Source organism: Dactylosporangium sp. NPDC000244, assembly GCF_040300725.1.
Classification (GTDB): domain Bacteria; phylum Actinomycetota; class Actinomycetes; order Mycobacteriales; family Micromonosporaceae; genus Dactylosporangium.
This window is the reverse complement of record NZ_JBEPEH010000025.1, coordinates 100,880-183,228: the sequence shown is the minus strand read 5'-3', so window position 1 is coordinate 183,228 and position 82,349 is coordinate 100,880. Positions and strand designations below refer to the sequence as shown.

The window sequence follows — 82,349 nt, the reverse complement described above, 5'->3', positions numbered from 1 at the left end:
CCAGCTCACCGGCGGCACCGGCACCTACCCCTCCGGCTGGGAACTGTCCTCCGCCCGCGCCTCCGCCGTCGTGCGCATCCTCCACACCGACGCCGGCATCGCCGACAACCGCCTCCTCGCGTCCGGCTTCGCCGACACCAAACCCCTCTACCCCACCACCGACCCACGCGCCGAAACCCTCAACCGCCGCGTCGAGGTCATCGTCCTGTCCAACCTACCGGCCGACACCCGGGCGCTACTGCCCTCGGCTTCAACGAACTGAGGAGCGCGCAATGGCGAACGACGAGAAGGCCGCCGAGGAAACCCCCGCGAAGGGCGGCGGCAAGAAGAAGCTCATCATGATCGTCGCGATCGCGCTGGTGGCGCTCGTCGGCGGCGGCGTGGGCGGCTACATGATGTTCGCGCCGAAGAAGGCCACGGCCGAGCCGGCCCCGACCCCCGGCGTCGTGTCCGTGCTCGACGCGATCACGATCAACCTCGCCGACGGGCACTACCTGAAGCTCAAGATGACGCTGCAGGCCACCACCGAGGCCACCGAGGCGCCGGACGGCTCCAAGGCCCTCGACATCGCCATCAGCCTGTACAGCGGCCGCAAGATGGACGAGCTGATGTCGAACGCCGAACGCGACCGGACGAAGAAGGAGCTCGTCGAGAAGGTCGTGAAGGCGTACACGGAGGACAAGAAGAAAGAGGTCATGGACATCTACTTCACGACCTTCGTGATCCAGTAGCACCCGCTCAGGAGGCCGCCCCACGGGGCGGCCTCCTGACGTCGCGGTCGCGGTTGCTAGGGCAGGGTCCACTGCTGGTTGGCGGCCCCGGTACAGGCCCAGATCTGCAGCTGCGTCCCGTCCGCGGAGCTAGGGCCGGTCGCGTCGAGGCACTTGCCGAGCGCGACCAGGCCCCCGTTCGCGCCGGCCGACCACTGCTGCGCGGTCGTGCCGTTACAGTCGTACAGCTGCACCTTCGTCCCGTTCGCGGAGCTCGCCGCGGCCACGTCGAGGCACTTGCCGAGCGCGCGCACGGTGCCGTCGGTGCCGATCGTCCACTGCTGCGCGGCCGTGCCGTTGCAGGTGTAGAGCTGGATCTTCGTGCCGTTCGCGGAGCTCGCCCCGGCGACGTCGACGCACTTGCCGCCGTACCCGGTGATCTGCCCGGTCCGGGTGGTCGGGGTGCCGCTGTCGGCGCCGGCCCACAGGTAGGTGCCGACGGTCTTCGCGGGCAGGGTGCTCGCGACCTGCTGGGCGCCGACGCGCAGGGTGAACGCCTGGTTGCCTGCGGTCTGGTTGACCACGACGGCGACCAGGGTGCCGTCGGGGTTGCGGAAGGCCACGTTGGTGACGCTCCCGGTGGAGCCGTAGCCGGTCGACACCCGCTGGGCGCCCGCCTGCACGAACTTCGAGAACTGGGCGACCATGTTGTAGTCGGGCAGCGCCCAGAACGTGTCGCGGTTCGTGGTGCTCTGCACGAGCATCGTCGGGTCGGGCGAGCCGGACCAGCGCTCGGGCGAGCGGTTCTGGTCGAGCATGCTGACCCAGCCCTCATACAGGGTCGCGGAGTTGCGGAAGTACTGCACGATCCGGTCGGCGCCCGCGGTACCCCAGACGGAACGCTCGGTCATGAGCACGTCCTTGTCCGGGTAGCTCGCCTTGACCGTGGCCATCGCCGAGGGGTCGCCGGCGTAGTCGTGGAAGGCGATGCCGTCCACCGAGCCGTAGGCGTCGCTGTGCGCGGAGGCGCTGCCGAGGACCCCGGCCGCATACGAGACGCCCTCGCTGAAGTTGTGGTCGAAGGCCCAGATCTTGACGGTACCGAGCGAGGCCGACGACAGCTCGGTGCGCAGCGCCTTCGCCAGCTGCCGCTCCTGGTCCGCGCTCACGAGCATGCCCGGATAGTCGGCCGGCGAGAACAGCGGCTCGTTCTGCAGCGTGAGGGCGTAGATGGGGATGCCCTGCGCGGCGTACGCCTGGACCGCGCGCCGGTAGTACGTGGCGAGCGTCGGGATGTAGGTGCTGTTGAGGCTGCCGCCGATGATGTTGTTGCTGGTCTTCATCCACGGCGGCGCCGACCACGCGCTCGCGAAGATCTTGAGGTTCGGGTTGATCGCCAGGGCCTGCTTGAGCGTGGCGATGATGTTGTAGTCGATGTCGCGCTGGATGGAGAACCGCGACAGCGACGGGTCGGCGGCCCCGTCGTCGTAGGTGTAGAAGTCGTGCGAGGTGAAGTCGCTGGTGCCGAAGGTGATGCGGGCGACGTTGAAGCCGGCGCCGGCGGCGGGGTCGACGAGCGCGCGCAGCGCCTTGTCGCGGCCGGCCGCGCTCATGCGCGACAGGTTGAAGATGGTCGACTCCTCCAGGGAGGAACCAACCCCCAGGATGCTCTGGTACCGCGTGTTCGTGTCGGCGGTGATGGTGGCGCTCCCGGTCGCGGCGGTGATCGGGAGGTCGGTCTGGCGGGACAGCTGGTACGGGGTGCCGGCGAGGCCGGTGGCGGGGTTGGTGTACCAGTTGCCGTTCTTCGGCTCGTAGCCCGCGGTGCGGGACTCGGAGCTCCAGTAGACCTGCACGCTGGTGGCCGCGGCGGATGCGGGCACCTGGGCGTAGGTGAGCACGGCGGCCGCGGTGGCCGCCACGAGCAGTGCAGACAGTGGCCGGGTTGGGACCATGTGCACGCCTCCTTAACTTCAAGACTTGTATTAAGCCCCGGCCAAAAAGGACTGTCAATGTTCCTAACAGATAACGGGCCCGGCCCGCCGTGCAAAACTCGGCTCATGCTCCTCGTGGCGGCGGGCACCGCCGCGGACAGCCGGGGGCGCACGCGGAGCGCGGCGACGACCAGAAGGGCGTGACCGCTCAGGCGGCGGGCACGGCCGCGGACAGCCGGCGGCGCACACCGAGCGCGGCGACGACCAGGAGCCCGACCAGGCCGAGGCGGACCGCGAGCACCGGGATCATCCACGCCAGCCGCTCGGTGAAGCGACCGTCGCCGATGGGTCCGGTGTGCGGCAGCGCGAATGTCGCCGCGATCGTCACCGCGATCCCGAGCCGCCACGCGACCGCCGGCCCCGTGCGCGCGACGGCGCCGTGGTCGCGGGCGACGTACGCGAACCAGGCGACCGCGGCCGCCGCGTGCACGTAGAACATCACGGTCTCGGCCGTCCCGAGCCGCTGCCCGAGATCGAGCAGCGCCGTCGAGGGCGCCGGCAGCTTCGGCAGTACCACCGCCACCGCCACCAGATCGGCGAGCGCGGCGAGCGCGAAGAGCCCGCTCAGCGCGAACACGCCCCACAGCGCCCGCTCCCAGCCCGGCCCGTTCACGCCCACCACCCCTTGACCTCGAGCAGCAGGTGCCGCGCGCCGGTGAAGTCGTCGGTCTGCACGGCCCAGCGGTCGCCGCTGAGCAGCAGCTGCCCGCTGCCGGAGACGAACGGCCGGTGCATCCGCGTCACCCAGTCGTCGCGCTGCCGGTTGTCGTCGAACGTGACCACGGTGCCGTGGTACCGCTCCCGCCGGCAGGCGACGGTGTCGTGCACGCCCGCGTCGGAGTGGATGCGGTCGGCGGCGGTGCACAGCAGCGCGGCGGCGAGCCGCTCCGCGGTGGGCGGCGCGTCGGCCCCCGTGAGGCCGGCCACCGCCCACCCCCCGAGGCCGGCGGCGAGCACCGCGCCGGCGATCGCGAGCTCGGTCCGAGTCGATATCACGGGCGGGAATATAGCCCAACCGGTTCAGGCGTGCAGGACCCTTTCGGCCGCGGCCGGGATCGTCGCGCGGTCGTACTCGAAGAACTGCCGCAGCGCCTCGGGCCCCGCGGTGCGGCCCCACTGGTAGATGAGCCGCTGGGTCTCCATCGAGCCGTCGTGCCAGCGGCGCAGCACGTCGTGCAGGTTCAGCGGCGACGGGGACGCCTCGCCGTCGCCGAGCAGGTACGCCAGCCGCGTGACCGCCTCCTCCGGCGTCACCTCGCCCCGCTCGACGCCCTCCATCACCTCGTAGCAGGCCTCGAACTGGGCCTGGGCCACGGGCAGGTCCGGCGCGAACGAGCCGGGCACCGGGCCGCCGTGCAGGCGCTCGAACAGCGTGTCGTCGCCGGTCTCCAGGTAGCGGTAGTAGGTGCCCGCGATCCGGATGACGCCCAGGTTCCAGGCCAGGTACCACATCTTCGACCACGCCCGCCACAGGTCGAAGTCGCGGAAGGCGATGTAGGAGCCGGCGATGAGCTTGTCGTTGTTCTCCAGGATGTTCTGGTTGAGCGTCTCGAGGTAGGCGAACCGCTGCGCGCTGAAGTCCCGGTCCTCGCGCGCGGCGAGGTAGCGGGGCACGAACGCCTCGATGACCGCCATGGTGTTGGCCATGCCGCGGCTGAACAGGGCGTCGATCGCGCCCGCGGCGTGGCTCATGAGCACCCAGCGGTCGCCGACGGTCTGCTTGGAGGAGAACTGGGTGCGGCCGGTGGAGATCCAGCGGAACGCGGACTCCGCGCCCTCGAACTGGCGGGCGACGGCGGGGTACCGCGACAGGAACTCGGCCCATTCCTGCTCCGGCGTCACCCCGTCGGGCTTCGGGAAGCGCCCGGTGTCCAGGCTCAGCCCGACGCTGACGAGGTCGGACTCGGAGCCCTCGTGGTTGTCGAACGGGATCACCCACAGGCAGCCGCCGTCGAAGAGGTGGTGCAAGGTGCCCTCGTGCCACAGGCTGGGCTGGCCGCTGGACTCCTCGACCGCGTCGAAGGGCCGTACGCCCCGCATGTGCGTGAAGATGGTCCGCGAGTCGGTCCTGAACCGGCACGGCTCGTCGCGCAGGCCGAACCGGTCCGCCAGCACCGAGGTCCGGCCGGTCGCGTCGATGACGTAGTCGGCGGTGAGCTCCTCGCCGTCGTCCAGCTCGATCCGGACGAGGTCGCCGAAGTCGATCGCCCGGACGCGCACGCCCTCCCGGGCCACGGCGCCGTATTTGACCGACGCCTCGAACAGGTACTTGTCGATGTCGGCCCGCATGAGGTGCGACTCCGGGCCGAACGGGCCCTCCGACACCGAGCACTGCGTGACCTCGTACGGGTCGTGGTCGATGCCGGCCCGGTGGTACACGAAGCCGAAGTTCGTCTTGATGCCGCAGCGCCGGCTCGCGTGCTCGCGGATGCCGCCGCTGGTCGACACCTGCGCCAGCTCCGGCACGTCCCAGCGCGCGGCGAGCATCCGCAGCAGGAACGAGGTCTCGCCGATCGTCGACTCGCCGAGCGCGAACCGCGGGTGCCTCGCGGCGTCCACGATGCCGACCGACACCCCTTGCCGGGCCAGGATCGCCGCCACCGTACTGCCGCCGATGCCACTGCCGAGCACCATCACTTCAACGTGCGTGGTCATACCAGCCCCCTCAGAGCATCAGCCGCCCCGCGCGGCCCCGGTGGAAGATGAGCGGCTCGCCGGCTCCCAGCCGCAGTTCGTCGACCTCGGCCACGACCAGCCAGTGGTCGCCACCGTCGTGCTCGGCGCGCACCTCGCAGCCGATCCAGGCGATGGCCTCGGGCAGCTCGGGAAGCCCGTTGCGACCGGCGCGCAGCCCGATGCCGTCGAACTTGCCGGCGTCGGAGCGGCCGAGCCGCCAGGCGATGTCCTCCTGCTCGACCCGCAGCAGGTTGACGCAGAACCGGCCGGCGCGGCGGATCTGCGGCCAGGCCCGCGAGCGGCGGTCGATACCCAGCGCGATCAGCGGCGGGGCCAGCGACAGGCTCATGAGCGCCTGCACGGTCATGCCCACCGGCCCGGCCCCGGCGTCGGCGGTGAGCACGCTCAGGCCGGTCGCGAAGTGGCCCAGCACGTGCCGGAAGTCGGCCTCGAGGGCCGGGTCGTGCACGCTCATTCGGCGTCCGTCCCCCGCTGGCGCGGGAGGCGCAGCGCCGCGCGCTCGCGGGAGTGCTCCACGCCCGCCTTCGCCTGCGCGGCAGCCATCGTGCGCCGGGTCAGCCCGTCCTGCTCCAGCTCCCGCGCGTCGGCGGCCAGCCGCGGCCGCAGCGCGCCGGTGAAGTGCGGCATGACGCGCCGGGCGAACAGCTCGTAGGAGCGCCGGGTCGCCGCCGGGTCGGCCAGGTCCGCGTGCTCGATGACGAACGTGCCGAAGCCGCCGCTGATCCGCAGCATCCGCTCGATGTGCTCGATCGCCATCTCCGGGGTGCCGATCACCGCGTGGCCGACCGTGTGCAGCACGTCCACCACCGCATCGGCGTCCTCCAGGTCGACGGGCACGTTCATGGGCAGAATCCGGCGGATGTACTGGATGTAGGACAGCAGTCCCCAGCGCACCTCCCGCCGCGCCTGCTCCTCGGTCTCGGCCAGATGCATCGGGCTCATCACCGACCAGCGGCGCCGGTCCAGGCGCCGGCCGAAGCGCTCCGCCCGTTCGGAGGCGATCTGCCAGGCGGTGGTCATCGGATTCTCCGAGCCGAGCCCGAGGGCGGCCGAGGCGCCGAAGGAGAGCATCCCGGCCCCGAACCGCCCGGCCAGCCGCGGCCCGGACGGCGAGCGGAAGACGGCGACGCGGATGTCGAGCGGATCGGAGTACGGCGCCAGCTGCAGATGGCCGTCGCGCAGCTCGAACCAGTCGGTGGTGCGGCTGACCGGCCCGGCGAAGCGCAGCAGCCCGGTCATCGTCTCCAGCGACTCCTCCATCATCCGCCGCGCCTGCATCGGATCGTGGCCGATCATCGTGGAGTCCAGGGCGAGCGCGCCCGCGCCGACGCCGAAGATGAGCCGGCCGCGGGTCAGATGGTCGAGCTGGATGATGCGGTCGAGCAGGGTCAGCGGGTGGTGGTACGACAGCGTGCTCACTCCGGTGCCGAGCCGGATCCGCCGGGTCCGCTGGGCCGCCGCGGCGATCATGAGCTCCGGGGCGCCGATGATCTGCCAGCCGCCGGAGTGATGCTCCCCGAACCAGAACTCGTCGTATCCGAGCCGGTCACAGAGCTCGGCGAGCGCGAGATCGTCCTCGAGCTGCAGCGTCGGATTGTGCGTGGGCCGGTGGATCGGGAACATGAGCACCCCGAAGCCGATACGGCTCATGTACGGCCCTCCCCCGCCGGCCGGCACATTGGTCGATATTCACACTAACGATTGAATACGACTCCGCCAACCACTACACCGGGTCCGGGTGGCACCGAGCCGCGAGGAGCAGCGGATGCACGGGGTCACGGCCCGTCAGCGCAGGCCGAGGCGGGACACCACGCGCAGGGAGCGGGCGGCGGCGGACATGCGGCGGGGGTACGACACCACCGCGGGCCGCCGCGCGACGCAGCGCATGAGCACCGCCACGGCGTCCTCGACGGTGATCTTCAGCGGCGTCGCCGGCCCCTTGGCCATCTTCGTGTCGACGAAACCGAACCGCACCGCGGTGACCGCCACCCCACGCGGGCGCAGCGCCTGGCCGAGGCCGAGCAGGTAGGAGGTCAGGCCGGCCTTCGACGCCGCGTAGCCCGGCGCGACCGGCGAGATGAGCACGTCGGAGAGGCTGGACAGGCCGATGAGGTGGCCGGTGCCGCGCGCCAGCATCCCGGGCACGACGGCCTCGGCGGTCAGCGCGGCCCCGAGCAGGTTGACCCGGATCGCGTCGGTCTGCTCCCCGAGCCGGTCGGCGTCGAACATCTCGCCGATCCCGGCCGCGTACACGCACAGGTCGACGGCGGCCAGGTCCCGCAGCACCGCCGGGTATCCGGCCGCGCCGACGTCGGCGACGAGATGCTCGTAGCGCTGGTGGGTCAGGCCCGACTCGCGGCGGGACACGCCGGCGACGTCCCAGCCGTCGTCGAGCAGCCGGCGGGTGAGGGCGAGTCCGATGCCGTCCGTGTTGCCGACGACGAGTGCGCGGGGCATCGCAGGATTCTAGACGGAATAACCGCTTGCCCCGCGGCGCTAGGGTTGACGTAGTCAGCTTCGAGTGTGGAGGGAGACCGCCGTGCAGTACCGCACCGCCGTCGTCGTCCCCCGCTCGCTGCACGAGGTGATCCGCGTGTCTTCGTTGCCCCCGGTGCCCGCTCGCGCGGCGGCACTGGGTCGTCCTGTCCTGGGCTGAGCGCCCGGCGGGACGCAATCGCGCTGTCTGAGTCCAAGTGACGAGCCCGAGGGGCAACAGTGCGCAACGAACTGCAACGCGTCCGCAACATCGGCATCCTGGCCCACGTGGACGCGGGGAAGACCACGACCACCGAGCGGATCCTCTTCGCCACCGGCGCGACGTACAAGCAGGGCGAGGTCCACGACGGCACCACCGTCACCGACTTCGACCAGCAGGAGCGCAACCGCGGCATCACCATCTTCTCCGCCGCCGTGAGCGTCGACTGGGACGGTCACCGGATCAACCTCATCGACACGCCCGGCCACGTCGACTTCGCCGACGAGGTCGAGCGGTCGCTGCGCGTGCTCGACGGCGCGGTCGCCGTGTTCGACGGCGTCGCCGGCGTGGAGCCGCAGAGCGAGTCGGTGTGGCGGCAGGCGGACCGCTACGGCGTGCCGAGGATCGCGTTCGTGAACAAGCTCGACCGGGCGGGTGCCGACCTCGGGGCCGCCGTGGCCTCGATCCGGGACCGGCTCGGGGTCACGGCGCTGGTGGTGCAGGCCCCGATCGGCGCCGAGGGAGGCTTCGCGGGAGTCGTCGACCTGACGGGCCCCTCGGACCTCCCGCAGCGGGCCCGGCTGGTCGAGCAGGTCGCCGAGCTGCACGCGGGGGCGTTGGAGGAGTACGTCGAGACCGGCGACCTGAGCCCGGACACGCTGCGCCGGGCGCTGCGCGAGATCACCCTCGCCGGCGCCGGGGTCGTGGTGCTGTGCGGCTCCGCGTACCGGGACAAGGGCATCGCCGAGCTGCTCGACGCGGTGGTGGCGTACCTGCCGTCGCCGCTGGACACCGCGGCCCCGGCCGATCCCGGGGCGCCGTTCGCGGCGCTGGTGTTCAAGGTGCACGCGGCGACGACCGGGCGGTACGCGTACGCCCGCGTCTACGCCGGCACCCTGCCCAAGGGCACCGACGTGCTGCTGTCCACCGCGGGGCGGCACGAACGCGTGTCGCGCATCCTGCACGTCCAGGCGGACCGGTACACCGACGTCGACCGGGCGGTCGCGGGCGACATCGTCGCGCTCGTCGGGCTGAAGCAGGCCCGCGTCGGCGAGACGCTGTGCGACCCGGCGCACCCGGTGGTCCTCGAGCCGCCGAGCCGGGCCACGCCCGTCGTCTCGGTCGCGATCGAGGCCGGCAGCCGCGCCGACACCGGCCGGCTGGCGACCGCGCTGGCCCGGCTGGTCGAGGAGGACCCGTCGCTGGTCGTGCGGGTCGACGCCGAGACCGGCCAGACGCTGCTCAGCGGCCTGGGCGAGCTGCACCTGGAGGTGGCGGTGGAAAAGATGCGCCTGGCGAACAACGGGCTGCGGATCGCGGTCGGACGGCCCCAGGTCGCCTACCGCGAGACGCTGGTCCGGGGCGTGACCGGGTTCTACCACCGCCTGGTCAAGCAGGACGGCGGCGCGGGCCTCTACGCCCACGTGGCCATCGACGTGTCCCCTGTGGACGGTGAGGAGTTCGTGTTCGAGTCCACTGTGGTCGGTGGGCACGTGTCGAAGGAGTACGTGCGGGCGGTCGAGACAGGCTGCCGCGACGCGCTCGCGGCCGGCCCGGTCGCGGGCTACCCGGTCACGGGCGTCAAGGTCACGCTCACCGACGGCAAGATGCACGACCACGACTCCTCCGACCTGGCCTTCCGGCTCGCCGGCCGGGAGGCGCTGCAGCTCGCCCTGCGCGAGTCGCAGATGGTGCTGCTGGAGCCGGTGGCCGAGGTGACGGTGACCGTGCCCGACGACATGGTCGGCGGCGTGCTCGGCGACCTGCTGGCACGGCGGGGCCAGGTCGGCGGCACGGCCGCCCGGGGCGCGACGGTCGTGGTGACGGCGACGGTGCCGCTGGCCGAGCTGTTCGGCTACGCCACGCGGCTGCGCAGCCGGACCCAGGGCCGGGGCGTGTTCACCACGCGCCCCGCCGGCTACGCGCCCGCGCCCTCGGGTGTGTTTGTTCGCTGACAGTACGGGTAACGGGCGCCTTTCATGCATTACCGTTGACGGTTTGATGGGAGGCGCCCGTGCTGCTCGCCGTGCTCGACGTCGGGTCGAACTCAGCCCACCTGCAGATCGTGCAGGCGCGTCGCGGCAGGCCTCCGCAGCTCGTGTACCGCCTGAAGGCCCCGACCCGCCTCGCCGAGGAGGTCCGGGCCGACGGCGCCCTCTCCCCCGACGGCGTGGAGCGGGTCGTGGACGCCGTGTCGTGCACCGTCGAGGCGTATCGCCGGCATGCGGCCACCGACCTCATCCCCCTGGCGACGGCGACGATCCGCGATGCGACAAACAACGCCGAGATCCGCCGGCGGGTCCGCGAGGCGACCGGGGTGGAGCTGCGCTCGCTCAGCGGGGAGGACGAGGCCCGCGTGACGTTCGAGGCGGTCCGCCGCCTGCACGCGGCCGACGACGGGCTGTGGCTGCTCGACATCGGCGGCATGTCGATGGAGATCGCGGCCGGGGCCGGGGCCGAGCCCGACCTGGCGGTGTCGCTGCCGATGGGGGCCGGGCTGCTCACCCGCCGGTTCCTGCCCGAGCACCCGGCGCGGCGGGACGCGGTCGAGCGCGTCCGCCGGCACGTGCGCTCGCTGGTGAAGCCGGTGGCCCGGGAGCTGGGCCGGTTGCCCCGCCCGCGGCGGGTGGTCGGCACGTCCAAGACGTTCAAGCAGCTGGCCTGCCTCACGGGGGACCCGGAGCGGCTCGATCGGCGGGCCCTGCGCCGGTGGGTGCCGCGCCTGCGGTCGATGACCCCGCCGGAGCGCGCCGAGCTGCCCGGGGTCGCGGCGGCCCGCGCCCGGCAGCTGCTGGCCGGGGCGGTCACCGCCGTGACCGTGATGGAGGCGCTGGACCTGCGCACGCTGGACGTGTGCCCCTGGGCGTTGCGCGAGGGCCTGTTGCTGCGGCGGTACGCCGAGCTGCGCGGCTGAGTCCTATCCGCGGCCGACGGCGTTGCGCGGCATGTGGATCTTGCCGTTCGAGTCGACCTTCTCGTCGAACGGCATGGCCGGGTCGTCGACCTCCCCGCCGAGGCTCGGGACCGTCACGCCCCGCGCCGAGCCGTTGGGCTTGTCCTCTTCGTCGATGCGCGACGCCCCGTCGCCTCCCGGCGTGCCGGTCGTGCCCATCGTGGCGTTCTCATCCTTCATGGGGTACCGATTACCCAGTCGTCTTGCGCCCAACCGCACCCCAGACGGCCACCTCGTCGAAGGTCGGCCGCGGCCCGGGCTCCCCCTCGGCGCGCCACTCGGCCACCGACACGATCCCGGGCTCCAGCAGGTCCAGGCCCTCGAGGAACCCCGCGAACTCGGCCCGGTCGCGCAGCTTGCCCGGCCCGTGCCGGCCCGACTGGATCTGCGCCGCGAGCTCGGGGGCGAGCCCGTCGGTCGTGGCGTGCGACATGACCAGGAAGCTCCCGGGCGCGAGCGCGCTCAGCAGGCGGTTCACGATCTCGTACGGCTCGTCGTCGTCGGGCAGGAAGTGCACGACCGCCACGAGGATGAGCGCCACGGGCCGGCCCAGGTCGATGGTGGCCTTGAGCGCGGGGTCGCCGAGGATCCGCTCGGGGTCGCGCAGGTCCGCGTCGACGTAGGCGGTCGCCCCCTCCGGCGCGCTGGTCAGCAGCGCCCGCGCGTGGGCGAGCACGATCGGGTCGTTGTCCACGTAGACGACCCGCGCGCCGGCCGCGATCCCCTGCGCGACCTCGTGCACGTTGGGGCTGGTCGGGATGCCGGTGCCGATGTCGAGGAACTGCCGGATGCCGTGCTCGGCGGCGAGCACCTTCACGACCCGCCGCATGAACGCCCGGTTCTCGACCACGGCCGTGCGGATCGCCGGGAACGCCGCCGCGATCGCGTCGCCGGACTCCCGATCGGCGGCGAAGTTGTCCTTGCCGCCGAGCCAGTAGTCGTACCGCCGTGCGGGATGCGCCACGGTGGTGTCCACCCGCTCGTTCCACTCCGAACCCGCCACCGCAGTCTCCGTCCGTGTCGACCCCGTGCGGCAGGAATCATAGTCCCGCGACGCTCGCCGATGTCCGCGCCGCACGCGTCCGGCGGGACGGGCTACGGGCGGCGCTCGTCGCGGGCGTAGGCGCGCACGACGGCGGGTGGCAGTACCGACGCCAGCGTGACCAGCGCCTCCAGCACCGCCACCACCCGGTCCGGGTCGAGGCGGTCGCCGGGGCGGGAGACCCACACGAGGTCCCGCCCGGTGATGCGCCAGCCGAGCAGACCGAGCCGCCGGGTCACGTCGAGGACCTCGCCGGTGACGATCTCCCCGGCGAACGACGGGTGCTCGGGCGGGTGCGCGCCGTCGAGCTCGGGCGGGTGCTGGAAGGCGAGCGCGGCCCAGGGCGGCACCGGGCCGACGCGCCCCTCGGCGCACGGCTCGCCGTCGATGGGGTCGGGCATCACGGCCACCGGCGGCAGGGCGACGGGCAGGTGCAGGACGCTGACGGTGCGGTACCCCGCAGAACCCAGCACGGTCGTGTCGAACAGCGTGAACGGGCGGCCCGCGGGGTCGACGGCGCCGGTCAGCTCGTCGGCCGGGTCCAGGTCGGCGACGGGGTTGCCGGCCCGGCGCCAGCGGTCCTCGACCGACCCGAAGCCGGGCCGGGAGCCGTGCCTCGAGTAGCGCCAGCCGCGATCCGACGCGAGCTGCGCGCGTGGCGCCCGGGCCCGTCTGATCACCGCACCATCCCCGTGGTCGATCGATCCGGCACCGAGCGTAGTCCTCACCGGCCGTTGCGCGCGACCTCGAACCAGACTTCCTTGCCGCCGGCCGGGATCGGCGACGTGCCCCAGGCCGCCGCGACCGACGCCACGATGAGCAGCCCGCGCCCGTTCTCGCTGTCGGCGCCGGCCGGGCGCGGGCTGGGCAGCCGCTCGCTGCGGTCGGCGACGGTGACCCGCAGCCGCTCGGCGCCGAGCTCGAGGCGCACCAGGACGGCCCCGACGGTGTGCTGGATGGCGTTGGTGATGACCTCGTCGAGCAGGAGCAGGGTGTCGTCGGCGATGCGGCGCTCGCCCCAGGCGGTGAGCACGTCGGCGGCGAAGCGCCGGGCGGCCGAGGCGCTGACGGCGTCGCCGCGGAAGCGCCGCTGGGCCGCCGGCGGCCGTTCGGCCTCGGCGCGCGGGTCGACGGCGAGGCAGACGACGGCCACGTCGTCGGTGCGCGGGCGCGGGCCGACGCCGGAGGTCAGCACGTGGTCGAGCATGGCGCCCGGGTCGCCCGAGGGGGCGGAGCCCACGGCGCTGCACAGGTCGGCGAGGCCGTCGTCGATGTCGTACCGGCGGTCCTCGACCAGCCCGTCGGTGTAGAGCAGCAGGTTGGCCCCGCCGGGCACCAGGAACGTCGTCTCGCTGAACACGACCGTGGCGCTGACGCCCAGCGGCGGCCCGGAGCGCAGCGCCAGGATGCCGGCCTCGTCGCCGGCCCGCATGACGGGTGGCGGATGGCCGGCCAGCACGGCGGTCGCGGTCCCCTCGGCCAGGTGCAGCTCGAGGTAGCAGCAGGTGGCGACGGCGTCGGGCTGCAGGTCCAGCAGCAGCCGGTTGACCCGCTGCATGACCACGGACGGGCTGTGCCGCTCGGCCGCGTACGCCCGCAGCGCGTTGCGGACCTGGCCCATGACCGCGGCGGCGGTGGCGTTGTGCCCGACGACGTCGCCGATGACGACCGCGACCACGTCGTGGCCGAGCGGGATGACGTCGTACCAGTCGCCGCCCACGTCGGCGCCGTGGGTCCACGGGAGGTACTGCGCGGCGTGCCGCAGCCCCGGCACCTGCGGCAGCTCCGCGGGCAGCAGGGCCCGCTGCAGCTCCCCGGCGATGGACAGCTGGGCCTCGAACAGCAGCGCCCGCTGCATCGCCTGCGCGCACACGCCGGCGAACGCGGCGAGGTTGGCCCGCTCCCCCTCGTCGAACTCGCGCGGGGTGCCGTAGCCGATGACCAGGGTGCCGAGCACGTCGCCGGCCGCGGCCAGGGGCAGGAACGCCCACGCCTGCCGCCCGCCGCTGGGGATCGGGGCCGAGTCGCCGGACTGCGCCGCGACGAACTCGTCCAGGCTGCTCAGGTAGCGGGCCCGCCCGGTGCGGGCGACCTCGGTCGCCGGATACGGATGCCGCAGCGGTACCGCCTGCAGACGCGCCACCACCTGCGGCTCGTAGCCGGCGTGGTACTGCAGCACCAGGTGGTCGTCGCGGCGCAGCAGCACCGCCAGCCCCTGCCCGCCGGCCGAGGGCCGCAGCACGGCGCCGATCGCCGCGTACACGTCCGCGGCCGTGCTCGCGGCGACGAGGGCCGCGGTGACCGCCTGCAGCGCGGCGTTGCGCCCGGCCGCCCGGCGGGCCGCGGCCATGCTCTGCTCGAGCCGCTCCTGCTGCCCGACGAGCGTGCTGACGTCGCGGAACGAGACCGCCACGCTGTCGGCCCCGGCGGGCGCGGCGCCGAGCTGCCAGACCTGGCCGAGCCGGTCGTAGCGCAGCTGCCCCTGCCACGCCCGGCCCGTCTCGGCGACCTCGCGCCAGCGCTCGAGCAGGTCCCGGGCCTGCCCGTCGGGCCCGGCCAGCTCGCTCCAGCGCCGCCCGATCGTCTCCTCGACGGAGCGGCCGGTCAGCACGGCGCCGGGCCGGTTGACGTACTCGCACACGAAGTCGCGCACCGCCCCGGACGCGTCGCGCACGGCGCGCAGGAGCGTGAACCCGTCGAAGGCGGCGTCGAGCACCTCGTAGAGCCGCGTCCCGCCCGCGGACTGCGGCCCCAGCGTGACCGTCCGCAGATCGACGAACCGGGCGGCGAACCCGTCGCCGCTGGGCCCGATCCACAGCTCGAAGTGCCCGGCGAGGGTGGGGCGGTCGTAGTAGACGGTGCGGGTAACGGGCTCGCGGGACTCGACGACCTTGCGGTACAGCGGGATCGTGCTGTCGTTGACGGTGTCGGGCCACAGGTCCCGCAACCGCCGGCCGACGAGCTCCGCGCGCTCCCGCCCGACGTATCGCGCCCCGGCGTCGTTGAGGTGCACGATCTCGAAGTCCACGATGTCCCCGCCGCCGTCGCGCACCGCGCGGGCGAACCCCCACCCCTGCGGATCGGCGTCGAGCATCGCGAGCACGTCGGCGGAGGGCAGCACGTCCGTCCCGTCGACCATGCGCACATCATCGCGTCCCGCCCCCGCGGGCGCCAACCACTCCCGGTGCCGCCCGCCGCGCCGGTTCCGTCAGGGCTGCAGGCGGGTCCAGGTCCAGCCGGCCGGGGTCCGGTCGTAGCGCAGGCGGCGGTGCAGGCGGTCAGTCTCGTCGTGCCAGAACTCGACGGCCGCGGGCTCGATGCGGTAGCCGGCCCACGTGTCCGGCCGCGCGGCCGGTCCGTCCGCGCCCAGCTCGGCGGCCCGGGCCCGCAGCGCCGCCTCGTCGAGCATCGGCTCACTCTGGCGGGAGGCCGCCGCCATCGCCCGCGCGACCGGCGCCCGCTCGGCGAACAGCGCGTCGGCCTCGGCGGCGGGCAGCCGGTGGACCCGGCCGGCGACGTGGACCTGCTGGAGGGTCTCGCGCCAGAAGAACGTCGCCGCGGCGTAGGGGCGCGCGGCCAGGTCGCGGCCCTTGCGGCTCACGGTGTGCGTGCCGAACACCAGCCCGTCGTCGCGGATGTGCTGGACGAGCACCGTGCGGCTGGACGGTGTGCCGCCGGCGTCGGCGGTTGCCAGGGCGACCGCGTTCGCCAGCCCGACGCCCCGCTCGGCGGCCGCGCCGAGCCAGGACCGCAGCAGCGCGACGGGATCGTCCGGCGGGTCCTCGAACTCGGGTAGTTCCAGGTCGGTGGGCACGCCTTCACGGTACCGTTCGCCGCGTTCGGCGGGCCTCGCCGGGCGGGTGGCGGTAGGCTGGTCAATGACTCAGACTTGATTGATTCCAGAAATCTTGGGAAGAAGAAGCGACGTGTCTGACAACAAGGACGTGACCGCCAGCACCAGCGAGAGTGAGAACCCGGCCATCCCGGCCCCGACCGCCAAGGCCCCGAGCCGGCCGCGGACCAACCGGGACTGGTGGCCCAACCAACTCGACCTTTCCGTGCTCCACCGGCACACGGCTCGCGCCAACCCGATGGACGGCGACTTCGACTACCGCCGGGAGTTCGCGACGCTCGACGTCGAGGCGCTCAAGCGCGACCTCACCGAGCTGATGACCACCTCGCAGGACTGGTGGCCGGCCGACTACGGCCACTACGGGCCCCTGTTCATCCGCATGAGCTGGCACGCGGCCGGCACCTACCGCACCGCCGACGGCCGGGGCGGCGGCGGCAGCGGCGCCCAGCGGTTCGCGCCGCTCAACAGCTGGCCCGACAACGCCAGCCTCGACAAGGCGCGACGGCTGCTGTGGCCGGTCAAGGAGAAGTACGGCCAGAAGATCTCGTGGGCCGACCTGCTCATCTTCGCCGGGAACGTGGCCTACGAGTCGATGGGGTTCACCACCTTCGGCTTCGGCTTCGGCCGCGAGGACATCTGGGAGCCCGAGGAGATCTTCTGGGGCCCGGAGGACACCTGGCTCGGCGACGAGCGCTACAGCGGCGAGCGCGACCTCGCCGAGCCGCTCGGCGCGGTGCAGATGGGCCTCATCTACGTCAACCCGGAGGGGCCCGCCGGCGTGCCGGACGCGCTCGCCTCCGCGCGGGACATCCGTGAGACGTTCGGCCGCATGGCGATGAACGACGAGGAGACCGTCGCGCTCATCGTCGGCGGGCACACCGTCGGCAAGGCGCACGGCGCGCACGACCCGGCGCACCTGGGCCCGGAGCCCGAGGGCGCGCCGATCGAGCAGCAGGGCCTGGGCTGGAAGAACCCGTCCGGCACCGGCAAGGGCGCCGACGCGCTCACCAGCGGGCTCGAGGGCGCCTGGACGACCGCGCCGACCCAGTGGGACAACGGCTTCCTCGACAACCTGTTCAACTACGACTGGGAGCTGACCACCAGCCCGGCCGGGGCCAAGCAGTGGACCCCCAAGGGCGGCGCGGCCCGGGACGCCGTGCCCGACGCGCACGACCCGGCGCGGCGCCACGCCCCGATGATGCTCACCTCCGACCTCGCCCTGCGCTTCGACCCGATCTACGGGCCGATCGCCAAGCGCTTCCACGAGCACCCGGAGGAGCTCGCCGAGGCGTTCGCGAAGGCCTGGTTCAAGCTGCTGCACCGCGACATGGGGCCGATCGCGCGGTACCTCGGGCCGTGGATCCCCGCGCCGCAGCTGTGGCAGGACCCGGTGCCGGCCGCGACCGGCACGCTCGGCGCGGACGACATCGCCGCGCTCAAGGCCAAGCTGCTCGACTCCGGCCTGTCCGCCACCCAGCTCATCGCGACCGCGTGGGCGGCGGCGGCGAGCTTCCGCGGCACGGACAAGCGCGGCGGCGCCAACGGGGCCCGGCTCCGCCTCGCGCCCCAGAAGGACTGGGCGGTCAACGATCCGGATCAGCTCGCCACGGTACTGCCGGTGCTCGAACGCATCCAGGCGGAGTCCGTGTCCGAGTCCAAGACGTCCGTGTCCCTCGCCGACCTCATCGTCCTCGGCGGCTGCGCGGCCGTCGAGAAGGCGGCGCGCGACGCGGGCCACGACATCACCGTGCCGTTCACCCCGGGCCGCACCGACGCGACGGCGGAGCAGACCGACGTCGAGTCCTTCGCGGTGCTCGAGCCGCGCGCCGACGGCTTCCGCAACTGGGTGCGCCCCGGCGAGAAGCTGCCGCCGGAGATCCTGCTCGTCGACCGCGCCTTCATGCTGAACCTGAGCGCACCCGAGATGACCGTCCTGGTCGGCGGCCTGCGCTCGCTCGGCATCAACCACGGCGGCACCGCGCACGGCGTGCTCACCGACCGCCCGGGCACGCTGAGCAACGACTTCTTCACCAACCTGCTGCGCGCGGGCACCGAATGGTCGGCGTCGAAGTCGGACGAGAACGTCTACGAGGGCCGGGACGCCACCGGCAAGCTCACCTGGACCGCGACCGCCGTCGACCTCGTGTTCGGCGCGCACTCCCAGCTGCGCGCGATCGCCGAGGTCTACGCCAGCGCCGACGCGAAGGACAAGTTCGTCCGCGACTTCGTGAAGACGTGGGACAAGGTGATGAACCTGGACCGCTTCGACGTGGCGTGATCACGTTGCGGGGTGAGCGGCACCGGCCGGTGGCCGCTCACCCTCGCCGCGCCGAGGGCGATCGTGTTCTGATGGATCCGTGAGCGACTGGAACACACAGATCATCGAGGAGTTCCGCGCCAACGGCGGCAGGGTCGGCGGACCGTTCGAGGGCGGCACGCTGCTGCTCATCCACCACCGCGGCGCCCGGACCGGCACGGAACGCGTCAACCCCGTGGCCTACCTACCCGACGGCGACCGCATGGTGATCGTCGCCTCGGCGGCCGGCGCGGACAAGAACCCCGACTGGTACCACAACCTCAAGGCCAATCCGGACACCACGGCGGAGGTCGGCACCGAGACCGTGGGCGTGCACGCCGAGGAGATCCTGGGCGAGGACTACGCGGCGACGTGGAAGCGGCTCGTGGCCCGGATGCCCGGGTTCGGCGACTACCAGACGAAGACGGCGCGGCGCATTCCGCTGTTCGCCCTGACCCGAACCTGACCGTCACGGCGGCCGGGGCCCGCCCCGCGGCCCCGGCCCACGCCCCGCCCGGATGATCAAGGCTTGCCGCCGGCACGGAACCGGCGCCAGAACGCCGCGTCGGCTTCGATTCTCCCCGCTTCATCACCATGGGATGGCTCGGCAGTCTCCCGAACGCGGGCGGTGTGCCGGACCGTTGGCGGCAGGCCGTGGATGCCGGCGGCCGTCACAGCCGAATCGTCGATCGCGGCCGGGTCAACGCTCCAGCGGCCGGCCATGACCATCACGTCGCCCTCCGACGGCATGGCGGCGAACCAGGCCGCCCACTCCTCGTCGGACCAGGTCTCACGCCCGGCCCCTGGGCCGCCTCGGGTGCCCTTGCCGATCTCGACCTCGTCGTCCGTCGGGTCACCGACGAACAGCGGCACCTCACCCCGCTCGCCGATGCAGCAGTAGGCGCGCAACACCTCGCCGTCACGGGCCCGGGCCCAGACGTAATAGTCGGAGACCCGCTCGTTGGCGAAATACTGGACCTCGCCCAGATCCCGGCTCAGCTGCCGCAGCCACTCGCAAAAGCGCGGGTCGGCCGCGTCGAAGCCCGCCGGCAGATGCCGCCGGCCGTGGGCCAGCGTCCACTCCGACAACGGCGCGGCCACGTACACGCCGTGCTGGTAGGCCCGTTCGGTGCCGGTCGCCCAGTCGAGCACCTCCCGGTCGTGCAATCCGAGCGCGTCGGCGACATCCTCGGCTGTCCGGCTCCGCACAGCCAGCCACGATGTCTTGTAACTGAATCCCGCCACGTTCCCATGCTCGCAAGGGACCGGTCCGCGTTCCGGCGGCGGGGTGCGGCGAGTGGGCAGCCGAGGTCCGCAGCCCGCGGACGGCGACCGCCGAACCTCAGGCGCCACCGGACCGACGCGCGGCGAACTCCGCTTCGGTTGTCGCCCGCTTGACACACGCGAGTGTCATGAAGGAGGACGTGGATTCGTAGTCCGCGCAGATCATCGCAGCTCACAACTCGACGAATAGGACTGCTGTGGGACATTCCAGGCGCCTGATCTCCGAGCTGGCGGTTTCGCTCGCCAGTGGGGCAATCCTGGCAATCGCTGCCAAGATTTCCGGCGTCACGACCAAGGCCCGCTGGCTCATGCTCCCCACGCCGTTCTGGTCACTCGTTCTGGCGTCCGCAACCGCCGTCACCCTCGCCCTGTTTCTCGTGCGCAGTCGCGTCGTCCGACAAAAGCGAGTGCTGGTCATGATTCCGGCTTTCGCTCAGAAGCATTGGCTCGCGGCGTTCGTGCAGCATGCCGTGCAAACCCTCGAGACCCAGGGATTCGAGGCGACACTCAAGCTTCCACTCCACGACTTCAGCGGCCAGGGCCAGATGCTGCAACTCGCCGAGGCCACTCGCCGACCGCGCGACTACTCCGGCGCGTTCCTCATCGTGGCCGAGCCCGAAGCCATGACCGCCGACCTTCGCAGGTTCTGTTCCAGCGTCGAGTTTCCGGTCGTGTTCGTCGACGTGATGCCGTTCGCTCAGCCGGATGACCTCCCCGCCCGCTCGTGCTACGTGGGCTCAAGTCAGGCCGACATCGGTGTCGAGGCCGCGCGTTGGGTGGCCGACAGAATGATCAAGGCCCACAAGAACAGCCCGCACATCCTGGTGATCGCGGGCACGGGTCAAGCCGGTCGGCAGAAGGCGTTCGTGGAAACGCTGGCCGACAAGTTGCCCGGCGCCAGCGTGGAGGTCAACCCACACGGCGCCTTCGTCCGCGGCAAGGCTGAGGAAATCGTCAGCAGGCACCTGCGCAGATCGCGCCGGCACGGGCGGCCGGTAGACGTCATCTTCTGCACCAGCGACGAAATGGCGCTCGGCGCCGTCGATGCGATCGAAGAGGAGAAGGCGCTCGGTCACAGCAACAGCGAACTGCTCGTGATCGGGGTTGACGGCACCGATGAAGCCATGTCGGTCATACGGGCCGGCGGGACAAACTTCCAGGGCACCGTAGTCCAAGACTCTCGAAGGATGGCGGAGGCGGCCACGTCCGTCCTCATTCGCGCCGTCGAGGGCAACAAACCGCGCGCGATGACGGTACTGCCGGTCAACGTCTATCCCCACGAATCCCCCTGACCCGATACGCGGGCCCGGGCGTGCGGGAAGCCCGGGCGCGTACCCGCCCTCCTGGCCAAGCGGTGGCCGCCCCGCCGGGGGCCGGTATCGGCAATCTTGCACTGACGGCGACGGCAGGCGAAGCGGGCCCGACGTCAGTCAGGTCGAGCGGTCGGTGCGCGGCACGACGGTTTCGATGGGCTGGCTCGGGCTGTTCTCACCGACGCAGGCATCCCGCATGCGATCGCTCGCGAGATAGATCCTGGGGTGGGCATAGCCAGGCCAGCGGGGATCGGTCGTGCCGAGGTACTTCGCCACGATGAGCCGAGCGGGCGGCTCCACGATGCCGGCCTGGACGGCGTCGAACTCCGACACCAGGTCGTCAAGATCCTCGGCGACCGGCTCGCCGTCCTCGCGTAGGCAGACGTGGACGATGATCTCCTCTGCCCCGGCCTCCACGCTGATGCCGAGAATCTCGGGACCGATGAGGCCCTGAGACGCTTGCAGGACGAAGAGGACCGCCCAGTTCTCCCATTCGAGGCGCGGACCCGCATCGGCGCCGGTCCGAACCACCGGATACTGCCGGGCTTGGTCCACCCCGACATGCTGTCATGCCGCAGGTCGGGTGCTCGTCGCCGGCTGTCGCCGCCGCGGCGCGGCGTGCTGGGCCGGGTGGCGCATACTTCCACCGTGGTGTCCGTCGCTGGGTGGGTGTTCGAGGACAACGTCGTTCGATTCCTGGAGCTCGTCAGCCGGTACATCGGGTACGAGTACGACCATCTCGACGAGGCCGCGCTGACCGGCGCTATCGAGCGCACCGACGACGAGTCGGCCGAGGGCTGGTTCAGCTACCCGCTCCAAGGAGTGCCGCCGCTCATGGTCCACCTCGCCCGATCGGTTGGCGGCAGCGTCGTGAGTTTCCGGGTGGACGGTGACATCGACCCGATCCTGACCGCCCGGATCGAGACGCTCTTCGACCTGCTGTAGCGATATCTCAGCTGGTTCGAGCGTCCCCCGAGCCCCAATTCCGGACGTTCCGACGCCACGAGGGCGTGCCGGTCTGCGCAGCCTGCTGGGCCCCTACGCTGACCCGGTCATCACCTGCGTGCAAGGCCCGCCAGAAGCGCCGTCCTTCGGAGACGAACTCATGCAGCGGTTGCACAGTCCCGTCAGCCCGCAAGACTTCGAGACTCTCGAACGTGACGGTCCCTTCGATGCAATAGGCGACCTTCGCTTCGCCCTCGTCCCGCCCGCATTCGTTGAACCAGTACAGCGAGTGCGATCCGGTCGATGAGCGCAGGTCAACGGTGAGGCTCGTCGCGGCCGGCCAGCCGTGCGTGAGCGACGGGTCGTCGAGGAACTTCCAGCCACGCATTGACCCGGACCAACTGAGCGATGCGAAGAACGCTTCGACCATGTCCAGGCCGTCGAGCGAGATGACCGGGCCGTGCCCGGACTCTCCGCGCAACAGGATCCGCAGCTGTGCAGGCGATGTGAGCCGCAGAATGCGACGCGCGTCAGGGTCGATCGGACCGGTCTCCGGCAGCGCCAGGACATGAAGAAGCAGGTCGCACCAGCCCGCGGACGGCTCGAGTCGAATGCCGAGGACGTCCGACTCGTTCAGCGCGTCGTCCCAGGTCACGGATGCATCCTCGCGAGGCCGCGAGCGGCGAACTCGCGCACCTGCTCGTCCGGGTCCTCGAGCAACGCAAGCAGTGTCGGTTCAGCTGCCCGGTCGCGCAGGCCGCCGAGATGCCAGCCGAGCACCATCCGTACGTGCGGCGCCGGATCATCGGCGAGCGGCAGCAACACGTCGAGCGCCCCGGGTCTCGCCCAGAAGGCCACCATGCCCGCGGCCCTCGAACGAACCCTGGGATCGGCGTCGTCCAGCAACGACCGGGCCACAGCGTCGGCCCGCTCGGCGTCCGGCTGGTTGGCGAGCGCCTCCAACGCCGTGTGCCGCAGCCGTGGATCGGCAAGATGCGCCGCGAGAAGGTCGAAGTCGCGCGGGTCGCCGAGGAAGCCGATCAGCCGAAGCCGCATCCCCTCGTCGCCGGCATAGGACCAGACGGCGGCGCGGCTGCCCTCCGGATCGTCTTCGACGAGCCCCTCGATCTCATCGATCAGTGATGCAGCGTCCTCGTCGGCACCCGCTGCGACGAGTGCGAGCAACAGCTCGTCGAGGGTCTGAGACACCCTTCAAGAATAGAGATCATTCGGTCTAGACTCCCGGCCGAGATCATCCTCCGACGTCGGGCAGGGCAACGATGGGGTTCTGGGGCACCTACGTGGTCCTGCGCTCGGACGAGCCGCCGGCACAGGTGTTGCCGGCGATCACGGCGCTGCAAGGCGCCGATTCCCGCGATGGCGCATGGAGCGCGGGCTGGCGGGTGTGGGTTGTGCGGGACTCGGCCGGCTCACTCCCTGACGATCTCCTCGAACAACTGCACGCCGTGACCGGAGCCCCAGTGCTGCTCGGCCGCGTACTGGACAGCAGCGCCGTCCACGTGGTCGCCACCGGGACATCCGTGCGGCTCTGGGAAGCGTGGCTGCAACTCAAATATGCGATGGGCTATCTGCTGGATCCGCCGGCTCCCTTCGACGACGACGGCAACTACCTCGGCGACGGTTGGAGCGACCCCGCGTACGAGGCCAAGGTCGAGCTGACGCGAAGCGAAATCCTCGCTCAAGCGCCGGGCGGCATGGCGGGCGCCAGTTCCGCGCAGGCCTGGGCGCGGGACGCCGGCCTGGTCCCCGACGCCGTCGAAGCGATCGCGAGCGTCCTGGACGGGCGCGAGACGTTCGCCGAAGACCTCTTCCTGCAACTCCTCCAGCGACTCGGCCTCAACCCCACGTAGGCGGATCGGTCCGACGCGCCGGAGCCGAGCTGGAACGGCGCCTCCTGCTCGACCAGCCACCGCACCAGCGGGAGATCCCGGGCCGCCGGTCGTACTGCAACGCCCACAACACCACCGCCCGGGTTGCCGTATGAGCGTCCGTGGACCGCTCGTAGCGCAGCTCCTGCCACGCCGCCGGAGAGTCCCGCACCGGCCCAGCTCACGCCGCGCAGCCTCCATCACGCGGCCAAAGATTCCACCACCCCGGCGAGCGGCAAATTTTTACAAAACTTTCCCTTGTCATCGATGGCGAGCATTGTTAGCTTCCTTTAGGGATCGACGAAAGTCGTTGACCTGTTCCCGCGCCGCGCTCCCGCCAGAGCCCTGCGACGGCGCAGCCATCCCTCCAGGAGGCGTATCCCCGTGCGTCCACAAGCCCTTCGGCGTGCCCTGACGGCCTCGGCGGCACTCGCCTTGCTCGTCAGCGCCGTCCAGCTGAGCGCCATACCCGGCGCGAGCGCCGCGGTGGCCGATCCCGCCGCCACCGTCAACACGCTCATCGGATCCGCCAACTCCGGTGAGACCTTCCCCGGGGCCGACACGCCCTTCGGCATGGTGCAGTGGAGCCCCGAGAACACGCGCGGCGACCAGACCCGCACCCCGCAGCCGGGCGGCTACGACTACAACGTCACCCGCACGCGCGGGTTCAGCCTCACCCACATGTCGGGCACGGGCTGCACCGGTGGATCCGGGGACATTCCATTCCTGCCGTACCCCGGCACGGTGAGCTCGTCGCCCTCCTCGGACAACACCGACGCGACGTACGCGAGCGGCTTCCAGCACGCGAACGAGACCGGCACCGCGGGGTACTACCGCGTCGGCCTGGACTCCGGCGTCAACGTCGAGCTGTCGGCCACCACCCGCACGGGCGCGGGCCGGTTCACGTATCCGACCGGCAAGACCGCCTCCCTGCTGGTGCGCACCTCGAACTCCGAGGTCGGCTCCAGCGCCGCGACGACCACGGTGGACAGCGCCAACCGGGTCATCAGCGGGTCGGTCACGAGCGGCAACTTCTGCGGCTACATCAACACCGAGGACCGGCGCAGCTACTACACGCTGTACTTCTACGCCGCCTTCGACAAGCCCTTCGCGAGCACGGGCACCTGGCAGGACGGCACGCTGTCGCCCGGGTCCACGAGCTCGAGCGGCGGCACCACCTACGGCACCGCCGGCTGGCCGCCCGCGGGCAAGGGCTCCGGCGCGTACGTCTCCTTCGACACCAGCTCCGGCCAGGCGGTCGGCGTCCGGGTCGGCATCTCCTACGTCAGCGCGGCCAACGCCAAGGCCAACCTCGACGCCGAGAACCCGGCCGGCACGACGTTCGACACCGTGCGGACCCGGGCCCACGACGCCTGGAACGCGGAGCTGAACCGGGTCGCCATCACCGGCGGCACGAGCGCGCAGCAGACCACGTTCTACACCGCGCTGTACCACTCCCTGCTGCACCCCAACGTGTTCAGCGACACCAACGGCCAGTACCGCGGGATGGACCAGGCCGTGCACACGGTCTCGGGGGCCCAGCACGCGCAGTACGCGAACTTCTCCGGCTGGGACGTCTACCGCGACCAGGTCCAGCTCGTCACGCTCCTGCGGCCGGACATCGGCGCGGACATCGCCCAGTCGCTGCTCAACCAGGCGAACCAGAACAACGGCGTCTGGGACCGCTGGACGCACAACCAGGGCGGCACGCACGTGATGACCGGCGACCCTGGCCACGCGGCCGTGGCGAGCATCTACGCCTTCGGCGGCACCACGTTCGACGCCGCGGGCGCGCTCAGCTCGATGGTCCACGCCGCGACGACCGTGACCGCCGCGGACCTGAGCCGCACCGGCTGGAACGTCATGGTGGTCGGCGAGCGGCCGTCGCTGGACAAGTACCTGTCGATCGGCTACGTGCCGTCCGACGGCAACGCGTGGGGCGGTGCGGGGGAAACCCTCGAGGACGTCTCCGCCGACTTCGGCATCGCGCAGCTGGCCGGGCGCCTCGGCGACAGCGGCAACGCCGCGACCTTCCTCGGCCGCGCGCAGAACTGGAAGAACGTGTTCAACCCCGCGACCGGCTACATCCAGCAGCGCAACTCGTCCGGGGCCTGGCAGTCGTTCGACCCGGCGAGCTCGGACGGGTTCGCGGAGGGCAGCGCGGCGCAGTACACCTGGATGGTCCCCTTCAACGTGAACGGCCTGTTCGCCAAGATGGGCGGTGCGGGCTCGGCCGCGTCGCGCCTGGACTCGTTCTTCCACAACAGCGACGGCAGCTGGGCGCTGTCCAACGCCGGCGGCACCAAGTCGGACCTGAGCAACGAGCCGTCGATCGGCACGCCGTGGCTCTACGACTTCGCCGGCCAGCCGTACAAGACGCAGCAGACCGTCCGCCAGGTCGTGAACACGCTGTGGTCCAGCGCCCCGGGCGGCATTCCGGGCCAGGACGACCTCGGCGCGATGTCGTCGTGGTACGTCTTCGCGGCCATGGGCGTCTACCCGCTCACCCCCGGCCGCGGCGAGCTGCTGCTGGGCAGCCCGCTGTTCAGCCAGGTCGCGATCCACCGCGGCAACGGCGCCACCATCACCATCAACGGCACCGGCGCCGCCACGAACGCGCCCTACATCCAGAGCGCGAAGCTCAACGGGGCGACGACCACCAAGCCGTGGCTGCCGGAGAGCCTGCTCGCGGCCGGCGGTACCGTCGACCTGACCCTCGGCACGACCGCGAACACCTCGTGGGGCAGCGCCGCCGCGGACGCGCCGCCGTCGTCCGACTCCGCCCCGCCCGCGTCGGCGAACCTGGCGCTGAACAAGCCCGCCACCGCGGACTCGTCCTGCAACGCCAACGAGGGCCCGGCCAAGGCCGACAACGGCAGCGTCTCGGGCGGCACCAGCGACAAGTGGTGCTCGACGAGCGCCTCGAAGTGGTGGCGGGTCGACCTCGGCGCCGCGGCCACGGTCAGGACGATCACCATCCGGCACGCCGGGGCCGGCGGGGAGTCGACGTCGTGGAACACCAAGGACTACGACGTGCAGGCGTCCAACGACGGCACCACGTGGACGACGATCGTGTCGGCCCGCGGGAACACCGCCAGCGTCACGAACCACGCGGTGAACGTCTCGGCGCGGTACCTCAGGCTCAACGTCGTCACCGCGGAGCAGTCCGGAACCGGCGGCGCCGCGCGAATCTACGAGTTCGAGGCGTACAGCTGACGACCGTGTGATGACCGGCCCGTCATGGCATGAATTCGCGCCATTGACGGGCCGGTTTGCCGTCCAGCACGATTCCCCGCATGGCGGTATCCAGGGATGACGATTCATTCCCCGGTGGAATGAAAACCGAGGCGGTGGCCGGGCGGCTGCGGGACCTCGTGGCGTCCGGGGCGGTGCCGGTCGGCGGCCGGCTGCCCACCGAGCCGGAGCTCGCCGCGCGGTTCGGCGTCGGGCTCAACACCGTGCGCCGGGCCGTCGGGCGGCTGGTCGCCGAGGGCGTCGTCGTGCGCCGGCAGGGCTCCGGCACCTACGTCGTCGGCGTGCCCGCCCTCGCGCGGCGCACCGTCGGGGTGCTGGTGCCGTCGACGTCGTACTACTACCCGAAGGTCATCGAGGGCATCGAGCGCGCCCTCACCGCGGCCCGCGCCGGGGTCATGCTCGCCTCCTCCGAGGGCCGGCCCGACCTGGAGCGCAGCCAGATCCACCGCCTGCTCGACGCGGGGGTCGAGGGGCTGCTGCTCGTGCCCGCGCTGCACGTCATGGACGACCCGCAGGGGTACGCCGACGAGCTGCGCCGCCTTCCCGTGCCCTACGTGCTCGTCGAGCGCCGCCCGCCCGCGCCCGAGCCCGACGACCCCTCGTCGTACGTCACCACCCACCACGTCGGCGGGGTGCACACGGCGATGCGGTACCTCGCCGGCCTCGGCCACACCCGCATCGGCTTCCTGGGCCGGGTCCGCACCGGCAACTCGGCCGCGGTCGCCGACGGCTTCGGGCTCGCCGCCGCCGCGCTCGGCCTCGACGTCGTGCCCGGGTCCGTGGTGCGGCACGAGGAGTGGACGGCCGAGCAGATCGCCGCGTACGCCGTGCACTGCCGCGACGCCGGAGTCACCGCGGTGTTCTGCCACGGCGACCGCGACGCCGCCGGCCTGCGCCACGCGGCCCGCAAGGCCGGCCTGCGCGTGCCCGAGGACCTCTCCCTCGTCGCCTACGACGACGACGTCGCCGAGCTCGTCGACCCGCCGTTGACCGCCGTCGCCCCGCCCAAGGCCGAGGTGGGCGCGCTCGCCGCCGAGCTGCTGCTGCGCATCCTCGCCGACCCGGCCACGCCGGCCCACCGGGTCGAGCTGCAGCCCCGGCTCACGGTCCGCGGCTCGTGCGCGCCCGCGCGCCGGACCGAGCGGGTGCCAGCATGAGACTGGGCATCATCGGTACCGGCATCGTCGCCGCCGAGCACCTCGAGGCCGCCCGCGCCGTCGCGGGCGTGCGGGTGACCGCCGTGTGCGACATCCGCGCCGACTCGACCCGGGCGATAGCCGCCGCGGCGGGCGCGGCCGCCTACGCCGACCACCGCGCCATGCTGGCCCGCGAGCGCCTCGACGCGGTCGTCGTCACCGCCCCGCACGCCCTGCACGCGCGGCTCACCCTCGACGCGGCCGCCGCGGGCGTGCACGTGCTCGTCGAGAAGCCGATGGCCACGACCGTCGCCGACTGCACCGCGATGATCGAGGCGTGCGCGGCCGCGGGCGTCGTCCTCGCCGTCGGGCACGTGGTCCGCTTCGATCCCGTCGCCCACCGGGCCGCGGAGGCGCTGCGCTCGGGCACGGTCGGCGACGTGCTCGCGATCAGCCACCGCCGCACCTCCCACTACCGCCGCGGGTCGCGCCCCGGCTGGTTCTTCGACCCGGCGATGGCCGGCGGCGGGATCGTCATGAACGTCGGCATCCACGGCCTCGACCGCATTCAGTGGCTCGGCGGCGGCTCGGTCGTCGCCGCGACCGGGCGCGTGTGGCGCCGCGACGGGCACGCCGTCGAGACCGACGCCATGGGCACCGTCGAGCTCGACAGCGGCGTGCCGGCGAGCTTCCTGCTCACCAGCGCCGTGCCCGCGTACCTCGACGAGACCGTCGTGGTGTGCGAGCGGGGCTCGCTGCGCTGGTCGGCGGCCGACGGCGCCGTCCTGAGCCGCGACGACGGCACCGAGACGCCGCTCGCGACAGGCCCGGCCGGACCGGCGGCCGCGTTCGCCGCGCAGCTGGCCGACTTCGCCGCCGCGTGCCGGGACCGGCGCGCACCGGCGGTCGGCGGCGACTACGGCCGCGGCGTCGTCGAGACCGTCCACGCCATCTACGCCGCCGCCGGCAGCCTGGCATGAACCCGGGCGTGCGTGTCCGACCGGCCGCGCGTGCCGACGCCGCCGCGATCTACCGGCTGTGCGCGGCCGTCGACGCCACCGGCGCCGCCGCACCGCCCCGCTACCACCGCCCCGAGCTGCCCGGCCACCTCTATGCGGGCCCCTACCTGGCCGCCTCCCCCGGCCTGACGTTCGTCGCCGACGTCGACGGCGTCGCCGGCTATGTCGCCGCCGTCGCCGACACGGCCCGCTTCGCCGACTGGGCCGAGCGGTGCTGGTGGCCGAGGCTTCGGCGGCGGTACCCCCTGACGCCCGACCCGCACGACGGCACCCGCGACCACGCGCTCGTCGCCGCCATCCACGCCGGGTCCGGCCCCCGCCGGCCATGGCACGACAGCCATCCGGCGCACCTGCACATCAAGGTCGCCGCCCGGGCCCAGGGCCGGGGGTGCGGCCGCCGGCTCATGGGCACCGTCCTCGGGGCGCTCCACCGCCGTGGCGTCCCCGGCGTCCATCTCGGGGTGGCCGAGGCGAACCGGAAGGCCGTCACCTTCTACTTCGCGCTCGGCTTCACCGAGGCCCACCGTCATCCGTGGGGACGAACGCTCGTCCTCGACCTCCCCGAATGGAGGCAAACGTGCGCAACCTGGTGAGGATCGCCCTCGTCACCGCCCTGCTGCTGCTCCTCGGCGCCACCGTGGCCGGCTCGCCCGCGTCCGCCGCCGTGAACCTGCGGTACAACACCTTCGAACGCCCCGCCCGGGGCAGCGCCTACACGCTCGCGAACTGGGCCCAGGACGGCTGGAGCGCGCCCTGGGACCTCGGGATGAGCAACCGCACGTGGATCGACGGCTACAACTTCAACCACTCCGGCGGGCAGTCGCTGCGGGTGTTCTACCCGAAGGGCAAGATCGGCCCCGAGGACTCCGGCGCCCAGGCCCCGTTCACGCTCAGCCCCGGACGCGAGTACTACCAGTCGTACTGGGTCCGCTTCAGCAGCGACTTCAGCTGGGGCACGACCGAGTTCGCGGGCAAGGTCGGCCTTGGGCTGGCCGGCGGCGCGTCCTGCTCCGGCGGCCAGGTCTGCGACGGGTACAACGGCTTCAGCTCGCGCATGATCTGGCGCAGCGGCGGCAAGGCGGCCATCTACTACTACGACATGGACCACTCGGACACCTACGGCGACTTCCTCGACCTCAAGCGCGCCGACGGCTCGCTGATCTACTATCCGCGCGGCTCCTGGGTCAACCTGGTGCAGCGGCTGAAGGTCAACACCGTCACGAACGGCAACGCCAACCGCGACGGCGAGATCGACATCTGGTTCAACGGCGCCGCGTCGGGCAGCATCCGCAACCTGCGCTTCGTGCGCAACGCCGACGTGGTGGACAAGGCCTACTTCTCCTCGTTCGCGGGCGGCGGCACGACCGCGTTCGCGCCCGCCAACGACTCGTGGATCTGGTACGACGACCTGAAGGTGTCCACCGTGCGCGCCGACATCTGCGAGCTCGCCGCGGGCGGCTGCCACACCCGCTCCTTCGAGGCCGAGGCGTACAACGCGATGCAGGGCGTCACGACGAAGACGACCCCGGACACCGGCGGCGGCAAGGCGGTGTCGTTCGACACCGGCGACTGGATCGCCATGCAGAACGTGACGATCCCGAAGGCAGCGCGCTACCTGGTCGAGTACCGCGTGGCGACGACGGGCGCCGGCTCGAAGCTGTCGCTGGACATCAACGAGGGCGCGACGCCCCTGGGCGACCGCGCGCTGCCCAGCACCGGCGGGCTGGGCCAGTACCAGACGGTGTCGCTGGAGGTGAACCTGCCGGCCGGCACCCATCAGCTCGGCCTGTACGCCGCCGCCGGCGGCTTCGACCTGAACTGGTGCAAAATCACCCAGATCGCCTGAGTTCCGGCCGTGCCGATCGGCCGGGACGTGATCGCTCTCTCAGTCACCAGTTGATGAGGCTGACCTAACCTATTCGCGTGGCGGAGCATTCGTACGGCGAGAGCGGCTGGGCGGGGACCGGAGACGGACGGCGGCTGCACTACATGACCCGCGGCGAGGGCGACACGACCGTCGTGTTCGCCTCCGGCATGGGCCTGTCGCGCTCCGTCTGGGGCCTGGTGCAGCCGCTCGTCGCCGCCCGGACCCGTGCCGTGGTCTACGACCGGGCCGGCACCGGGCGCAGCGACGACGACCCCGAGCCGCTCACGCTCGGCCGGATGGCGGCGGACCTCGACGCGCTGCTGCGGGCGCTCGGCGACGGCCCGTTCGTCCTCGTCGGGCACAGCTGGGGCGGCCCGCTCGTGCGCGCCGCGGCCGCGGCCGAGCCGGACCGCGTCCGCGGGCTCGTGCTGGTCGACCCGACGGACGAGCAATGCGAGCTGTACTTCGCCAAGGCCGCCCGCTACCGCTTCGCGCTCACGTGCCGGCTCGTCGCGGCGATGGCGCGCACGGGGCTGTACCGTCCGATGGCCGCGCGGCCGGGGATGGTCCAGCCGTCGGATGTGGCGGCCGAGCACCGGGCCGAGGACTTCACGGTGCGCGCGGCGCGGACGATGTCGGCCGAGCTCAAGTGCCTGCTCGAGGATCTCGGGCAGCTGCGGGCCGAGCCGCCGCGCCTGGGCGACCTGCCGGTGACCGTCATCTCCGGCACGGCCCCGGCCCGGTTCGACCGCGGGGTGCGGGCAGCGGTGACGGACGCCCACCGCCGCACGGCCGACGCCCTGCCGAACGGGCGGCTGGTCCCGGCCGAGGCGTCGGGGCACCTGGTCATGTTCACCGAGCCGGAGCTCATCGCCGCCGAGGCCCTGCGCCTGGTTTAGCTAGGCTGCTTCCTGGGCCGCTTCCCGGGTGGAGGCCGACGCGTCGAGGCGGTACCTGCGCTGGAGCACGATCGCGGCGAGCATCAGCGCCGCCGGCACGGCGCCGAAGCCGAGCCGGATCCAGGTGACGGCCGAGTCCGGCTGGGCCGCCGCGTCCGCGCCCGCGACGAAGCCGCCCAGGGCCAGGCAGGCGGCGTACACGTACGGCCCGAGCGCCCCGCCGAGCGAGTCCGCCGCGGTCCACACGCCCGTGTAGCTGCCCGCGCTCTCCGGGCGCCCCGAGGCGGCCACGACGTCGGGCAGCATCGAGAACGGCAGCAGCTGCAGCGCGGCGAACGCGACCCCGAGCACGGCCACCGCGGCCACGAGCGCCGCCACGCCCGCGGCCGCGCCGGCCGCGAGCACGAGGCACCCGGCCACGAAGACGGCCTGGGCGAGCAGCAGGCCGCGCTGCTTGCCCCAGCGGCGCGCGACCGCGACCCAGGCCGGCGTCGCGAGCAGGGCCGGGGCCAGGAACGCGGCGACGAGGACGGTGGTGAGCTTCGGGCGGCCCAGCTCGTACTCGCTGTAGTAGGGCACCGCGGCGAGCACCAGGTGCGAGGTGGTCGACATGGCCAGGTAGGAGCCGGCGAGCAGGCGGAACTGGCGGTCCCGCAGCGCCACGAGCAGCGCGGGGCCGGACCGCGGGCGCTCCAGCGGGGCCGTGGCGGCCAGTCGGCCCACGCCCGCGACGCCGGTCAGCATCGCGGCGAGCATCAGCCCGCCGAGCACGAGGGCCATGGTGGCGTAGCCGGCCCGGGTCGGGTCCTCGCGCCCGGCGAGCAGCGGCGCGGCGAGACCGCTGGCGAGGATGCCGACGGTCAGCACCACCATGCGGAAGCCCATGAGCCGGGTGCGCTCGTGGTAGCCGATCGCGAGGTCGGCCGGGGTGGCCAGGTAGGGCACCTGGTACGCGGCGAACAGCAGGTTGCCCGCGACGAAGGCCACCGCGACCCAGCCGGCCGCGGCGGGGCCGGAGAGCCCGGCCGGCACCGCGAACAGCGCCGCGAACGGCAGGACCAGCGCGCAGCCGGCCAGCAGCAGGCGGCGCCGGCTGCCGTGGCGGGCCAGGCCGGCGTCGGAGACGGTGCCCACCCACGGGTGCAGCACCACGTCGGCGATCTTCGGCACGAGCAGGGCGGTGCCGGCCAGCAGCGGGGCGACGGCGAGGACGTCGGTGAGGAAGTACAGCAGCAAGAGCCCCGGCACCGTGACCCAGATGCCCATGCCGAAGGAGCCGGTCGCGAACGCGGCGAGGCCGCCTCGGGGTAGCCGCGTGCCGTCCATCCCGCCCCCAGGTAATCCAACGGTTGATGGATACTAGGCGACGATGGAGCCTCAGCACACCCCCCGCCGCGGACCGGGCCGCCCCCGGCGGGACGAGCGCGCCGCCACCCGCGAGTCGATCCTGCGGGTGGCGGTGGGCCTGTTCGCCCGGCACGGGTTCGCCGCGGTGAGCCTGCGCCAGGTCGCCGAGGCCGCCGGCGTCGACGTCGCCACCGTGCACCACCACGCCGGCGGGAAGGCGGCGCTGTACGAGGCCTGCTTCGGGCTCGTGCACGACGCCGAGCGGGCCGCGCTCGGCCCGGTGCTGGCCGACGCGCGCCTGGCGCTGCCGGGCGGGGCCGACGCCGTGCTGCCGGTGCTGCACCGCCTGGTCGACACGTTCGTGGACTTCCTGGAGGCGCACCCGGAGAACACCGGGCTGTGGCTGCGGCGCTGGCTCGACCCGGCCGGGCACGAGGGGCTCGACGAGCGCTATTCGGCGCCGCTGTACGCCCAGGTCGCCGACCTGCTCACGGCGGCCGACGCGGCCGGCGTCCTGCACGAGCCCGACCCGCACACGGCGGTGCGCAGCCTCATCTGGGCCCTGCACGCGCACGCCGTGCACGTGCTGCACGAGGGCCCGGACCCGGACCGGCAGCGCGCGGCCCGCACCTTCGCGCATCGATGGCTGCGGCGGATGTACGGCACGGCTTGACCGCCGTCGACGTCTCGGCGCATTATCCATCACGTGTTGGATAAACCGGTCGTCGTCATCGGCGCGGGCCCGGCCGGCCTGGCCACGGTGAAGGCGCTGCGCGACCGGCACGTCCCCGTCGTGTGCCTCGACGCCGGCGAGCGCCCCGGCGGCCTGTGGGTGTTCGGCGCCCCCGGCTCGTCGGCCTACCGCACGCTGCACCTCAACACCAGCCGCACCCGCACCGAGTTCGCGGACTTCCCGATGCCCGCCGACTGGCCCGACTACCCCGACCACGAGCACATCGCCGACTACCTCGCCGCCTACACCGACGCGTTCGGCCTGGCCGAGGACATCCGCCACGGCGAGACCGTGACCGCGGTGACCCGGGCCGCCGACGGCTCCTGGACCGTCTCCACCGCGACCGGGACCCGGCAGACCCCGGCCGTCGTCGTCGCCACCGGCCACAACGCGGTGCCCCGGCTGCCCGAGCCGATGTACCCGGGCCGATTCGGCGGCGAGTCCATGCACAGCCACGACTACCGCGGGCCGGAGCAGCTCGCCGGGCGCCGGACGCTCGTGGTCGGCGGCGGGAACTCGGCCATGGACATCGCCGTCGACGCCTCGCACGTGGCCGTCTCGACCCTGCTGTCGCTGCGCCGCGGGGTCTGGATCGTGCCGAAGTACCTGCTCGGCCGGCCCGCCGACACCCTCAACGGCGCGCTCGCCCGGCGGCTGCCGTGGCGGCTGCGGCAGCGGGTCAGCGAGCGGCTGCTGCGGCTCGCGGTCGGGCCGCCACAGCGCTACGGGCTGCCGGCGCCGTCGCACGGATTTCTGCAGGACCACCCGACCCTGTCCGACGGCCTGCTCCCCCGGATCACACACGGGGAGATCGGCGTTCGGCCCGGCATCGAGCGCCTCGACGGCGACGCGGTGTGCTTCGCCGACGGCCGCCGCGACCCCGTGGACCTCATCGTGTGGTGCACCGGCTACCGTGTCGACCTGCCGTTCCTCGACGCCGCCCTGCTGGGCCCGGGGGCCGACCGGCTGCCGCTGTACCGCCGGATCTTCCACCTCGACGCGCCGGGCCTGTTCTTCGTGGGCCTCATGCAGTCCACCGGCGCCGCCCTGCCCGTGGTCGAGGCGCAGGCCCGGCTGGTCGGCGCGTTCCTGGCCGGGCAGTATGCGCTCCCGCCGGCGGCCGTGCAGCGCGCGGACTGCGACCGGCACCTGCGGGCGGCGACGGAGCGCTGGGGTTCGCGGCGGCCCGCCATGCGCGTCGACTTCGACGTGTACCTCGCCGAGGCCGCCGCCGAGCTGCGGCGCCGATCCACGGAAGGTGACGTGCGATGGCGCTGACGCTGCACGGCCGCCGGGTGCTGATCACGGGCGCCTCCGGCACGTTCGGCCGGGCCCTCACCGAACGGCTGCTGGCCTCGGGCGCGCAGGTCGTCGGCCTGGACCTCGTGCCCTCCATCACGAGCCCGGCCCCGATGCTGCGCTGCGACCTGACCTCCGACACCGAGGTGCCGCCGGCCGTCGAGCACGCCGTGGACCTCCTCGGCGGCCTGGACCTGCTCATCAACAACGCGGGCGTGGGCGGCCCGGCCCCGGCCGAGCTGCCCCCGGGCGCGGAGGTCCGCCGCCAGCTGGAGGTGAACCTGCTCGCCGCCTGGCGCACGACCGCCGCCGCGATCCCGGCCCTGGAGCGCACCCGCGGCCGGGTCGTGTTCGTGGCGAGCCGGATGGCCGTGCTGCCGCTGCCCCTGGCCGCCGCCTACGGCGTGAGCAAGCGCGCCCTGGCCGCCTACGCCGACGCCCTGCGCCTCGAGGTCGGCTCGCACATCGGCGTGAGCGTGGTGTACCCGAGCATGGTCGCGTCCCCGATCCACGAGGCGACGGCGCAGGCCGGCCTGTCCCTGGAGGGCGTCTCGCGCCACGAGCCGGTCGAGGGCGTCGTGGCCGCGATCCTGCACGCCGCCGCCGCCAGGCGCCCGCCCCGCGACGTGGCCACGACCCCGCGCGGCCGCGTCGAGATGGCGATCGCCCGGCACTTGCCGTCGCTGGCCGCCGCGATGGTCACCCGCACCGTGCGGGCCCGCCTGGCCGCCGGGGACCTCGACGCCGCCGAGCTGGCGTCCGGCATGCGCCGCCGCGCGCGCTGACGCCGGACCTGGCGACGCGCCACCGTCCGCGGCCTGCCGCCATGGTGTCGGGCAGCTAGGGCAGGGCGGCGGCGATGAGCACCGTCAGCAGGCCTGCCGCCCACAGCAGCAGCGTCTGGGCGGCCAGGCGCCGCTGGCGGTCGCGGGCCCGGGCGCGCAGGAGCACGACGGCGACGACGCAGGACACCACCAGCACGGCCGAGCCCGCGACCCACACGACCCGGGCGGCGCCGAGGTACAGGTGGGCGGCGCCGGACAGCAGCGCGATCCACGTCGTCGCGAACGTCAGCCAGGCCGGTGCGCGGCGGGCCTCGCGCCACGGGTCGCGGCCGTACTCATCGGACACTAGGGCGCGTCGAGCAGTTCGACGGTCACCGCGGCCGTGTCGCCGGCCTCCAGGCGCAGGGCGGTGCGCACGGCACGCTTGAGCGGCAGCACGTACGGGCCGTCGGCGGACGGAAAGATGGACGTCTTCCACGTCGTCGCGCCGATCCGCACCTGGACGCGCAGCGAGCCGAAGCCGCGCCGGGTGCCGGCGGTCAGCTCGCGGATGTCCTCCGAGGGCTCGTCCGGCAGGCTCACGAAGACCCAGGCGTCGCCGCGCTTGGCGTCCCATGCCCACAGCTCGGCCTCGAACTCGACGATCATGGGCTCAGCATCACACATCCGCGGCTCTGCAACCACGCCGTGAGGGCCGGGCCCGTCAGCACCTCGTCGCCGACCGCCGCCGCGCCCGACACGCAGCCCACCGCGCCGGTCAGGGCGGCGCCGTCGAGGCGGACGCCGGCCAGGCGCAGCGGGGCGGCCGGGGTGCCGAGCACGCAGTGCCGCAGCGAGGCGCCGCGCAGGTCCGCGCCGCGCAGGTCGGCACCGATCAGCGTGGCCGAGTTGAGCAGGGCGTCGCGCAGGTCGGCGCCGGTGAGGACGGCGTGCACGAGGTCGGCGGCGAACAGGTGGGCGGCCCGGAACGCGGCGCCGGGGGCGTGCAGGCGGTCGGCCTCGGCGCGGGCCAGCTCGGCGCCGGAGAGGTTCGCCGCGGTCAGGTCCGCCCCGGAGAGCCGGGCGGCGGCGAGGTTCGCGCGGACCAGCCGCACGCCGGCGAGGGTCGCGCCCGTGAGGTCCGCGGCGCCGAGGTCCAGGCCGGTCAGGTCGGCGCCGGTCAGGTCCGCGCCCACGCCGTCGAACGGGCCGCCACCGAACGGGCCGCCACCGAACGGGTCGCCGCCGGCCAGGGCCCGCTCCAGCCCGGCCCGGGCGCGCGGGTCGGCGGGCCAGGCGACCGGGGTTCGGCCGTACGTCGTCATCGGAACAGGACCCGGCCCGCCCACTCGGGGCGCTCGTCGGCACGGCGGCGGGCGTCGGCGTTCGCGTCCTTCGACAGGCCGCTGGTGTCGACGACGACGTTGAGACCCTTGGCGAGCGCGCCGTCGAGCTGGTGCTCGAAGACGTCGCCGTCGTAGGCGCCGGGCTGGCCGGCCGGCATCCGCTCCCCCGCGTTCGGCCCCGACCGGAAGATGTCGGCCGGCGCCTTCAGGTCCCAGCCCTGGCCCGCCGCGTCGACGAACTTCCCGAGGTCGCGCTCGAGGGCGGGGCCGCCGGCCGACTCGACGCCGCCCTCGACCGCCCGCACGGCCTCGCCCAGCGTCTCGCCCGCCCCACCGGCCGCGGCCGCGCCGGGCGCATCGAGGGCGCCACCAAGTCCACCGGGGGCATCGAGGGCGCCCGGGGCCTCCGGAGCGTCGGGAAGGGGCGTCGTGTCGCCGCGGAAGGGCACCGTGTCCCGGCTTCCGCCGAGGCCCGCGGCCTCCCCCAGCCCGGCGACGCCCTCCGCGGGCTCCGGCTCCGGCGTCGAGTCGCCCCGCTGGGGAACCGTGTCACCGCCCGGCACGACGGACTCCGGCTGCGGCGGCGTGAGGTCGCTGTGCCGGTCACTCACGGCCGTCCACCGCCTTGCGCACGTCCCGGGCCCAGTTCACCGACGAGCGCCGGTCGTTGTCGGTCCACACCGCGGGCGGGTACCGGCGCCGGAACGCGTGCACGAACAGGCACACGCGATAGTCGGCGCGCCACGCGTCGGGATCGGCCCCGTCCGGCGCTTCCGGCGGTCCCCCGCCGAGCTCGTCGATCCGCGTCGGCAGCGAGGAGAACCAGGCCGACGTCCCCATCGACGCGAGCAGCCGCCCCGCGTCGTCCTTGCCCGCGGCGCCGCCGAGCACCGCCTCGGCCCGCGGCCGGAAGACGCAGCGGTGCCGGCACCCGGCGCACTCCGCGAACGGCGCGAGCGCGTCCCGCACGCTCGGCTCGCTCGCCCGCCAGGCCTCGAACCGGGCCCTCAGCAGGGCATCGTCGGCCAGCGGCGCCTCCGGCAGCCCCCGGCGCCGGGCGTCCTCGGCGCGCACGTCCGGCACCGCCACCAGCACCGCCTGATCGAGCCCGTTGTGCGACACGACGGCCTCGAACGGGCGCAGGGCGGCCGCCGCCTCGATCTGGTCGTCGTGCATGCCCATGGTCGAGCCGAGCAGCTCGCGGTCCTCCTGGGCGGCGGTGCGGTGCATGATCTTCAGGTTCGTGATCTTGTACGCGTCCTCGGCGACCTTGCCCACCTGCTGGTCGATGAGCAGGTACGACTGCCGGTACTTGCGGTCCTCGGCGAGCCCCTGCGCGATGCGCTCCGCGGCGAGCGCCTGGGCGTTGCCCTCCTTCTGGTCGCCGGAGCCGTTCTGGGGCGTCGCGCGCGGGAAGACCCGGTGCGCCTCCTCCAGCAGCACCACGTGCGGGGTGTCCGAGGAGCGGCGGTGCTGCCGGTACCAGCCGCGCATCGCGGTGACGATCAGCAGCGTGATGAGCGACTGCTCCTTGGCGTTGTCGCCGACGCCGGCGAGCTCGAAGACGACCGGGCGGTGCATGAGGGTGGCGATGTCGAAGGAGCGGCGGCAGTTCAGCGTCGTGCCGCACGCGCCCTCGACGAGCGCCTCGGCGCGCAGCCGGGCCGCGGCGTCGATGTTCGCGTGGGTCTCGCCGGCGTACCCGAGCTGCTGCACGACCTCGCCGAGGACCCCGGCGAACTCGGGCAGCACCGGCCACCGCTCGCCGTCGGCGGGCCGGGCTCGGTGCGTGGCGTGGAACCCGCGGCGGCGGTAGGTCTCCACGAGCGCGCGGCGGTACAGGAACGGCAGCGGGTCCCAGAGCCCGAACGCGGCCTCGAAGCAGGCGAGCAGGTTGGACACGTGGGAGTTCACGGTCGCGCCGTCGGGCACCTGGAACGGGTTGAGCCGCAGCGGCGCCACCTCGTCGTCGCCGACGGTGAACACGAGCAGGTCGTCGAAGTCCTCGAGGGTGGCCAGCCAGCGGTAGTCGTCCAGGGCCGCGTTGACCGGCTCGATCACGGCGAACGGCACCCCGTGGCCACGCAGCTGGCGGCAGAGGTGCAGCGCGGTGTTGGTCTTGCCGGACCCGGGCGTGCCGACGATGAAGCCGTGCCGGGGCAGGTCCGCGACCGCGAGTCCGACGGCACCCCCGGCCGGGCCGCCCGCCGAGTCCCCTACCGAGCCTCCCGCCGGGCCCGCGCCGGGCTGGCGGCCGAGCAGCAGCGCCGGGCCGGTCGGGGCGGCGACGACCCGCACGGGGTCGCGCGGCGCGACGACCGCGATCCCGGGCATGTGGCCCTCGAGCGCGAGCGGCAGCCGGAAGAGGCTCGCGGCCTCGTCGCGGTCGGCGAGCAGCCGCAGCTGGCGCAGGCTGTCGCGGGCCGAGACGCGGCCGGGGGCGGACTCGGCGCGCAGGACGGCGTCGAGCTCCCCGCCGCCCCACTCCAGCGGTTGCAGGGTGGTGAAGGCGCGCACGAGCGCGTCGTGCTCGGCCGGGGCCGCCGGCCGGGCCACCGTGTGTCCACTGAGGACGGTCTGCGGGTCGTCGCGCTCGGGCTGGGCCTTCGGGGCCGGGCTCACGGTCGCGCCGACGTGCCCCACGAGGGTCGCCGGCAGCGGCTCCGGGCTCGCGACGGTCACCCCGAAGCGGAAGGCGCGGCCGTCGTACCGCCGCAGCGCGTCCAGGTAGTAGGGCTCGATGACGACCGCCCCGCCGTCGGCCGGCATGCGGATCTGGCCGCCGACGTCCGCGGGGATCTCGTTGGGCTGGGCGAGGCGCCGGTAGCGCGTGGTCTCGGTCTCCAGCATCCGGCGCAGCGCCGCGGGCACCGCCCCGGCGGTCAGCTCCACGGAGAGCGCGACCGGCGACGGGTGCAGCCGCACCGCCTCCAGCAGCCCCTCCCAGCCGTGCGGCTGGCGCCCGAACGGCTCGACGGCCACGTACGCGGGCACGCCGGCATCGACGCGCTCGGGCCGGGCGAGCCGGATGCGCTTGTGCACCTGGGCGATCCCGCCCGGCGCGGGCACGAACGGGGAGAGCACCTCGCGGACGCGCTCGGCCTCGAACAGCGGCTCGACGCGCACGTGCTCGGGCACGTTGGCCAGGGTGGCCGCGAGCGAGCGGGCGGCGCGCAGGGCCAGGTCCGCGTTCGGCTGCTCGACGCGGCCCAGCAGGTACACCTCGATGCGCCCGGGCTCGAGGTGCAGCAGGCGCAGGGCCACGGACTCGGTCTCCGGCAGCGCGAGGAACTGCCCGAGGTAGGCGGCCTGCTCGCCGACGGCACGAGCGAGCCGCTCGGAGACGTCCAGGCGGGCGTACTCCGAGCGGCGCGAGAGGTCGACGGCGGCGGTGACCCGCAGCGCCACCCAGCCCCAGACCCGGCCGGGCCCGGGGAGCAGATAGGGGGCGGGGACGAGCGCGCCGGTCACTGGGGCGGCTGGGTTCCGTACGGCGGGCCGGACGCCGGCGGGGCACTGGTCGGCGGGGCACTGACCGGCGGGGCGCTCGCCGGGTAGCCGGGCCGGACCTGCGGCCAGGCGCCGGTGACCGGCTGCGGCGGCGCGGCGGCGGGCACGATCATGACCGGGGCGATGGCCGGCGGCGCGATCTGCGAGCCGGGCGGCATCGGGGCCTCGGGCGTGGTCGCGACGAGCCGGTTGGTCTCCTCGGTCGCGCCGAGCCCGGCGATGGCCGACTGCACGCCGAGGCGCGTGATGCTGTGCGTGATCTCGCGCAGCGCCCGGATCCGCCCGCCGTTGATCGCGGAGCGGTAGCTGGCCCCGCCGGCCATGGCCCGGAACCCGTCGCGCAGCGCGTGGCCGATCAGGATGATCGTCGAGCGGGAGCGCCACATGGTCCAGCCGAAGTACAGGTCGGCGCCGTAGGTCTGCACGGCGACGAGGGACTGCAGCCGCGTGTCGCCGAAGGACATCAGGTACTGCCCGGCGATGCGCACCGGCGCCATCGGGAACGGCAGCGCGCGCTGGGCCGCGGACTGCAGCATGTAGCCGTAGACCGCCGGGGCGGCCGCGGCCCGGTTCTCCACGAGCAGCGCGTACTCCGCGATCGGCTCCTTGATCGGGAAGAACAGCGCCACGATCCAGGCGATGAACGCCAGCGCGATGACGACGGCCGGCACGACCACCGACGCGCCGGTCGCGGCGCCGAGCGTGTTCAGGTCGCCCTGCGAGCTGGTGCCGATGTTGGCGAACAGGCCGCACGCGCAGCAGACGATGACGAAGGTGGCGAGGGTCAGCACGAGCGCGACGTTCGCGGCCCGGACCGTGTGCGGCCGCAGCTGCTTCCAGGTCACGCTGTCGTCGGCGAACTCGTCCGGCTCGGTGTAGGTGACCCGCGCGTTGCGGTAGGCCGCCTGCACGTTGTGCATCGCCTGGTCCCACGGCTCGCCGCCCGCGCCGCCCCAGCCCTGTGTGCTCATCGGACTCCCCGTCGATTCGGCGTGACGCTGCGTGGTTCACGCGGTCCTGCGTCAATCTATGGAAGCCCTCGGCGCCGTCACAAGACCGTCATGCGGAATCTCGCGATCTTCGCGCCGTTCGTCGGGCCGCGCTCCCCGGTCGGCGGCGCGTTGCGACCCGTTCGCCGGAACGACTCCGGCAGCCGGTCGCGGGTTCATGCCGGCAGCAGGGCGTTCGCGCGGGTCAGCACCGTGTCGAGCACCCGGCCGGCGACGGCGAGGTCGGCCTCGGGCAGGTCGCCCCAGAGCCGGTGGGTGACGTCGAGGACGGCCGCGCGGACCTCACGGAACACCTCGTGGCCGCGCCCGGTCGCCGCGCCGCCGGCGTCGACCAGGCCGCGTTCGGCGAGCTCCGCCACCAGCCGCTCGGCCGCGGCCGCGTCGATGTGCAGGGCGCCGGGGATCGAGCCGCCGCCGATGGTCAGCGTCAGCGCGATCCACTGCCGCTCGGTCAGGCCGGGGCCGGCCAGGAGCCGCTCGAGGATCGCGTTGAGCGCCTTCTCGGTGCGGCCGATCAGCTGCGTGCCGAAGTCCATGGGAACCTCTCCGATAATCGTTAGTGCGACTAACGCAGACGCTAGACCGTTAGTCGCACTAACGCAAGTGGTAGAGTGCGATGGTGAGACGGCTGAGCTCCCTGCCGACCCGGCTGCTGTCGCTGGCCGCGATGCAGTCCGACCGGCGGGTCACCGAGGGCCTGGCGACGGCGGACGCGCGAAAGTGGCACCTCGCCGTGCTCGCCACGCTCGACGAGTCCGGCCCCGCCAGCCAGGCCCAGCTCAGCGAGCGCACCGGCATCTTCCGCAGCGACATCGTCGCGGTCGTCAACGAGCTGGCCGGGCGCGGGCAGGTCGAGCGGGCGCCGAACCCGGCCGACCGCCGCCAGAACGTCATCACGCTCACCGCCCGCGGCCGCCGGCAGCTGGCTACCCTGGACGGCCTGCTGGCCGAGGCCGAGGACGACGTCCTGGCCCCGCTGAACCCGGCCGAGCGGGCCGAGCTCGTCCGGCTACTGACCGCGATCGTCCGGCCACACGAATAGCATCTGCGCGCGGCGAGGGGCCGCGGCGTCCACGTCCGGGGTCGGCGGGTCGGCCAGGTCTGGGCGAAGCGCCCGCAAGCGCACCGGGCGGCGGCCACCATGTCGTCTGTGACGTTGCCTGCCGGTCGTGATCGCTATCTGGACGTGCTGCGCGCTGTCGCGATCGTCCGGGTCGTGGTGTTCCACATGTTCAGCGTGGTGTGGCTCAGCTGGGCGTTCCCGGCGATGGGGATCATGTTCGCCCTGGGCGGCTCCCTCATGGCGGCATCGCTGCAGCGCTCGGCGGTGCGGGCGGTGACCGGCCGCGTCCGGCGGCTGCTGCCCGCCCTGTGGGTGCTGGCGGCGTTCGTCGTGCCGGTGATGCTGTGGCACGGCTGGACGACGGCCGACCCGAACGGCCGCGACCTGCGCCTGCTGGTGTTCTGGCTCGTGCCCCTCGCCGACCCGCCCGGCAGCGCCTGGGCCGGCGACGCGACCGTGGTGCTGTGGTACCTGGTGACGTACCTGTGGCTGGTCCTGCTCTCGCCCCTGGCCTGGCGGCTGTTCCGCCGGCTGCCGGTCGTCGCGACGGTGCTGCCGCTCGCGGTGCTGGCCGCCACCCAGCTGGTGCCCGCGCACGCCGGCCTGGACCTGCTCGGCTGGCGGGCCGGGGCCGTGGTGGTCGACGTGGCCACGTTCGGGTCGTGCTGGATGGCCGGGTTCGCGCACCGCACCGGCGCGCTGCGCCGCCTGCACCCGGCGGCGCTGGCCGCGCTCGCCGGCGGCTGCATCGCCGCCGGAGCCGCCTGGGCGTTCACCCACCCGGCCGAGGACGGCACCGGCAACCTCAACGACATCCCGCTCGCGCAGGGGCTGTACTCCCTCGGCTTCGCGCTCCTGCTGCTGCGGGCCGCGCCGGAGATGCGATGGCTGCGGCGGGTCCCGCTGCTGGACCGGGCGGTCACCCTGCTCAACGCCCGGGCGGTGACGATCTACCTCTGGCACAACATCGCCATCGCGCTGTGCTTCTGGGTCGGTGACCGGCTGCACGTGTGGCAGCTCGGGCCCGCCACCGAGCTGGGGTACTTCGCCGTGGCCCTCGCGCTGCTCTGCGTGCCGGTGCTGGTGCTGGGGCCGGTGGAGGACCTCGCCGCGCGCCGCCGCCCGGCGCTGCTGCCGGTCCAGCGCACCGCCGCCGGTCACCGGGCACCCGCCCACGCCGCCGCGGCGCCGGGCCGGGCCCCGGTGGCGCAGTCGTCGGGCCCGCCCGCCGGCCCGCCGGGCGTCGGCGACAATCGGCCGGGAATGCGCTAAACCCCGCCGGCCGCCGCGCGCGTCTACTGGGCGGACATGCCCACGGAGGGGAGACGGCGCGGGTGCGGGTCGACGATGAGCGGGAGTACGTCGAGTACGTGCGGGCCCAGCTGCCCAGGCTGCACCGCGTCGCGGTGCTGGTGCTCGGGGACCGCGACCGCGCCGAGGACGCGGTGCAGAACGCGCTGACCACGCTCTACAAGCGCTGGTCCAAGCGGGGTGACGTGGCCAACCTCGACGCGTACGTGCACTCGATGGTCGTGCGCGCGTGCCTGTCCGATCAGCGGCGGCCCTGGGCGAGGGTGTTCCTGCGCGGGTCGCCGCCGGACCGGAAGGTCGACGCCGCGACGGGGGCGGTCGACGACCGGCTCGCGGTGCGCCAGGCGCTGCGCCGGCTGCCCGAGCGGCAGCGGCTCGTCGTGGCGCTGCGGTTCCTGTGCGACATGTCGGTCGCCGACGTCGCGCAGGTGCTCGGCCGCTCCGAGGGCACGATCAAGGCGCAGACGTCGGTGGCGCTGCGCACGCTGCGGGAACTGTTCGAGGCGTCGTCGCGCGCCGAGCTGCCGGCGAGGAGGTCAGCGTGAGCCCCGAGGAAGTGCTGCAGTCGTACGCCGGGCAGGACGTCGCCCCGACCCGGATGAGCGCCGACGACGTGCTCGACGCCGCGAAGACCAGCATCCGCCGGGGCCGGACCCGGGTGGCCGTCGTCGCCGGGGTCGCCGCGCTGCTCGTGCTGGCGGGCGTGGCGTTCGCGCTGCCGTCGCGCCGGCCGGATCGCGGTCTGCCGGCGGTACCACCGTCCGGAAACCCGTCCGTGAGCGGGACGGCCCGGGCCTGGCCGCCCGCGGTCACGAAGCCCGGGGCGCCCCTGTCGTGCACGGCGCAGGCGCTGCCGGAGCTGGCCGGCACCACGCCCGACGGCCGCGTGCTGCGCGCGATCGACCCGAGCGGGCAGTGGATCGTCGGCTCCTCGAAGATCGGCCCGCTGATCTGGCACGACGGCAAGGTCAGCAGCCCGCCGGCCGCCCGGAACTTCGTGCCGGCCGCCGTCGACGCGCAGGGCACCATCGGCGGCTACGAGAACCTCGCCGATCACCGCAAGGCCGCGGCGCTCTTGCGGGGCGGCAAGGTCGTCCGGCTGCAGCTGCCGAACGACGCCGTCTCCAGCGAGGTCACGGACCTGGACGCCCACGGCAACCTGCTCGGCACCGTCGAGCTCGACGGCCACCAGGGGACGATCCCGGTGCTGTGGCCGGGCGCGGGAGCCCCGGTCCCGCTGGTCACGCCGCCCGAGCTGAAGTGGGAGTTCCCCGACGTGCCCCGCCCGAGCGCGATGAACGGCGACGGCGTCATGGTCGGCCACGTGTACCTGCCGCCCGCCGCCGACGGGGGTCGCACCCCGGCGGCCTACCGGTGGACCTTCGACGGCGGGGGCATGCTGCTCGACGCGCCGACCGGGGAGCCGAGGCTGATCGCGGGCGACTGGGTCATCGGAACCGGCTACGCCGGGGCCGACCTGGCGCTGCGCGGGCACGCGCTGCCGGCCGAGTACGGGCAGGCCGGCCAGCCGAGCGTGCGCTGGAACATGCGCACGGGCACGGCCGACGCCATGGGCCCGTTCACGGCCGTGGCGCTCAGCGAGACCGGTCGGGCCGTCGGCGTCCGCGACACGAAGGACTACCAGCCGGCCGTGTGGAGCGACGGTACCGTCACGCCGCTCCCGCTGCCCGCCGCGGCCGCCGGGCTCATGTACTACGCCGACATCTCCGCGGACGGCCGGACGGTCGTGGCCACCACGCGCGACGGCGACCACGGCCCGTACGCGATCGTCAAGTGGACATGCTGACTCAGGCCGTGATGTCGACGTAGTCCGACCAGCCGCCGGCATAGTACCGGCGGTACCACCCTCACGGCGGTCTGGATGCGCCTCCCGGGACCGGCGACGGTGGTGGCATGACCAACGCGCACCAGCTTCTGATCATCGTCGGCAGCGTCCGGGAGGGCCGCTTCGGGCCTACGGTCGCCGAGTGGGTCGCGGCCCGGGCCCGCGCGCACGGCGCGTTCGACGTGGAGGTGGCCGATCTCGCCGGCGTCGAGCTGCCGCTCGGGCTGCCGGCCGTACCGCCGAAATACGCCGGCGAGCAGTACCCGCGCCCGGCCGGGATGGCGCCGCTGACGGCCGCGCTCGATCGGGCCGACGCGTTCGTGATCGTGACGCCGGAGTACAACCACAGCTACCCCGCCGCCCTGAAGGCCGCGATCGACTGGCACTTCACCCACTGGACCGCGAAGCCGGTCGCGTTCGTGAGCTACGGCGGCGCGGCGGGCGGCCGGCACGCGGTGCTGCACCTGGAGAACGTGCTCACCGAGCTGCACGCGGTGACGATCCGCGACGGGCTGGCCTTCCCGGCGTACTACCACAACTGGCGCGACGGCGAGCCCCTCGACGCCGAGGCGGCCGGCTACGCCAAGACGCTGCTGGACCAGCTCGCCTGGTGGGCGGGCGCCCTGCGCACGGCCCGGGCCGCGGCGCCCTACCCGGCCTGATTCCCCCGTCGATAATCCCCCGTCGATCCAATCCCCCGTCGATCCTCCGTATCCTGCGAGGGTGACCGTCGCCGAGAGCCCGTCACCGATCGCGTGGTACGGCGGGAGCTTCGTGTACTACGACGAGCCCGAGCCGGGGCCGACCGAGGCGGAGCTCGACGCCGTCGCCGAGCTCGCCCGCGAGCGGCGCCGGGCCGGGTTCACGCCGGAGAGCTTCGGCCCCGAGCCCGGGCCGCGGTCTCGCACCGGCGTCGTGCTGGGCCGGTTCCTGCCGGTGCACGAGGGCCATCGGTACCTCGTCGAGTTCGCCCGCGCCCACGCCGAGCGCGTGCACATCTTCGCGCGGGTCGCGCCCGACGACCCGATCCCGTGGGAGGTGCGCCGGGAGTGGATGCTCGAGCTGTTCCCGGGCCTGCCCGTCACCGCGGTCGACGGCGAGCAGGACGAGTGGGTGCCCCGGATTCTGGCCGAGGTCCAGCCGGACTACCTGTTCAGCGCCGAGCCCTGGGGCCCCGGGTTCGCGGCGCGGCTCGGGGCCCGGTTCGTCGGCGTCGACCGCCTGGCCGTCCCGGTCTCCGGCACGGCGGTGCGCAACGGGCCGTGGGACTACGAGCGCTACCTGCCTCCGCCGGTCAAGGCCTGGTACACCCGCCGCGTCTGCCTCATCGGCGCCGAGTCCACCGGCAAGACGACCCTGGCCCGGGACCTCGCGCGGCAGTTCGACACCGTGTGGCTGCCCGAGCGCCTGCGCGCCCTGGGCCCCGACTTCGGCCCCGCCGACCTCGCCCTCGCCGCGCACGGCCAGCGCGCCGCCGAGGAGGCGCTCGCCCGCCGGTCCCGGGTCGCGCTGTTCTGCGACACGGACCTGCTCTCCGCGCGGCTGTGGAGCGAGCGGCTGTTCGGCGCCGCGCCGCCCTGGCTGGTCGAGGCGGCAGAGCGCCAGACGCAGCATCTGTACCTCCTGTGCGCTCCGGACGTGCCGTACGTGGGCGCCGAACGGCACAACGCCCCCGCCGAGCGCCGCGACTTCCACGCCGCCGCCGAGCGCGAGCTGATCCGCCTGGGCCGCCCGTACGTGCTGCTCGAAGGCGACTTCTCCGCGCGCTACGCGAAGGCCGTGGAGGCGGTGCGCGACCTGCTGGCCCCGCGCCGGGCATGACCTGGGACCCGCGGCTGCGCCGGTTCGTGCTGACCGGCTACGCCGAGGTGGCCGCGGTGCTGCGGGACCCGGTCACGTTCTCGTCGGCCGTGGCCCCGCCGGTCCCCGCCGCCGACCGGGACCTGCTCGCCGGCTTCGCCGCCTGGTCCGCGCGCTGGCTGTTCTTCCTGGACCCGCCGGATCACACGGCACGGCGAGGCCCGGTCGCCCGCGCCCTGGCCCCGAGCGCGATCGCGCCCCTGGCCGAGCCCATCGCCGCGCTGGCCCGGCGGCTGCTGGCGGACCTGCCCGGCCCCTCGTTCGACGCGCTCGCGGACTTCGCGCACCCGCTCGCGGCCCGGGTCGTCGCCGGCCTGCTGTGCGCGCCGGGCGAGGCGACGGACGCGTTCCTGGCCCGCGCCCGGGTCCTGGAGCACGCGGACGCGTACGCCCGCGACCCCGGCGCCCGCCGGGCCGGCCTGCGGGCGATCGCCGGGCTGACCCCGGAGTCGTTCTCGCCCGCGGCGCCGATCCCGTCCGCGCTGCGGGCCGCCTGGGGCGAGTCCGACCCGCACGTGCCCGCGCACAGCGCGATGCTGCTGTTCGCCGGCGTCGAGACGACCCAGAACCTGATCGTGAACACCCTGCACGCGATGCTCAGCACCGGCTCGTGGCCGGCCCCGGCGGCGGCCGCGGTCGAGGAGGGCGCGCGGTTCGCCCCGCCGGTCCTGGGCGTCCTGCGCCGCACGACCCGCGCGGTCGAGCTGGCCGGCGGCGCGCTGCCGGCGGGCGCCGACCTGGTGGCCATGACGGCCGCGGCGAACCGCGACCCCGCGCGCTTCCCGGACCCGGACCGCTTCGACCCGGCCCGCAGCCCGAACCCGCACCTGTCCTTCGGCCTGGGCCGGCACTACTGCCCCGGCGCCGAGCTGAGCCGCCAGACCGCCCGCGCGGCGCTGACGGCCCTGCTCGACGCCTTCCCGAGGCTGGAGCTCGCCGAGCCCGACCCGCCGTGGCGGGACCACGACCCGATCATCCACGCCCCGAAGCGGCTGCTGGTCGCTCAGCCGGCCGTGGAGCGGAACACCGGGTAGTACCCGCCCGACTGGCCGGCGGCCGTCGGGTGGTACGAGACGGTGAGGTTGACGTAGTTGAGCGCGTGCAGCCACTTGTCGCCGTAGCTGCACAGCTGGTGCCCGACGAACGCGGAGCGCACGTCGGCGAACTTGAAGCCGGCCGCGGTGGCCGCCGTCTTCGTGGTGTCGTCGAGCAGGTTGATGCCCTCGTTGATCTTCGCCCGGGAGGTCGCGCTGAGCCCGACGCAGATCGTGCCGAGCTGGTAGAACACCGGGTATCCGACGACCACGACCCGCGCCGAGGGGGCCTTGGCCTTGATCGCGTTGTAGACGTTGCCCAGCTTGCCGGGCAGCTCGTTGCGAACCTTGGTCTCCGCGGCCGACACGGCGGCGACGCAGTCCGCCTCGCCCTGCAGCACGCAGGTGGTCATGATGCTGGTGAAGCCGACGTCGTTGCCGCCGACGGTGACGCTCACGAGGGTGGTGCCGGCCGCCAGCGCCGGCACCTGGCTGTTGATGACGTCGGCGGTGGTCGCGCCCGAGCAGGCGACCGACTTGTAGGCGGCGGGCTTGACGTTGGCGTTGTAGAGGGCGGGGTAGGCGTTGGTGCTGCGCTGGCAGGAGCCGCTCTCGGCGGTGTAGCTGTCGGCCCCGACGCCGGAGGCGTAGGAGTCGCCCAGGGCGACGTACCGGTCGGTCGCGGCCGCGTTGGCGGGGGCGGCGATGGCGAGCACGACGCCGAACCCGGCGGCCGCGCTGATGACGATGGAAACGAGACGGGATCTCCGCACTTCGTACTCCCAGGGGATGAGGAGCGTAGTCCGGAGATTGATATCAAGCTATGGATGCCCGCGTGAAGATCGTCTTTCGCCAATCGGTCAAACGCACATATGCCGCAACGCCCCGGCCGTGCCCGTTCACCGCCCGCGGCGTTCGAGCTCCGCCAGGCCGATCAGGTCCTCCGGCTCGGTGTCGGGCACGTCGGTGTCGAAGCGGGCCAGCGGGCGGTACCACATCGCGGCCAGGGCGATCGCCGCGATGGCGGCGCCGAAGAGCAGGTACGTCGGGGCCAGGCCGATCGCGGCGGACACCCCGGGCCCGATCAGCATGAAGCCGATCGGCAGCGTGCCGAAGGCGAAGACCGTGTTCACCGCGAACACCCGGCCGTGGGCGCGGGGCGGCACCTTCACCTGCACGATCGTGGCGTAGACGGCGTTCATCACCGTCAGGGCCGCGAACATGCCGAAGACCCCCGCGGCGATGACCGGGATCGAGCGGGACACTCCCGCCAGCGCGGCGAACGCGGCGAAGGTCAGCGCGGACAGCAGGACGCCCCGCATGCGGCGCCGGGCCGGGCCGCCCCAGAAGGCCATGAGCAGGCCGCCGGCCACGACGCCGGCGCCGCCCGCCACCGCCACCTGGGTCACCGCGCGCAGCCCGCCGACGCTCAGCACCAAGGGCTGGACCAGGACCAGGACCGGGCCCAGGAACAGGTTCGAGACCGCGAAGAACAGCAGCATGGCGCGGAAGCCCGGCGTGCCCATGGCGTAGCGGAACCCGCTGCGGATCTCCTGGCCCATGGGCTCGCGGCGGCGGTAGCCCATCAGGGCCGGGAACCGCACGAAGGCCAGCACCAGGACGGCGACCGCGTAGGAGGCGACGTCGAGCGCGAGGATGCCGTCCAGGCCGATGGCGGCCATGACTCCGACGGCGGCCACGGGAACGAGGAACTGGGCGATGCCCGCGCCGACCTGGACCATGCCGTTGGCGTGGCCCAGGTACCGCTTCGGCACCAGCTGCGGCACCGCCGAGTTGTACGCGAGGCGCTGGAAGGTCAGGGCGATCGACAGGGCGGCCAGCAGGGCGTAGATGTGCCCGATCCGCAGGCGGTCGGTGAGCAGCAGCGCCAGGAACACGCCCTGGGTCGCCAGGGCGGCGCCGTCACTGGCGAGCGTCACCGCCCGGCGGCTGTAGCGGTCCACCAGGGCGCCCGCGACCGGGAGCACCAGCATGCCGGGGACCAGCGCGATCGTCGAGAACAGGGCGAGCTTGAGCAGCGAGTGGGTGTGCAGGTAGATCCAGACCGGGACGGCGAACTCCGTCATGGCCGTGCCGGTCATCGACACCAGCTGGCTCGCGGCCACGCCGAGGAAGCGGCGCATGCTCGGCTCCGGGCCGGCGCCGCGCTCGCCGGTGGAGACGCGGGCCAGGCGCCAGGTGTCCGCGGCGTGCTCGGTGCCGGCCTCGAACGGCAGGCGCGCGGTCAGCACGGCGGCCAGCTCGGCCGCGCGCCACTTCAGGAAGTAGTGGCCCGCCTCGTCCAGGACGTACAGGGCGGTCCGGTCGGACAGGAAGTGCCACTCGCGGAAGCGCTCCTGGTGGTACATGGTCTCGTCGTCGCGCTCGCCGACGATCGACACGACGGGGGCCCGCAGGCGCGTGGCGCGGGTCCGGTAGAGCTCGGTGAAGAACTCCTCGGCCGCCTCGGTGTCGCGGCGCATCCCGCGGACCATGGAGCGGATCTGGTCCTCGCCGAAGTCGCTGAGGTCGAGGCCGATGGAGGTGAGCCAGTTGGCGTAGGCGCGGTCGCTGCGCAGGCGCTCGAACCGGTTGAGCAGCTTGACGAACCGGCCGCGGGGCCGGGCGAACGGGAAGATGGCGCCGGTGAACAGCGTCTCCACCGGGCGGCCCGCGGCCTCCAGGGCGCAGGCGACCGCGACGGCCAGGGCGCCGCCGAGGCCGCAGTGGCCGTAGACGGCGACCGGGCCCTCGACGCGCTCGAGGATCTCGGCGGTGGTGGCGGCGACCAGGGTGTCGAACGCCTCCCGCTGCTCCTCCAGGCCGATGTCGTTGCCGGGGACGGCCAGCGCGAGCAGGGCGTGGCGGGGCGGGAGGGCGTCGGCGAGCGGCTGGTAGACGATGGCGCTGCCGCCGCCGTACGGCATGCAGACGAGGGTGAGCTCCGTGCGGCCCTCGGGGATCGGCCTCGTGAGCTCGTGCAGGAGCCGGCGGGGTCCGCGCCGCTCGGCCGGGGTGTCGACGAGAGCGGCGAGCCCGCGCACGGTGGGGTGCTTGAACAGGTCCATGACGCTCACCGAGCCCGGGGCCGAAGCCGGCAGGACCTTGCGGAGCTTGGCCACGACCTGGGTGGCGAGCAGCGAGTGCCCGCCGAGGTCGAAGAAGTCGTCGTCGGCGCCGACGCGGGGCAGGCCGAGCACGGCGGCCCACACTGCGGCGACGGCGACCTCGGTCGGGGTCGAGGGCTCGGCGAACGCCCGCTCTGCCACCGCGGGCGCGGGCAGGGCGCGGCGGTCGAGCTTGCCGTTGGCGGTCACCGGCAGCTCGGGCAGGGTGACGTACGCCGCCGGCACCATCGGGTCCGGAAGCACCCGCTTGAGCTCGGCGCGCAGGTCGCCGAAGTCCGCCCCGACGACGTAGGCGACCAGGCGCTGATCCCCCGGCCGGTCCTCGCGCACGACCACGGCCGCGTCCCGCACGCCGGGCCGGGCGCGCAGGACCGCCGCGATCTCCCCCGGCTCGATCCGCATCCCGCGCAGCTTCACCTGGTCATCGAGGCGGCCGAGGTACTCCAGCGTGCCGTCCGGGTTGCGCAGCACGAGGTCGCCGGTGGCGTACATCCCGTCGCGGAAGCGCTCGGCGGTCAGGTCGGGCCGGTTGAGGTACCCGGCGGCCACCCCGACGCCCCCGATGTGCAGCTCGCCGGGGACCCCGACGGGCACCGGCGCGCCCGCGGGGTCCAGGACGTACAGCCGGATGTTCTGGATCGGCCGCCCGATCGGCACGCGCGCCCGTCCGGCGAGGCCCGCCGCCGAGCACTGCCACCAGCTGACGTCGATGGCGGCCTCGGTCGGGCCGTAGAGGTTGTGGACCGGGCAGCCGAGGCGCTCGAGCGCGGCCCGGGCCAGGTCGACCGGCAGCGCCTCGCCGCTGGCGATGACCCGCCGCAGGCTCGTGCACGCCTCGATCCCGTCCTCGGCGAGGAACATCGCGAGCATCGACGGGACGAAGTGGACGGTCGTGATGCCCTCGGCGGCGATGAGGTCGCGCAGGTAGGCGGCGTCGCGGTGACCCCCGGGGCGCGCCAGCACCAGCCGGGCGCCGGTGATGAGCGGCCAGAACAGCTCCCACACGGACACGTCGAAGCCGATCGGGGTCTTCTGCAGCACGGCGTCGCCGGGGCCGAGGCCGAAGGCGCGCTGCATCCAGTCGAGGCGGTTGTGGATCGCGCGGTGGGTGGTGGGCACGCCCTTGGGCCGGCCGGTGGAGCCGGACGTGTAGATGACGTAGGCGACGTCGTCCCGCGGCAGCGGCGCTCCCTCCCGGACCTCGACCGAGCCCTCGGACACGACGGCCACCGGGGCGGCGTCGGACACCATGAACGCCGTGCGCTCCGGCGGGTTGTCCGCGTCGAGCGGCACATAGGCGGCGCCGGACTTCAGCACACCGAGGAGGGCGACGACCAGCTCCGGCCCGCGCTCCAGGTGCACGCCCACGGTGCGGCCGGGGCCGGCGCCGGCCGAGCGCAGGCGGTCCGCGAGCGCGTCGGCCCTCGCGTCGAGCTCGCGGTAGGACATGCTCTGCCGCTCGAAGACGACCGCGGGCGCCTCGGGGGTCCGGCGCGCCTGCCGCGCGATGAGCTCGTGCAGGGTGCGGGCGGGGCCGATGTCCACGGTGGAGTCGTTGACGGTGTCCATGACGAACGCGCGCTCGTCCGGGCCGAGCATGAGGATGCGGCTGACGCGCTGGTCCGGGTCGGCGGTCACGGCGCGCAGGATGCGCTCCAGGTGCCCGGCCATGCGCTCGACGGTCGCGGGCGCGAAGAGGTCGGTGTTGTAGGTGAAGAAGCCGGGCAGCTCGCCGGCGTCGGGGTCGAACAGGTACAGCTCCAGGTCGAACCGGGTCTGCCGGGCGTCGATCGGGAACGGCTCGACGCGCGGCCCGGCCTCGGGCAGGCCGCCGCGGCCGTAGTTGAGCATCGTGAACGTCGCCTGGAACACCGGCGAACGGGACACGTCGCGCGGCCCGCGCAGGTGGGTGACGATCCGGTCGAAGGGCGTCTCCTGGTGGTCGAACGCGTCCAGCACGCCGTCGCGGACCCGCACGAGAAGCTCGGCGAACGTCGGGTCGCCGGACAGGTCGGCGCGCAGCGCGAGGACGTTGGCGAAGAGGCCGACGACGCCCTCCAGCTCGGGCCGGGTGCGCCCCGCGACGGTGGAGCCGACGGCGAAGTCGTCCTGGCGGGAGTAGCGCGACAGCAGCGTCTGGTACGCGGCCAGCAGCGTCATGTACGGGGTGGCGCCGAAGCGGCGGGCGAGGCCGGCGACGGCGCGGGCCAGGTCGGCGCCGAACGCCAGCGCGTGCCCGGCGCCGTGGAAGCGCTGCTCGGGCGGGCGCGGCCGGTCGGTGGGCAGGTCCAGCGGCGGCACCCCGGCGAGGCGGCCGTGCCAGTAGGCGAGGTCGCGTTCGAGGCGCTCGCCGGTGTAGCGGTCCCGCTGCCAGGCGGCGAAGTCGCCGTAGCGCACCGGCAGCGGGTCGAGCACCCGGCCGGCGTAGGCGCGCAGCAGGTCCTTGAGGAACACGTCGATGGACCAGCCGTCGGAGCCGATGTGGTGCATGACCACGCCCAGCACGTGCTCGTCGCCGGCGAGCCGGACCAGGGCGGCGCGCACGAGCGGGCCGGTGCCCAGGTCGAACGGGCGCGCGCCGAACTCGGCGACGATCTCGCGCGCGGCGGCCTCGCCGGGCGCGACGAACGTCTCCAGCGGGACGCTCACCCGCTCCTCGACGTGCGCCTCCGGGCGGCCGTCGGCGTCGGTGCCGAAGCGGGTGCGCAGGGTCTCGTGCCGGGCCGCGACCGCGTCGAGGGCGGCCCGGAGCCGGTCGGCGTCGAGCGGGCCGGTCAGGCGGGACGCGATCGGGACGGTGTACGCGGAGGTGCCGGGGGCCAGCTGGTCCATGAACCACAGCCGCTCCTGCGCGAAGGACAGCGGCGGGCGGGCGTCGTCGGCGCGGCGCGGGACGGTGTCGGCGCGGCGGGTGGCGAGCCGGCGGCGCAGCAGCTCGGCCCGGGCGGCGGCACGGTCGGTGGGGGTGGCGAGGTCGGTGGGGGTGGCGAGGTCGGTGGGGGTGGCGAGCTGTCCCTGGTGGCCCACGCGCTCAGCCGCCGTACCGCTGGGCCGGCTCGCGGTCCCAGACGAACGCGGGGTCGTCGGTCCAGCCGAAGCCGGTGAACAGCCGGTCGGGGCGGCCCAGCTGCCAGGCGGCGATGAACTCGCCGAGGTCGAAGCACCAGTCGAGCCCGGCGCAGGCGATCGACTCGGCCAGCGAGCGCAGCGTGGGCGCGTCGTCGCCGAGGCGCTGCCGGGCGTCGGCGGCGAGCAGCACCGCCGCGACCGCGGGCAGCAGCAGCGGGCCGGCGACGGCGGTCGCCGACAGCGCGCTCACCCGGTTCAGCTTCGGCCGGCCCCGGCCCGCGTGGACGTCGAGGAGCCACTGGCCGGACCGGCCGTACGTGATCAGGCGCCGGCACACCGTCCCGAGCGACTCGATGCTGCTCTTGTCGTGCACCACCACGGCCTCGCGGTCGCAGACGATCCGGTGCCCGGCCTCGGTGAGCCGCAGGCCGAGGTCGACGTCCTCGCCGCCGACGACGGTCAGCGGCCGCTCGGCGAAGCCCCCGACGGCCTCGAACGCGTCGCGGCGCACGGCCAGGTTGCAGGTCGTCGCCCAGCCGACCTGGCGGGCCTGGGCCGGCCACTCGAACGCGGAGTTCAGCAGCCGGGAGCGGGACATGATCCGGAACATCGCGTTGTCGACACCCTGCACGAACGTCGGGCCGGCGACCGCGCCGACGCCCTCGTCCGCGCCGCGCAGGGTCTGCGCGTGCCGCCGCAGCAGCTGCGGGGTGGCGAGGCAGTCGGAGTCGATGAACAGGATCAGGTCGTAGGCCGCGGCCCGCACGCCGTCGTTGCGCTTGGCGCCCACGTGCCGGGGGCCGCGCAGGTAGCGGGCCGCGAAGGCGGCGCAGTGCTCCTGGTGGGCCCGGGCGTCGGCGGGCTCGGAGTCGTCGACGACGAGGACCTCGACCGGCTCCTCGCACGCCTCGATCGACGCGCGGAGGCTCTCCAGGAGCCGGCGCATCTGCGGCACCCGGCCCTTGACCGGGATGACGACGGACAGTCCTTGGTCGCTCACACGGCCTCCAGGGCGTTCAGGGCCACGGTCTCGAAGGCCTCCATGACGGCCTCGACCGGGACGGGGACGAGCGGCGGCCCGCCGGGCGGGCCCGGCAGCGCGCGGCCGACGGTGTCGAGCAGCACCATGAGCACCTCGCCCGGGGCGCACGGGCCGTAGCCGCGCTTGTTGTCGGCGGCGAGCGCGGCGCGGATCGCGGCCCGGTCGAGCCCGCCGAGGCGCGCGGCCGCGTCGGGCAGGTCGAGCCGGGCGACGAGGCGGTGGTGGGCGGCGACGTCGTCGGCGGCGAGGCCGTGGCGGCGCCGGGCGACCTCGGCGGCGATGAGCATGCCCCAGGCGACCGCCTCGCCGTGGTGGATCTCGCCGCCGCTGACGAACTCGATGGCGTGGCCGGCGGTGTGGCCGTACTCGAAGATGAGCGCCCCGCCCCGCTCCCGCGGATCGGCGGCGACGAACGGCGCCTTGGCCGCCACGCCGATCTCCAGCAGCGACGGCAGGGCCGCGCCCGGGTCCTCGAGGGCCGGCACGAGCCTGGACTCCAGCCCGGGCGCGGCGACGAGCACGTTCTTGACCATCTCGGCGAGCCCGGTGAGCAGGTCGTGCCGCGGCACCGTGGACAGCCACGCGAGGTCGCACGCGATGAGCGCGGGCACGAAGTAGGTGCCGGCGAGGTTCTTGCCGGCGCTGAGGTTCACGCCCTGCTTGAGCGAGACGGTGGCGTCGAAGGCCGCGACCGGCGTGGTCGGCAGGTGCACCAGGCGGGTGCCGCGGAACAGCAGCGCCGCCGCGAGCCCGGCGATGTTGCCGACGGTGCCGCCGCCCATCGCGACGACGGCGGAGCGGCGGGTCAGGCCGCGGGCCACCGCCGTCTCGAGCAGGTGGTGCACGGTCGGCAGGGTCTTGTGCCGCTCCGCCGCCTCCACGGTCACCGGCTCCACCCGCACCCGGCGGCGGAGCCCGGCGGCGACCGCGTCCGCGTGCCCGCGCACCCCGTCGTCGGCGACGAACAGGATCGCGTCGGCGTCGCCGAGCCGGTCGGCGATCGCCTCGGCGAGCGCGGGGGTGCAGCCGGTGCCGTAGAGGTACGGCACGGTCGCGTCGCCGAACGCGAGCCCCAGCTCCTCATACGGGGAGCGCATCGTAGTTCACCTTCCCGTTGGCCCGGCGCGGCAGCCGGTCGATCGCGGTCACCAGCACCGCGGTGCGGTGGATGCCGAGCTCGCGCCCGACGAGCGCGGCCACCTCGCGCGCCCGCGCGGCGGGCAGGCCCTCGCACCACACGAGGACCCGGTCGTCGCCGGCCAGGGCCGCGGCCGGGGCGAGCGCGCCGGCGACGTGCTCGACGGCGTCGAGGTCGACCCGGATGCCGTACGCCTTCCCGACGCGCCCGAGCCGCCCCGTCAGCCACAGGTGCCCGTCGGCGTCGAGGCGGCCGCGGTCCCCGGTGGGCAGCACGCCGCCGCAGTCGTCCCCGCGGGCCAGGTCGGCCGCGGTGTCCGCGTAGCCGAGCATCACCGTCTCCGAGCGGCACACGACCTCGCCGCCGGCCGCGATCGCCAGCTCCATCCCGTCGACGGGCGGCCCGACGCAGCCGGCCTTCGCGGGCAGGTGCTCCGGCGGCAGGACGCAGATCCGGGAGCCGGCCTCGGTCTGGCCGTACATCGAGTAGAAGGCGATGCCGGGCACGGCCGCGAAGCGCCGCACGAGCGCGTCGCGCAGCCGCCCGCCCGACACCGCGAGGCTGCGCACGTGCGGGGTCCGGGCCGGCTCCCACGGCAGCCGGGCGAGCAGCTCGAACGTGTGCGGCACCCCGGTGATCGCGGTGACCCGGTGCCGCTCGACGCTCGCCCAGAAGCCGGCGTCGAGGACCCCGCGGGGCTCGAGGACCACGGTGGCGCCCGCGAGCAGGTGGCTGTGCAGGACGCTGAGCCCGAGCGTGTGGAACAGCGGCAGGCTCGTCACCGCGACGTCCTCGGCCCCGATGCGCAGCGCCTTCACGATCGCGGTGGCGGCCGCGGCGACCGCGGCGGCGGAGTGGCGCACGAGCCGCGGCTGCCCGGTCGAGCCGGACGTCGCCAGCATCAGCGCCAGGTCGGGATGCACGTCCGCCGCGGAGCCGAACCGGGCCGCCAGCGCCCCGGCCGCGTCCGGGTCGCACACGAGCGCGGGCCGGCCCGTGCTCAACGCCCCGAGGTAGCGCAGCACCGCGTCCATCTCGGGGCGCAGCGGGCACACCACGATGCCCGTGTCCGGCAGTTGCCCGGCCGCGGCCGCGATGGCGCCGGCCAGCCGGTCGCCGGACAGCTCCACGCCGGTGACCGCGTCGATGATGCCGGTCATGCCGGGTCCCGCAGCAGACGCTGGACCTCGGCGTCGTCGAGCGCGTCGATCTCGGCCAGGAGCAGGTCCTCGACGGCCGCGGCCAGCGCGGCGACGGTCGTCTCGCGGAAGAGTGTCCGCAGCGGTACCTCCACGCCGACGCCCGCCCGCAGCCGCCCGGCGACCCGCACCGCCAGCAGCGAGTGGCCGCCGAGGTCGAAGAAATCGTCGTCGGCCCGGATGCCGGTGACCCCGAGCACCTCCTGCCAGACGTCCGCGACCAGCCGCTCGCCGTCGCTTTCCGGCGCACGCCCCTCCCCCGCGGCGACGGCCACGGGCGGCAGCGCCGAGCGGTCGACCTTGCCGTTGCGGGTCATCGGCAGCCGGTCGAGGGTCGCGTAGGCGCGCGGGTGCAGGTGCGGCGGCAGCAGCTCGCCCAGGTGCGCCCGCAGCGCGCCGGGGCCGGGGACCGCCGAGCCGGGGGCGGGCACCAGGTGCGCGACGAGCCGCCCGTCGCCGTCGGCGGTGACGACCGCGTGCCCGATCGCCGGGTGGGCCAGCAGCGCGGCCTCCACCTCGCCGGGCTCGATGCGGTAGCCGCGGACCTTGAGCTGCTCGTCGAGCCGGCCCAGGAACTCCAGGGCGCCGTCGGCGCGGCGGCGGGCCCGGTCCCCGGTGCGGTAGTGCCCGGCCACGAACCGCTCCGCGGTGAGGTCGGGGCGCCCGAGGTACCCGTCGGCGACGCCGGGGCCGCCGATCACCAGCTCGCCCGCGACGCCGTCGGGCACGGGTCCGCCGCCGAGGCCGACGATGTGGACGCAGGTGTCGCCGATGGGGTGCCCGATCGGCGGCCGGCCGCGGGTGTCCGCCGGCGTGAGGCGGGCGGCGGTGGCGATGATCGTCGCCTCGGTCGGGCCGTAGGTGTTGAGCACCTCGACGCCCTCCCCGATGTGGGCGAACCAGCGGGCGAGCGCGTCCGGGCGGACCTGCTCGCCGCCGAGGACGAGCAGGCGCAGGCCGGGCGGCCAGGCGACGGCGGCCGGGTCGGCGCACAGCTCGTGCCAGTAGGAGGTGGGCAGGTCGAGCACGGTGACGCTCCGGCCGGCCGGAGTGGCGAGGAAGTCCGGGAGCGCGGCCCGGTCGCCGGTGGGGATGACGAGGGTGGCGCCGGCCGCCAGGCACGGGTACACCTCCTCGCCGAACGTGTCGAAGGACGGCGACGCGAACTGCAGCACCCGGTCGTGCGGGGTGAGCCCGTAGCGCTCGCGCATCCAGCGCACCCGGACGGCGAGCGCGGTCGGCGGCACGGCGACGGCCTTGGGCCGCCCGGTGGAGCCCGACGTGAACATGGCGTAGGCCAGCGCCCCGGCGGGCACGGTCCAGGTCTCGCTGTCGCGGATCAGCTCGGCCGTGCGGCGCGGCGGGGCCTCGGGGTCGAGCGGCAGGTAGCCCGCGCCGGCCCGCCAGGCGCCGAGGAGGGCCGCGACGAGGTCGACGCCGGGCGGGAGCCGCACGGGGACCAGGCCGCCGCCGGCCTGCGCCCGCGCGGCGAGGGCACCCAGCTCGGCGTAGGACACCGTGGCGTCGCCGTGCACGATCGCCGGGGCGTGCGAGGTGAGGTCGATGAGGTCGAGCGGATGCTGCCGCGGGACGGCCGGCGCGCACACCCAGGGTTCGGCCAGCCGGGCGAAGAGGGTGCGCAGGCGCGCGTCCGGGTCCTGGGCGGCCAGCCGGAGCAGCTCGCCGAGCCGGCCGACCAGCGCGGCGACGCTCGCCGGGTCGAACAGGTCGCGCCGGGCCTGGGCCACCACCTTGAGCCCGCCGCCGCCCGCGAAGCACTCCAGGGTGAGGTCGAACTTCACCGCGCGGTGGCCCGGGTCGGCGTACTCGGCCGTGATCCCGGGCAGCGCGAGCCCGTGGTCCTCGGCCCCGCCGTGGACGATGAGCATGGTGTCGAAGAGCGGGGTGCGGCCCGGGTCGCGGCGCACGTCGAGGCGCGCGATCAGCTCCTCGAAGGGCACGTCGCGGTGCTGGTACGCCTCCAGCGCCGTCGCCCGCACCCGGCCGAGCAGCTCGCGGAAGGTCGGGTCGCCGGACAGGTCGCCGCGGATGACGACGGTGTCGAGGAAGTAGCCGATGAGCGGCTCGGCGTCGGTGCGGTCGCGGCCGCTGACCGGGGTGCCGACGCTGATGTCGTCCTGGCCGGTGGCGAGGCCGAGCAGCGCGAGGTAGGCGGCCAGCAGCGTCATGAACGGCGTCGTGCGGCCGGCCCGCCCGAGGGTGCGCAGGTCGGCGGCCCGGCCGGGGCCGAGCTCGAAGCCGTCGAAGGTGCCGTCGGTGCCGCGGCGGGCCGGGCGCGGCCGGTCCGTGGGCAGCTCCAGCACCGGCGCGCCCGCGAGCTGCCCGGTCCAGTACGCGAGGGCCGCGGCGCCGTCCGGGCGCGGCTGCCGGGCGAGGTCGGCGTACTGCTTCGCGAGGACGGGCAACTCGCCCGGCCGCCCGGCGTAGGCCTTGGCCAGCTCGTCGCGGAGCACGCCGATCGACCACGCGTCGGCGAGGATGTGGTGCAGGACCAGCGCGAAGACGTGCTCGTCCGGGGCAATGCGCAGGATCGCGGCGCGCAGGGGCGGCGCGGCGGTCAGGTCGAACGGGGTGTTCGCCAGCCCGGCGACGGCGCTCGCGGCCGTCTCGGCGGTCGCGTCCACGATCGGCACCTCGGGGCGCCAGTCGTCCAGCACCTCCTGCACCGGGGCCGCGCCGTCGAGCGGGAACCGGGTGCGCAGCGCGCCGTGGCGGGCCACGACGTCGCCGAGCGCGGTGGCCAGGGCGGCGGCGTCGAGCGGGCCGCGCAGCCGGTACGCGAGCGGGATGTGCCAGTCCAGCGCGTCCGGGTCGACCTGCGCGAGGAACCACAGGCGCTGCTGGCCCGGCGTGATCGGCGCCCTCATGCCGACGCTGGGCTGCTGATGAGCGGCCACTCCGCTTCGCTCCGTACCGCTCATGCGTGGGACTCCACCGCGGCGGCGAGGTCGGCGACCGTGCCCGCGTTGAAGTACTCGGCCAGGGGCAGCTCGACGCCGAGCCGCTCCCGGACCCGGGCGGCGGTGCGGGCGATGAGCAGCGAGTCGAACCCCAGGTCGTAGAGGTCGTCCTCGGGGCGCACGGGCCGGGCGAGGACCTCGTCGACGATGGCGTAGACGGCCTGGGTCGTGGTCATGACGCCGGGCGGGACCGGTCGACGGTCTCGGCGATCGCGGCGAGGGACGGCGCGGACAGCAGGTCGCCGAGGGTCAGGCCGGTCTCCAGGCGCTCGTTGGTGAGGTCGAGCAGGAGCGCGGCGGTCATCGAGTCGCCGCCGAGGTCGAGGAAGTTGTCGTCGGCGGCGACCCGCTCCCGGCCCAGGGTCTCGGCCCAGATCTCGGCCAGGTCCTCCTCGGTCGGCGTGGACGGTGCCCGGAACGTGTGGCTGCCGGGGCCCTCGGTGTCGAGCCCGGCCGCATCGGCGGGCAGGGCGTCGACGGCGACGAGCACGTCGGGCAGGTCGTCCGCGCCGAGGGTCGCCCACAGGTGGTCGCGCAGGTCGACCGGGGCGGTGGCCAGGCCCGGCACGACGGCCAGGATCCGCCGGCCGTCCGGCGCCAGCAGCGCGGCGGCCTCGGTCACGCCCGGGTGCTCCCGCAGGGTCTTCGCCGCGGTGTCCAGGCCGGACAGCGGTGCGCTCATGGCTCGTTCCTTTCGAGGATGTACTGCGCCAGCTCGGCCACGCTCGGCGCCTCCAGCACGGCGATGGTGTCCACGTCGACACCGAGGCGTTCGCGGGCGGTCGCGGCGATGCGGGTCGCGGCGAGCGAGTCGCCGCCGATCTCGAAGAAGTTGTCGGTCGCGCCGACGGCGTCGATCCGCAGCACCTCGGCCCACACGGCGGCCAGGTCGCGCTCCAGTGCCGTGCCCGGCTCGCGGAACTCGGCCGGCAGCTCCCGCTTGACGACCTTCCCGGCCTCGTTGCGGGGCAGGTCGTCCACCAGCCGGACGACGGCGGGCACCTCGGGCCGGGTCAGGTGCTCGGCCGCGAACCGGCGCAGGTCGGTGGCGGTGGTGCCGGCCGCGTGCGGCGAGCCGGGCCTGAGCACGACGAAGGCGGCCACGATCTCGCCGAGGACCGGGTGCTCGGTGCCGCACACCGCGGCCTCGGCCACGGCCGGGTGCCGGGTGAGGATCTGCTCGACGCGGCCGGTGGAGACGTTGAAGCCGCCGACGATGACGACGTCGGAGGCGCGGCCGGTGAGGTACAGGGTGCCGTCGGCGTCGAGGTGGCCGAGGTCCCCGGTGCGGGTCCAGCCGTCGGCCACGTCGATGCGGTGCTCGGAGTCGAGCAGCGCCCGCGGCGGGGCTCCCCCGGCCCGCAGCCACACCTCGCCCGACTCGCCGGGCGGCAGTGTCTCGCCGCCGGGGCCGGTGACGCGCACGGCGCTGGAGCCGACGGGCCGGCCCACGGCCTCGGGGCGCTCGGGGTCGAAGCGGGTGGCGACGCGGGCCGGGTACGTCTCCGTCGACGTGTAGAAGTTGTGGAACGCCGCGTTGGGGAACACGGGGGCGAGGTCGGCCATGATCGGGACCGGCAGCGGCGCCCCGGAGAAGCTGACGCCCTTCACCGACGGCATCGGGGTCGCCTCCCCCGGTGCGGCCCGGACCAGCCAGTGGCCCATGGCGGGGACCAGGCAGACGGTCACGGCCCGCTCCCGGGCCACCATCGCGGTGAACTCCGGCACGGCGAACGCGGCCGCGGCGAGCAGGGTGTGCTGGCCGCCGACGCAGGTGAGCAGCACGGCCTGGGCGGCGACGGAGCCGACGGGCAGGGCGTGCGCGCAGGGCTGGTTGGCCCGCGGGGCGCTCGGCCACGCGACCTGGGCCCGCAGCAGGTTGGCGTGGGTGGCCACGACCCCGCGGGGCCGGTCCGTGGTGCCGGAGGTGAACACGACCTCGGCCGCGTCGCCGGGCGCCACGGCGGCCACGAGCGGCTCGGCGGGCAGCCCGGCGCCGAGGTCGTCCCCGGGCCGCACGATCCGGGCGACCCGGTAGCCCGCGACGATCCGGGTGAGCTCGTCCTCGCCGAAGCGGGCCCCGGCGAGCAGCGCGACCGCGCCGAGCTTGAGGGTGGCGAAGTAGGCGATGGCGTACTGCGGCCAGGCGGTCCCGCCGAACGCGAGCGCGACCCGGTCGCCGTGGCCGACGCCGCGCTCGCGCAGCCCGCGGGCGAACGCGTTCGAGCGGGCCTCGAGCTCGGCGAAGGTGAGCGTCCCGCCGCCGTCGAGCACGATGGCGGGCCGGTCCGGGACGAGCCGGGCGCTGCGCCGCAGCAGGTCGGGCACGGTCCTCATGCGCTCTCCTTCAGGCGTCGCGCCAGCTCGGCCGGGGTCGGCGCGTCGAACACGTCGAGGAGCGAGACCTCGCGGCCGAGCGCGTCGCCGAGGCGGGCGGCCAGGATCGCGGCGAGCAGCGAGTGGCCGCCGCCGGCGAAGAAGTTGCTGTCCGGGCCGATGTCGTCGCGGCCCAGGACCTCGCGGAAGAGCCCGACGACCGGATCGGCCTCGCCCGGCGCGGGCGTGGCCTCGGCGACCGGGGCCGGCGGCGCGGGCAGGGCGCGGTGGTCGACCTTGCCGTTGGCGTTGCGGGGCAGGGCGTCCAGCGGGATCAGGTCGGCGGGGACGAGGTAGTACGGCAGCAGCTCCCGCGCGTGCCGGCGCACGTCCGCGAGGTCGACGGCCGCGGGCTGCACGTAGCCGACGAGCCGCCCGTCGCCCTGCGGGTCGCCGGCCAGGACGACGGCGGCGGCGCGCACCGCGGGGTGGCGTTCGAGGGCGGCCTCCACCTCGCCGGGCTCGATCCGGCGGCCGCGCAGCTTCACCTGCCGGTCGGCGCGGCCGAGCAGCGTGACGGTGCCGTCGTCGCGCCAGGTGGCGAGGTCGCCGGTGCGGTACAGCCGGCCCCGGACCGGATCGTCGGGGAACCGCCGCGCGGTCAGCTCGGGCGCTCCGGCGTAGCCGCGGGCGAGGCCGGTGCCGCCGATGCACAGCTCGCCGACGAGCCCGGGCGGGGCGTCCTGGCCGTGCTCGTCGACGATGTGGAAGGACGTCTCGGCGATCGGCGCGCCGATGCTCACCGGGTCGGCGACCCCGGCCGCGACCGGCGCGCTGGACGACCAGATCGTGGTCTCGGTCGGGCCGTACACGTTGAACAGCCGGCACCCGGTGCGCAGCAGCCGCTCGGCGAGGGCGGCGCTGAGCGGCTCCCCGCCGCACAGCACCCGGCGGCCGCGCAGCTCGTCGCGGACCGAGCCGGCGGCCAGGCGCCAGATGGTCGGGGTCGCCTGCACCACCGCGGCGTCGTGGCGGGTGACGAGCTCCAGCATGAGCGGCGGGCGGGTCCGGGCCTCGTCGGGCGCGACGATCGCGCCGCCCCCGTCGGCCAGCGGCAGGAACAGCTCCAGCGCGGAGATGTCGAAGCCGAACGTGGTCAGCCACAGCACCCGCTCGTGCTCGCCGAGGGCGAGTTCGGCGGCGAAGTGGCGCACGAGGTTGGCCAGGGCCCCGTGCGGGATCTCGACGCCCTTGGGCCGCCCGGTCGAGCCGGAGGTGAAGATGACGTAGGCGAGGTCGTCCGGCGCCGCGGCGGCGAGCCCGGCGTCGAGGGCGGCGCTGTCGGCCTCGCCGGGTTCCGGGGTGTCCACCGTGGACCGCGCGCCGGCCCGCGCCAGCTGGTCCCGCAGGCGGGCGGCGGGCTGGCCCGGGTCGGCCGGCAGGTACGCGGCGCCGAGCGACCACACGGCGAGCACGGCGGCGGCGAGGTCGGCGCCGCGGGGCAGCGTCACGGCGACGACGTCCCCGCGGCCGATCCCCTGCGCGGCGAGCCGGGCGCGGACGGCGGCGGCCCGGCGGGCCAGCGACCGCCGGGTGTGCACGGTGCCGTCGGGGTCGACGAGCGCGGGCCCGTCCGGCTGACGCGCGTGCCGGTGCGCGATGCGGGCCGCGACCGTCGGCGCCGGCCGCGCCCGGTTTGCGCCCGCGTTCGCCCGCGCCACGAGCGCGCGTTCGGCGTCGCTCCACATCGCCAGCTCGGCGAGCGGGCGGCGCGGGTCGGCCGCCGCGGCCGCGAGCAGCAGCGCGAACCGGTCGGCGAGGGCGCGCACGGTCGCCTCGTCGTGCACCTCGGTGCTGTAGACCGCCTGCAGCCGCACCCGGCCGGGCTGCGGCACCACGACGAACTGCAGGTCGTGGCGGCTCGTGCCGGGGTCGACGGAGACCCACTCGGCGCCGGGCAGCTCGCCGGGCGCCGCGTTCTGGGCCGGCGGCAGGTAGTTGAACATGTGCCGGAACAGCGGCGATCGCCAGCTTCCGGACGCGTTCGGCAGCTCGCCGAGCAGGTGCTCGAACGACACGTCGGCGTGGTCGAGGGCCTCGGCCACGCGGTCGCGGACCTGCGCGGCGAGTTCGGCGAAGCCGCCGCGCAGGTCGACGGTGAGGCGCAGGGGCAGCGTGTTGACGTGGTAGCCGACGGCGTCGCGGCTGTCCGGCCGGCGCAGGTTGACCGGGATGCCGACCACGAGGTCGGGCCCGGCGCCGTGCCGGGCGAGCAGGGTGGCGAAGACGGCCAGCAGCGCCATGTTGTCCGTGACCCGCAGCCGGGTGCGCAGCCGCGTCAGCGGGGCCACGGGCAGGTCGCGCTCGAGCTGGGCGCCGGCGAACGTGGGCCGCGCGGGTTCGGGGCGGGCCGAGGCCAGCGGCAGCCGCGCGGGGTCCACGCCTCGCAGCCGGTCCAGCCAGTAGCGGGAGCTGCCCGGGGCCGGCTCCGCGAAGGGGGCGGCGGCCGCGGGTGGCTCGGCCGTCCGGCCGCCGGCCCGGCGGTGGTAGGTGGTGGCCAGGTCGGGCATCACGACGCCGCCCGATGCGCCGTCGAAGACGATGTGGTGCGACACCAGGCAGAGCACGCTGCCGCCCTCGTCCAGGGCGATGCCGTACACGCGCAGGGGCAGTTCCGCGGCGAGGTCGAACGGGCGCAGGGCGAGCTCGGTGAGCACGGCGCCGAGCTTCGCTTCGGGCGCGGTGAGCACGGCGACGGGGACCGTCTCGGCGTCCGGGTCGGCGACGTGCCGCATCGGCACCCCGTCGCGCTGCGGGAAGCGGGTGCGCAGGGAGGGGTACCGGCGCAGGATCTCAGCGGCCGCGGACGCCAGCGCGGCCGGGTCGAGCGGCGCGGTCGTGCGGATCGCGAGCGGCTGGTTGTCGACGGAGACGTCCGGGGCGAGGCGCTGGAACAGCCATAACGCCTCCTCCTTGCGGCTCAGCCCGCTCACGGCCGGGCCCCCGCCGCACGCCCGGACACCGCCGAGCACCCGGCGGCCGCCGCACGCCCGGCGGCGGGGTCGGCGAGCAGCCGCTCCTGCGGCACGTCCAGGCGCAGCCGGGGGAAGCGGGCGAGGGTGGCGGGCGGCTCGTGGTCGCGGGAGAGCACCACGAGGTCCGGCTCGAGCCCGTCGAGGCCGGCCGCGCGCGCCATGTCCAGGTAGCGCAGGTTGGCCGCGACCCGGCCGCACAGCTCGGCCGCGATCGAGTCGGGCACGCCCTGCTCGCCGAGGGCCGTGCGGGCCGCGACGGCGTAGCGCCCGGCCAGCGCCTCCGCGTCGTCGTCCGGCTCGGACCCGGGCTCGGCGCCCAGGCGGCGCACGGCCCCGGCGTAGTGCTCGGCGATCGTCCGGGTGCTCACGAGCACGGGGTCGAACAGCACCAGGCGCGCGTCCCGGGCGAGGAATCCGGCGAGGGCGGCCCCGGCGCAGAATCCGAGCGCGGCGTGAAAGTTTCCCAGCGCGGCGGTCCGCTCGCGCCACGCGGCGAGGTGCTCGTGGGCGTCGCCGGGCGCCGCCGGCCAGCCGGTCTCGTCGCTGCCCCAGACGGCCCAGTCCTCCGGCAGGTGCCGGGCCAGGTCGCCGAAGTTGGCCTGGGCCCGCACCTTTGCCAGGGTGAAGTCGACCGCCACCACGGTCCGCGCACTGGACGCACTGCTCAGCAGGCGCCATCCCCCGATCGCCACGCCGCCGACGGTAATTCACCCTTCCGGGGGACGTCGAGGGTTTTCTACGAGTCGATTTTTTTCGAAACATCAATGCGTGTCCCGGGACTTGACAATTCGCTCCGGGCGCGGCGAAGCTCATGCACCATGAGTCGGGGGGCGTCTCGCCTGGCGCGTAGCCAGCAGGCGCTATGGGAGTTCGTGTCCTGCTTCGCGCCGTCCGATCCGGGCGTGCTGGGCTACAACGTGTTCGAGACGACGACCTGGATTGAATCCGTTGACGTCAATGTATTTCGGCACGCCGTTGCCGATGTCGCGGCCCGTCACGATGCCCTGAGAATCGTATTCGATTCGGTTTCCATCGATCCCGGAATACGTGTTCTCGACGACGTCGAACCGCCGGTCGCGTTCACCGACCTGACCGCCGAGCCGGCCTCGCGGCGCGAGCTGCTGCGGGGCAGCATCCTCGGCGTCGAGCGCGGCCGCGCCTTCGACCTGAGCGCGGGTCCACTGTGGAGCGTCGTGCTGCTGCGCGAGGCGCCGGACCGGCACACCGTCGGCGTGACCCTGTTCCACCTCATCGCCGACGGCTGGTCGACCGGCGTGCTCCTGCGCGACCTGCGGGCCGCGTACCGGGCGCGCACCGGCGCCGGCCCGGCGCTGCGCCCGCTGAAGCTGTCCTACGCGGCGGCCATGGCGGACCCGGACCTCGGCCCGGCGGATCGGCGCCGCCGGGACGAGTTCTGGCGGCGCACCCTCACCCCGCTGCCCGACGCGTGGCCGTTCGAGCGGTCCGCGGCCCCGCCGGACGTCACCGCGGAGGCGACGCTCGGCCTGCCCATGGAGGCGGGGCTCGCCGGGCGGCTGCACGCGTTCGCCCGGGCGCAGCGGATCACGCCGTTCCTGCTGTACCTCGCCGCGTACCGGATCCTGCTGGGCGCGCGGACGGGGCGGCCGCGGCTGGTCCTCGGCACCGCCACCGCGGGCCGCGACGAGCCCGGCGCCGAGGACCTCGTCGGGCAGTTCACCAACAACGTGTACGTCGCCACCACCATCGGCCCGGGCACGTCCCTGCTGGACGCGATCGCCCTGGTGCGCTCGTCGATGTACGAGGCGGTCCGGCACACCGCGTCCTTCACCGAGATCGCCCGCGCCGTGAACCCGGACTTCGACGCGATGCGCCCGTGGCCGTTTCTGCTGCTGTACCACTCGTGGTTCCAGTCCGCCGCCCCGACGAACGACCCGCCGCCGGACCGCCGCGAGGTCCGCTCCCGCGCGCGCAAGCCGGCCGGGACGGTCCTCGACGAGCGCGCGGCGCGGCTGTGGGCCAAGCGCGGCGAACCCGGGCTCGTGGTGCGCCACGACCGCCGCGGCGCGTCGATGCAGTACAACCCGACGATCTACCCGCGCGCGACGATGCTGGAGACGCTGGAGGGCTACACGGCGGTGCTGGGCGCCCTGCTCACCGACCCCGGCCGGCGCGTCGGCGACCTCGAGCTTCCCTGACCGGGCCCGCCCGCCGCGATGGAGAATGGTCGGGTGATCTGGTGGATCGGCGGAGCGCCGTGCTCCGGCAAGTCGACCGTCGCGGGGCTGCTCGCCGGCGCGCGGGACCTGCCCCTCTACTCGTGCGACGACGCGTTCGAGCGCCACGGCGGCCCCACCTTCGACAAGGTCCGGGCGATGAGCGCCGGGGAACGGCTCGCCCAGCCCGTCGAGGTGCAGGTCGAGGACGTCTTCCGGCTCGGCCGCGAGGAGTTCCCGCTCATCCTCGCCGAGCTGCCCGAGACCGGGATCGCCGAGGGCGCGGCCCTGCTGCCGGAGCTGCTCGACGCGCACGACGTGCCCCGCGACCGTGCCGCGTTCGTCGTGCCGGCCGAGGAGTTCCAGCGGCGGCAGTACCGTCGCCGGGCGTGGGCCCTCGAGCTCGTCGCCGGGACCGCGGACCCCGAGGGCGCGTTCGACCGGTGGATGGAGCGCGACGCGACGTTCGCGCGGCTCCTCGCCGACCAGGCGCGCGACCTCGGCTACCCGGTCGTCACGGTCGACGGGTCCGAGGGGGCCGAGGACATCGCGGCGGCCGTCAGCGTGCTGTTCGACTGGGGGCGTGGATCCGCGCGGCCATGACGCAGCCGAGCGCGAAGCCGGCCAGCACCAGGAACATCCCCGGGTCGGAGCTCAGGTCGTCCGCGATGTCCCAGAGCTCGGCCGAGTCCGGGTGCGGCAGGCCGAACGCGTGGTGGGTCATGGCGGCCACCATCCACATCGGAGCCCCCGCGGGGTCGTACTGGCCTCAGTAGCGCACCATGATGGCCGCGGCCGTGGCGACGAACGCGCCCAGGATGCCGGCGATCCACCCCGCGCGCTGCCGCGCACCCCGCACGAGCAGGGCCGCCACCGCCAGCGCCGCCATCAGCAGCCAGCAGAACACCGCGACCTCGATGGTGTGCCGGTCGGCCGCGAAGCGGGTGTCGATCAGCGGGGCGACGAGCGCGAACAGCGCGCCACCGGGCAGGGTCACGGCCGGGATCAGCAGCACCACCGGCACCCGCCGCGGCACGTACGTCCCGCCCAGCACCGCCATCGCGACCGCGACGGCGATCGCCAGGGGCATGAACCCGACCATGAGGCAGTACGCGAGGTAGCCCCCGGTCACGGCGAGGGCCGGCAGCACGACGAGCAGGCGCACGCACGACCAGACGCCGCGGGCCGCCGGGACGACCGAGAACGCGCGGACGCGGGGCCGGGAAGCGGCCAGGCTCGCCGCGAACGTCAGCGCCCGCCCACGCCGGCCGGCGGCCGCGAGCGCGTGGACCTCCGCGGACCACTCGGCGAGCATCTCCGCGCGCAGCTCGTCCGGCCAGCGCAGGGCCGCGATCGCGAGCAGCAGCGCGGCGAGGCGGCGGGTCACCACGCCGGCCTCGGCTCGCCCGCCGGTCCGGCGGCGTCGCCGAGCTGGGCGCGCAGCTCCGCGAGCGCCTGGCGGGCCTGCGCCACGCCCTCCGCGGTGAGCCGGTAGAGCCGCCGCGCGGGACGGCCGGCCGCGGCCGGCTCGATGCCCTCCCAGCGCCGCTCCAGCCAGCCGGCCTCGGTGAGCCGGGTGAGGATCGGATAGAGCGTCCCGCTGGCCAGCCCCGCGGCCCGCATGAGCTCGAGGCCGTAGTGATCGTCCTCGGGCGCGGCGAGCAGGGCCGCCAGCACTCGCGCCGTCGGCACGGTGATGCGCATGGACGTCACTATATCGCCGCTCTACATAGGGTCAAGCCCGGTAGCATGGCGGACGGCTTCCAGGGCGCCGCCGGTCCGCGGGAATGGGCTCAGCCCACCTGGCGATGCGCGGCATGCGTCACCATCGTTCTCCTTTCGGCCTGACGAGCGGACACAGGCACACGAGAGGAGGCCGCCGTGCCGACCCGAGGCATGCCCGAACGCCCCAATCTGGAGCACTTCCGCCGCCAGGCCCGCACCCTGCAGCGAGCCGTGCGCGCGGGCGAGCCCGACGCCGTCGCGCGGATCGCCCGCGGCCACCCCGCGCCGCCCGCCGGCCCGGCCCTGCCGCTGAACGCGGCCCAGCTCGTGATCGCCCGCGAATACGGGTTCCCGAGCTGGCCCCGCCTCACCCGATACCTCCGGACCGTCGCCGAGCACGGCTGGGACACCACGCTCGGCGCGGCGCCGGCGCCCGACCCAGCCGACGAGTTCTGCCGGCTCGCCTGCCTGACGTACTCGCGCGAGGACGGTCCCGAGCGCTGGGCACAGGCGCGCGAGCTGCTGCGCCGGCACCCCGATCTCACCGCCGGCAGCATCTGGGCCGCGGCCGCCGCCGCCCGCCCGGACGACGTCGCCCGGCTGCTCGCCGAGCGGCCCGGCCTCGCGTCGGCGCCCGGCGGGCCGCTGCGCTGGCGGCCGCTGTTCTGCCTGGTCTACTCCCGGGCCGACCCCGGCGTCGAGGCGGAGCGGGTGCTGGCGGTCGCCCGGCTGCTGCTCGACGCCGGCGCCGACCCGGACGACGGGTACCTCTTCGACGGCCTCCCCTCCCCGTTCACCCTCCTGACCGGGGTCTTCGGGGCCGGGGAGCTGGGCCGCGTCCGCCAGCCGCCCCACCCGCACTGGAAGGCCCTGGGCACGCTGCTGCTGCGCGCCGGCGCCGACCCCAACGACGCCCAGACGCTCTACAACCGCATGTTCGAGCCCGACGACTCGCACCTGGAGCTGCTCTTCGAGCACGGCCTCGGCACCGGCGACGGTGGGCCGTGGAAGGCGCGGATCGACACCCTGCCGACCCCGGCCGAGATGCTGCGCGTGCAGCTGCGGTGGGCCGTCGAGCATCGCCAGGCGGGACGCGTACGACTCCTGGCGGAGCACGGCGTGGACCTCGCGGCGCCGTTCACCGGCGACGGGCCGCCCTGGGCCCCGGGCGACGGCCGCACCCCGCTCGAGCTGGCCGAGCTCTACGGCGACGCCGCGATCGCCGCGTACCTCCTCGAGCGGGGCGTGCCCCGGCCCGCGCCCGATCCGGCGCACGACCTCATCGCCGCCGCGTTCCGGGCCGACGCCGCCGCCGTGGACCGCATCGCCGCCGAGCACCCCGGCGCCGCGGCCGAGGCCCGGCGCCGCCGCCCCGGGCTGCTCGTGTGGGCCGCGGCCCGTGCCCCTGGTGAGACGGTCGCGCTGCTGGCCGGGCTCGGCTTCGACGTCAACGCGTTCGGGCGCGGCGACGCCCCGGCCGAGGGCGCCTGGGAGACCGCGCTGCACCACGCCGCGGGCAACGGCGACGCCGGCCTCGTCCGGCGGCTGCTCGACCTCGGCGCCGACCCGGACCTGCGGGACCGCCGCTTCGGCGCCACCCCGCTCGACTGGGCTCGGCACTTCGCCCAGGACGCGACCATCGCCCTGCTCGAACCACTGAGGAGCGATTGACAAAAAATTCTTTTATGTAAAGACTGGTTTTCGCCATGAGAAACGTCGTGTACCTCGAGCACATCGAGCAGGCCGAGGCCCTGCTCAAGCCGCAGCGGATCGACGTGCTGCGGCAGCTCGCCGAGCCCCGGTCGTGCACCGAGGTGGCGGCCGAGCTCGACCAGACCCCGCAGCGGGTCTACTACCACGTCAAACGCCTGCTGGAGGCCGGCCTCGTCGGGCAGGTCGCCGAACGGCGGGTCCGCGGCATCCACGAGGGCATCTACCAGGCCGCCGGCCGGTCCTACTGGCTGTCCCCGGCCCTGGTCGGCCGGATCGGGCTGCGCCAGACCCGCGACCAGCTCAGCCTCGGCTACCTCGTCGACCTGATGGAAGACGTCCAGGCCGACGTCGCCGCGCTCGACCTGACCCGGCCCGACCTGCCCTCCATCGCCATCTCCGGCGACATCCGCGTCGCTCCCGACCAGCGCCAGGCCTTCCTCGACGACCTCCAGCGCACCCTGCAGGAGCTCTTCACCCGCCACGGCGGCGCCACCGGCGACGCGTTTCGCCTCGCCGTCGCCTGTTACCCGAAAGAGGCACCCGATGACCGAACCTCAGATGACCCAGCCTGACCTTCGCATCCGGGCCGCTCTCCCGGCGCCGCTCAAAACCGTCCACGAAGCCCTCACCGACCCCGCCGCCCTGCGCGTCTGGCTGACCGAACACGCCCACGTCGACCTGCCCGGCGGCACCTACCAGTTCTGGGGCCCCACCACCCCCGACGGCGCCGAGCCGCACCAGCGGCTGCTGCACGCCGACGAGCACACCATCCGCTTCGCGTGGACCGTCGGCGGTGTCGAGACCACCGCCCAGTTCGACCTCGCCGAGGACGAGGACGGCACCCTGGTCACGCTGAGCCAGACCGACCTGCCGAGCTTCCAGGAGGTCATCTCCGACACCGCCGGCGCCCGCGGCGCGATCCAGACCTTCTGGACCCTCGCCATCGCCAACCTGGCCGACTACCTCGACGGCCGCGACCTGACCCCCAGGTGCGACTTCACCTCCGCCGAGCTGCACGCCTCGGTCGTGATCGACGCGGCACCGGACGCGGTGTTCGACTCGATGACCCAGCCGGAGCAGATTCGGCAGTGGGTCGGCGCCCACGTCGACGTCGAGCCCTACGTCGGCGGCCGGTTCGCGATGGGCGGGTTCGAGCTGGACCAGGCCGGGGCCCGGTTCCTCGAGTTCGAGCCGGGCCGCGGGGCGGTCCTGCGGTGGGCCGACGGGATGACGGAGACCTGGGAGCTGGAGGGCTCCGAGGGCAAGACCCGGCTCACCGTGACGCACAGCGGCTTCGACACCACCAACCCGCCCTACCCGGGCTGGGCCGGCTGGCTCAGCGGCCTCGCCGGGCTGCGGCGCCACCTTGAGCGGCCGGGCGCGCGCTCGATCTGGCGCGGGCTCGAGGTCGCCGGCCTCCCCGCCGGCATGATGGCCGACGATCAGGTCTAGCCCGTCGTTCGGCCGGGCTTGGTGCGGGCCCGGCGGAGCAGCGACAGCACCGCCGGCCCGCGAGCGCGCGTCGAGCAGCAGCACCGCGCCGCACCCGGCGACGAGGGCGGAGCCGACACCTCCCCGATGACGTCTCCGGACTCACGGATCGCCGAGGAGCGCGTTTGATACGCCCTTGCGGGGCGCGGGACCGCGGGGCGTCTCCCGGGCCCGGATCACCACCGGGTCTCGTCGGCCGGCTCCCCCAGGGACGCCCGGCGCCAGCCGCCGGAGGCGCTCACGTCCGTCGCGTCGCGCACCCCGTGGGACTCGGCCAGGAAGCCGAGCACCTCGGCGCCGTCGTCGAGGCGGACCCGGCCCAGGCCGAGCGGGGCCGGGACGGTGTCGAGAAGCGCGCCGACGGCCTGGTGCGGCAGCCGCCACACCTCGACCGCGATCCCGGCGGCCGGGCCGTCGCCGGTGTGCACGAGGCCGGGGCGCGCGACGCCGGGGCCGGGCAGCTTGAACAGGCGGTAGCCGGGACCGGTGCGGGCGCGGTGCTCGAGGGTCGCGCCGAGCCCCGCGAGCTGCCCGTTGAGCGGCAGGCCGGACATGTGCGCGCCGGCGACCGCGACCAGGGTGGTGCCCGGCGGCGGGGCGGGCGACGGCTCCGCTTCGCCGGTCCAGCGGGCCGCCAGGTCCAGCAGCGGGCGGTCGGCGAAGGCGGGGCCGATGAGCTGCACGCCGAACGGCAGCCCGTCCGCGCGGGGCGGGCCCGGCACGGCGACGGCGCACAGGTCGAGCAGGTTGACGAAGTTGGTGTACGTCCCGAGGCGCGCATTCACCGCGACCGGCTCGGCGGCCACGTCGGCCCGCCGCGGGTGGCCCGGCGTCGTGGGCAGCAGGAGCGCGTCGACGTCGAGCCAGGTGGGCTCGGTCGCCTGCCGGAACGCGGCGAGCCGGTCCAGGCCCGCGAAGACCTCGGCGCCGGTGACGTCCCGCCCCGGGGTCACCACGGCGCGGACGGTCGGGTCGGCGTGCTCCCCGGCCGCCTCCAGCAGCGCGCCGAAGCCGTTCCAGCGCTCGGCCAGCCATGGCCCGCCGTACAGCAGCGTCGCCGCGGCGAGGAAGTCCTCGATCGCGACGGGCACGAGCCGCCCGAGCGTGGCCGCGTGCCCGAGGGCCGCGCGCCAGGCGGTCTCGTGCTCGGGGTCGAGGTCGAGCGGGCCGGCGGGCACGCCGATGAGGCGCGGGCGGGCCGCGACGTGGGCCGGGAGCCGGGGCGGGGCCGGGCGCGACCACGGGTCGGCGGGGTCGGGCGCCGCGAGCACGGCGAGCGCGGCCCGGGCCTCGGCGACCGTGCGGGTGAAGGTGGTGACGCAGTCGAGGGAGCGGCAGGCGGGCAGCACGCCGGCGGTGGAGATCAGGCCGCGGGTCGGCTTGAGCCCGACGATGCCGTTGAACGCGGCCGGGACGCGGCCCGAGCCGGCGGTGTCGGTGCCGAGCGCGAGGGGCACCAGGCCGCTCGCGACCGCGACCGCGCTGCCGGAGCTGCTGCCGCCGCTGACGTGCTCGGCGCTGAACACGCTGTGGCAGGCGCCGTACGGGCTGCGGGTCCCCACGAGCCCGGTGGCGAACTGGTCCATGTTGGTCTTGCCCACCGGTACCGCGCCCGCCTGCTCGAGCCGGCGCACCGCCGAGGCCGACTGCTTCGCGGGGTGCTCGGCCAGGGCCGGGCAGGCCGCGGTCGTGGGCAGGCCCTCGACGTCGATGTTGTCCTTGACGGCGAAGGTCAGCCCGTGCAGCGGCCCGCTCGGGGCGAGCCGCTGCCGGTCGCGGACCTCGCCGGGGTCCAGGCGGCTGATCCAGATCATGACGCCGGGATCTTGCCGACGACGCCGTCGACGAAGTAGTCGATGGCCTCGATCGTCTTGTAGTCGGGGACGGTGCCTGCGGCGATGCGCACCTGGCCGGACTGGTCGGCGACGGGGCCGAGGAAGGGCGAGCCGTCCTTGCCGATCCTCGCCTTGGCCGCGTCGACGAGCGCCTTGGTCTCGGCGCCGACGGCGGGTCCGTAGGGCGACTGCACGAACGGGTTGTCGCCGGTCTTGTAGCCGACGCGATAGTTCGCGTTGAACTCGCTGCCGCTGAACCGGCCGTCGAGCGCGGTCTTGACGATCTTCACGTACAGCGGGTCCCAGTTCCACTGCGAGCCGGTGAGCCAGCCCTTCGGGGCCAGGGCGCTGGCGTCGGCGTGGTAGCCGACGGAGTACGCGCCCGCGGCCTCGGTCGCGCGGATGACGGTCGCGGTGCAGTCCTGGTGCTGGCTGATCACGTCGACGCCCTGGGCCAGCAGGCTCTTGGCCGCCTCGGCCTGCTTGGCCGGGTCGCACCAGTTCGAGGTGTTCACGACGTAGGTCTTGGCCTGCGGGTTCACCGACTTCGCGCCGAGCTCGAAGGCGTTGATGTTGTCGAGGGTCTGCGAGATCGGGAAGGCGTACACGTAGCCGAGCTTGCCGGTCTTCGTGGTCTTCCCGGCCACGATCCCGGCGAGGTACACCGGCTCGTAGACGGTGCCGAAGTAGGTGCCGAAGTTCGCGGGCATGGTGCCGTCGACGATGTTGCCCTGCTGCACCACCACGACGTCCGGGTGGGCCGCGGCGACCTTCAGGGCCGGGTCCTTGTGGCCGTACGACGTCGCGAAAATGATCTTCGCACCCTTGCGGATCATGCCCTCCATGATGCGGGTGGCGTTGTCGTCCTCGGGCACGTTCTCGGCGGTGAGCACCTCGAGGCCCGGGTAGGCCTTGGCCACCGCCTGGCTGCCCTGGTAGGCGGCCTGGTTGTAGCCGTAGTCGTCCTTCGGCCCGACGAAGATGAAGCCGATCTTGGTGCTGCCGGCGCCGGGCGCGGAGCCCTCCGCCGCGGCCGGGGTGGCGCCGGTGTTCGTGGAGCACGCGGCCAGCAGCGCCAGCGCGGCCGCCGGGATCAGTAACCGTCTCATGTGGACCTTCCCGTCATGTCGAAGACCTTCGCGAGGGACTCGGGTGCGGTGTTGCCGCGGCGCCGGCCGAGCACGACCAGCGCGATCAGGGTGACCAGGTAGGGCAGCGCGTCGAGGACGAACTGGTTGAGGCCGATGCCGCGGGCCTGCAGCGCCGGGGAGAGTGCGAGGGCGGCGCCGAAGAGGTAGGCGCCGGCCACCGCCCGCAGCGGGTGCCAGGCGGCGAAGATGACCAGCGAGACCGCGATGAACCCGCGCCCGGCCGTCATGTTCTCGAACCAGGCGTTGGCGTAGGCGGTGGACAGCTGGGCGCCGCCGATCCCGGCGAGCAGGCCGCCCGCCACGACCGCGAGGTAGCGCACGAGCAGGGGCGAGCGGCCGTAGGTCCGCAGCACCTCGGGCCGCTCCCCGGCGGCGCGCAGAGCCAGGCCCCAGCGGCTGCGGTACAGCAGCCACCACATCGCCGGCGCGACGAGGTAGGAGGCGTAGGTGAGCGGGTCGTGGTCGAAGAGCACCGGGCCGAGCACCGGGATGTCCGACAGCAGCGGCACGGCGTAGGGCTCGAAGGTGGTGATGGAGCGGCCGACGTACGCCGCGCCGAACAGCGACGTGAGCCCGAGCCCGAGGAAGAGCACCACGAGGCCGTTGGCGAGCTGGTTGGCGCCGCGGGACAGCACGAGCACGGCGTGCACGAGGGCGAGCAGGGCCCCGGCGGCCGCCCCGGCCGCGGCGCCGAGCAGCGGGTCGCCGGTCTCGGCGGTGACCGCGTAGGCGGCTAGGGCGCCGGTGAGCATGCTGCCCTCGGCGCCGAGGTTGACGACCCCGGCCCGCTCGGCGATGGTCTCGCCGAGCGCCACGAAGAGGATGGAGGTGCCGCCCCGGACGGCCCCGGTGGCGACGTCGATGACGAGGCTCATGCTGCGGTCTCCTTCGCCTTCCACCTGGTGCCGAGGGCGACCAGGAGCACCACGGCCATCAACACGTTCACCGAGGCGGCCGGGAGGCCCGCGTCGATCTGGAGGCTGTCGCCCGCCATCGCGATCGCGGCCAGCAGCAGCGCCGCGGCGGCCACCCGCAGCGGCCGGTGCAGGGCCAGCCAGGAGGCGAGGAAGCCGACGTAGCCGAAGCCCGTGGTCATGCCGGGCCGCAGCTTGAACTCGGTGCCGGCGAAGTGCAGCAGGCCGGCCAGCCCGGCGAGGGCCCCGCCGGCGAGCATCGCGCCGAGCAGCAGCGGCCCGACGCGCAGCCCAGCCCGACGCGCCGCCTCCGGGTTGCCGCCGACGACCCGCAGCCGGAAGCCCCACGCCGTGCGGTTGAGCGCCCACCAGACCGCGGCCAGCGCGGCGAGCGCGAGCACGATGCCGGCGTTGACGGTCGTGTTCGCCAGCAGCGGGAGCCGGGCGGTGCCGGGCAGCGGGCGCGACGACGGCTGGCCGAAGCCGGAGGCGTCCTTCCACGGCGCGTAGATCAGGCCGAGCATGAGGTCGACGGCGAGGAAGTTGAGCAGCAGGGTGCTGATCGCCTCGTTGACCTGCACGCCGATGCGCAGCAGGGCGGCCAGCCCCGCCCAGGCGGCGCCGGCCAGCATCGCCGCGGGGACCATGAGCGCGAGGACGGCCCCGCCGGGCAGGTGCCGGTCGGTGAGCAGCCCGATCCCGGCGGCGCCGACGGCCCCGGCCACGATCTGGCCCTCGCCGCCGACGTTGAGCAGCCCGGCCCGGGCCGGCACCGCGACCGCGAGGCCCGCGAGCAGCAGCACGGCGAAGCGCACCAGCACGGTCTCGGCCTGCGCGGGGTCCACGAGGGAGGTGAGCATGTCGCGGTACATCGACAAGGGCTCGACGCCGCGAGCCGCGACGAACGCGCCGAAGATGACGGGTGCGGCCACGACGGCGACGAGCCACTTCATGCCGGGCCACTGCAATACGGGCGACTGCATTACGGGCCACTTCATGCCGGGCCGCCCACCATGAGCGCGCCGATCGCCTGCCGGTCGGTCCCGGCCGGCCGCACGACGCCCGCCAGCCGCCCGTCGTGCAGCACGGCGATGCGGTCGGCGATGGCCATCAGCTCGTCGAGGTCCTCGGACACGACCAGCACCGCGGCCCCCCGGTCCCGCTGTTCGAGCAGCAGCTCCTGGGTGCGGCGGGTGGTGGCGACGTCGAGGCCCCGGCTGGGGTAGGCGGCCACGACCACGGCCGCGGGCCGGGCCAGGGCGCGGGTGAGCACGACCCGCTGGATGTTGCCGCCGGAGAGCTCGGCCATCACGCGGTGGCCCGGGGCCATGCGCAGCCCGGCGTCGCGGTCCCGCTCGGCGGACTCGGCCCGGACCCGCTTCCAGTCGATGCCCAGCCGCCGCCGCACCGCCCGCAGGTCGGCCAGGGCCAGGTGCTCGTCGATGCTGAGGCCGGGCACGACCGCGTCGGCGATCGGGTCCTCCGGCACGCCGACCGCGCCCGCGGCGATGGCCTCGCGCGGGTCGCCGCGGCGCAGGTCGCGCCCGCCGAGCCGGACGGTGCCGGCCGCCGCCGGGCGCTGACCGAGGATCACCTCGCACAGCTCGCGCTGGCCGCTGCCGGCGACCCCGGCCACGCCGACGAGCTCGCCCGCGGCGACGGTGAGGCCGACCTCGCGCAGCGCGCCCGCGCTCACGCCCTCGAGGACCACGACGGGTTCGGCGTCGCCGGGCGGGGGCGGGCGGTGCTCACGCAGGGGCGGTACCGATCGCCCGACCATCGCCTCGACCAGGTCGGCGTCGGTGTGCGCGGCCGGGTCGGCGTTGCGCAGCACCACCTTCCCGCCGCGCAGCACGGTGACCCGGTCGGCGACGGCCCGGGCCTCGCCGAGCTTGTGGGTGATGATGACGATCGACAGCCCGCCCGCCCGCAGCGCGCCGACGGCCGCGAAGAGCGCGTCGACCTCCTGCGGGGCCAGGACGCTGGTCGGCTCGTCCAGGATGAGCAGGCGGGCGCCGGTCATGAGCGCCTTGAGGATCTCGACGCGCTGGCGCTCCCCGATCGACAGGTCGCGCACGAGCCGGTCGGGGCGCACCGGCAGGCCGTACCGCTCGGCCGCCTCCTCGATGCGGCGGGCCAGGCGGCGCCGGTTGAGCCGGATCCCGCGCAGGGGCAGGGCGAGGGCGATGTTGTCGGCGACCGTGAACGCCGGGACGAGCCGCAGGTCCTGGAACACCATGCCGATGCCGGCGGTGCGCGCCGCGGCCGGGGAGTCGATGCGGGCCGGGGCGCCGTCGATGAAGAGCGCGCCCGCGTGCGGCCGGTACACGCCGTAGATGAGCTTCATGAGGGTGCTCTTGCCGGCGCCGTTCTCCCCGAGCACCGCGTGCACCTCACCGGCGGCGACGTCGAAGTCGACCGCGTCGTTGGCCAGCACCTCGCCGAAGCGGCAGGTCAGGCCCCGCACCGAGAGCAGCGCCGGCGCGGCGTCCACTTGGGTTGTCCCGTACACGGTTCCTATAGGATCGCCCGGTTGTTTCACACACGTGAATCGGTCGTAACGGGTTTCGTTGATCCAGCTCGTATAGGATTGCGCCGTGACGATCGAAGGTCTGCCGCCGCTGCCCGACGGCCGGCGCACCGGCCACACCGGCGACCGGGTCCGGCAGGTGCTGCAGGAGGCGATCCTGGAGTCGGTGCTGCCGCCCGGCGCGCACCTCAACGCCGACAGCCTCGCCAAGCAGCTCGGCGTGAGCCACATCCCGGTCCGCGAGGCCCTGCGCTCCCTGGCCGCCGACGGCTGGATCGAGCAGCGCCCGCACGCGGGCGCGTTCGTGCGCGAGCGCAGCGAGCACGAGCTGGCCGACCTGTTCGAGACGCGGCAGCTGCTGGAGTCGCAGTCCGCCGCGCTGGCCGCCGAGCGCCGCGGCCCGGCCCAGCTCGCCGCGCTGGACGCGATGCTGGCCGAGCAGGCCGCGACCGGCGATCCCGTCGAGCTCGCCCGCATCAACGCGCGCTTCCACGTGCTGGTCGCCGAGTGCTCGCAGAACGAGCTGATGAGCGGGTTCGTGCGGGTGCTGAGCCTGCGCGCCCGCTTCTACTTCTCGACGGTCGCCCCGCACCGGGCGGTCTCGTCACTGCGCGAGCACACCGCCCTGGTCGACGCGATCCGCCGCCGCGACGCGGCCGAGGCCGCGCGGATCGCCCGCGCGCACGTGCGCAGCACCGGCGACGACGTCCTGAAGACCCTGAAAACACTGCGCGACGAGGCGTGACACATACTCGGCGCATGCGGCGGTCGAACCCACCCGGCGTGCACGCCACGGCCGGCTACAGCCACATCACGATCTCCGAGGCGGGCCGGCTCGCGCACCTCGCCGGGCAGTGCCCGCTCGACCTCGCCGGCGAGGTGGTCGGCGCCCCCGGCGACGTCGACGCCCAGACCGACCAGGTGATCGCGAACTGCCTCACGGTGCTCGCCGCGGCCGGCGCCGCGCCCGCCGACGTGGTGCGCTCCGTCATCTACGTGGTCAGCGGCGACAGCGAGGTCCTGGCGGCGGTGTGGCGGCGGCTCACCGGCTCGCCGCTGGGCCCGGCCTTCACGTCGGCGAGCACGCTGCTGGGCGTGGCCGCCCTCGGCTACCGCGGGCAGCTGGTCGAGGTCGACCTCACCGCCGCGCTGGGGTAGAGGCGGGCCCGGTCAGTCAGTCGATCAGCCGGTCCGGTCCTCGTAGGCGGCCCGGCTGGCCTCGATGTGCGGGACGTGCTCCATCGCCCAGCCCGCGAGCGCGAGGGCCGGCGGCAGCAGGCTGCGGCCCATGGCGGTCAGGGTGTACTCCACCCGCGGCGGCACCTCCGCGTGCACCACGCGCGTGACCAGCCCGTCGCGCTCCAGGTGGCGCAGGGTCAGCGTGAGCATGCGCTGGGAGATGCCCGGGATCTGCTGGTGCAGGTCGGTGAAGCGCAGCGTGCTCTGGTCGAGGGTCGCCACCACGAGCAGCGTCCACTTGTTGCAGATGTGGTCCAGGATGGCGCGGATCGCGCGGCCGCCGTCGCCGCGGATCATGCACGGGTGGAAGTACTCGTCCACGACAGCTCCTTGTGCCTCACGCACACGCGTGTGCCTTTTGTACGCCCTCCGATAGTGACGCATCATGGGGCTCCTTACGAACAGGAACCATCCTGGTGGAGGCCGTCATGGAGCTCGCGTACTGGATCGTCGCCGGACTGCTCGCACTGTTCTACCTCTACGCCGGCGGCAAGAAGACCGTCCAGAGCAAGGAGCGACTCCAGCCGATGATGGGCTGGGTCGACACCATGCCGATGCCGCTGGTGCGCACCATCGGCGCGCTGGAGATCGCCGGCGCGCTCGGGCTGGTCCTGCCGCCGCTGACCGGGATCGCGCCGGGGCTCGCGATCGCCGCGGCGGCCGGGCTGGTGCTGATCC

Annotated in this window: 77 protein-coding genes (1 of these 77 cut by a window edge); 33 read left to right on the top strand and 44 right to left on the bottom strand. The window is 74.3% G+C overall.

Annotated features, from left to right (window positions below):
* Both ABT369_RS33335 and ABT369_RS33330 read left to right on the top strand, forming a co-directional pair.
* Positions 1-262: OmpA/MotB family protein (locus ABT369_RS33335; RefSeq protein WP_350617904.1), on the top strand; the 262-nt coding region annotated here is incomplete at its 5' end.
* A gap of 10 nt (positions 263-272) precedes the next feature.
* The gene (locus tag ABT369_RS33330) at positions 273-731 is read left to right on the top strand and encodes a flagellar basal body-associated FliL family protein (RefSeq protein ID WP_350617903.1); all 459 of its coding nucleotides are present in this window, start codon (positions 273-275) and stop codon (positions 729-731) included.
* Between the two features lie 56 nt (positions 732-787).
* Here ABT369_RS33330 and ABT369_RS33325 read toward each other — a convergent pair whose 3' ends face one another.
* The 7 genes from ABT369_RS33325 to ABT369_RS33295 form a co-directional block, all read right to left on the bottom strand.
* Complete coding sequence (locus ABT369_RS33325; protein WP_350617902.1) at positions 788-2,665, bottom strand: ricin-type beta-trefoil lectin domain protein; 1,878 nt, start codon at positions 2,663-2,665, stop codon at positions 788-790.
* A 187-nt stretch (positions 2,666-2,852) separates the two neighbouring features.
* On the bottom strand, positions 2,853-3,317 hold the full coding sequence (locus ABT369_RS33320) for a hypothetical protein (protein WP_350617901.1): 465 nt from the start codon (positions 3,315-3,317) through the stop codon (positions 2,853-2,855).
* Positions 3,314-3,700: a hypothetical protein gene (locus ABT369_RS33315; RefSeq protein ID WP_350617900.1), complete on the bottom strand. Its 387-nt coding sequence runs from the start codon at positions 3,698-3,700 to the stop codon at positions 3,314-3,316. The genes ABT369_RS33320 and ABT369_RS33315 overlap by 4 nt, the downstream gene beginning before the upstream one ends.
* Positions 3,701-3,724: 24 nt before the next feature.
* Complete coding sequence (locus ABT369_RS33310; protein WP_350617899.1) at positions 3,725-5,359, bottom strand: NAD(P)/FAD-dependent oxidoreductase; 1,635 nt, start codon at positions 5,357-5,359, stop codon at positions 3,725-3,727.
* Between the two features lie 10 nt (positions 5,360-5,369).
* Complete coding sequence (locus tag ABT369_RS33305; protein WP_350617898.1) at positions 5,370-5,855, bottom strand: flavin reductase family protein; 486 nt, start codon at positions 5,853-5,855, stop codon at positions 5,370-5,372.
* Positions 5,852-7,051: an LLM class flavin-dependent oxidoreductase gene (locus ABT369_RS33300; RefSeq protein ID WP_350617897.1), complete on the bottom strand. Its 1,200-nt coding sequence runs from the start codon at positions 7,049-7,051 to the stop codon at positions 5,852-5,854. The genes ABT369_RS33305 and ABT369_RS33300 overlap by 4 nt, the downstream gene beginning before the upstream one ends.
* A 135-nt stretch (positions 7,052-7,186) precedes the next feature.
* Positions 7,187-7,858, bottom strand: coding sequence for an SDR family NAD(P)-dependent oxidoreductase (locus ABT369_RS33295; RefSeq protein ID WP_350617896.1), 672 nt, complete (start codon positions 7,856-7,858; stop codon positions 7,187-7,189).
* Between the two features lie 258 nt (positions 7,859-8,116).
* Between ABT369_RS33295 and ABT369_RS33290 the strand changes: the two genes are divergently transcribed.
* On the top strand, positions 8,117-10,051 hold the full coding sequence (locus tag ABT369_RS33290) for an elongation factor G (RefSeq protein WP_350617895.1): 1,935 nt from the start codon (positions 8,117-8,119) through the stop codon (positions 10,049-10,051).
* Between the two features lie 59 nt (positions 10,052-10,110).
* Positions 10,111-11,010, top strand: a complete 900-nt coding sequence (locus tag ABT369_RS33285; RefSeq protein ID WP_350617894.1) for a Ppx/GppA phosphatase family protein — start codon at positions 10,111-10,113, stop codon at positions 11,008-11,010.
* A 3-nt stretch (positions 11,011-11,013) separates the two neighbouring features.
* Here the strand turns inward: ABT369_RS33285 and ABT369_RS33280 are convergent, their stop codons facing one another.
* The 5 genes from ABT369_RS33280 to phzG all read right to left on the bottom strand — a co-directional run bounded on the left by ABT369_RS33280 (position 11,014) and on the right by phzG (position 15,905).
* Positions 11,014-11,229, bottom strand: coding sequence for a hypothetical protein (locus tag ABT369_RS33280; protein WP_350617893.1), 216 nt, complete (start codon positions 11,227-11,229; stop codon positions 11,014-11,016).
* Positions 11,230-11,239: 10 nt separating this feature from the next.
* Complete coding sequence (locus ABT369_RS33275) at positions 11,240-12,052, bottom strand: SAM-dependent methyltransferase (RefSeq protein WP_350617892.1); 813 nt, start codon at positions 12,050-12,052, stop codon at positions 11,240-11,242.
* A 92-nt stretch (positions 12,053-12,144) separates the two neighbouring features.
* Positions 12,145-12,771: a hypothetical protein gene (locus ABT369_RS33270; protein WP_350617891.1), complete on the bottom strand. Its 627-nt coding sequence runs from the start codon at positions 12,769-12,771 to the stop codon at positions 12,145-12,147.
* Between the two features lie 44 nt (positions 12,772-12,815).
* Positions 12,816-15,230, bottom strand: coding sequence for a SpoIIE family protein phosphatase (locus ABT369_RS33265; protein WP_350617890.1), 2,415 nt, complete (start codon positions 15,228-15,230; stop codon positions 12,816-12,818).
* 69 nt (positions 15,231-15,299) lie between these two features.
* A complete protein-coding gene (gene phzG, locus ABT369_RS33260) occupies positions 15,300-15,905 on the bottom strand; it encodes a phenazine biosynthesis FMN-dependent oxidase PhzG (protein WP_350617889.1) in 606 nt (201 codons plus the stop codon).
* A gap of 112 nt (positions 15,906-16,017) precedes the next feature.
* Between phzG and katG the strand changes: the two genes are divergently transcribed.
* On the top strand, positions 16,018-18,222 hold the full coding sequence (gene katG / locus ABT369_RS33255) for a catalase/peroxidase HPI (RefSeq protein WP_350617888.1): 2,205 nt from the start codon (positions 16,018-16,020) through the stop codon (positions 18,220-18,222).
* A 79-nt stretch (positions 18,223-18,301) separates the two neighbouring features.
* Positions 18,302-18,706 carry a nitroreductase family deazaflavin-dependent oxidoreductase gene (locus ABT369_RS33250; RefSeq protein WP_350617887.1) on the top strand — a complete coding sequence of 135 codons (405 nt, stop codon included), beginning with the start codon at positions 18,302-18,304 and terminating at the stop codon, positions 18,704-18,706.
* Positions 18,707-18,762: 56 nt separating this feature from the next.
* On the opposite strand, the gene ABT369_RS33245 is transcribed toward ABT369_RS33250, so the two are convergent.
* Positions 18,763-19,485 (bottom strand): hypothetical protein, encoded by a 723-nt coding sequence (locus ABT369_RS33245; RefSeq protein ID WP_350617886.1) that lies wholly within the window; start codon positions 19,483-19,485, stop codon positions 18,763-18,765.
* Between the two features lie 236 nt (positions 19,486-19,721).
* Between ABT369_RS33245 and ABT369_RS33240 the strand changes: the two genes are divergently transcribed.
* Entirely contained in the window at positions 19,722-20,816 is a 1,095-nt protein-coding gene (locus ABT369_RS33240) for a substrate-binding domain-containing protein (RefSeq protein WP_350617885.1), read from the top strand.
* A gap of 138 nt (positions 20,817-20,954) precedes the next feature.
* Here the strand turns inward: ABT369_RS33240 and ABT369_RS33235 are convergent, their stop codons facing one another.
* Entirely contained in the window at positions 20,955-21,392 is a 438-nt protein-coding gene (locus tag ABT369_RS33235; protein ID WP_350617884.1) for a hypothetical protein, read from the bottom strand.
* Between the two features lie 93 nt (positions 21,393-21,485).
* Between ABT369_RS33235 and ABT369_RS33230 the strand changes: the two genes are divergently transcribed.
* On the top strand, positions 21,486-21,782 hold the full coding sequence (locus tag ABT369_RS33230; protein ID WP_350617883.1) for a hypothetical protein: 297 nt from the start codon (positions 21,486-21,488) through the stop codon (positions 21,780-21,782).
* Between the two features lie 7 nt (positions 21,783-21,789).
* On the opposite strand, the gene ABT369_RS33225 is transcribed toward ABT369_RS33230, so the two are convergent.
* Positions 21,790-22,437 (bottom strand): hypothetical protein, encoded by a 648-nt coding sequence (locus ABT369_RS33225; protein WP_350617882.1) that lies wholly within the window; start codon positions 22,435-22,437, stop codon positions 21,790-21,792.
* Positions 22,434-22,991: a HEAT repeat domain-containing protein gene (locus ABT369_RS33220; RefSeq protein WP_350617881.1), complete on the bottom strand. Its 558-nt coding sequence runs from the start codon at positions 22,989-22,991 to the stop codon at positions 22,434-22,436. The genes ABT369_RS33225 and ABT369_RS33220 overlap by 4 nt, the downstream gene beginning before the upstream one ends.
* 71 nt (positions 22,992-23,062) lie before the next feature.
* Between ABT369_RS33220 and ABT369_RS33215 the strand changes: the two genes are divergently transcribed.
* From ABT369_RS33215 to ABT369_RS33185, 7 genes are all read left to right on the top strand, one after another.
* Complete coding sequence (locus tag ABT369_RS33215; protein ID WP_350617880.1) at positions 23,063-23,653, top strand: hypothetical protein; 591 nt, start codon at positions 23,063-23,065, stop codon at positions 23,651-23,653.
* Positions 23,654-24,055: 402 nt separating this feature from the next.
* Entirely contained in the window at positions 24,056-26,887 is a 2,832-nt protein-coding gene (locus tag ABT369_RS33210; protein WP_350617879.1) for a GH92 family glycosyl hydrolase, read from the top strand.
* A gap of 119 nt (positions 26,888-27,006) precedes the next feature.
* Positions 27,007-28,083, top strand: coding sequence for a GntR family transcriptional regulator (locus tag ABT369_RS33205; RefSeq protein WP_350617878.1), 1,077 nt, complete (start codon positions 27,007-27,009; stop codon positions 28,081-28,083).
* Positions 28,080-29,042, top strand: coding sequence for a Gfo/Idh/MocA family protein (locus tag ABT369_RS33200; protein WP_350617877.1), 963 nt, complete (start codon positions 28,080-28,082; stop codon positions 29,040-29,042). The genes ABT369_RS33205 and ABT369_RS33200 overlap by 4 nt, the downstream gene beginning before the upstream one ends.
* 8 nt (positions 29,043-29,050) lie before the next feature.
* The gene (locus tag ABT369_RS33195) at positions 29,051-29,674 is read left to right on the top strand and encodes a GNAT family N-acetyltransferase (RefSeq protein WP_350617876.1); all 624 of its coding nucleotides are present in this window, start codon (positions 29,051-29,053) and stop codon (positions 29,672-29,674) included.
* Positions 29,659-30,927, top strand: coding sequence for a carbohydrate-binding protein (locus ABT369_RS33190; protein ID WP_350617875.1), 1,269 nt, complete (start codon positions 29,659-29,661; stop codon positions 30,925-30,927). Before ABT369_RS33195 ends, ABT369_RS33190 begins: the two co-directional genes overlap by 16 nt.
* Positions 30,928-31,004: 77 nt before the next feature.
* Entirely contained in the window at positions 31,005-31,847 is an 843-nt protein-coding gene (locus ABT369_RS33185) for an alpha/beta fold hydrolase (protein ID WP_350617874.1), read from the top strand.
* Here the strand turns inward: ABT369_RS33185 and ABT369_RS33180 are convergent, their stop codons facing one another.
* Positions 31,848-33,173: an MFS transporter gene (locus ABT369_RS33180; protein ID WP_350617873.1), complete on the bottom strand. Its 1,326-nt coding sequence runs from the start codon at positions 33,171-33,173 to the stop codon at positions 31,848-31,850.
* A gap of 43 nt (positions 33,174-33,216) precedes the next feature.
* On the opposite strand from ABT369_RS33180, the gene ABT369_RS33175 reads away from it, so the two are divergent.
* From ABT369_RS33175 to ABT369_RS33165, 3 genes are read left to right on the top strand one after another with little or no spacing between them, the layout of a single operon-like run.
* A complete protein-coding gene (locus ABT369_RS33175) occupies positions 33,217-33,867 on the top strand; it encodes a TetR/AcrR family transcriptional regulator (protein WP_350617872.1) in 651 nt (216 codons plus the stop codon).
* Between the two features lie 33 nt (positions 33,868-33,900).
* Positions 33,901-35,205 carry a flavin-containing monooxygenase gene (locus ABT369_RS33170; protein WP_350617871.1) on the top strand — a complete coding sequence of 435 codons (1,305 nt, stop codon included), beginning with the start codon at positions 33,901-33,903 and terminating at the stop codon, positions 35,203-35,205.
* Positions 35,196-36,011 (top strand): SDR family NAD(P)-dependent oxidoreductase, encoded by an 816-nt coding sequence (locus tag ABT369_RS33165; RefSeq protein WP_350617870.1) that lies wholly within the window; start codon positions 35,196-35,198, stop codon positions 36,009-36,011. The genes ABT369_RS33170 and ABT369_RS33165 overlap by 10 nt, the downstream gene beginning before the upstream one ends.
* A gap of 55 nt (positions 36,012-36,066) precedes the next feature.
* Here the strand turns inward: ABT369_RS33165 and ABT369_RS33160 are convergent, their stop codons facing one another.
* The 7 genes from ABT369_RS33160 to ABT369_RS33130 form a co-directional block, all read right to left on the bottom strand.
* The gene (locus ABT369_RS33160) at positions 36,067-36,357 is read right to left on the bottom strand and encodes a hypothetical protein (RefSeq protein WP_350617869.1); all 291 of its coding nucleotides are present in this window, start codon (positions 36,355-36,357) and stop codon (positions 36,067-36,069) included.
* On the bottom strand, positions 36,357-36,659 hold the full coding sequence (locus ABT369_RS33155; RefSeq protein WP_350617868.1) for a DUF1905 domain-containing protein: 303 nt from the start codon (positions 36,657-36,659) through the stop codon (positions 36,357-36,359). Before ABT369_RS33155 ends, ABT369_RS33160 begins: the two co-directional genes overlap by 1 nt.
* Positions 36,656-37,315, bottom strand: a complete 660-nt coding sequence (locus ABT369_RS33150) for a pentapeptide repeat-containing protein (RefSeq protein WP_350617867.1) — start codon at positions 37,313-37,315, stop codon at positions 36,656-36,658. Before ABT369_RS33150 ends, ABT369_RS33155 begins: the two co-directional genes overlap by 4 nt.
* The gene (locus ABT369_RS33145; RefSeq protein ID WP_350617866.1) at positions 37,312-37,947 is read right to left on the bottom strand and encodes a hypothetical protein; all 636 of its coding nucleotides are present in this window, start codon (positions 37,945-37,947) and stop codon (positions 37,312-37,314) included. The genes ABT369_RS33150 and ABT369_RS33145 overlap by 4 nt, the downstream gene beginning before the upstream one ends.
* On the bottom strand, positions 37,940-40,807 hold the full coding sequence (locus ABT369_RS33140; RefSeq protein WP_350617865.1) for a hypothetical protein: 2,868 nt from the start codon (positions 40,805-40,807) through the stop codon (positions 37,940-37,942). The genes ABT369_RS33145 and ABT369_RS33140 overlap by 8 nt, the downstream gene beginning before the upstream one ends.
* A complete protein-coding gene (locus ABT369_RS33135; protein WP_350617864.1) occupies positions 40,804-41,817 on the bottom strand; it encodes a hypothetical protein in 1,014 nt (337 codons plus the stop codon). Before ABT369_RS33135 ends, ABT369_RS33140 begins: the two co-directional genes overlap by 4 nt.
* 194 nt (positions 41,818-42,011) lie before the next feature.
* On the bottom strand, positions 42,012-42,392 hold the full coding sequence (locus ABT369_RS33130) for a MarR family winged helix-turn-helix transcriptional regulator (RefSeq protein WP_350617863.1): 381 nt from the start codon (positions 42,390-42,392) through the stop codon (positions 42,012-42,014).
* An 83-nt stretch (positions 42,393-42,475) separates the two neighbouring features.
* On the opposite strand from ABT369_RS33130, the gene ABT369_RS33125 reads away from it, so the two are divergent.
* The 7 genes from ABT369_RS33125 to ABT369_RS33095 all read left to right on the top strand — a co-directional run bounded on the left by ABT369_RS33125 (position 42,476) and on the right by ABT369_RS33095 (position 48,970).
* Positions 42,476-42,898: a MarR family winged helix-turn-helix transcriptional regulator gene (locus ABT369_RS33125; protein WP_350617862.1), complete on the top strand. Its 423-nt coding sequence runs from the start codon at positions 42,476-42,478 to the stop codon at positions 42,896-42,898.
* 108 nt (positions 42,899-43,006) lie between these two features.
* The gene (locus ABT369_RS33120) at positions 43,007-44,191 is read left to right on the top strand and encodes an acyltransferase family protein (RefSeq protein WP_350617861.1); all 1,185 of its coding nucleotides are present in this window, start codon (positions 43,007-43,009) and stop codon (positions 44,189-44,191) included.
* Positions 44,192-44,253: 62 nt separating this feature from the next.
* Positions 44,254-44,775 carry a SigE family RNA polymerase sigma factor gene (locus ABT369_RS33115; protein WP_350617860.1) on the top strand — a complete coding sequence of 174 codons (522 nt, stop codon included), beginning with the start codon at positions 44,254-44,256 and terminating at the stop codon, positions 44,773-44,775.
* Positions 44,772-46,037 carry a hypothetical protein gene (locus ABT369_RS33110; RefSeq protein WP_350617859.1) on the top strand — a complete coding sequence of 422 codons (1,266 nt, stop codon included), beginning with the start codon at positions 44,772-44,774 and terminating at the stop codon, positions 46,035-46,037. The genes ABT369_RS33115 and ABT369_RS33110 overlap by 4 nt, the downstream gene beginning before the upstream one ends.
* A 107-nt stretch (positions 46,038-46,144) precedes the next feature.
* Positions 46,145-46,738, top strand: a complete 594-nt coding sequence (locus ABT369_RS33105; protein WP_350617858.1) for an NADPH-dependent FMN reductase — start codon at positions 46,145-46,147, stop codon at positions 46,736-46,738.
* A gap of 61 nt (positions 46,739-46,799) precedes the next feature.
* Positions 46,800-47,897: an AAA family ATPase gene (locus tag ABT369_RS33100; RefSeq protein ID WP_350617857.1), complete on the top strand. Its 1,098-nt coding sequence runs from the start codon at positions 46,800-46,802 to the stop codon at positions 47,895-47,897.
* On the top strand, positions 47,894-48,970 hold the full coding sequence (locus tag ABT369_RS33095) for a cytochrome P450 (RefSeq protein WP_350617856.1): 1,077 nt from the start codon (positions 47,894-47,896) through the stop codon (positions 48,968-48,970). The genes ABT369_RS33100 and ABT369_RS33095 overlap by 4 nt, the downstream gene beginning before the upstream one ends.
* On the opposite strand, the gene ABT369_RS33090 is transcribed toward ABT369_RS33095, so the two are convergent.
* The 11 genes from ABT369_RS33090 to ABT369_RS33040 form a co-directional block, all read right to left on the bottom strand.
* A complete protein-coding gene (locus ABT369_RS33090) occupies positions 48,940-49,743 on the bottom strand; it encodes an SGNH/GDSL hydrolase family protein (RefSeq protein WP_350617855.1) in 804 nt (267 codons plus the stop codon). The genes ABT369_RS33095 and ABT369_RS33090 overlap by 31 nt on opposite strands.
* A gap of 126 nt (positions 49,744-49,869) precedes the next feature.
* Complete coding sequence (locus ABT369_RS33085) at positions 49,870-55,125, bottom strand: non-ribosomal peptide synthetase/MFS transporter (protein ID WP_350617854.1); 5,256 nt, start codon at positions 55,123-55,125, stop codon at positions 49,870-49,872.
* Between the two features lie 4 nt (positions 55,126-55,129).
* Positions 55,130-56,167 carry a glycosyltransferase family 2 protein gene (locus ABT369_RS33080; protein ID WP_350617853.1) on the bottom strand — a complete coding sequence of 346 codons (1,038 nt, stop codon included), beginning with the start codon at positions 56,165-56,167 and terminating at the stop codon, positions 55,130-55,132.
* The gene (locus ABT369_RS33075; protein ID WP_350617852.1) at positions 56,164-57,306 is read right to left on the bottom strand and encodes a 3-dehydroquinate synthase family protein; all 1,143 of its coding nucleotides are present in this window, start codon (positions 57,304-57,306) and stop codon (positions 56,164-56,166) included. The genes ABT369_RS33080 and ABT369_RS33075 overlap by 4 nt, the downstream gene beginning before the upstream one ends.
* Positions 57,290-58,507 carry an AMP-binding protein gene (locus tag ABT369_RS33070; RefSeq protein ID WP_350617851.1) on the bottom strand — a complete coding sequence of 406 codons (1,218 nt, stop codon included), beginning with the start codon at positions 58,505-58,507 and terminating at the stop codon, positions 57,290-57,292. Before ABT369_RS33070 ends, ABT369_RS33075 begins: the two co-directional genes overlap by 17 nt.
* The gene (locus ABT369_RS33065; RefSeq protein ID WP_350617850.1) at positions 58,504-61,434 is read right to left on the bottom strand and encodes a condensation domain-containing protein; all 2,931 of its coding nucleotides are present in this window, start codon (positions 61,432-61,434) and stop codon (positions 58,504-58,506) included. Before ABT369_RS33065 ends, ABT369_RS33070 begins: the two co-directional genes overlap by 4 nt.
* Before the next feature lie 50 nt (positions 61,435-61,484).
* Positions 61,485-61,703 (bottom strand): acyl carrier protein, encoded by a 219-nt coding sequence (locus ABT369_RS33060; RefSeq protein ID WP_350617849.1) that lies wholly within the window; start codon positions 61,701-61,703, stop codon positions 61,485-61,487.
* Positions 61,700-62,209: a phosphopantetheine-binding protein gene (locus ABT369_RS33055; RefSeq protein ID WP_350617848.1), complete on the bottom strand. Its 510-nt coding sequence runs from the start codon at positions 62,207-62,209 to the stop codon at positions 61,700-61,702. The genes ABT369_RS33060 and ABT369_RS33055 overlap by 4 nt, the downstream gene beginning before the upstream one ends.
* Positions 62,206-63,864: an AMP-binding protein gene (locus tag ABT369_RS33050; protein ID WP_350617847.1), complete on the bottom strand. Its 1,659-nt coding sequence runs from the start codon at positions 63,862-63,864 to the stop codon at positions 62,206-62,208. Before ABT369_RS33050 ends, ABT369_RS33055 begins: the two co-directional genes overlap by 4 nt.
* Positions 63,861-66,836 carry a non-ribosomal peptide synthetase gene (locus ABT369_RS33045; RefSeq protein ID WP_350617846.1) on the bottom strand — a complete coding sequence of 992 codons (2,976 nt, stop codon included), beginning with the start codon at positions 66,834-66,836 and terminating at the stop codon, positions 63,861-63,863. Before ABT369_RS33045 ends, ABT369_RS33050 begins: the two co-directional genes overlap by 4 nt.
* Positions 66,833-67,570: a hypothetical protein gene (locus tag ABT369_RS33040; RefSeq protein WP_350617845.1), complete on the bottom strand. Its 738-nt coding sequence runs from the start codon at positions 67,568-67,570 to the stop codon at positions 66,833-66,835. Before ABT369_RS33040 ends, ABT369_RS33045 begins: the two co-directional genes overlap by 4 nt.
* A gap of 72 nt (positions 67,571-67,642) precedes the next feature.
* Between ABT369_RS33040 and ABT369_RS33035 the strand changes: the two genes are divergently transcribed.
* Together ABT369_RS33035 and ABT369_RS33030 are read left to right on the top strand one after the other, a co-directional pair.
* Positions 67,643-69,055 carry a condensation domain-containing protein gene (locus ABT369_RS33035; protein WP_350617844.1) on the top strand — a complete coding sequence of 471 codons (1,413 nt, stop codon included), beginning with the start codon at positions 67,643-67,645 and terminating at the stop codon, positions 69,053-69,055.
* Positions 69,056-69,088: 33 nt separating this feature from the next.
* Positions 69,089-69,676, top strand: a complete 588-nt coding sequence (locus ABT369_RS33030) for a hypothetical protein (protein ID WP_350617843.1) — start codon at positions 69,089-69,091, stop codon at positions 69,674-69,676.
* On the opposite strand, the gene ABT369_RS33025 is transcribed toward ABT369_RS33030, so the two are convergent.
* Genes ABT369_RS33025 through ABT369_RS33015 form a run of 3 tightly spaced genes read right to left on the bottom strand, consistent with a single transcriptional unit; the run spans position 69,633 to position 70,777 of the window.
* Positions 69,633-69,797 carry a hypothetical protein gene (locus ABT369_RS33025; protein WP_350617842.1) on the bottom strand — a complete coding sequence of 55 codons (165 nt, stop codon included), beginning with the start codon at positions 69,795-69,797 and terminating at the stop codon, positions 69,633-69,635. The two genes, ABT369_RS33030 and ABT369_RS33025, sit on opposite strands and share 44 nt — an antisense overlap.
* A gap of 45 nt (positions 69,798-69,842) precedes the next feature.
* Positions 69,843-70,463 carry a hypothetical protein gene (locus ABT369_RS33020; protein ID WP_350617841.1) on the bottom strand — a complete coding sequence of 207 codons (621 nt, stop codon included), beginning with the start codon at positions 70,461-70,463 and terminating at the stop codon, positions 69,843-69,845.
* Complete coding sequence (locus ABT369_RS33015; RefSeq protein WP_350617840.1) at positions 70,457-70,777, bottom strand: PadR family transcriptional regulator; 321 nt, start codon at positions 70,775-70,777, stop codon at positions 70,457-70,459. The genes ABT369_RS33020 and ABT369_RS33015 overlap by 7 nt, the downstream gene beginning before the upstream one ends.
* 177 nt (positions 70,778-70,954) lie before the next feature.
* Here ABT369_RS33015 and ABT369_RS33010 point away from each other — a divergent pair, with 177 nt between their 5' ends.
* The 3 genes from ABT369_RS33010 to ABT369_RS33000 are packed head-to-tail and all read left to right on the top strand — an operon-like array spanning position 70,955 to position 73,963.
* On the top strand, positions 70,955-72,469 hold the full coding sequence (locus tag ABT369_RS33010) for an ankyrin repeat domain-containing protein (RefSeq protein WP_350617839.1): 1,515 nt from the start codon (positions 70,955-70,957) through the stop codon (positions 72,467-72,469).
* 35 nt (positions 72,470-72,504) lie between these two features.
* Positions 72,505-73,083 carry an ArsR/SmtB family transcription factor gene (locus ABT369_RS33005; protein ID WP_350617838.1) on the top strand — a complete coding sequence of 193 codons (579 nt, stop codon included), beginning with the start codon at positions 72,505-72,507 and terminating at the stop codon, positions 73,081-73,083.
* Positions 73,055-73,963, top strand: a complete 909-nt coding sequence (locus ABT369_RS33000; RefSeq protein WP_350617837.1) for an SRPBCC family protein — start codon at positions 73,055-73,057, stop codon at positions 73,961-73,963. The genes ABT369_RS33005 and ABT369_RS33000 overlap by 29 nt, the downstream gene beginning before the upstream one ends.
* A gap of 215 nt (positions 73,964-74,178) precedes the next feature.
* On the opposite strand, the gene atzF is transcribed toward ABT369_RS33000, so the two are convergent.
* Genes atzF through ABT369_RS32975 form a run of 5 tightly spaced genes read right to left on the bottom strand, consistent with a single transcriptional unit; the run spans position 74,179 to position 80,414 of the window.
* A complete protein-coding gene (atzF, locus tag ABT369_RS32995) occupies positions 74,179-75,816 on the bottom strand; it encodes an allophanate hydrolase (RefSeq protein WP_350617836.1) in 1,638 nt (545 codons plus the stop codon).
* Positions 75,813-76,946 carry a BMP family ABC transporter substrate-binding protein gene (locus tag ABT369_RS32990; RefSeq protein WP_350617835.1) on the bottom strand — a complete coding sequence of 378 codons (1,134 nt, stop codon included), beginning with the start codon at positions 76,944-76,946 and terminating at the stop codon, positions 75,813-75,815. The genes atzF and ABT369_RS32990 overlap by 4 nt, the downstream gene beginning before the upstream one ends.
* Entirely contained in the window at positions 76,943-77,863 is a 921-nt protein-coding gene (locus ABT369_RS32985) for an ABC transporter permease (protein ID WP_350617834.1), read from the bottom strand. Before ABT369_RS32985 ends, ABT369_RS32990 begins: the two co-directional genes overlap by 4 nt.
* Positions 77,860-78,900 (bottom strand): ABC transporter permease subunit, encoded by a 1,041-nt coding sequence (locus ABT369_RS32980; protein WP_350617833.1) that lies wholly within the window; start codon positions 78,898-78,900, stop codon positions 77,860-77,862. The genes ABT369_RS32985 and ABT369_RS32980 overlap by 4 nt, the downstream gene beginning before the upstream one ends.
* The gene (locus ABT369_RS32975) at positions 78,897-80,414 is read right to left on the bottom strand and encodes an ABC transporter ATP-binding protein (RefSeq protein ID WP_350617832.1); all 1,518 of its coding nucleotides are present in this window, start codon (positions 80,412-80,414) and stop codon (positions 78,897-78,899) included. The genes ABT369_RS32980 and ABT369_RS32975 overlap by 4 nt, the downstream gene beginning before the upstream one ends.
* Positions 80,415-80,499: 85 nt before the next feature.
* Between ABT369_RS32975 and ABT369_RS32970 the strand changes: the two genes are divergently transcribed.
* On the top strand, positions 80,500-81,177 hold the full coding sequence (locus ABT369_RS32970; RefSeq protein ID WP_350617831.1) for a GntR family transcriptional regulator: 678 nt from the start codon (positions 80,500-80,502) through the stop codon (positions 81,175-81,177).
* A 14-nt stretch (positions 81,178-81,191) separates the two neighbouring features.
* On the top strand, positions 81,192-81,590 hold the full coding sequence (locus ABT369_RS32965; RefSeq protein WP_350617830.1) for a RidA family protein: 399 nt from the start codon (positions 81,192-81,194) through the stop codon (positions 81,588-81,590).
* 24 nt (positions 81,591-81,614) lie between these two features.
* Here the strand turns inward: ABT369_RS32965 and ABT369_RS32960 are convergent, their stop codons facing one another.
* Entirely contained in the window at positions 81,615-81,992 is a 378-nt protein-coding gene (locus tag ABT369_RS32960; RefSeq protein ID WP_350617829.1) for a winged helix-turn-helix transcriptional regulator, read from the bottom strand.
* 107 nt (positions 81,993-82,099) lie between these two features.
* Between ABT369_RS32960 and ABT369_RS32955 the strand changes: the two genes are divergently transcribed.
* On the top strand, positions 82,100-82,349 hold the 5' portion of the coding sequence (locus ABT369_RS32955; RefSeq protein ID WP_350617828.1) for a DoxX family protein. The gene runs 116 nt beyond the window's last position; 250 of the gene's 366 nt are visible here — the first part of the coding sequence; it begins with the start codon at positions 82,100-82,102; the stop codon falls past the right edge of the window.

What these genes read in the sequence shown, in the direction of transcription:
- ABT369_RS33295 (WP_350617896.1), bottom strand. Translation starts at nt 7,858, where the DNA reads ATGCCCCGCGCACTCGTCGTCGGCAACACGGACGGCATCGGACTCGCC.
- ABT369_RS33005 (WP_350617838.1), top strand. Translation starts at nt 72,505, where the DNA reads ATGAGAAACGTCGTGTACCTCGAGCACATCGAGCAGGCCGAGGCCCTG.
- ABT369_RS32965 (WP_350617830.1), top strand. Translation starts at nt 81,192, where the DNA reads ATGCGGCGGTCGAACCCACCCGGCGTGCACGCCACGGCCGGCTACAGC.
- ABT369_RS33310 (WP_350617899.1), bottom strand. Translation starts at nt 5,359, where the DNA reads ATGACCACGCACGTTGAAGTGATGGTGCTCGGCAGTGGCATCGGCGGC.
- ABT369_RS33175 (WP_350617872.1), top strand. Translation starts at nt 33,217, where the DNA reads ATGGAGCCTCAGCACACCCCCCGCCGCGGACCGGGCCGCCCCCGGCGG.
- ABT369_RS33215 (WP_350617880.1), top strand. Translation starts at nt 23,063, where the DNA reads ATGGGGTTCTGGGGCACCTACGTGGTCCTGCGCTCGGACGAGCCGCCG.
- ABT369_RS33265 (WP_350617890.1), bottom strand. Translation starts at nt 15,230, where the DNA reads ATGGTCGACGGGACGGACGTGCTGCCCTCCGCCGACGTGCTCGCGATG.
- ABT369_RS32985 (WP_350617834.1), bottom strand. Translation starts at nt 77,863, where the DNA reads ATGAGCCTCGTCATCGACGTCGCCACCGGGGCCGTCCGGGGCGGCACC.
- ABT369_RS33300 (WP_350617897.1), bottom strand. Translation starts at nt 7,051, where the DNA reads ATGAGCCGTATCGGCTTCGGGGTGCTCATGTTCCCGATCCACCGGCCC.
- ABT369_RS33130 (WP_350617863.1), bottom strand. Translation starts at nt 42,392, where the DNA reads ATGGACTTCGGCACGCAGCTGATCGGCCGCACCGAGAAGGCGCTCAAC.
- ABT369_RS33065 (WP_350617850.1), bottom strand. Translation starts at nt 61,434, where the DNA reads ATGAGGGCGCCGATCACGCCGGGCCAGCAGCGCCTGTGGTTCCTCGCG.
- ABT369_RS33205 (WP_350617878.1), top strand. Translation starts at nt 27,007, where the DNA reads ATGAAAACCGAGGCGGTGGCCGGGCGGCTGCGGGACCTCGTGGCGTCC.
- ABT369_RS33135 (WP_350617864.1), bottom strand. Translation starts at nt 41,817, where the DNA reads ATGAGCACACAGGGCTGGGGCGGCGCGGGCGGCGAGCCGTGGGACCAG.
- ABT369_RS33015 (WP_350617840.1), bottom strand. Translation starts at nt 70,777, where the DNA reads ATGCGCATCACCGTGCCGACGGCGCGAGTGCTGGCGGCCCTGCTCGCC.
- ABT369_RS33055 (WP_350617848.1), bottom strand. Translation starts at nt 62,209, where the DNA reads ATGAGCGCACCGCTGTCCGGCCTGGACACCGCGGCGAAGACCCTGCGG.
- ABT369_RS33025 (WP_350617842.1), bottom strand. Translation starts at nt 69,797, where the DNA reads ATGACCCACCACGCGTTCGGCCTGCCGCACCCGGACTCGGCCGAGCTC.
- ABT369_RS33050 (WP_350617847.1), bottom strand. Translation starts at nt 63,864, where the DNA reads ATGAGGACCGTGCCCGACCTGCTGCGGCGCAGCGCCCGGCTCGTCCCG.
- ABT369_RS33180 (WP_350617873.1), bottom strand. Translation starts at nt 33,173, where the DNA reads ATGGACGGCACGCGGCTACCCCGAGGCGGCCTCGCCGCGTTCGCGACC.
- ABT369_RS33330 (WP_350617903.1), top strand. Translation starts at nt 273, where the DNA reads ATGGCGAACGACGAGAAGGCCGCCGAGGAAACCCCCGCGAAGGGCGGC.
- ABT369_RS33165 (WP_350617870.1), top strand. Translation starts at nt 35,196, where the DNA reads ATGGCGCTGACGCTGCACGGCCGCCGGGTGCTGATCACGGGCGCCTCC.
- atzF (WP_350617836.1), bottom strand. Translation starts at nt 75,816, where the DNA reads ATGATCTGGATCAGCCGCCTGGACCCCGGCGAGGTCCGCGACCGGCAG.
- ABT369_RS33325 (WP_350617902.1), bottom strand. Translation starts at nt 2,665, where the DNA reads ATGGTCCCAACCCGGCCACTGTCTGCACTGCTCGTGGCGGCCACCGCG.
- ABT369_RS33060 (WP_350617849.1), bottom strand. Translation starts at nt 61,703, where the DNA reads ATGACCACGACCCAGGCCGTCTACGCCATCGTCGACGAGGTCCTCGCC.
- ABT369_RS33035 (WP_350617844.1), top strand. Translation starts at nt 67,643, where the DNA reads ATGCGTGTCCCGGGACTTGACAATTCGCTCCGGGCGCGGCGAAGCTCA.
- ABT369_RS33280 (WP_350617893.1), bottom strand. Translation starts at nt 11,229, where the DNA reads ATGAAGGATGAGAACGCCACGATGGGCACGACCGGCACGCCGGGAGGC.
- ABT369_RS32990 (WP_350617835.1), bottom strand. Translation starts at nt 76,946, where the DNA reads ATGAGACGGTTACTGATCCCGGCGGCCGCGCTGGCGCTGCTGGCCGCG.
- ABT369_RS33095 (WP_350617856.1), top strand. Translation starts at nt 47,894, where the DNA reads ATGACCTGGGACCCGCGGCTGCGCCGGTTCGTGCTGACCGGCTACGCC.
- ABT369_RS33075 (WP_350617852.1), bottom strand. Translation starts at nt 57,306, where the DNA reads ATGCGCTCCCCGTATGAGGAGCTGGGGCTCGCGTTCGGCGACGCGACC.
- ABT369_RS33305 (WP_350617898.1), bottom strand. Translation starts at nt 5,855, where the DNA reads ATGAGCGTGCACGACCCGGCCCTCGAGGCCGACTTCCGGCACGTGCTG.
- ABT369_RS33105 (WP_350617858.1), top strand. Translation starts at nt 46,145, where the DNA reads ATGACCAACGCGCACCAGCTTCTGATCATCGTCGGCAGCGTCCGGGAG.
- ABT369_RS33070 (WP_350617851.1), bottom strand. Translation starts at nt 58,507, where the DNA reads ATGACCGGCATCATCGACGCGGTCACCGGCGTGGAGCTGTCCGGCGAC.
- ABT369_RS33155 (WP_350617868.1), bottom strand. Translation starts at nt 36,659, where the DNA reads ATGATCGTCGAGTTCGAGGCCGAGCTGTGGGCATGGGACGCCAAGCGC.
- ABT369_RS33150 (WP_350617867.1), bottom strand. Translation starts at nt 37,315, where the DNA reads ATGACGACGTACGGCCGAACCCCGGTCGCCTGGCCCGCCGACCCGCGC.
- ABT369_RS32980 (WP_350617833.1), bottom strand. Translation starts at nt 78,900, where the DNA reads ATGAAGTGGCCCGTAATGCAGTCGCCCGTATTGCAGTGGCCCGGCATG.
- ABT369_RS33200 (WP_350617877.1), top strand. Translation starts at nt 28,080, where the DNA reads ATGAGACTGGGCATCATCGGTACCGGCATCGTCGCCGCCGAGCACCTC.
- ABT369_RS33000 (WP_350617837.1), top strand. Translation starts at nt 73,055, where the DNA reads ATGACCGAACCTCAGATGACCCAGCCTGACCTTCGCATCCGGGCCGCT.